Origin of the sequence: Terrabacter sp. 2YAF2 (assembly GCF_052114705.1) — a bacterium.
Taxonomy (GTDB): Bacteria; Actinomycetota; Actinomycetes; order Actinomycetales; family Dermatophilaceae; genus Terrabacter.
Window position 1 is genome coordinate 56948 of the sequence record NZ_JBFRFG010000002.1, and the last position, 115343, is coordinate 172290.

102 protein-coding genes (1 of these 102 cut by a window edge) are annotated in these 115343 nt (G+C 72.2%); 60 read left to right on the forward strand and 42 right to left on the reverse strand.

Going from position 1 to position 115343, the window contains the following annotated elements; translation table 11 throughout:
* On the reverse strand, positions 1–34 hold the 5' portion of the coding sequence (locus tag AB4030_RS03215) for a sirohydrochlorin chelatase (RefSeq protein WP_442277741.1). 656 nt of this gene lie to the left of the window's left edge; 34 of the gene's 690 nt are visible here — the first part of the coding sequence; its start codon is at positions 32–34; its stop codon lies off the left edge, out of view.
* 200 nt (positions 35–234) lie between these two features.
* Between AB4030_RS03215 and cobA the strand changes: the two genes are divergently transcribed.
* Both cobA and AB4030_RS03225 read left to right on the forward strand, forming a co-directional pair.
* Positions 235–1263: a uroporphyrinogen-III C-methyltransferase gene (cobA, locus tag AB4030_RS03220; RefSeq protein ID WP_442277742.1), complete on the forward strand. Its 1029-nt coding sequence runs from the start codon at positions 235–237 to the stop codon at positions 1261–1263.
* 68 nt (positions 1264–1331) lie between these two features.
* The gene (locus tag AB4030_RS03225) at positions 1332–2465 is read left to right on the forward strand and encodes a uroporphyrinogen-III synthase (RefSeq protein WP_442277928.1); all 1134 of its coding nucleotides are present in this window, start codon (positions 1332–1334) and stop codon (positions 2463–2465) included.
* Here the strand turns inward: AB4030_RS03225 and AB4030_RS03230 are convergent.
* Positions 2455–2841, reverse strand: a complete 387-nt coding sequence (locus AB4030_RS03230) for a winged helix-turn-helix transcriptional regulator (protein WP_442277743.1) — start codon at positions 2839–2841, stop codon at positions 2455–2457. The genes AB4030_RS03225 and AB4030_RS03230 overlap by 11 nt on opposite strands.
* Before the next feature lie 96 nt (positions 2842–2937).
* Here AB4030_RS03230 and AB4030_RS03235 point away from each other — a divergent pair, with 96 nt between their 5' ends.
* The gene (locus AB4030_RS03235; protein WP_442277744.1) at positions 2938–3813 is read left to right on the forward strand and encodes an SDR family oxidoreductase; all 876 of its coding nucleotides are present in this window, start codon (positions 2938–2940) and stop codon (positions 3811–3813) included.
* Between the two features lie 287 nt (positions 3814–4100).
* On the opposite strand, the gene nirD is transcribed toward AB4030_RS03235, so the two are convergent.
* From nirD to AB4030_RS03260, 5 genes are read right to left on the reverse strand one after another with little or no spacing between them, the layout of a single operon-like run.
* Positions 4101–4523: a nitrite reductase small subunit NirD gene (nirD, locus tag AB4030_RS03240; RefSeq protein ID WP_442277745.1), complete on the reverse strand. Its 423-nt coding sequence runs from the start codon at positions 4521–4523 to the stop codon at positions 4101–4103.
* Between the two features lie 18 nt (positions 4524–4541).
* Positions 4542–7100 (reverse strand): nitrite reductase large subunit NirB, encoded by a 2559-nt coding sequence (nirB, locus tag AB4030_RS03245; RefSeq protein WP_442277746.1) that lies wholly within the window; start codon positions 7098–7100, stop codon positions 4542–4544.
* A complete protein-coding gene (locus AB4030_RS03250; protein WP_442277747.1) occupies positions 7100–8665 on the reverse strand; it encodes an FAD-dependent oxidoreductase in 1566 nt (521 codons plus the stop codon). Before AB4030_RS03250 ends, nirB begins: the two co-directional genes overlap by 1 nt.
* Positions 8662–10806, reverse strand: coding sequence for a molybdopterin oxidoreductase family protein (locus tag AB4030_RS03255; RefSeq protein ID WP_442277748.1), 2145 nt, complete (start codon positions 10804–10806; stop codon positions 8662–8664). Before AB4030_RS03255 ends, AB4030_RS03250 begins: the two co-directional genes overlap by 4 nt.
* Positions 10803–12278: an MFS transporter gene (locus AB4030_RS03260; RefSeq protein ID WP_442277749.1), complete on the reverse strand. Its 1476-nt coding sequence runs from the start codon at positions 12276–12278 to the stop codon at positions 10803–10805. The genes AB4030_RS03255 and AB4030_RS03260 overlap by 4 nt, the downstream gene beginning before the upstream one ends.
* Before the next feature lie 215 nt (positions 12279–12493).
* Between AB4030_RS03260 and AB4030_RS03265 the strand changes: the two genes are divergently transcribed.
* Entirely contained in the window at positions 12494–13324 is an 831-nt protein-coding gene (locus AB4030_RS03265; protein ID WP_442277750.1) for an alpha/beta fold hydrolase, read from the forward strand.
* A 70-nt stretch (positions 13325–13394) separates the two neighbouring features.
* On the opposite strand, the gene AB4030_RS03270 is transcribed toward AB4030_RS03265, so the two are convergent.
* Together AB4030_RS03270 and AB4030_RS03275 are read right to left on the reverse strand one after the other, a co-directional pair.
* On the reverse strand, positions 13395–14099 hold the full coding sequence (locus AB4030_RS03270; protein ID WP_442277751.1) for a LuxR C-terminal-related transcriptional regulator: 705 nt from the start codon (positions 14097–14099) through the stop codon (positions 13395–13397).
* On the reverse strand, positions 14096–15517 hold the full coding sequence (locus tag AB4030_RS03275; RefSeq protein WP_442277752.1) for a sensor histidine kinase: 1422 nt from the start codon (positions 15515–15517) through the stop codon (positions 14096–14098). The genes AB4030_RS03270 and AB4030_RS03275 overlap by 4 nt, the downstream gene beginning before the upstream one ends.
* A 125-nt stretch (positions 15518–15642) precedes the next feature.
* On the opposite strand from AB4030_RS03275, the gene AB4030_RS03280 reads away from it, so the two are divergent.
* The 3 genes from AB4030_RS03280 (at position 15643) to AB4030_RS03290 (ending at position 19757) form a co-directional block, all read left to right on the forward strand.
* Complete coding sequence (locus AB4030_RS03280) at positions 15643–17025, forward strand: PspC domain-containing protein (protein ID WP_442277753.1); 1383 nt, start codon at positions 15643–15645, stop codon at positions 17023–17025.
* A complete protein-coding gene (locus AB4030_RS03285) occupies positions 17022–17672 on the forward strand; it encodes a hypothetical protein (protein WP_442277754.1) in 651 nt (216 codons plus the stop codon). Before AB4030_RS03280 ends, AB4030_RS03285 begins: the two co-directional genes overlap by 4 nt.
* Before the next feature lie 120 nt (positions 17673–17792).
* Positions 17793–19757, forward strand: coding sequence for a M13 family metallopeptidase (locus AB4030_RS03290; protein ID WP_442277755.1), 1965 nt, complete (start codon positions 17793–17795; stop codon positions 19755–19757).
* Between the two features lie 51 nt (positions 19758–19808).
* On the opposite strand, the gene AB4030_RS03295 is transcribed toward AB4030_RS03290, so the two are convergent.
* From AB4030_RS03295 to msrA, 3 genes are all read right to left on the reverse strand, one after another.
* Entirely contained in the window at positions 19809–20267 is a 459-nt protein-coding gene (locus tag AB4030_RS03295; protein WP_442277756.1) for a GNAT family N-acetyltransferase, read from the reverse strand.
* Entirely contained in the window at positions 20264–20728 is a 465-nt protein-coding gene (locus AB4030_RS03300; protein WP_442277757.1) for an SRPBCC family protein, read from the reverse strand. The genes AB4030_RS03295 and AB4030_RS03300 overlap by 4 nt, the downstream gene beginning before the upstream one ends.
* A gap of 134 nt (positions 20729–20862) precedes the next feature.
* Positions 20863–21537: a peptide-methionine (S)-S-oxide reductase MsrA gene (gene msrA / locus AB4030_RS03305; protein WP_442277758.1), complete on the reverse strand. Its 675-nt coding sequence runs from the start codon at positions 21535–21537 to the stop codon at positions 20863–20865.
* 180 nt (positions 21538–21717) lie between these two features.
* Between msrA and AB4030_RS03310 the strand changes: the two genes are divergently transcribed.
* The 8 genes from AB4030_RS03310 (at position 21718) to AB4030_RS03345 (ending at position 28621) form a co-directional block, all read left to right on the forward strand.
* The gene (locus tag AB4030_RS03310; RefSeq protein ID WP_442277759.1) at positions 21718–22740 is read left to right on the forward strand and encodes a GNAT family N-acetyltransferase; all 1023 of its coding nucleotides are present in this window, start codon (positions 21718–21720) and stop codon (positions 22738–22740) included.
* 261 nt (positions 22741–23001) lie between these two features.
* Positions 23002–23412: a hypothetical protein gene (locus tag AB4030_RS03315; RefSeq protein WP_442277760.1), complete on the forward strand. Its 411-nt coding sequence runs from the start codon at positions 23002–23004 to the stop codon at positions 23410–23412.
* A 44-nt stretch (positions 23413–23456) separates the two neighbouring features.
* Positions 23457–24929 carry a sensor histidine kinase gene (locus AB4030_RS03320; protein ID WP_442277761.1) on the forward strand — a complete coding sequence of 491 codons (1473 nt, stop codon included), beginning with the start codon at positions 23457–23459 and terminating at the stop codon, positions 24927–24929.
* Positions 24926–25546 (forward strand): response regulator, encoded by a 621-nt coding sequence (locus AB4030_RS03325; protein ID WP_442277762.1) that lies wholly within the window; start codon positions 24926–24928, stop codon positions 25544–25546. The genes AB4030_RS03320 and AB4030_RS03325 overlap by 4 nt, the downstream gene beginning before the upstream one ends.
* Positions 25547–25639: 93 nt before the next feature.
* Entirely contained in the window at positions 25640–26146 is a 507-nt protein-coding gene (locus AB4030_RS03330) for a DUF4825 domain-containing protein (RefSeq protein ID WP_442277763.1), read from the forward strand.
* Between the two features lie 159 nt (positions 26147–26305).
* Positions 26306–27115 (forward strand): amino acid ABC transporter substrate-binding protein, encoded by an 810-nt coding sequence (locus AB4030_RS03335; protein ID WP_442277764.1) that lies wholly within the window; start codon positions 26306–26308, stop codon positions 27113–27115.
* 49 nt (positions 27116–27164) lie between these two features.
* Positions 27165–27833, forward strand: a complete 669-nt coding sequence (locus AB4030_RS03340) for an amino acid ABC transporter permease (protein ID WP_442277765.1) — start codon at positions 27165–27167, stop codon at positions 27831–27833.
* Positions 27830–28621 (forward strand): amino acid ABC transporter ATP-binding protein, encoded by a 792-nt coding sequence (locus AB4030_RS03345; RefSeq protein WP_442277766.1) that lies wholly within the window; start codon positions 27830–27832, stop codon positions 28619–28621. The genes AB4030_RS03340 and AB4030_RS03345 overlap by 4 nt, the downstream gene beginning before the upstream one ends.
* A gap of 45 nt (positions 28622–28666) precedes the next feature.
* Here AB4030_RS03345 and AB4030_RS03350 read toward each other — a convergent pair whose 3' ends face one another.
* Complete coding sequence (locus tag AB4030_RS03350) at positions 28667–29386, reverse strand: SGNH/GDSL hydrolase family protein (protein WP_442277767.1); 720 nt, start codon at positions 29384–29386, stop codon at positions 28667–28669.
* Between the two features lie 113 nt (positions 29387–29499).
* Here AB4030_RS03350 and AB4030_RS03355 point away from each other — a divergent pair, with 113 nt between their 5' ends.
* The 3 genes from AB4030_RS03355 to AB4030_RS03365 all read left to right on the forward strand — a co-directional run bounded on the left by AB4030_RS03355 (position 29500) and on the right by AB4030_RS03365 (position 33261).
* Entirely contained in the window at positions 29500–30678 is a 1179-nt protein-coding gene (locus AB4030_RS03355) for a cystathionine gamma-synthase (RefSeq protein WP_442277768.1), read from the forward strand.
* 20 nt (positions 30679–30698) lie between these two features.
* On the forward strand, positions 30699–32060 hold the full coding sequence (locus AB4030_RS03360) for a glutamate mutase L (protein ID WP_442277769.1): 1362 nt from the start codon (positions 30699–30701) through the stop codon (positions 32058–32060).
* Between the two features lie 211 nt (positions 32061–32271).
* Entirely contained in the window at positions 32272–33261 is a 990-nt protein-coding gene (locus tag AB4030_RS03365) for a hypothetical protein (RefSeq protein WP_442277770.1), read from the forward strand.
* A 264-nt stretch (positions 33262–33525) separates the two neighbouring features.
* Here AB4030_RS03365 and greA read toward each other — a convergent pair whose 3' ends face one another.
* Together greA and AB4030_RS03375 are read right to left on the reverse strand one after the other, a co-directional pair.
* The gene (gene greA, locus AB4030_RS03370; RefSeq protein WP_442277771.1) at positions 33526–34011 is read right to left on the reverse strand and encodes a transcription elongation factor GreA; all 486 of its coding nucleotides are present in this window, start codon (positions 34009–34011) and stop codon (positions 33526–33528) included.
* Between the two features lie 198 nt (positions 34012–34209).
* Positions 34210–34581, reverse strand: a complete 372-nt coding sequence (locus AB4030_RS03375; protein WP_442277772.1) for a DUF4307 domain-containing protein — start codon at positions 34579–34581, stop codon at positions 34210–34212.
* A 178-nt stretch (positions 34582–34759) separates the two neighbouring features.
* Here AB4030_RS03375 and mca point away from each other — a divergent pair, with 178 nt between their 5' ends.
* Both mca and AB4030_RS03385 read left to right on the forward strand, forming a co-directional pair.
* The gene (gene mca / locus AB4030_RS03380; protein WP_442277773.1) at positions 34760–35806 is read left to right on the forward strand and encodes a mycothiol conjugate amidase Mca; all 1047 of its coding nucleotides are present in this window, start codon (positions 34760–34762) and stop codon (positions 35804–35806) included.
* Positions 35803–36153: a hypothetical protein gene (locus AB4030_RS03385; RefSeq protein WP_442277774.1), complete on the forward strand. Its 351-nt coding sequence runs from the start codon at positions 35803–35805 to the stop codon at positions 36151–36153. The genes mca and AB4030_RS03385 overlap by 4 nt, the downstream gene beginning before the upstream one ends.
* Before the next feature lie 80 nt (positions 36154–36233).
* Here AB4030_RS03385 and trhA read toward each other — a convergent pair whose 3' ends face one another.
* Positions 36234–36944 (reverse strand): PAQR family membrane homeostasis protein TrhA, encoded by a 711-nt coding sequence (trhA, locus tag AB4030_RS03390; RefSeq protein ID WP_442277775.1) that lies wholly within the window; start codon positions 36942–36944, stop codon positions 36234–36236.
* 184 nt (positions 36945–37128) lie between these two features.
* On the opposite strand from trhA, the gene AB4030_RS03395 reads away from it, so the two are divergent.
* The 6 genes from AB4030_RS03395 (at position 37129) to AB4030_RS03420 (ending at position 43169) form a co-directional block, all read left to right on the forward strand.
* Positions 37129–37890: an isoprenyl transferase gene (locus AB4030_RS03395; protein ID WP_442277776.1), complete on the forward strand. Its 762-nt coding sequence runs from the start codon at positions 37129–37131 to the stop codon at positions 37888–37890.
* A gap of 189 nt (positions 37891–38079) precedes the next feature.
* Positions 38080–39051, forward strand: coding sequence for a hypothetical protein (locus AB4030_RS03400; protein ID WP_442277777.1), 972 nt, complete (start codon positions 38080–38082; stop codon positions 39049–39051).
* Between the two features lie 142 nt (positions 39052–39193).
* Complete coding sequence (locus tag AB4030_RS03405) at positions 39194–39865, forward strand: hypothetical protein (RefSeq protein WP_442277778.1); 672 nt, start codon at positions 39194–39196, stop codon at positions 39863–39865.
* A complete protein-coding gene (locus AB4030_RS03410) occupies positions 39862–40209 on the forward strand; it encodes a hypothetical protein (RefSeq protein WP_442277779.1) in 348 nt (115 codons plus the stop codon). The genes AB4030_RS03405 and AB4030_RS03410 overlap by 4 nt, the downstream gene beginning before the upstream one ends.
* A gap of 447 nt (positions 40210–40656) precedes the next feature.
* Entirely contained in the window at positions 40657–41892 is a 1236-nt protein-coding gene (locus AB4030_RS03415) for a PhoH family protein (RefSeq protein ID WP_442277929.1), read from the forward strand.
* 452 nt (positions 41893–42344) lie between these two features.
* Positions 42345–43169, forward strand: a complete 825-nt coding sequence (locus tag AB4030_RS03420; protein ID WP_442277780.1) for a lytic transglycosylase domain-containing protein — start codon at positions 42345–42347, stop codon at positions 43167–43169.
* An 86-nt stretch (positions 43170–43255) separates the two neighbouring features.
* On the opposite strand, the gene coaA is transcribed toward AB4030_RS03420, so the two are convergent.
* Positions 43256–44275 (reverse strand): type I pantothenate kinase, encoded by a 1020-nt coding sequence (gene coaA / locus AB4030_RS03425; RefSeq protein WP_442277781.1) that lies wholly within the window; start codon positions 44273–44275, stop codon positions 43256–43258.
* 63 nt (positions 44276–44338) lie between these two features.
* Here coaA and glmS point away from each other — a divergent pair, with 63 nt between their 5' ends.
* The 9 genes from glmS (at position 44339) to tsaD (ending at position 53421) form a co-directional block, all read left to right on the forward strand.
* On the forward strand, positions 44339–46198 hold the full coding sequence (gene glmS / locus AB4030_RS03430; RefSeq protein WP_442277782.1) for a glutamine--fructose-6-phosphate transaminase (isomerizing): 1860 nt from the start codon (positions 44339–44341) through the stop codon (positions 46196–46198).
* A gap of 1 nt (position 46199) precedes the next feature.
* Complete coding sequence (locus AB4030_RS03435; RefSeq protein WP_442277783.1) at positions 46200–46550, forward strand: holo-ACP synthase; 351 nt, start codon at positions 46200–46202, stop codon at positions 46548–46550.
* Positions 46550–48052, forward strand: coding sequence for a bifunctional ADP-dependent NAD(P)H-hydrate dehydratase/NAD(P)H-hydrate epimerase (locus AB4030_RS03440; protein WP_442277784.1), 1503 nt, complete (start codon positions 46550–46552; stop codon positions 48050–48052). Before AB4030_RS03435 ends, AB4030_RS03440 begins: the two co-directional genes overlap by 1 nt.
* Before the next feature lie 79 nt (positions 48053–48131).
* Positions 48132–49355: an alanine racemase gene (gene alr, locus AB4030_RS03445; protein ID WP_442277785.1), complete on the forward strand. Its 1224-nt coding sequence runs from the start codon at positions 48132–48134 to the stop codon at positions 49353–49355.
* Positions 49352–50602 carry an alpha/beta fold hydrolase gene (locus tag AB4030_RS03450; RefSeq protein WP_442277786.1) on the forward strand — a complete coding sequence of 417 codons (1251 nt, stop codon included), beginning with the start codon at positions 49352–49354 and terminating at the stop codon, positions 50600–50602. The genes alr and AB4030_RS03450 overlap by 4 nt, the downstream gene beginning before the upstream one ends.
* Before the next feature lie 5 nt (positions 50603–50607).
* Entirely contained in the window at positions 50608–51072 is a 465-nt protein-coding gene (tsaE, locus tag AB4030_RS03455) for a tRNA (adenosine(37)-N6)-threonylcarbamoyltransferase complex ATPase subunit type 1 TsaE (RefSeq protein ID WP_442277930.1), read from the forward strand.
* A gap of 104 nt (positions 51073–51176) precedes the next feature.
* Positions 51177–51887, forward strand: a complete 711-nt coding sequence (gene tsaB, locus AB4030_RS03460; protein WP_442277787.1) for a tRNA (adenosine(37)-N6)-threonylcarbamoyltransferase complex dimerization subunit type 1 TsaB — start codon at positions 51177–51179, stop codon at positions 51885–51887.
* Entirely contained in the window at positions 51884–52378 is a 495-nt protein-coding gene (gene rimI, locus AB4030_RS03465) for a ribosomal protein S18-alanine N-acetyltransferase (protein ID WP_442277788.1), read from the forward strand. The genes tsaB and rimI overlap by 4 nt, the downstream gene beginning before the upstream one ends.
* Positions 52375–53421, forward strand: coding sequence for a tRNA (adenosine(37)-N6)-threonylcarbamoyltransferase complex transferase subunit TsaD (gene tsaD / locus AB4030_RS03470; RefSeq protein ID WP_442277789.1), 1047 nt, complete (start codon positions 52375–52377; stop codon positions 53419–53421). Before rimI ends, tsaD begins: the two co-directional genes overlap by 4 nt.
* Positions 53422–53722: 301 nt before the next feature.
* On the opposite strand, the gene AB4030_RS03475 is transcribed toward tsaD, so the two are convergent.
* On the reverse strand, positions 53723–54748 hold the full coding sequence (locus AB4030_RS03475) for a glycoside hydrolase family 3 N-terminal domain-containing protein (protein WP_442277790.1): 1026 nt from the start codon (positions 54746–54748) through the stop codon (positions 53723–53725).
* Positions 54749–54758: 10 nt separating this feature from the next.
* Here AB4030_RS03475 and AB4030_RS03480 point away from each other — a divergent pair, with 10 nt between their 5' ends.
* The 4 genes from AB4030_RS03480 to AB4030_RS03495 all read left to right on the forward strand — a co-directional run bounded on the left by AB4030_RS03480 (position 54759) and on the right by AB4030_RS03495 (position 57522).
* Positions 54759–54974 (forward strand): hypothetical protein, encoded by a 216-nt coding sequence (locus AB4030_RS03480; protein ID WP_442277791.1) that lies wholly within the window; start codon positions 54759–54761, stop codon positions 54972–54974.
* A 156-nt stretch (positions 54975–55130) separates the two neighbouring features.
* Entirely contained in the window at positions 55131–56120 is a 990-nt protein-coding gene (locus AB4030_RS03485; protein ID WP_442277792.1) for a nucleoside hydrolase, read from the forward strand.
* On the forward strand, positions 56120–56953 hold the full coding sequence (locus tag AB4030_RS03490; RefSeq protein WP_442277793.1) for a PfkB family carbohydrate kinase: 834 nt from the start codon (positions 56120–56122) through the stop codon (positions 56951–56953). The genes AB4030_RS03485 and AB4030_RS03490 overlap by 1 nt, the downstream gene beginning before the upstream one ends.
* A gap of 80 nt (positions 56954–57033) precedes the next feature.
* On the forward strand, positions 57034–57522 hold the full coding sequence (locus AB4030_RS03495; protein WP_442277794.1) for an SRPBCC family protein: 489 nt from the start codon (positions 57034–57036) through the stop codon (positions 57520–57522).
* A 153-nt stretch (positions 57523–57675) separates the two neighbouring features.
* Here AB4030_RS03495 and AB4030_RS03500 read toward each other — a convergent pair whose 3' ends face one another.
* Complete coding sequence (locus AB4030_RS03500) at positions 57676–58917, reverse strand: THUMP-like domain-containing protein (protein ID WP_442277795.1); 1242 nt, start codon at positions 58915–58917, stop codon at positions 57676–57678.
* Positions 58918–59208: 291 nt separating this feature from the next.
* Here AB4030_RS03500 and groES point away from each other — a divergent pair, with 291 nt between their 5' ends.
* The gene (gene groES, locus AB4030_RS03505; RefSeq protein WP_142178742.1) at positions 59209–59505 is read left to right on the forward strand and encodes a co-chaperone GroES; all 297 of its coding nucleotides are present in this window, start codon (positions 59209–59211) and stop codon (positions 59503–59505) included.
* Between the two features lie 116 nt (positions 59506–59621).
* Positions 59622–61238: a chaperonin GroEL gene (gene groL / locus AB4030_RS03510; RefSeq protein WP_442277796.1), complete on the forward strand. Its 1617-nt coding sequence runs from the start codon at positions 59622–59624 to the stop codon at positions 61236–61238.
* Positions 61239–61428: 190 nt separating this feature from the next.
* On the opposite strand, the gene AB4030_RS03515 is transcribed toward groL, so the two are convergent.
* Positions 61429–61716: a WhiB family transcriptional regulator gene (locus AB4030_RS03515; protein ID WP_442277797.1), complete on the reverse strand. Its 288-nt coding sequence runs from the start codon at positions 61714–61716 to the stop codon at positions 61429–61431.
* 390 nt (positions 61717–62106) lie between these two features.
* Here AB4030_RS03515 and AB4030_RS03520 point away from each other — a divergent pair, with 390 nt between their 5' ends.
* The 5 genes from AB4030_RS03520 (at position 62107) to AB4030_RS03540 (ending at position 68024) form a co-directional block, all read left to right on the forward strand.
* Positions 62107–62682: a sigma-70 family RNA polymerase sigma factor gene (locus AB4030_RS03520; protein WP_442277798.1), complete on the forward strand. Its 576-nt coding sequence runs from the start codon at positions 62107–62109 to the stop codon at positions 62680–62682.
* Positions 62679–63407, forward strand: coding sequence for a hypothetical protein (locus AB4030_RS03525; protein WP_442277799.1), 729 nt, complete (start codon positions 62679–62681; stop codon positions 63405–63407). Before AB4030_RS03520 ends, AB4030_RS03525 begins: the two co-directional genes overlap by 4 nt.
* Before the next feature lie 42 nt (positions 63408–63449).
* Positions 63450–64967: an IMP dehydrogenase gene (gene guaB / locus AB4030_RS03530; protein ID WP_442277800.1), complete on the forward strand. Its 1518-nt coding sequence runs from the start codon at positions 63450–63452 to the stop codon at positions 64965–64967.
* 198 nt (positions 64968–65165) lie between these two features.
* The gene (locus AB4030_RS03535; protein ID WP_442277801.1) at positions 65166–66287 is read left to right on the forward strand and encodes a GuaB3 family IMP dehydrogenase-related protein; all 1122 of its coding nucleotides are present in this window, start codon (positions 65166–65168) and stop codon (positions 66285–66287) included.
* A gap of 69 nt (positions 66288–66356) precedes the next feature.
* A complete protein-coding gene (locus tag AB4030_RS03540) occupies positions 66357–68024 on the forward strand; it encodes a GMC oxidoreductase (RefSeq protein WP_442277802.1) in 1668 nt (555 codons plus the stop codon).
* A 102-nt stretch (positions 68025–68126) separates the two neighbouring features.
* On the opposite strand, the gene AB4030_RS03545 is transcribed toward AB4030_RS03540, so the two are convergent.
* From AB4030_RS03545 to AB4030_RS03590, 10 genes are all read right to left on the reverse strand, one after another.
* A complete protein-coding gene (locus tag AB4030_RS03545) occupies positions 68127–69152 on the reverse strand; it encodes an SMP-30/gluconolactonase/LRE family protein (protein WP_442277803.1) in 1026 nt (341 codons plus the stop codon).
* 256 nt (positions 69153–69408) lie between these two features.
* Positions 69409–71193, reverse strand: coding sequence for an ABC transporter ATP-binding protein (locus tag AB4030_RS03550; RefSeq protein ID WP_442277804.1), 1785 nt, complete (start codon positions 71191–71193; stop codon positions 69409–69411).
* Positions 71193–72905 (reverse strand): ABC transporter ATP-binding protein, encoded by a 1713-nt coding sequence (locus tag AB4030_RS03555; protein WP_442277805.1) that lies wholly within the window; start codon positions 72903–72905, stop codon positions 71193–71195. The genes AB4030_RS03550 and AB4030_RS03555 overlap by 1 nt, the downstream gene beginning before the upstream one ends.
* Before the next feature lie 130 nt (positions 72906–73035).
* Positions 73036–73401, reverse strand: a complete 366-nt coding sequence (gene mnhG / locus AB4030_RS03560; RefSeq protein ID WP_442277806.1) for a monovalent cation/H(+) antiporter subunit G — start codon at positions 73399–73401, stop codon at positions 73036–73038.
* Positions 73398–73724, reverse strand: a complete 327-nt coding sequence (locus AB4030_RS03565; protein ID WP_442277807.1) for a monovalent cation/H+ antiporter complex subunit F — start codon at positions 73722–73724, stop codon at positions 73398–73400. Before AB4030_RS03565 ends, mnhG begins: the two co-directional genes overlap by 4 nt.
* Positions 73721–74362 carry a Na+/H+ antiporter subunit E gene (locus AB4030_RS03570; RefSeq protein ID WP_442277808.1) on the reverse strand — a complete coding sequence of 214 codons (642 nt, stop codon included), beginning with the start codon at positions 74360–74362 and terminating at the stop codon, positions 73721–73723. The genes AB4030_RS03565 and AB4030_RS03570 overlap by 4 nt, the downstream gene beginning before the upstream one ends.
* Entirely contained in the window at positions 74359–75984 is a 1626-nt protein-coding gene (locus AB4030_RS03575) for a Na+/H+ antiporter subunit D (RefSeq protein WP_442277809.1), read from the reverse strand. Before AB4030_RS03575 ends, AB4030_RS03570 begins: the two co-directional genes overlap by 4 nt.
* A 4-nt stretch (positions 75985–75988) precedes the next feature.
* Entirely contained in the window at positions 75989–76465 is a 477-nt protein-coding gene (locus AB4030_RS03580) for an NADH-quinone oxidoreductase subunit K (RefSeq protein WP_442277810.1), read from the reverse strand.
* Positions 76462–79344: a Na+/H+ antiporter subunit A gene (locus AB4030_RS03585; RefSeq protein WP_442277811.1), complete on the reverse strand. Its 2883-nt coding sequence runs from the start codon at positions 79342–79344 to the stop codon at positions 76462–76464. Before AB4030_RS03585 ends, AB4030_RS03580 begins: the two co-directional genes overlap by 4 nt.
* Positions 79345–79464: 120 nt before the next feature.
* Positions 79465–80106 (reverse strand): hypothetical protein, encoded by a 642-nt coding sequence (locus tag AB4030_RS03590; RefSeq protein ID WP_442277812.1) that lies wholly within the window; start codon positions 80104–80106, stop codon positions 79465–79467.
* Positions 80107–80217: 111 nt separating this feature from the next.
* Here AB4030_RS03590 and AB4030_RS03595 point away from each other — a divergent pair, with 111 nt between their 5' ends.
* A complete protein-coding gene (locus AB4030_RS03595; RefSeq protein ID WP_442277813.1) occupies positions 80218–80994 on the forward strand; it encodes an SURF1 family protein in 777 nt (258 codons plus the stop codon).
* Complete coding sequence (locus AB4030_RS03600; RefSeq protein ID WP_442277814.1) at positions 80991–81365, forward strand: DUF3817 domain-containing protein; 375 nt, start codon at positions 80991–80993, stop codon at positions 81363–81365. Before AB4030_RS03595 ends, AB4030_RS03600 begins: the two co-directional genes overlap by 4 nt.
* Positions 81366–81372: 7 nt before the next feature.
* On the opposite strand, the gene AB4030_RS03605 is transcribed toward AB4030_RS03600, so the two are convergent.
* Positions 81373–82089: a response regulator gene (locus AB4030_RS03605; RefSeq protein WP_442277815.1), complete on the reverse strand. Its 717-nt coding sequence runs from the start codon at positions 82087–82089 to the stop codon at positions 81373–81375.
* Positions 82064–83236: a sensor histidine kinase gene (locus AB4030_RS03610; RefSeq protein WP_442277816.1), complete on the reverse strand. Its 1173-nt coding sequence runs from the start codon at positions 83234–83236 to the stop codon at positions 82064–82066. Before AB4030_RS03610 ends, AB4030_RS03605 begins: the two co-directional genes overlap by 26 nt.
* A 309-nt stretch (positions 83237–83545) precedes the next feature.
* Here AB4030_RS03610 and AB4030_RS03615 point away from each other — a divergent pair, with 309 nt between their 5' ends.
* The 7 genes from AB4030_RS03615 (at position 83546) to asnB (ending at position 96413) form a co-directional block, all read left to right on the forward strand.
* Positions 83546–86767 (forward strand): efflux RND transporter permease subunit, encoded by a 3222-nt coding sequence (locus tag AB4030_RS03615; protein ID WP_442277817.1) that lies wholly within the window; start codon positions 83546–83548, stop codon positions 86765–86767.
* Positions 86764–87219, forward strand: coding sequence for a hypothetical protein (locus AB4030_RS03620; RefSeq protein WP_442277818.1), 456 nt, complete (start codon positions 86764–86766; stop codon positions 87217–87219). The genes AB4030_RS03615 and AB4030_RS03620 overlap by 4 nt, the downstream gene beginning before the upstream one ends.
* Positions 87220–87248: 29 nt before the next feature.
* Positions 87249–90392: an efflux RND transporter permease subunit gene (locus tag AB4030_RS03625; RefSeq protein WP_442277819.1), complete on the forward strand. Its 3144-nt coding sequence runs from the start codon at positions 87249–87251 to the stop codon at positions 90390–90392.
* Entirely contained in the window at positions 90382–91242 is an 861-nt protein-coding gene (locus AB4030_RS03630) for a hypothetical protein (RefSeq protein ID WP_442277820.1), read from the forward strand. The genes AB4030_RS03625 and AB4030_RS03630 overlap by 11 nt, the downstream gene beginning before the upstream one ends.
* A gap of 42 nt (positions 91243–91284) precedes the next feature.
* Complete coding sequence (guaA, locus tag AB4030_RS03635; protein WP_442277821.1) at positions 91285–92874, forward strand: glutamine-hydrolyzing GMP synthase; 1590 nt, start codon at positions 91285–91287, stop codon at positions 92872–92874.
* Between the two features lie 121 nt (positions 92875–92995).
* On the forward strand, positions 92996–93733 hold the full coding sequence (locus tag AB4030_RS03640) for a phosphatase PAP2 family protein (RefSeq protein WP_442277822.1): 738 nt from the start codon (positions 92996–92998) through the stop codon (positions 93731–93733).
* Positions 93734–93743: 10 nt separating this feature from the next.
* Entirely contained in the window at positions 93744–96413 is a 2670-nt protein-coding gene (asnB, locus tag AB4030_RS03645) for an asparagine synthase (glutamine-hydrolyzing) (protein WP_442277823.1), read from the forward strand.
* Positions 96414–96684: 271 nt separating this feature from the next.
* On the opposite strand, the gene AB4030_RS03650 is transcribed toward asnB, so the two are convergent.
* The 3 genes from AB4030_RS03650 to AB4030_RS03660 form a co-directional block, all read right to left on the reverse strand.
* On the reverse strand, positions 96685–98361 hold the full coding sequence (locus AB4030_RS03650; protein WP_442277824.1) for a long-chain-fatty-acid--CoA ligase: 1677 nt from the start codon (positions 98359–98361) through the stop codon (positions 96685–96687).
* Positions 98362–98426: 65 nt separating this feature from the next.
* Positions 98427–100757 (reverse strand): heavy metal translocating P-type ATPase, encoded by a 2331-nt coding sequence (locus tag AB4030_RS03655; protein ID WP_442277825.1) that lies wholly within the window; start codon positions 100755–100757, stop codon positions 98427–98429.
* Between the two features lie 221 nt (positions 100758–100978).
* The gene (locus AB4030_RS03660; RefSeq protein ID WP_442277826.1) at positions 100979–101800 is read right to left on the reverse strand and encodes a PIG-L deacetylase family protein; all 822 of its coding nucleotides are present in this window, start codon (positions 101798–101800) and stop codon (positions 100979–100981) included.
* Between the two features lie 35 nt (positions 101801–101835).
* On the opposite strand from AB4030_RS03660, the gene AB4030_RS03665 reads away from it, so the two are divergent.
* The 4 genes from AB4030_RS03665 to AB4030_RS03680 are packed head-to-tail and all read left to right on the forward strand — an operon-like array spanning position 101836 to position 104306.
* Entirely contained in the window at positions 101836–102960 is a 1125-nt protein-coding gene (locus AB4030_RS03665) for a glycosyltransferase family 4 protein (protein WP_442277827.1), read from the forward strand.
* A 7-nt stretch (positions 102961–102967) separates the two neighbouring features.
* Positions 102968–103702, forward strand: coding sequence for an NUDIX hydrolase (locus AB4030_RS03670; protein WP_442277828.1), 735 nt, complete (start codon positions 102968–102970; stop codon positions 103700–103702).
* A 10-nt stretch (positions 103703–103712) separates the two neighbouring features.
* Entirely contained in the window at positions 103713–104066 is a 354-nt protein-coding gene (locus AB4030_RS03675) for a hypothetical protein (RefSeq protein WP_442277829.1), read from the forward strand.
* Between the two features lie 30 nt (positions 104067–104096).
* A complete protein-coding gene (locus tag AB4030_RS03680; RefSeq protein ID WP_442277830.1) occupies positions 104097–104306 on the forward strand; it encodes a hypothetical protein in 210 nt (69 codons plus the stop codon).
* Positions 104307–104602: 296 nt separating this feature from the next.
* Here AB4030_RS03680 and AB4030_RS03685 read toward each other — a convergent pair whose 3' ends face one another.
* From AB4030_RS03685 to AB4030_RS03705, 5 genes are all read right to left on the reverse strand, one after another.
* Positions 104603–104926, reverse strand: coding sequence for a hypothetical protein (locus tag AB4030_RS03685; RefSeq protein ID WP_442277831.1), 324 nt, complete (start codon positions 104924–104926; stop codon positions 104603–104605).
* 293 nt (positions 104927–105219) lie between these two features.
* The gene (locus tag AB4030_RS03690) at positions 105220–106788 is read right to left on the reverse strand and encodes an amidohydrolase (protein ID WP_442277832.1); all 1569 of its coding nucleotides are present in this window, start codon (positions 106786–106788) and stop codon (positions 105220–105222) included.
* On the reverse strand, positions 106785–107768 hold the full coding sequence (locus AB4030_RS03695; protein WP_442277833.1) for a quinone oxidoreductase family protein: 984 nt from the start codon (positions 107766–107768) through the stop codon (positions 106785–106787). The genes AB4030_RS03690 and AB4030_RS03695 overlap by 4 nt, the downstream gene beginning before the upstream one ends.
* A 10-nt stretch (positions 107769–107778) precedes the next feature.
* Entirely contained in the window at positions 107779–109227 is a 1449-nt protein-coding gene (locus AB4030_RS03700; protein ID WP_442277834.1) for a wax ester/triacylglycerol synthase family O-acyltransferase, read from the reverse strand.
* The gene (locus AB4030_RS03705) at positions 109224–109715 is read right to left on the reverse strand and encodes a GNAT family N-acetyltransferase (protein ID WP_442277835.1); all 492 of its coding nucleotides are present in this window, start codon (positions 109713–109715) and stop codon (positions 109224–109226) included. The genes AB4030_RS03700 and AB4030_RS03705 overlap by 4 nt, the downstream gene beginning before the upstream one ends.
* Before the next feature lie 79 nt (positions 109716–109794).
* On the opposite strand from AB4030_RS03705, the gene pcrA reads away from it, so the two are divergent.
* Positions 109795–112284, forward strand: a complete 2490-nt coding sequence (pcrA, locus tag AB4030_RS03710) for a DNA helicase PcrA (RefSeq protein WP_442277836.1) — start codon at positions 109795–109797, stop codon at positions 112282–112284.
* 71 nt (positions 112285–112355) lie between these two features.
* Here the strand turns inward: pcrA and AB4030_RS03715 are convergent, their stop codons facing one another.
* Both AB4030_RS03715 and AB4030_RS03720 read right to left on the reverse strand, forming a co-directional pair.
* Positions 112356–114176 carry an FG-GAP-like repeat-containing protein gene (locus tag AB4030_RS03715; RefSeq protein WP_442277837.1) on the reverse strand — a complete coding sequence of 607 codons (1821 nt, stop codon included), beginning with the start codon at positions 114174–114176 and terminating at the stop codon, positions 112356–112358.
* Positions 114177–114383: 207 nt separating this feature from the next.
* The gene (locus AB4030_RS03720; RefSeq protein WP_442277838.1) at positions 114384–115160 is read right to left on the reverse strand and encodes a M23 family metallopeptidase; all 777 of its coding nucleotides are present in this window, start codon (positions 115158–115160) and stop codon (positions 114384–114386) included.
* Positions 115161–115343: the final 183 nt, after the last annotated feature.

The window sequence follows — 115343 nt, forward strand, 5'->3', positions numbered from 1 at the left end:
CCACCGCCACGAGCACGGGTGCTGGGCTGGTCATGGCCTCACTCTGTCAGGCCGGACCCGCGGGGGTGTCGGGCTGTCCGAGGCCGCGGCGGAGGGCGCCCACGCGAGCGCACGACACGCATACGCCCGGGCGAGCAGGTCGTTACCAAGGCATCGCGGGACGGAAACGCGGACGAAACACGCCCTTCCTAACGTTGGACCCGACGTGGAACGCGAGCTGCGACGGAGGCCGGTGTGCTGATCGAGACCGACCTCACGGGGCTGCCCGTGCTCGTCGTGGGTCCGCCGGGTCTGACGACCGAGACGGTGCGCCGCTACCAGCGGGCCGGCGCGGTCGTGTCGGTCGCAGCGTCGCCCGGTGACGTGACGACAGCAGCCTGCGAGATGGCCCGGTTGGCGGTCCTCGTCGGACCGGCAGCCACCTGGTCTGGGACACGCGCGGCCCTCGCGGGGCGCTGCCCTGTCGTCACCGAGCCCGCGCGGGAGGCGCCGCGGGGCCAAGTCGTCCTCGTCGGGGCGGGTCCCGGGGGGATCGAGCTCATGACGCTGGCCGGGGTGCGCGCCCTCGCTGACGCCGATGTCGTGCTGACCGACCGCCTCGCCGAGGTGGGCGACCTCGCCGCTCTCGCGCCCGGGGCCGCGATCGTCGATGTCGGCAAGCGTCCCGGGCACCACGCCGTGCCCCAGGGCGAGATCGAGCGCATCATGGTCGAGCACGCGGTGGCCGGGCTCACCGTCGTGCGGCTCAAGGGCGGGGACCCGTACGTCTTCGGCCGTGGTGGCGAGGAGGTCGCCGCGGCGGTCGAGGCAGGGCTGCCCGTCACGGTCGTCCCCGGGGTCTCGTCGGCGGTCGGCGTGCCGGGCTGCGCCGGGATCCCCCTGACGCACCGGGGTGTCAGCCACGCCTTCACGGTCGTCTCGGGGCACGTGCCGCTGGAGCCACGCCAGGCCACGGCGCTCGCGGATCTCGGCGGCACCGTCGTCTTCCTCATGGGGATGCACAACCTCGTGCCGCTGACGACGGCCCTGACGCGCGCCGGTCTCGCCCACGACACCCCGGCTGCGATCGTGGAGCGCGGCTTCACCCCGGACCAGCGCAGCATCGTCGGGACGCTCACCACGCTGCCTGACCTCGCGGCACGGGCCGGTGCATCCTCGCCGTCGGTCATCATCGTCGGTGAGGTGGTCCGGCAGTCGGCCGTCTGGGACCGCCGTGTCGGGGCCGCGTCGCCCTCCGGCCTCGCCGTGGGTGTGACGTCGTGAGCGAGCCGACCACCCCGCCCGCCTCGGCGCCGCGACGCGGCCACCCGCATACGGCGTGGTCGGCGGACCTGACGGGACCCGATCCCGATGCCACGCGCCTCGAGTCGACGGGAGCTGTGCTCGAGGGCTTCCGGATCGCCGTGACGTCCGACCGTCGCTCCGCGGACCTCATCGACGCCTTCGTGCGCCGCGGGGCCGAGGTGCTCCACGCACCCGCCGTCCGCATCGCGCCCGTCGAGGAGGACGAGATCCTCATCGGCGACACGCGCGCGATCATCGAGTGTCGGCCCGACGTCGTCATCGTCACGACGGCCTACGGATTCCGGCGGTGGATCGAGGCCGCCGACGCTGCAGGGCTCGGCGAGGACCTGGCCCGCACGCTCGACCGCGCGCGCATCATCGTGCGTGGTCCCAAGGCGCGCGGGGCGGTCCGGGCGGCGGGTCACGACGACGACGGCATCGCCGACGACGAGCGCACGGCGTCGACGGTCGGGCTGGCCCTCGAGGGTGGTGTGGCCGGCCGCCGAGTCGCCGTCCAGCTGCACGGGCACGAAGATGTCGAGCAGCTCGAGCGGCTGCGCTCGGCCGGCGCCTCGGTGCTGACCGTCGCGCCCTACCGGTGGGTGCGCCCGACCGACGAGAGCCGTCTGGGACGTCTCGTCGCCGCAGTGGCGGCCCGCGAGGTCGATGTCGTGACGTTCACGTCGGCCCCGGCCGTCGATGGACTCGTCTCTGCCGCAGCGCAGCTCGGCATGGACGGGGTGCTCGTCGACGCTCTGCGCTGCGGCGTCACGGCGGCTGCGGTCGGACCGGTGACGGCGGCGCCGCTCCTTGACCTGGGTGTGACGCCCATCGTCCCGGACCGCTTCCGGATGGGCGCCCTCGTCCGCACCGTCGTGGAGCACCTCACGCGCAACGGGGTCGAGGAGGTGCAGACCGCCCTGGGCCTGCTCGTCGTGCACGGCCGCGTCGTGAGCTTCGGCGGGGAGACGGTGGCACTGGCGCGCGGTCCGCGGGCGATGCTTGCGGCGCTGATGTCCGAGCCGGGTGCCGTCCTGAGCCGGGAACGGCTGCTCGACGAGCTGCCAGACGCCGAGAACGAGCACGCCCTCGACATGGCTGTCAGCCGGTTGCGCTCGGCGCTGCCCGACCGGCACCTCGTGCAGACGGTCGTGCGCCGCGGCTACCGCCTCAACGTGTAGCCGCCACCTCGGCGTCGCCGACGATGGCCGGCGCGTGGTCGGCGATCCAGTCCATGAGGGGCACCATGCGCTCCGCCAGCTCGCCACCGCGTGCGGTGAGGGAGTACTCGACGTGCGGCGGGACGACCGGCCTGGCGTCGCGGTGGACGAGCCCGTCGGCCTCGAGCATGCGCAGCGTCTGGGCGAGCATCTTCTCGCTGACGCCTTCGGCGCGGCGGCGCAGCTCGCTCCACCGCAGCGGCTCGCCCTCGGCCAGGGCGAGGATGACGAGCGTGCCCCACTTGCTCGTCACGTGGTCGAGGACGACGCGGCTGGGACAGCCGGAGGAGAAGATGCCGTCGGGGAAGTGCCGGCGCAGGGTGGGACTAACCGTCATGTCAGTACCTTACTTCAAAGTGGGTACTAACTTCTGGGAAGTATGCCGTGGGCGCCGTCGTTCTGCAGGGTGTCAGTCCCACCCGAAAGGAACGTCATGACCCTTCTCGTCACCGGTGCCAGTGGCCACCTCGGCCGTCTCGTCGTCGAGGCCCTCCTCGAGCGCGGCACGCCTGCGGCCCAGGTCGTCGCCATCGCCCGCACGCCCGAGTCGATCTCCGACCTCGCCGACCGTGGCGTCCAGGTGCGCCGTGCCGACTACGCCGACCCTGCGTCGCTCGACGCAGCCTTCGCCGGTGTCGACCGGCTCCTACTCGTCTCCGGCAGCGAGGTCGGTCAGCGGATCGCCCAGCACGCCAACGTGATCGACGCGGCGAAGCGTGCCGACGTCAGCTTCGTCGCCTACACGAGCATCACGCGCGCCGACACCTCCGACCTGGCCCTCGCTGCCGAGCACCGCGCGACCGAGGAGCTGCTCGCCGCCTCAGGTCTGCCTCACGCCCTCCTGCGCAACTCCTGGTACCTCGAGAACTACACCGGCCAGCTGCCCACGTTCCTCGAGCACGGCGTCGTCCTCGGTGCCGCCGGTGAGGGGCGCGTCAGTGCGGCGACGCGCGCCGACTTTGCCGCCGCCGCCGCCTTCGTCCTTGCAGGCGAGGACGGCCGCGGTCACGAGGGCGCCGTCTACGAGCTCGGTGGCGACAACGCATTCACGCTCGGCGAGCTCGCTGCGACGGTGGGTCGCATCGCCGGTCGCGAGGTCGTCTACCGCGACCTGTCGGTCGCGGACCTCACGGCGGCGCTCGTCGCCGCGGGTCTGCCTGAGGGGTATGCCGGCGTGCTGGCCGACAGCGACCGTGGGATCGCCGACGGGGCGCTGTTCACCGACACCGGCGACCTGTCGCGCCTCATCGGACGTCCCACGGCGGACCTCGAGGCCGCCCTCCGCGCCGCCCTGGTCACCACCGCCTGACCCACCTGACCCACCTGACCCACCTGACTTCTACTTCCACCGTCGAGAGGCCACGTGTGGTCGCTCCGCTCCGGTCGAGAGGCCAATCCTTGCCGTCGGACAACGGCAGGGATTGGCCTTTCGACGTGCGTCACCCGACCACACATGGCCTCTCGACGTGCGTGACGCGACCACACATGGCCTCTCGACGTGCGTCACCCGACCACACATGGCCTCTCGACGTGCGTGACGCGACCACACGTGGCCTATCGACGTGCGTGACCCGGCCACACGTGGCCTTTCGACGGTCAGGGGAGGGGGATGCCGATCCTCACGATCCCGTGCTGGACGCGGACGGCATACGTCGGCAGGGAGATGTCGGGGTCGTCGAGGGCGGCGCCCGTGCGCAGCGAGAAGACCTGCTTGAGCAGCGGGGAGGCCACCGTCGGCTCGCCGGCGCGGTCGCCCGTGAGGCCGCGCGAGATGACGGCGGCGCCGGCGTAGGGGTCGAGGTTGTCGACGGCGTAGATCATCCCGGTGGTGAGCAGGAACAGCGCCGCCTGCGCGCCACGGGGCAGGAGGACGGCCACGCCGCGGCCGGGGACGAGTCGGCCCACCGGGCAGGCCGACACCCACTGCCGTGCACCGGGAGGTGGCAGGATGCCTGGACGGATGACCGTGCGTGAGGTGGTCGACGCCGTGCCGCCGGGACTCATGGTGAGCGTTGTCATGGTGGGTTCCTCTGCGGCTCAGACGTTCTCGCGGACGCTGGGCAGACCGAGCAGGACCGGCACCTTGCGGGGGCCGGACTCGTCGAAGGTGACCGTCGGGTCGGCCTCTTCGGGCGCGTTGACGAACGACACGAAGCGCGAGAGCTTCTCGGGATCGTCGAGCACCGCCTTCCACTCGTCCTCGTAGCCCTCGACGTGTCGGGCCATCGCCGCCTCGAGGTCGTCGGCGATCCCGAGGGAGTCGTCGCACACGACGGCCTCGAGGTGGTCGAGGCCGCCCTCGAGCGAGTCGAGCCACGGAGCCGTGCGCTGGAGCCGGTCGGCGGTGCGGACGTAGAACATGAGGAAGCGGTCGATGTAGCGCACGAGGGTTTCGTCGTCGAGGTCGCTCGCGAGCAGACGTGCGTGCGCGGGCGTCTGGCCGCCGTTGCCGCACACGTAGAGGTTCCAGCCCCTGTCGGTGGCGATGACGCCGACGTCCTTGCCGCGGGCCTCCGCGCACTCGCGCGCACAGCCCGAGACGCCGAACTTGATCTTGTGCGGCGAGCGGAGCCCGCGGTAGCGGTGCTCGAGGTCCACGGCCATGCCCACGGAGTCCTGCACGCCGTAGCGGCACCACGCCGACCCGACGCACGACTTCACGGTCCGCAGCGACTTGCCGTAGGCCTGCCCCGACTCCATGCCGACGTCGACGAGGCGCCGCCAGATGGCCGGGAGCTGCTCGACGCGCGCACCGAAGAGGTCGATGCGCTGGCCCCCGGTCACCTTGACGTAGAGCCCGAACTCCTGGGCGACCTGGCCGATCGTGATGAGCTGCTCGGCCGTGGCCTCCCCGCCCGGCATCCGCGGGACGACGGAGTACGTGCCGTTCTTCTGGATGTTCGCGAGGAAGTGGTCGTTGCTGTCCTGCAGCGCGGCCTGCTCGCCGTCAAGAATGTGGTCGCTGCTCGTCGACGCGAGGATCGAGGCGACCGTCGGCTTGCAGATCTCGCAGCCGGTGCCCGTCCCGTAGCGTGCGATGAGCCCGGAGAAGGTGCGGATGCCCGTCGAGGCGACGATCTCGAAGAGCTCGGCACGGCTCTGCTCGAAGTGCTCGCAGAGGGCCTTGGAGAGCTCGACGCCCGAGTCGACAAGCAGCTTCCGGACCGTGGGCAGGCAACCGCCACAAGTGGTTCCGGCGTTCGTGCACCCCTTGATCGCAGCCAGGTCGCAGGCTCCCTCGGCGATGGCCCCGCAGATCGAGCCCTTCGTCACGTTGTTGCACGAGCAGATGACGGCATCGTCGGGCAGCGCGTCGGCGCCCAGCTCTGCACCTGCGGGGGACACGAGCGCGCCTGGGTCGCCGGGCACCTCGCGGCCGACGTACGCCTTGAGCGTGGTGTACGGCGAGACGTCCCCCACGAGGATGCCGCCGAGGAGAGTCCGGGCGTCGTCGCTGACGACGACCTTGGCGTAGGTGCCCTTCGTGGCGTCGGTGTGCACGATCTCGAGGGCCCCCGGCGTGGCACCCATCGCGTCGCCGAAGGAGGCGACGTCGACGCCGAGCAGCTTGAGCTTGGTCGACAGGTCGGCGCCGGGGAAGGTCGCCTCCCCGCCGAGGAGCCGGTCGGCGACCACCTCGGCCATCGAGTACCCCGGCGCGACGAGCCCGTAGCAGCGCCCCTCGACCGCGGCGACCTCGCCCACGGCCCAGACGTTCTCGTCGCTGGTGCGGCACGCGGTGTCGGTGATGACCCCGCCGCGCTCGCCGACGTCGAGACCGGCCGTGCGGGCGACGGCGTCGGACGGCCGCACGCCGGCGGAGAAGACGACGAGGTCGGTGAGCAGGGCCGTGCCGTCGGAGAGCTCGACCGCGAGGCGGCCGTCGTCCTGCGCCGCGATGGACTGCGTGCCTGCGCCGGTGTGCACCTGGACGCCGAGGTTGCTGATGAGGCCCTCGAGGACCGCGCCGCCACCCTCGTCGACCTGGAGCGGCATGAGTCGGGGTGCGAACTCGACGACGTGCGGCGTCAGACCCAGCAGGCGCAGGGCGTTGGCGGCCTCGAGACCGAGCAGTCCGCCACCGACGACGAGCCCGTTGGCCTCGCGGCCCTCTGCATGTGCCCGCTGCTGAGCCTTCTCGGCTGCGCGACGGATGCCGTCGAGGTCATCGAGAGTGCGGTAGACGAAGCACCCCGTCGAGTCGTGCCCCGGCACCGGCGGCACGAACGGGTAGGAGCCCGTGGCGAGCACGAGCGAGTCGTACGCGACGACATCGCCGGCGTTCGTGGTGACGGTGCGCGCCTGTCGGTCGACGTGCTCGGCGCGGGTGCCCAGCCGCAGGTCCACGAGGCAGTCACCCGCATACGAGTTGCCCGACAGAGCCAGGGCGCCCCGGTCCCATGCACCGACGTAGGACGACAGGCCCACTCGGTCGTATGCCGCGTCCGCCTCCTCGGAGAGGACGACGACCTTCCACGTGCTCTCCGTGTCCCGCGACCGGAGCGCCTCGACGAAGCGGTGGCCCACCATGCCGTGACCGACGACGACGACGGTGCGGGTGGCGGTGCCCGTTGCGTGCTCGGGGGTGGGGGACATCAGGCGGCTCCTTCGGTCAGGGCGGCGGGTGCCGACACCGGGTCGGGGGTCGTCGGGAGTGAGGGGTCGGTGGCCGGCTCGGACGAGCGCAGCCAGGAGCAGAGGCCGTCGACGGCGCCCTTGCACGAGCCGCAGCCGGTCGTGGCCCGCGTGGCCTCGGCGACACCAGCGACGGAGTCCGCACCGGCGCGGAAGGCGTCGACGATGGCCGACTTCGTCACCGTGTTGCAGCGACAGATGACGGCGGTGCCGGGCATCTCGGCCAGGTTCGCCGTCTCCGGGGCCCCGGAGCGGGTCACGGCGCGGCCGAGCATGAGCGCCAGACGATCCCGCGGGACGGCGGCGCCGGTGTCGTAGAGCTGGGTCAGCGCGCCGGCGGCGTCGCCGACGCCGAGCAGGATCGCGCCGACCAGCCGGTCCTGGCACAGGACGAGCTTGGCGTAGCGGCCGCGGCTCGGGTCGGTGAAGGTGAGCACCTCGTGGCCCGGGTCGTGGACGTCGACGTCTATGGTCCCCATGCTCGCCAGGTCGATGTCGTGGGCCTTGAGCCGGGTCAACACGCTCGTGCCCTCGTAGACGGCCTCGGGGTCGGTGCCGGTGAGCACGTCGGCGAGGACGCGCGCCTGGTCCCAGCCGGGCTGGACGAGTCCGGGCACCTCGTCGCGGTGCTGGGCGCACTCGCCGATGGCGTGGACGTGGGGGACCGAGGTGGCGAGCCGGTCGTCGACGACGACGGCCCGGTCGACCTCGAGGCCCATGGCCACGGCGAGGTCGGTGCGCGGGCGGACCCCAGCGGCGACGACCACGAGGTCGGCGGGCAGGGCCGAGCCGTCGCCGAGGACGACGTGAGCCGGCTCGCCATCGCAGCCTGCGTGACGAGCGGTGACGAAGTGGCCGAGGACGAGCCGCGCGCCGATGCCGCGGACGACGCGGGACAGGACGGCCCCGCCGTCGGCGTCGAGCTGGCGGTCCATCGGGTAGTCCTGCGGGTGCACGATGGTGACCTCGACACCGCGAGCGAGGAGGCCGCGGGCTGCCTCGAGACCGAGCAGGCCGCCGCCGAGAACGACTGCAGTGGAAGCGGACTCGGCCGCCTCGATCAGGCGGGCGCAGTCATCGACCGTCCTGAAGGCGACGACCCCGTCGGCCAGCACGGCCCCGGGACCGGGTGGGCCGGCATACAACCCCTCGGTTGGTGGGACGAAGCTCGTGCTGCCGGTGGCGAGGACGAGCTCGTCCCAGTCGACGACCCGCTCGCCCCCGTCGGACGCGAGGGCCGCCGCGCGGGCCGTCACGTCGACGGACGTGACCCGGGCACCGGGGACGACGTCGATGTGCCGGGCGGCCCACCAGCCGTCGGGCTTCAAACGTGTGTCGCGCGCGGTGATGCCACCGGCGACGACGGTCGAGAGCAGCACGCGGTTGTAGGCGGCGTGTGGCTCCTCGCCGACGACGGTCACGGCGAAACGCGTCGCGTCGGGGTCGCGGTGGCGGATCTCCTCGGCGACGCGCGCCCCGGCCATGCCGTTGCCGACGACGAGGACGTGCCTACGGGTGGGGTTCACGCGACGGCCTCCAGTCGGACGGCGCACGCCTTGAACTCGGGCATGCGGCTGGTCGGGTCGAGGGCGGCGTGGGTGAGCGAGTTGGCCCGCGCGTCGCCACCCCAGTGGAACGGCAGGAAGACGACGTCGGGGCGCATGTCCTCGTCGACACGCACGGCCGCCCGGGTGCGTCCCCGGCGGCTGACGACGTCGGCGAGGTCGCCGTCCACCAGCCCGACGGACCCCGCGGTGTCGGGGTGCACCTGGACGAACATCTCGCCGGCCGCCGCCGACAGCTCGTCGACGAGGCGGGTCTGGGCGCCGGACTGGTAGTGCTGGAGCACGCGACCGGTCGTCGCGACGAGGGGGTATGCGGTGTCGTCGGCCTCCGCAGGTCCGGCGTGGTCGACGGCGACGAAGCGCGCGAGCCCGTCCGGCGTCGCGAAGCGGTCGAGGAAGAGCCGGGGCGTGCCCTGCGGGCGCTCGGTCGTGCACGGCCAGTGCAGGCTCTCGCCGGCGTCGAGTCGCTCCCACGTCACAGCGGAGTAGTCAGCCGGTCCGCCGGCGGACGCGCGTCGGAGCTCGTCGAAGACGACCCGAGGGTCGGTGGGAAAGTCCGTGCTGCAATCGATCCGGGCGGCCAGCTCGCTCCACACGTCGAGCTCGCTGCGGCACCCGTCGGGCGCCGTGAGGGCCCGCCGCCGCCGCAGCACCCGGCCTTCGAGGTTGGTCAGCGTGCCCTCCTCCTCGGCCCACTGGAGCACGGGGAGGACGACGTCCGCGATCGCCGCGGTCTCCGACAGGACGAAGTCCGAGACGACGAGCAGGTCCAGCGCACCGAGCCGCTCGGTGACGACGCGTGCGTCCGGCGCCGACACGACGGGGTTCGAGCCGTGCACGAGAAGCACCCGCGGGCCACCGTCCGTCCCGAGCGCGGAGAGCAGCTCGAAGGCGCTGCGGCCGGGCCCGGGCAGGTCGGCCGGGTCGATGCCCCACACGGCGGCGACGTGAGCCCGCGCCGCGGGGTCCTCGATCTTGCGATAGCCCGGTAGCTGGTCGGCCTTCTGGCCGTGCTCCCGGCCGCCCTGGCCGTTGCCCTGGCCGGTGATGGTGCCGAAGCCGGTGCCCGGGTTGCCGGGCAGCCCGAGCGCGAGGGCGAGCGCGATGAACGCGGTGACCGTGTCGGTGCCGCTGGCGTGCTGCTCGCTGCCGCGGGCGGAGAGGATGTAGGCGCCGCGCTCGGTGTCGCGGGCCCGCGCCAGTGCCGCGACGGCGGCGCGCATCGTCGTCACCGCGACCCCGGTGACCCGCTCGACCCGCTGGGGCAGCCACTGCGCAGCAACGGGCCAGAGGTCGTCGAAGCCGGTGGTCCGCTCCTCGATGAAGCGGCGGTCGGCATACCCCTCGGTGACGGCGAGGTGGAGCATCCCGAGCGCCAGGGCCGCATCGGTGCCGGGGCGCAGCTGCAGGTGCAGGCCGCCGCCGTCGATCGCCCTGGCGGCGGTCGGGGTCAGGCGCGGGTCGGCGACCATGAGCCCGCCGGCGTCGGCTGCCCGCACGAGGTGGGTGAGGAAGGGCGGCATGGTCTCGGCCGGGTTGGCGCCGAGGAGCAGCACCGCGTGCGCCGAGCCGATGTCGGTGACCGGGAAGGGGAGTCCGCGGTCGAGGCCGAAGCACCTGATGCCGGCTGCCGCGGCGGAGCTCATGCACCACCGGCCGTTGTAGTCGATCTGGCTCGTGCGCAGCGCGACGCGAGCGAACTTGCCCAGCTGGTAGGCCTTCTCGTTGGTCAGCCCGCCGCCGCCGAAGACCGCCACGGCGTCCCTGCCGTGTGCCGACTGCGTCCGGACGATGGCATCGGCCACGACGTCGAGGGCTTCGTCCCACGACGCCGGCACCAGCTCGCCGCCACGGCGGAGGAGGGGGGTGGTGAGACGCGAGGGCGTGCGGAGCAGCTCCGCGCTCGTCCACCCCTTCTGGCACAGGCCGCCCCGGTTCGTCGGGAAGCGCCGCGGGCTCACGGTGAGGTCGGCGGCAGACGTCCCCGTCAGGGTCAGCGCGCACTGGAGGCCGCAGTAGGCGCAGTGCGTCGCGACGCCCACCCCCTCGGAGGGCGCGTTCCCGCCCAGCGGGGGCGACGGCATTCCCAGGTGCGTCGTCATCGGCGGTAGCGCACCTTCGTCAGCATGGCGGCGCCGACGTAGAAGAGGGTGAAGACGACGAACGCGGCCGTGGCCGAGTGGCTGGCGCCCTGGTACGACGCCCGCAGCCCGAGGTTGATGAGGACGCCGCCGAGGGCGCCGATCGCGCCGGCGATGCCGATGAGCGCGCCGGCCATCGAGCGGGACCAGGCCGTGCGCTCGATCGCGGGCCCGGGGACCGCGGCGGACTTCGCGTCGAAGAGGGCGGGGATCATCTTGTAGACCGAGCCGTTGCCGACGCCGGAGAGGACGAAGAGCAGGACGAAGCCGCCGATGAGGCCGCAGAGCTGGAGTCCGGTCGCAGCGCCGCGGGTCACGTCGTCGGAGCGCGCCGCGAGGGTCACGAGGACGCCCGCGACCGCCATGCCGACGAAGGTCCACAGTGTCACGAGGGCACCGCCACGGCGGTCGGCGAGCCGTCCACCCCAGACCCGGCTGACCGAGCCGAGGAGCGGGCCGACGAAGGCGATCTGGGCGGCGTGCAGGCTCGCGGTCGCGGCCTGCGCCGGCGTCGGCGCGGCGCCGCCCGTCAGCCCGGCGAGGAAGGTCTGGTTGAGCACCTGGCCGAAGGCGAAGCCGAAGCCGATGAACGAGCCGAACGTGCCGATGTAGAGCAGCGAGATGACCCACGAGTCGGCGTGCCGCAGCACCTCGAGCATCGCCTTGGGATTGGCCGTCTGGTGGTCGAGGTTGTCCATGGAGACCGCGGCGCCGATGCTCGCGACGGCGAGCAGGACGAGGTAGACGGCACAGACGACCTCGGGCCGGCGGTTGCCGAGCGTCGCGATGACGAGCAGGCCGACGAGCTGGACGACGGGGACGCCGATGTTGCCGCCACCCGCGTTGAGCCCGAGCGCCCAGCCCTTCATCCGCTGCGGGTAGAAGGCGTTGATGTTCGTCATCGACGAGGCGAAGTTGCCGCCGCCGAGACCGGCGAGGCCGGCGACGAGCAGGAACGTCGTCAGGGAGTGGCCCGGGTTGACCATGAGCCACCAGGTCAGCACCGTCGGGACGAGCAGCGCGAAGCCGCTGACGATGGCCCAGTTGCGGCCCCCGAAGAAGGCCGTCGCCATCGTGTAGGGCACCCGCAGGACCGCCCCGACGAGGGTCGGGACGGCGACGAGGACGAACTTGTCGGCGGCGGTGAAGCCGTAGACGGCCTGCGGCATGAAGAGGACCATGACCGACCAGATCGACCAGATCGAGAAGCCGATGTGCTCGGTCGCGACCGACCAGACGAGGTTGCGGCGCGCGACGAGCTTGTTGCCCGCCTCCCACGCCGCGGTGTCCTCCGGGTCCCAGTCGCGGATGACCCGCCTCGTCGGTGCGGTGAGGGCGCGGAACCGGCTCGGGCGTTCGGGCGCGAGGGGGGCAGCAGCGGCGACGGTGCCGGTCGTGCTCGGGCCGGGTGTGCTTCCGGTGGTGGTGCTCACAGGGTCTCCTCCTTGGCTGCGTGGGCCGCTGCGAGAGCGTGACGCCCACGCTAGGAAGGCGGTGTTGCACGGCGTCCGACCTGCGGTGACACCTCGGTTACATCCCTCTCACGGCCCTCGGGAGCGGCCGTGAGGTCCCGCACGGTGGCCCGATCCCGGCGCCTCACCGCCGACCGGAGGCGGTGTGAGACGGCCCGCCGCGTAGGCTCCGGGTCATGACCTCGGCTCCCGACCAGGCTTCGCTCAGCACCCTGTCCGTCGGCACCGCAGGCCCGCGCATCGCCTTTCTGCACGGCCTCTTCGGCCAGGGACGCAACTGGAACCAGATCGCCAAGGCCGTCAGCGGCCCGGACGGCACGGACGCGCGCTGCCTGCTCGTCGACCTCCCCGACCACGGCCGGTCGCCGTGGTCCCAGGAGTTCTCGCTCGACGCGTACGCCGACGCCGTGGCCGGCACGCTGCGCGCCGCCGGTGAGGGGGAACGGTGGGCGGTCGTCGGTCACTCGCTCGGCGGCAAGGTCGCGATGGTGCTTGCCCTGCGCCACCCGGAGCTCGTCGACCGGCTCGTCGTCGTCGACATCGCTCCCAAGGGCTACGGCTCCCTCGAGCGGTTCGAGGGCTACATCCGCGAGATGCAGAGTCTGCCCCTGGGTGAGGTGACGAGCCGCGGCGACGCGGAGGCCCGCTTCACCGAGCCGGACCCCGGCGTCAAGGCGTTCCTGCTGCAGAACCTGCGACGGGACGGCCAGTCGTGGCGCTGGCAGGTCAACCTCGACCTCATCGCCGGCGACGCGGCGCTCGGGGTGGACTCACGGATCGCGGACTGGCCGGATGCCGTGGACGAGCTCCCGGCATACGAAGGCCCGGTGCTGTGGGTCGCCGGCGGCGACTCGCGCTACGTCAAGCGCGAGGACGGCGACCGCATGCGCCGGCACTTCCCGCGGACGCGGCTCTTCACGATCAAGGGCGCCGGCCACTGGGTGCACACCGACGCCCCCGAGATCATCGTGACGGCCCTGCGCCGCTTCCTCGCCAGCTCCGCCTGAGCCGCCGGTTCGATGTATGGGCGCGGCCTCTGCGTCGCGCGAATACATCGAACCGCAGGGGAGCGGGGTGTCAGAGGAGGCGGCGGCCCATCGCCCAGGCGGTCAGCTCGTGCCGGCTGCTGAGCTGGAGCTTGCGCAGCACCGAGCTGACGTGCGTCTCGACTGTCTTGACGGAGATGAAGAGCTCCTTCGCAACCTCCTTGTACTGGTAGCCGCGGGCGATGAGGCGCATCACCTCCCGCTCCCGTGCCGAGAGCCGGTCGAGCTCCTCGTCGATCTCGGCGACCTCGCCGGCGGCCGCGCCGAACGCATCGAGGACGAAACCGGCGAGGCGCGGGCTGAAGACGGCGTCGCCGTCGGCCACCCGCCCGATCGCGGTGAGCAGCTCCTCGGCGTTGATCGTCTTGGTGACGTAGCCGCGGGCGCCGGCCCGGATGACGGCGATGACGTCCTCGGCGGCGTCGGACACCGAGAGGGCGAGGAAGCGCACCGGCACCGCAGCCCTCGACTGGACGCCGGCGCACGCACGGATGACGTCGGCGCCGCCGTGCCCGTCGCCGCCGGGCAGGTGGACGTCGAGGAGCACGACGTCGGGCTGCTGCTCCTTGATGACCTGCACGGCCGACTCGACCGCACCGGCCTCACCGGCGATCTCGAGCGTGAACGCGCCGGGTCGCGGCGTCGCCGCGAGGGAGGTCAGCTCGGCGCGCACGCCGGTGCGGAACATGTGGTGGTCGTCGACGATGACGATGCGGATGGTCCGCGGGTCGGTCATGGAGCCTGCTCCTGGGTCTGGGGGTCCGGCGTGCCGGCGGCCGTGGTGCTCTGGGTGGCGGGAGTGGGGGATGCGGCGGGCGGTGCTGCGGGCGAAGGCGGCTCGGTCTCGGTGTGCTGGCCCACAGGCAGGCGCAGCTCGACCTCCGTGCCGTCGGCGCGCCGCCGGATGCGGGCCGTGCCGCCGTGGCGCTCCATGCGCCCGATGATCGACTCACGCACGCCGGCGCGGTCGTCGGGGACCTTGTCGAGGTCGAAGCCCGCGCCGTGGTCGCGCACGAACGCCTCGACGGCGTCGGGGCCGACCTCGACGTAGGTGCTGACGGGCGGGCTCGCGTGGCGCACGGCGTTCCACGTCGCCTCGCGGACGGCCTTGACGAGCGCGTCGAGGTGCGCGTCCATCGGCCGGTCGCCGGTGACGACGAGCTGCACCGGCACTCCGTGGAGGTCCTCGACCTCGCCCATCGCGGCGGTGAGGGCGGCGCCGAGCGTGCCGGCGCGCGCGTCCTCGTCGTAGAGGTAGCTGCGCAGCTGGCGCTCCTGCGCGCGGGCGAGGCGGGCGACGGTCGCGGCGTCGCCCGACTGCCGTTGGATCAGCGCCAGGGTCTGCAGCACCGAGTCGTGCAGGTGGGCGGCGATGTCGGCGCGCTCGGTGGCGCGGATGCGGGCGGCCTGCTCGAGGCGCAGGTTGCTCCAGAGGCGCAGGATCCACGGCGCCGACAGGACGACGACGCCGACGAGGGCGGCGAGCACGGCTCCGGCGACCTGCCACAGCTCGGTGAGGTTGGTGCCCTGCACGAGCAGGCCGACGAGCCCGAGGATGGTGAGGCCGAGACCGACGACGAGCCAGATCCAGCGGACCGGGCGACGCGTGCCGAGGGTGTCGGTGTCGTCGAGCTGGGACCAGAAGAAGATCGCCCCGATGACGATCGCGACGACGGGCAGGATCACCTCGGGGTGCACGTCGAGTCCGGCGCTGCCGAACCACAGGGCACCGGCGACGGCGATGGCCGCGACGCCGAGGAGGGTGAGGAGCACGGCCTGGTTGCCGCTGCGCAGCCAGGTGCGCAGGCCCGCAAGGTCGACGTGGTGCCGGGAGCCGGTCGTCGGCGTCGATGTTGCCGTGCCTGTCGTGCCCGCCGTGCCTGCCGTGATCGCGGGGTCGACGTCGCCGACCTCGCGCATGGTCGCCCACAGGAAGACGTAGACCGCCAGGCCGGCGCCGAAGGGAATGGTCGTCAGCACGAGCGCGACGCGGACCGCGACGACCGGGATTCCCAGGTGGGCGGCCAGCCCTGCGGCGACCCCGGCGACGACCTTGCCCTGTCGCTGGCGCACGAGCGGTGGCCGCGGCGTCGTCCGCCACGAGGCTCCCGCGGGACGCGCGGGGCCGGTTCCGTTCTCGTATGCCGTCTGCACCGTCCCATCCTGACCCACCCCGGTGGGTCTGGGCGACCATCCGCGCACTCTTTGGGGGTCGCGTCAGGGTGCGCTCAGGGTCGACCCTCATGGTCGGGGGAGAGCGGGCGAGCCAGTCTGATGGCATGACGAAAAGCAATGACGCCCCCAGCCAGGGGCAGGGACACGGGCAGGGACACGGGCAGGGACACGGCCTGGACGGTTTCTACACCGCCCTGCGGCGCCCGGGGATCGTTCGCCAGTCGAACGGTCGGTGGTTCGCCGGTGTGGCCGCGGGCGTGGCCCGGTGGCTCGGTGTCGACCCGCTCGTCGTGCGAGCAGGTTTCATCCTCTTCTCGATCTTCTTCGGGATGGGGCTCGCCCTCTACCTCGTGCTGTGGCTGCTCATGCCCGACGAGCGCGGAGAGATCCACATCGAGCGAGCTCTCAAGCACGGTGAGGGCAGCTCGATCTTCCTGCTCGTCGTCACGGTGATGGCCGTCCTCGGCGGCGGTCCCTGGTGGGGAGGGGACACCCGCGGCTTCCGCTTCTTCGGCTTCGCGCTCCTCGTCGTCGGGGCCTGGTGGTTCCTCACGCGCACCGGCACCGGCCGCGAGCTCATGGCGCAGGCACCGTGGAAGAACCAGGGCGCCACCACGCCCGGGGCGAGCACCGGTCTCGACCCGGTGACCGGTGAGCCGCTCACCCCGCCCGCTGCCGGCGCGGCGTCCCCGCACCCCGGCCCGGCGACTGCCCCGGCCACGGCATACGGCTCGACCGGCAATGCGGCGGCCAACGTCGGCGCCACCCTGGCGGCACCACGTCCGCCGGCCCCGACCCCGGTGCGGGAGCGGACCCCCTCGATCGGCTTCGCCGGCGGGCTCCTCGTCCTCGGCCTCGCCATCGTCACCGGTGTCGTCATGTCGACGATCGCCCAGGCTGCAGGCTGGTCGGGCCACCACGTGGCCATCGGGATCGCCTCGGGCCTCGGCATCCTCGGCCTCGGCATCCTCGTCGCCGGGATCGCCGGCCGGCGGTCGGGAGGCCTCGCGTTCTTCGCCGTGACCGGGATGATCGCAGCGGCCGCCACGACCGCGGCCCCGGTCGGCCTCTCCCAGCCCTGGCAGGCGGGCGACCGCAGCTACACGGTCACGTCGATGACACCGGCACCAGCGTTCGAGCTCGCGATCGGACAGATGAGGGTCGACCTCAGCCGCTCGGACTGGAATGCGACTCCCGGACAGGACACCGTCACGGCCACGATGGGTGTGGGCGAGCTCGATCTCGTCGTCCCGGAAGGGGTCCCGGTCGTCGTCAATGCGAAGGCGCGTGCAGGGGAGATCCTCGCGACCGGTCCGTCGGTCGTCGGTGAGGGGATGCGTCGCCTGGGACCCGACCAGCTCCAGTACGACGGCACCGGCTGGCAGCAGCAGGTGACGTTCGGGCCGTCCGCGTCGCGCCCGGCGATCGTCGTCAACGCCGAGGTCGGCGTCGGCCAGATCAAGATCACGACGAGGAGCGCGTCATGACCGGCCCGACGACCGACCCGACCGACCCGACCGACCCGACCGACCCGACCGGCCCGACCGGCCCGACCGACCCGACCGAACCGACGAAGCGCGCAGCGGAGACGAGAGACATGAGCAGCAACGACACCCCCGACCCCACGGTGGAGTTCCGCGACCCGACAGCGGACCCGGCGGTCGACCCGGCGGTCGACCCGGCGGTCGACCCGGCGGTAGACCCGGAGGAGACGACGACGATCCCCGCCATGACGACGCAGGCGCTCCCGGCCGCGACGCCCTTCCAGGTCCAGCCTGCGAGCCCCGTGCCCGACGACGCGATCGCCGAGGAGGCGCGGCTGCCGCACCTGTCTCCGCCCGGGTCACAGCCCGACCCCACGTGGCCGGCGCCCGTCCTGCCCCAGGCGTCCCCCCAGCCGGCCCCGCAGCCTGCCCCGCGCCCGGTGCTCGTCACGGTCCGCAAGGGTCCGCGGCCGGGGTCGATCATGCTCGGTCTGCTGTCGATGCTCGTGGCGGCCTACGTCCTCGTGGCCAACCTCACCGACGCGGACCTCAGCGTCCGGATGGTCGGGCCGATGATGATCGGTGCGCTCGGCGGCATGCTGCTCCTCGTCGGGCTCGCGGGTGTCGTGGCGGGCCGGCTGCGCCGCTGAGCCCGGGGGCGCGCCCCACGGCATACGTGCTCGGGCCGTCCCCGCACGACGGTCGGTGCCCCTGACTAGGCTCGGCGTACGCCCGCCGGTCAGGTCCGGCACTTGCAGTGGGGAGAGAACGTGCTCAGAAAGTCCGGCATCAGCCTCGAGGCCCTCGACCGGTCGACCCGGCCCCAGGACGACCTCTTCAGGTTCGTCAACGGCACCTGGCTCGACACGACGGAGATCCCGGACGACCGAGCCCGCTTCGGCACCTTCGACATCCTGCGCGAGGAGTCGACGGCACGGGTCCGCGACCTCATCGAGGAGGCGGCACGCGCCGAGGAGGGCGCGCCGGGCACTCCCAAGCGGCAGGTCGGTGACCTCTACGCGAGCTTCACCGACACCGACCGGATCGAGGAGCTCGGGCTCGCTCCGCTGCAGGCCGTGATGTCGGAGGTCGCGGCCGTCGACAGCATCGAGTCGCTCGGAAGGGCCCTCGGCCGGCTCGCGCGCGACGGCGTGGTCGGGGTCCTGCAGCACTTCGTGTCACCCGACGAGCGCTCGCCGGAGGACTACGTCGTCTACCTCGAGCAGGGCGGGCTCGGACTTCCCGACGAGTCCTACTACCGCGAGGAGAAGTACGCCGACATCCGGACGGCCTACGTCGCCCACATCGGCCGGCTGCTCGGCCTCGCCGGCATCCCGGACGCCGAGGCCAAGGCCACCCGCATCATGACGCTCGAGACGCTTCTCGCGGCGTCGCACTGGGACACGGTGGCCAACCGCGACGCGATCAAGACCTACAACGCGCACACCATCGACGAGGTCATGGTGCTCGCGCCCCAGTTCCCTTGGCACGCTTGGCTGTCCGGGCTCGGCGCGCCGGCGGGTTCGTTCGACAAGGTCGTCGTCCGCCAGCCGAGCTTCGTCACCGGTCTCGGCGCGGCGCTCGAGTCGGTGGACGTCGCCGACTGGCGCTCGTGGCTGACGTGGCACGTGCTCTCGGAGTTCGCCTCGCTGCTGCCGCAGTCGTTCGTGGACGAGGACTTCGACTTCCAGGGCCGCACGCTCTCGGGCCAGCCGGAGAACAAGGAACGGTGGAAGCGTGGTGTGTCCGTCGTGGAGGCCTGCGTCGGAGAGGCAGTCGGGCAGCTCTACGCCGAGCGGTGGTTCCCGCCGGCAGCCAAGGCCCGCATGCAGGAGCTCGTCGGCAACCTCGTCGAGGCCTTCCGCCGGTCCTTCTCCTCGCTCGAGTGGATGGGGCCTGACACGCGTGCGCAGGCGATCGACAAGCTCGACGCGTTCACGCCGAAGATCGGCTACCCCGACGTGTGGCGTGACTACTCCAGCATCGAGATCGACCCAACCGATCTCGTCGGCAACGTCCGGCGCAGCACGGCGTTCGAGGTCGACCGCAACCTCGCGAAGATCGGCCAGCCGATCGACCGCACCGAGTGGTTCATGCTGCCCCAGACGGTCAACGCCTACTACATGCCGTCGATGAACGAGATCGTCTTCCCGGCCGCGATCCTGCAGCCGCCGTTCTTCGACCTCGAGGCCGACGACGCCGTCAACTACGGCGGTATCGGCGCCGTCATCGGTCACGAGCTCGGGCACGGCTTCGACGACCAGGGCTCGCGCTACGACGGCACGGGGGCACTGCGTGACTGGTGGACCTCGGCCGACCGCGAGCGGTTCGACGCGCTGTCCCAGCGGCTCATCGAGCAGTTCGGCCAGTACACCCCGGCCGGGCTCTCCGAGGACCACAAGGTCAACGGCGGCCTGACGGTCGGCGAGAACATCGGCGACCTCGGTGGCCTGCAGATCGGCTACTCGGCCTACCGCATCGCCACCGAGGACGGCGAGATGCCCGAGCTCGACGGCTTCACAGGACCTCAGCGGTTCTTCATCGGGTGGGCCCAGGTCTGGAAGGGCAAGGCCCGCGAGGCCGAGGCGATCCGGCTGCTCGCCGTCGACCCGCACTCCCCGCAGGACGTGCGGGGCAACGCCGTGCGCAACGTGACGGAGTTCCACGACGCGTTCGGCGTCAAGCCCGATGACGCGATGTGGCTCGACGAGGACCAGCGGGTCCGCATCTTCTGAGCGGCAGCGCGACCGCACGACCGACCCCGTGGGCAGCGCCCGCGGGGTCAGTCACTCGTCGAGCTGCAGCTTGAAGCCGACGTGCGAGGCCGTGAAGCCGAGCCGCTCGTAGAAGCGCCGCGCGTCGGTGCGGCTGGCGTCGCTCGTGAGCTGGACGAGCGTGGCGCCGAGCCGCCGCGACTCGTCGACCGCCCAGGTGACCAGCTCGGTCCCGAGACCCGACCCGCGTTCGTCCCGGGCGATGCGGACACCCTCGATGATCGAGCGGGTCGCGCCGCGTCGGGACAGCCCGGGGATGACGCTGAGCTGGAGGGTCCCCACGACCGTCCCCTCGCGCTCGGCGACCACGAGGTGCTGTCCCGGATCGGCCACGACGCGGTCGTATGCCGCGTCGTACGTCACCGGGTCGTCGAGGTCCTCGCGGGCCGCGCCGAGCGGATCGTCGGCGAGCAGCGCCACGACCGCCGCGACGTCGTCACGGGTCGCGGGCCGGATCACCAACGGGCTCATGGGTTCTCGGCGGTGCGCTTGAGCTGGGCGAGCCCCTTCTCGAAGTCGGGCCCCACGATCTTCTCCATCGACCAGACCTTGCTCATGAGGCGCATGACGACGTTCTGCGGTCCGGTCATGGTCCACTCGACGTGGGTGCCGTCACCGGCGGGTGTCAGCGTGAAGTCGACCCGGTTGTGCGCCTTCATCGGCGCGGCGAAGTGGAGGTCGACCGCGACGTGCTGCCGCTCTGACTCGAGGATCTCCATGCGGCCCTCGCCGGCCTTGCTGTTGCCGCGCCAGGCATAGACGGCGCCGACGCCGGTCGGGGAGCCGGTGTAGGTGCGCTCCATCGCGGGGTCGATGCCCTCCCACGGTGACCACGCCTGCCACTCGTGGAAGTCGTTGACGAGGGCGTGCACGCGCTCCGGCGGAGCGGCGATCGTCGTCTCGCGGCTGAGGTGGAAGCTCTTGTCGGCCATGGCGGCATCCTGTCACCCTCGGCGGTCGCACGGGCTCCGGACGCACGGCGACCGGACCGGTGCTGGGTCGGCCAGACGACGCGGATGCGCCCGCCCCGAGCGGGTGGGCGCATCCTCTCGTGGAGCGAGCGGGGTCAGGCGGGCGGCGCGATGTCCTGCTGCGCAGGCAGCTGGTCCTGGCGCACGATGCCGACCGGGCACGTCATGCCGTTGGGCCCGTGGTTGCAGTAGCCGCCGGGGTTCTTGTGCAGGTAGCCCTGGTGGTAGTCCTCGGCGAGGTAGAAGGGGCCGGCGTCGTCGGCGGAGCGGATCTCGGTCGAGATCTGCCCGTAGCCGTTGTCGTCGAGCACCTTCTGGAACGACTCCTTGGTGGACTCGGCCGCGAGCCGCTGCCCCTCGGTCGTCCAGTAGATGGCCGATCGGTAGGCGGTGCCGATGTCGTTGCCCTGCCGGTTCGCCGTCGTCGGGTCGTGGTTCTCCCAGAACGCCTTGAGCAGCAGCTCGGGGCTCGTCCGGGTGGGGTCGTAGACGACGCGGACCGTCTCGGCGTGTCCGGTGAGGCCGGTGCACGTCTCCTCGTAGGTCGGGTTGGGTGTGTAGCCGCCCATGTAGCCGGCCGCGGTCGAGACGACGCCGTCCTGCTTCCAGAAGATCCGCTCGACCCCCCAGAAGCACCCCATCGCGACGTAAAGCACCTCGGAGCCGTCGGGCCACGGGCCCTCGATCGGCGTGCCGAGCACGACGTGGGTGGGATTCACGGCGAACGGGCGTTCCGCGCGGCCCGAGAGGGCTTCCTCGCGGCTGGGCATCTGGGACTTCCTACCGAATCCGAACACCATGCCAGTGTCACATCCTTGCTGCCGGGAGCGTCTTACGTCCCTGTAACGTCCGCGCCCGCTCCCGTATGCCTGACTGATTGCGTATGCCGTGTGGCGGGCTCCGACAATTCGCTCGCCCCCCGGGTGGGCGGGCCGACAGAATCTGGCCCCGTGGACGACGACTTCGAGATCCGACCCATCGACGTGCTCGACCCGGACCAGGACGGTGCCGCTCGGGAGTGGATCGGTGTGCATGCCTCGATCCAGCGAGAGCTCTTCGGTGACCGGGGGAGCGAGTGGCCGCTCGAGGAGCTGCAGGCGCTGCATCGCACGGGCACGAAGAAGCGCGTCGACCTCGCCGCCTGGGCCGGGAACCGCGTGGTGGGTGCCCTGGAGGTCCAGCTGCCGCTGCTCGACAACACCGGTGCGGCGATGCTGTGGCTCTCGGTGCGAGCCGAGGCGCGGGGGCAGGGCATCGGCTCGGCGCTGCTCGCCGCGGCCGAGCGGATCGGGATCGAGAACGGTCGCTCGGTCTTCTTCGCCGAGACGGAGTGGGCCGGGGACGGGCAGGACGCCTCGGAGAGCTTCGCCACGACCCGCGGCTACACCGTCGGGATGACCGTGCTGCGCAGCGAGATGGCGCTGCCCGCAGACCGCGCGGCGCTCGCGGCGCTCATGGCCGGGGAGGGCCCCGACGGCTACGCGCTCGAGGGCTACGTCGACGACATGCCGACGGAGTGGCTCGACGACCGGGCCGTCCTGCAGCAGCGGATGAGCACGGACGCCCCCACGGACGACCTCGCCCTCGAGGAGGAGGCCTGGGACGCGATCCGCCTCCGGGAGCAGCAGGAGCGCCTGCGGTCCGCCGGCCGGCGGATCGTCGAGACCGTCGCCCGGCACGTGCCCAGCGGGCGCATCGTCGGTTTCACCCAGGTGTCGGTCTCCGCGAGCGAGCCGGAGCTGGCCTACCAGCAGGACACCCTCGTGCTGACCGAGCACCGTGGGCACGGACTCGGGCTTCGCCTCAAGGCGGCGAACGCCCTGCGGGTCATGGACGAGCTGCCGGGAGTGACGGCGGTCCGCACCTGGAACGCCGCCTCCAACGTGCACATGCTCGCGGTCAACCGGCGGCTCGGCTACACCGTCGACGGCTACAGCCGGGAGTGGCAGAAGGTCAGGGATGCAACCGAATGAGCCTGCAGGTCAAGGAGATCGCATCAACGAGCGGATCGGCTTCGCCGTCACCGGATGGATGCGGGAGTGGGCGAAGGAGCTCTGAGCGGGGGCGGTAGGGGTCGCAACGGGTGGAGTCGTGGTGAACCGTCGACGGCGCTGCGACGTCATGGGGGACAGGTACTAGGACCAAAGCCCGATGGTGCCTGCCCGTCCCGAGGCCGCACGGTGGACCCACAGCATCCGCTGACCCGCCCACCTCACCGTGAAAGGTCCATCCTGATGAGACGCCTCACCATCGCCGCAGCCGCGGTCGCCGCCCTCGTGCCGGCCATCCTCGGCCTCGTCGGCAACAGCTCCTTCGCCCAGAGCGTCCCGGCCCGGGTGCCTGCGTCCGCCCAGGTCGTCCCCGAGGCCGGTGACGACAATCCCCACACAGGCACGCCGGTGGCCACGCCCACGGCCACCCGCACCACCGAGGCCGGCGACGACCACGGCGGTGACCGTCCGCGCGACTCCCGGACCGAGGCCGGCGACGACCACGGCGGAGACCGGCCGCGCGACTCCCGGACCGAGGCCGGCGACGACCACGGTGGCCGGGTGGTCACGACGGGCTCTACGTCCTCGCGGTCGTCCGGCTCGCACACATCGGGTGGCCACGGCTCCGACGACTCGGGCGGGGACGACCACTGACCAGCCGGCGCCCCGACCGCACAGGCACCACCGACACGGTCCCGGTGCCTGTGACGGCGGCGCGCTCCGGGGAACCCCAGTCCCCGGAGGCGCCGCGCGCCGTCGGCGGGCGTGACCACCACGACCATCCTGACCTCCCCCCGTGGTGGACGCTCGCCGACGGCGTCACGCCGGCGCCCGCGCGACCGCTGCCCAGCCGCCGCCGGATGGTCGTGCAGCTCGGGATCGCAGCGCTCGCCGTGTTCGTCGTCGTCRTCGTGGGCGCGTCGTTCGCGGCGAGCCGCCTCGCCGAGCGCGAGGCCGTCAACGACGCGGCCCACACGACGAACCTGCTGGCGCTCGCCGTGGTGCAGCCCGTCCTCCAGGACGCCCTGCTCAGCGGTGACGCGGCGGCCTACGACACGCTCGACCAGGTGGTGCGCGAGCGGGTGCTGCCCAACGGCATCGTCCGGGTCAAGCTGTGGGCGCCCGACGGTCGCATCGTCTACGCCGACGAGGCACGCCTCGTCGGCCAGCAGTTCACGCTGGGAGACGACCAGCGGGCGACCCTCGCACAGCCCCAGACCCGTGCGGAGGTGTCCGACCTGAACCGCTCGGAGAACGAGTTCGAGCGTTACGGCGGCAAGCTGCTCGAGGTCTACCGCCCGGTCTGGACACCGTCGGGCTCCGAGCTGCTCTTCGAGGTCTACGGCGACTACGGGCCCGTCAGCGCGCGGGCGTTCGACCTCTGGCGCGGCCTCGCGGGGGTGCTCGCGAGCAGCCTGCTGCTCCTGCTCGTCCTCATGGCCCCGATCATCTGGCGCCTGCTCGACCGGCTCGCTGCCGCCCAGGCGCAGCGCGAGTCCGTGCTGCGGGCGTCCGTCGAGGCGTCGGCCCGCGAGCGGCGGCGGATCGCCGCGGACCTGCACGACGGACCGGTTCAGGACCTCGTCGCGAGCTCGCTCGCGGTCAGTGGCGCCGCCGAGTCGGCTCGGGCGGACGGGCGAGCCCGCCTCGCCTCGACGGTCACGGACGCTGCCTCGACCGTGCGCGCCAGCGTCGCGAGCCTGCGCTCGCTCCTCGTCGACATCTACCCGGAGCGGCTTGCCGACGCCGGGCTCGCGGCTGCCGTCGCCGACCTCGCGCGGCCCCTCGCGGGCCGCGGCATCGACGTCGTGGTCGACGTCGACGAGGCGCAGGCCGCTCGCCTCGGAGAGCCCGCTCAGCAGGTGGCGCACCGCGTGGCCCGCGAGTGCCTGCGCAACGTCGTGCGCCACGCGGACGCGCGGCACGTCGTCGTCCGGCTCGCGGCCGCAGACGCCGCCGACCCGTCCGATCCCCGTCGCCCCGTCGTGCTGGGCGTCACGGACGACGGCGTCGGCCTCGACCCCGCACGCCTGCCTCGGGCCGAGGGACACTTCGGCGTACGCGTGCTCGCGGACCTCGCGACCGACGTCGGGGCCGTCCTGCGGGTCCGGTCCGCGCCGGGGCTCGGCACGCAATGGCAGCTGGCACTACCCGTGGAGGGGGACCGATGACGACCGTCGTCGTCGTGGACGACCACCGGCTCGTGCGCGCCGGGCTGCGCACCATCATCGACGCGAGCGGCGACCTCCGCGTCGTCGGAGAGGCGGCCGACGGCGCCGAGGCCGTGACGGTCGTCGCTGAGGTGGCTCCTGACGTCGTCCTCATGGACCTGTCGATGCCCGGTGTCGGCGGCATCGAGGCGATCCGACGGCTCCGAGCCTTCGGTGCCACGTCACCCGTCGTCGTGCTCACGTCCTTCGCCGAGGCCGACCGGGTGCGCGACGCCGTCGAGGCCGGCGCCATCGGCTACCTGCTCAAGGACAGTGAGCCCGGTGACGTCCTCGACGCCGTTCGAGCCGCGGCGGCCGGGCACGCCCCGCTCGACCCCCGCGTCGCGCGGGCCCTGCTGCCATCGGCCGATCGGCGCCGGCCCGGCCCGGCGCTCAGCGACCGCGAACGCGAGGTGCTCGCCCACGTCGCGCGCGGCCTGGCGAACAAGCAGGTCGCCCGCGCCCTCGGCATCAGCGAGCGCACGGTCAAGGTGCACCTGGGCAACGTCTTCCGTCAGATCGGGGTCGGCGACCGCACGTCTGCTGCGCTGTGGGCCCGCGACCACGGGATCGGCTGAGGCGCCGCGGCCGTCGGCCGGAACCGGAGGAGCGCGCCCTCCGTCCGTGCACTGCAGCGTGCCGGTCCCGGCACCGCGAAGGGAGGCTCGCCCGTGGTCCACGTGGCCCGCACCGTCCGCAGCACCCTCGGTGCCCTCGTGCTCGGCGCGGTCGCGCTGGCCGGCTGCACCACGGCCGACCCGGACGCCCCGGGCGCAGGACCGTCTGCGGCGGTCGGGGCAGACGCCCGCGCGCAGGCCCTGTGGGCCCATCGGACGGCATACGTCGGCGACAACTCCAAGGTCATCGCGCTCGTCGGCGACGCCGGGTTCGGTCCCGCGGGCACCTACACGCTCTCGTTGTGGACGACGAGTCAGCCGTATGCCGTGACGATCGCCGTCACCGACCCGGCGAAGCCGTTCGAGACGACGGACTACAGCGGCGCGGCCACGCTGCTCCTCGGGACCGTGGCCAACCTCGACGCCGTGCACGTCACGTCCGGGGGACGGACCTACACCCTGGCGGCCCGGGAGGCGACGGCCCGACTCGGGCACGACGTCAAGAGCCTCGGCACCGACCGCGCGGCGTTGGTCGGCTACCTGCGGTCGCTGCAGGACTGAGAGCGCGGCACGAGCGACACGCCGGGTGGGAATGCCGGCGGCCGTTGAGCGGTTGGCACGCGATGGACGGATCGACACTGGATTATGCCCATCCAAAGATGGGCTTATAGGTTGACGGCCGTCCATCCCCATCCAGCCGATCCACCAGGAAGTACCGCCATGCGTTCGAGGTCCGTCCTCACCGTCCTGTTCACCGCGCTCGTCGCCGCGGTCCTCGCCGCGTGCAGCACCACGAGCGGCGGGTCGGGCGGCGGGTCCGACCTCCAGGCCGTCAAGAGCGCCGGGGTGCTGCGCGTCGCCACCGAGGGCACGTACTCGCCGTTCTCGTTCCACGACCCGAAGACGAACGCCCTGACCGGCTACGACGTCGAGGTCGCCAAGGCCGTCGCCGACAAGCTCGGCGTCAAGGTGGAGTACGTCGAGACCCCGTGGGACGCCATCTTCGCCGGTCTCGCGGCCGACCGTTACGACGTCGTCGTCAACCAGGTGACGAAGAACCCCGAGCGGGCCGGCCTCTACGGCCTCAGCTCCACCTACACGTGGTCCGAAGGTGTCATCGCGACCCGCGCGACCGACTCGTCGGTCACCTCTCTCGCTGCCCTCAAGGGCAAGAAGTCCGCGCAGAGCCTGACGAGCAACTGGGCCAAGGTCGCCAAGGACGCCGGCGCCCAGGTCGAGTCGGTCGAGGGCTTCACCCAGGCCATCACCCTGCTCAAGCAGTCGCGCGTCGACGCCACGGTCAACGACAGCCTCGCCGTCCTCGACTACCAGAAGTCCACGGGCGACCAGACCGTCAAGATCTCCGGCAAGACGGGCGACGTCTCCGAGCAGGTCGTCGCGACCCGCAAGGGCTCCGACCTCGTCGCAGCGGTCGACAAGGCGCTCGGCGACCTCAAGGCCGACGGCACGCTCAAGAAGCTGTCCGAGAAGTACTTCGGCAGCGACGTCACCGTGAAGCCGACCGCGTGACCGGCACGACGCGCTCGACCGGCACGACACACCGGGCGAGGTGGGTGTCGTGAACGAGCAGACGACCCAGCTCATCCTCGACTCGCTGGGGCCGCTGCTGCGGGCCACGGTCACCATGACCATCCCGCTGACGATCATCAGCTTCGTCCTCGGCCTCGTCGTGGCCCTCGCGGTCGCCCTCATGCGGCTGTCCAGGGTGCGCGTCGTGTCGGGGATCGCCCGCTTCTACATCTCGGTGATCCGCGGCACGCCCCTGCTGCTGCAGCTGTTCATCATCTTCTACGGCCTGCCCGCCCTCGGGGTGCAGTTCGACCCCTTTCCCGCGGCGGTCCTCGCCTTCACCCTCAACGTCGGCGGGTACGCCGCGGAGGTCATCCGCTCGGCGATCCTCTCCGTGCCGAAGGGGCAGTGGGAGGCGGCCTCGACCGTCGGGATGGGCTACGTCACGACCCTGAGTCGAGTCGTCCTGCCGCAGGCGGCGCGCACCGCCGTGCCGCCGTTGTCCAACACCCTCATCTCGCTCGTCAAGGACACCTCGCTCGCGTCGACCATCCAGGTCACCGAGCTGCTGCGCGTGGCCCAGGAAGCGGCGGCGCCGACGTACCAGTTCTTCGCCCTCTACGGCGTCGCCGCCGTCTATTACTGGGTCGTCTGCCTCGTGCTCTCCTTCGGCCAGTCCCGCCTCGAGCACCGACAGAACAGGTACGTCGCCGCATGAGCGAGCTATCGATCGACCCCCAGCCGAAAAGCCGACCCCTCGTGTCCGTCTCGGGCCTGGCGAAGTCGTTCGGGGACCACACGGTGCTCCGGTCCATCGACTTCGAGGTGGCGCCGGGCAGCGTCACGGTGCTCATCGGCCCGTCAGGCTCCGGCAAGACGACGGTCCTCCGGTCGCTCAATGCGCTGGACGTGGCCGACGCGGGCACGGTTCGCATCGGTGACGTGGAGGTGGATTTCGGGCGACGGCCGGTGACGAAGGGCCAGGTCGCGACGCTCCGCGCTCAGAGCGGCATGGTGTTCCAGGCGCATCACCTCTTCCCGCACCTGACCGTCCTCGAGAACGTCACGTCGGGGCCCGTGCTGGCAAAACGGCGGAGCCGGGCTGAGGCCGACGCCGAGGGACGCGAGCTCCTCCGCGTCGTCGGGCTCGGGGACCGGGCCGACGCGTACCCGTACCAGCTGTCCGGCGGCCAGCAACAGCGCGTGGGCATCGCCCGCGCCCTGGCGATCCGGCCGAAGCTCATGCTCTTCGACGAGCCGACCTCGGCGCTCGACCCCGAACTCGTCGGTGAGGTGCTCACGGTCATGAAGGACCTTGCGGCACAAGGCTGGACGATGGTCGTCGTCACCCACGAGATCCGCTTCGCCCAGCAGGTGGCGGACCAGGTGCTCTTCATGGACGGCGGCGTCATCGTCGAGCGCGGCACCCCGGACGAGGTGCTGACGCGCCCGCAGACCGAGCGCGCCCGCCAGTTCCTCCACCGCATCCTCGACCCGCTCGACTGAGCGACGGATCGACTGAGCGACTGATCGACTGATCGACCGACCAGCTCAGGGGCGAGTCAGCAACCCGGCCCGCTCGACCGCCCGCTCGACGATCGTCGCGAGCTCGGCGTAGCCGTGGTCGTTCGGGTGGAACTTGTCCGAGGCGAGGCGGCCACGCCAGGAGCGCGGCCCGTCGCGCCGGATGTCGACGAGGACCAGCCGTCCGGACTCGGCGCGCTTGCGGAGCATGGCATCGATGGCCCGGGCCTCACGGTGCGGGTTGGGCAGGTTCGCCACGACGGTGTGCTGCGGCAGCAGGTCGAGCATCCGGTTGAAGCGCTCGGCGAGCCCGCGGCGGTGGCGGCGCACCACGATGTCGTTCGAGCCGATGATGACGGTGACGAGCGCCGCCGGCGTTCCCTCCGCCGTCAGCGCCTCGAGCACGGGCAGCTGTCGGTCGAGGAGGTCCTCGACACGGGCGCCGTTGACACCGAGGTTGACGAGGCGGTGGTCCCAGCCGCGCGCGACGAGACGCCCGCTCAGCTGCCCGACCCAGCCGCGGTCGGGGGCGCTCGCGCCGATGCCCTGGGTCATGGAGTCGCCGAGGGCCACCCAGAGCGGCCCGCGACCCGAGGCCGCGACGCGGTTGTGGGACTCCCACCACACGGCATACGGCTGCACCTGCTCCTGGACGGCGCGGACGGCGGGGACGAGGGTCGACAACGTCGAGACCACCGGGCCGCGGGGTCGGTGGCTGTGGTTCGAGTAGTCGAAGTCGTACACCACGTCGGCAGCATCTCAGACCTGGATGTGACCGAGGCCGAAACCGCGGTCGCGGGGGCGGCGTGCGCCGGTGGGGGCTGGCGGCGGTCCGGATGCCAGGGCATAGGCTCGTCCCCATGTCTGACGAGCACGGCTTCTCCACGCGCGCCATCCACGCCGGCCAGGAGGCCGACGCCCTGACGGGTGCGGTGGTGACCCCGATCTACCAGGTCTCGACCTACAAGCAGGACGGCATCGGCGGCTTCCGCAGCGGCTACGAGTACAGCCGGTCGGCCAACCCGACCCGCACCGCGCTCGAGGAGTGCATCGCCGCGCTCGAGGGCGGCAGCCGCGGGTTCGCCTTCGCCTCCGGCCTGGCGGGGCAGGACACCGTCGCCCGCGCCCTGCTCGTCCCGGGCGACCACGTCGTCGTCCCCGACGACGCCTACGGTGGCACCTACCGCTACTTCAACAAGGTCGCGAGGCCGCAGGGCATCGAGCACTCCATCGCGAACATGGGCGACGTCGAGGCCGTCCGCGCCGCGATCCGTCCCGGGCAGACGAAGCTGGTGTGGGTCGAGACGCCGACCAACCCGCTGCTCGGCATCGCCGACATCGAGGCCATCGCCGCGATCGCGCACGAGGCCGGCGCCGCGCTCGTCGTCGACAACACCTTCGCGACGGCCTACCTCCAGAGCCCGCTCGCGCTCGGCGCCGACATCGTGACGCACTCGACGACGAAGTACTCCGGCGGCCACAGTGACGTCGTCGGCGGCGCCGTCGTGACGGCCAAGACCATCACGGTCCCCGGCTACGAGGACGCCGAGGAGCGAATCGCCTTCCACCAGAACAGCATCGGCGGAGTGGCCGGACCGTTCGACTCATGGCTGACGCTCCGCGGCCTCAAGACGCTCGCCATCCGCATGGAGCGCCACTGCGACAACGCCGAGAAGGTCGTCGAGTTCCTCGAGAGCCACGACGGCGTCTCGCAGGTGCTCTACCCGGGCCTGCCCGGGCACGCCAACCACGACGTCGCCGCGCGCCAGATGAAGCGGTTCGGCGGCATGGTGAGCTTCCGGATGCGCCGCGGCGAGGACGCTGCCGTCAAGACGTGCGCTGCGGTCAGCCTCTGGACCCTCGGCGAGTCCCTCGGCGGCGTCGAGTCGCTCATCGAGCACCCGGGGCGCATGACCCACGCGAGCGTCGCCGGCACGGAGCTCGAGGTGCCTTCGGACCTCATCAGGCTCTCGGTCGGCATCGAGGACGTCGACGACCTCATCGCCGACCTGCGCGAGGCGCTCGACATCCACGGCTGAGCCGCCAGAGCCACCGTCGCGTGACGATCCTCGCAGTCGACTTCGGGTCGACGTTCACCAAGGGCGCCCTCATCGCGGACGACGGCACGGTGCTGGGCACGGCGTCGACGCCGACGACGGGCGTTCAGGGCGGGGGCGACATCCTCGACGGTTACCGATCGCTGCGCGCCGAGCTCGAGGTGCCCGACGACGCGACCGTGCGGGCGTGCTCCAGCGCCGGTGGCGGGCTGCGGCTCGCGGTCGTCGGCTACGAACGCACCGTCACCGCCGAGGCCGGGCACCGCGTGGGGCTGTCGGCGGGCGCGAAGGTCGTCCACGTCGCCAGCGGTGAGCTGACGACGGCCGACGTGGCAGGCGTCAGGGCGTCGCGCCCGGACATCATCCTGCTCGTCGGGGGCACCGACGGCGGCAACCGCAACGTCCTGCTGCACAACGCTGCCCGGCTCGCCAAGGGGGCCATCGGCGGTCACGGCGCGCACACCGTCCCGGTGGTCGTGGCCGGCAACCTCGAGGTGCGGGACGAGGCCGCAGCGATCCTGGAGACCGCCGGCCGCCCGACCGTCCCGGCCGACAACGTCCTCCCGCAGATCGGCGTCATCGCGCCGGAGTCCGCCAGGGCCGCGATTCGCGACGCCTTCCTGCGCCACGTCATCGGCGGCAAGGGCTTGTCGCGCGACCCGGCCTTCGCCGCGATGGTCGAGGCCGCGACCCCCGACGTCGTGCTGCGTGGTGTCGAGGTGCTGGCATCGGTGACCGACGGTGACGTGCTCGTCGTCGATGTCGGCGGTGCGACGACCGACGTCTACTCGTGCCTGACCCCCGGAGGCGAGGAGGCCACGCTGCGCAAGGACGTCGTCGCCCCGCTCTGGCACGCCCGCACCGTCGAGGGTGACCTCGGTCTGCGGTGGAACGCCGAGCACGTCATCGAGGCGGCCGCCGCCGAGCACCTCCTCGACGCGGTGGGCGACCCCGCGGCCCTGACGGCGTATGCCGCTCGCGTCCACGAGCGCCCCGGCTCGCTCCCCGCCGACGACGTCGAGCGGGGCCACGACCTCGAGCTGGCGCGGCTCGCGGCTCTGGTCGCGGTCCGCCGGCACGCCCGCCCCGCCCAGCCGACCGAGTCGGCCCGTCCGCTCGCCGACGTGAGGGTCCTCGTCGGGTCCGGGGGAGTGCTGCGCCATGCCGACGCCGCCGGCCGCGACCACGTGCTGGGCGCGATCCTGGCCGACCACGCCGGTGGCTGGAAGGTGCCGCGCGCGGCGCGCGCGACGGTCGACACGGCATACCTGCTCTTCGCCGCAGGCCTCCTCGCCATCCCCGACGCGACCACGTCAGGCGCCCCCGCGCTCGCCCGCACCGTGGCCACCCAAACCCTCCCTTAACCGTCGAGAGGCCACGTGTGGTCGCCTCGTAACCGTCGAAAGGCCACGTGTGGTCGCCTCCCAACCGTCGAAAGGCCACGTGTGGTCGCCTCCGCGCCGACGAGTGGCCACGCGGCTCGGCCATCCACACCTCTGGGACGATCCGCCCTCCCATCCACAGGCTCACTCAGGCACCTGTCGCACCAGCCCGCCTTTCGTCCATCGTCCCCGTATGGATCCCGCGCCTCTGCCCGACGACCTGACGACCCGTCCCTTCCTGGCCTCGGAGGCCCTCGCATTGGGTCTGACGCGCCGGCGACTCCGGGCGCAGGACCTGTGGACGCCCACTCGGGGCGTTCGATCCGTGGAACTGCCGACGACCGTCCTCGAACAAGCGCGGAGCTTCGCCGCCGCGGCGCCCGAGGACTTCGCCTTCTCACATGTGACCGCCGCCCAGCTGCTGGGCATCCCGCTTCCGTATGCCGTCGAGGCCGACTGCATGGTCCACATCGTCACGCCCACCGCAGCCAACCGCATCCGAAGGCCGGAGGTTCGCGGCCACCGCGGGCTGGAGAGCCGTGAGGTCGTCGACGTGCAGGGCCTGCCCGTCGTGGCGCCCGCCGACACCTGGGTCGATCTCGGTGAGTTCGTCGGTCCGGGCCGCCCCGTCGGCCTCGACGACCTCGTCGTCGCGGGCGACGCGGTGGCCAACCTCGTCGGCGGAACTGCGCCGCTGCGTCGCGCGGTCGAGCGGCGTGTCCGGCCTCGCGGCAAGGTGACGCTCACCTACGCGATTCCTCGGATCAGGGTGGGCTCCTGGTCGCCCATGGAGACCCGGAGCCGGCTCATGGTGATGCGAGCCGGACTTCCCGAACCCCTGCTCAACGAGGATGTCGTCAGTCACGCAGGTCTGTGGTTGGGGTGCGGGGACCTCGTGTGGCTCGAGCAGCGGGTGGTCGGCGAGTACCAGGGCGTGGAGTTCCACTCGCGGTCGCTGGACAAGCGCCACGACGACGTCCGGGTCGAGGACATCGAGCGCGGTGACTGGGTGGTGGTCGAGATCCTGGCGCACCACGTCTTCGACCGTCAGCACCGGGCGGCCAAGCTGTGGGAGCTCGCCGGTCACCTGGGCGTCAACCCACACGTCCTGGACATCATGGCGGCGGAACCGCAGTTCCTGGCACCGGCGCAGTTCGCACGGCCCAGGCGCCGACGCTCGTAGCTGGCACACCCCTGGCGGTGCGGCCACACGTGGCCTTTCGACGGTAGCGGTGCGGCCACACGTGGCCTTTCGACGGTGGCGGTGCGGCCACACGTGGCCTTTCGACGGTGGCGAGGCGGCCACACGTGGCCTTTCGACGGTGGCGAGGCGGCCACACGTGGCCTTTCGACGGTTGAAAGGGGTGAGATTTGGGGGAGGTAGGGGAACGGGCCGGGTCCCCAGGTGCTGGGGAGCCGGCCCGTTTCCGTCAGGCGGGGGCGGTGCTCAGCCGGTGTAGGGCTTCGCGGCGATGATCTTGACCCCGATGGTCTTGCCGTTGGGGGCCTCGTAGCTCGTCTCGTCTCCGACGCTCTTGCCGTTGATGGCGGCGCCCATGGCGGACTTCTCGGAGAAGACCTGCAGGTCGGAGCCGTCGGCGATCTCGCGGTTGCCGAGCAGGAAGGTCTCCTCGTCGCCGAAGATCTCGACCGTCACGAGCATGCCGGGCTCGACGACACCGTCGTCGGGGGGCGTCTCGCCGATGGTCGCGTTGTGGAGCAGCTCGGTGAGCTGGCGGATGCGGGCCTCCATCTTGCCCTGCTCCTCGCGGGCGGCGTGGTAGCCGCCGTTCTCCTTGAGGTCGCCCTCCTCGCGGGCCTCCTCGATCTTGCGTGCGATCTCGAGGCGACCTTCGCCCGTGAGCTGGTCGAGCTCCGCCTTGAGGCGGTCATGGGCCTCCTGGGTCAGGAAGCCAGCGGCAGTCTCGGTCACGGTTGTCACTCCTTGGATGAACAGCGCCCACGCGGTGCTCCGCGTGGGCGCCTGCACAAAAAGAAGGGTCCGAACGGCGATGTCGTCAACTCATATGCCGGTCGGCGACGGGTCCGGACCCTGGGATGAAGCAACAAGGATAACAAAATGAACGGCGAAGATGCAGTTCACGGCACTTTTGGTCGCCGTCGACGCCGGTCAGGAGCAGGTCTTGACCTGGCCCGTCACGGCCCGGGACGTCGTGCGCAGGACGGCCGACTGGGTCGTGGTCTCGTCGGCGCTCGCCGGCACGTGCACCGTGCTCGTGCCGACCGGTGCGAAGTCCCGCGCCAGCGCCTCGACCGTGCACGTCAGGGCCCGGCCGCCCGGCCGGTAGACCTCGAAGTCGACGCGCACCTGCTGGTCGCTGACCACCTTGTAGCCCAGCGTCTCCCAGCTCGGCAGGCCGAGGGTCGAGGAGAGTCCGAACCAGATGGCGAGGCCGACACCGGCGAGGATGCCGACCGTGCCGATGACCCACCACTTCAGCTGGCCGGGGGCGGGGCGGGGCAGGGTCGGGCGGGACGGCATACGAGGTCCTGGCGGTTCGAGCCCGCGCGTCGAGGGGCGCGGGGGAGTGAGAGGATGGCAGACGGGTCCAGTCTCTCCCATGGCACCACGGGAGACGCACCGACCCGGGCGCCGGAGGCATCGGGAACCCCCGACCGCGCGCCCCAACCACCGACACTGCAGACGAACAGGGAGCCACGTGGCCGAGGGCATGCGTTTGATGGCGGTGCACGCGCACCCCGACGACGAGTCGAGCAAGGGCGCCGCGACGACGGCCAAGTACGTCGCCGAGGGCGCGTCAGTTCTGGTCGTGTCGTGCACGGGCGGGGAGCGCGGCGACATCCTCAACGAGAAGCTCAAGGACGACCCGCACATCCTGCGCGACATCGCGCAGGTGCGGCGCGACGAGATGAAGGCTGCGCAGGAGGTGCTCGGCTGCGAGCACCAGTGGCTCGGCTTCGTCGACTCCGGCCTGCCCGAGGGTGATCCGCTGCCGCCGCTGCCCGACGGCTGCTTCGCCCTCGAGGACATCGACGTCACCACTGAGGCGCTCGTGCGGGTCATCCGCGCGTGGCGCCCGCACGTCATGACGACCTACGACGAGAAGGGTGGCTACCCCCACCCCGACCACATCATGTGCCACACGGTGTCGATGGCGGCCTTCGAGGCGGCCGGCGACCCGACCCGCTACCCGCAGGCCGGCGAGCCCTGGCAGCCGCTCAAGATCTACTACAACGGCGGCTGGTCCAAGCCGCGGCTCGAGGCGATCCACGACGCCATGCTCGTCGAGGGGCTCGAGAGCCCGTATGCCGAGTGGCTGGCCAACTGGAAGCCGCGCCGTTCGGGCCTGCCCACGACGACGATCGCGTGCGGCGAGTACTTCGAGACGCGTGACCGGGCGCTCCTGGCCCATGCGACGCAGGTCGACCCGGACGGTTTCTGGTTCCAGGTGCCCCTCGAGATCCAGCGTCGCGTCTGGGGTGTCGAGGAGTTCGAGGCGGCCCTGTCGTACGTGCCGATCGTCGAGGGCGAGGACGACCTCTTCGCCGGCCTCGGCTCACCGGACGAGGCCGACGCGCTCGCGACCCGGCCCGACCTCGAGCTCGTCCACGACGGACGCATCAACGAGGAGCCCGAGGTCGAGGAGGGCGAGATGGAGCACGGCCGCGCTCGTGGCGACAGCTCCGAGACGCACGCCGACGAGGACGACAGCGAGCTCGGGTCCGAGAAGGTGCGCGCCCGATGAACGGCGGCGGCAACCTCCCGGTCGGCCCCGGCATCTGGGGCTTCATCGCCTTCTTCGTGCTGGCGGTGGCGCTGTGGTTCCTCGTGCGCAACATGAACAACCGTCTGCGGCGGATGGCCTACCGCGACCGAGACCGCGCCGAGGAGTTCGCGGCCAACGCCGAGGTCGACGGCTCCAGGCGCGGGGCAGCCACGCCAGCCACGCCAGCCACGCCAGCCACGCCAGCCGAGCCGACCACGCCGGCCGAGCCGACCACGCCGGCCGAGCCGGCCACGCCTGCCGAGCCCGGCGGCCCGGCCGAGGCGGGGGACGACCCCGACGCGCGCGGCGAGGCCACGCGCCCCTGAGGTCGCGGCACATGGCATACGCCCTCGAACGAGGAACGCCCCGGCAACCTGCCGGGGCGTTCGTCATGACGTGCGGACGCTCAGGTGGCGGCCTGGTAGCCGATCACCGCGAGCGTCACGGCCGCGAAGTGGGTGAGGAAGCCGCCGAGCGTGAAGGCGTGGAAGACCTCGTGGAAGCCGAACCAGCGAGGCCACGGGTTGGGCCGCTTCGTGCCGTAGACGATGCCGCCCGCGGTGTAGAGCAGGCCGCCGAGGCCGATGAGCGAGCCGACGAGCGGACCACCCTGGCGCCAGAACGGCACGACGTAGAAGACCGCGGCCCAGCCGAGCGCGAGGTAGAGCGCGGTGTAGAGCCAGCGCGGCGCGCTGACCCAGAAGACCCGGAAGAGCACCCCGGCGACGGCGGCGCCCCAGATGACCGACAGCAGCAGTCGCGCCTGACCCGTGGGCAGCAGGGTCACCGCGAACGGGGTGTAGGTGCCGGCGATGATGAGGTAGATGTTCGAGTGGTCGAACCGCTTGAGCAGACCTGACATCTTCGGACCCCACGTGCCGCGGTGGTAGACGGCGGAGACGCCGAAGAGCAGGGCCGCGCTGATCGTGAAGATGATCGAGGCGGTGCGCACGGCCCCGGGCTGCGAGACGAGGACGAGGACCAGGCCGCCGACGAGGGCGACGGGGAACATGGCGAGGTGCAGCCAGCCGCGCAGGCGGGGCTTGACGCTCGCGACGAGGTCCGCGATCGGGGCGCTGACCGTCTCCGCGGGGGTGGGGTCGGGACTGGTGCTCATGCCGGGAGTCTAACCTACGCAACCGTAGGTTACGGAAGCGTAGGTTTCGCTGTCCGCGCCGGTCCAGCGCTGCCTCCGCGCCGCCGTGAGGGTCCACGAGGCGGGGGGTACGGTGGGACCGCGGTCGCCCTCGGGCTGCCCAGACCTGACCGACGATGACCGAGCGAGTCGACGAGGAGGCCCCGTGGGGTGGCGCGATGTGGTCTACGGCGCGTACGAGCGCCGAGTCCTCAAGGACCTCCCCAAGGAGGCGCTCCCGCGCCACGTCGCCGTGATGCTCGACGGCAACCGCCGCTGGGCGCGCGCCCGCGGCGCTGGTACGGCGAGTGGTCACCAGGCCGGCGCCGACAAGATCGAGGAGCTGCTCGAATGGTGCCGTGACGCGGGAGTCGAGTACGTCACGCTGTGGCTGCTCTCCACCGACAACCTGCGCCGCGCCGAGGAGGAGCTCGCTCCTCTCCTGAAGATCATCGAGACGGCCGTCGCCGACCTCGCCGAGTCGGGCCACTGGCGGCTCAAGATCGTCGGTGCCCTCGACCTGCTCCCGCCGGAGACCGCCGCGAGCCTCAGCGCCTCGGCGGAGCGCACCCGGGACGTCGAGGGCATGACCGTCAACGTCGCCGTCGGCTACGGCGGTCGACGCGAGATCGCCGACGCCGTCCGCGACCTGCTGCTCGACCGTGCCGCCGCCGGCGAGTCGATCGAGCAGATCGCCGCCGGCCTCACGGTCGAGGACATCGCCGAGCACCTCTACACCAAGGGCCAGCCCGACCCCGACCTCGTCATCCGCACGTCCGGCGAGCAGCGTCTCGGGGGCTTCCTGCTCTGGCAGAGCGCGACGTCGGAGTTCTACTTCTGCGAGGCGTACTGGCCGGACTTCCGTCACGTGGACTTCCTGCGCGCCCTGAGGGCGTATGCCGGCCGGCACCGCCGCTTCGGAGGCTGAGCGGGAGGCTGGCCGGGTGGTCGGCCGGGTGGTGGGCCGGGTGGCCGGCCGGGTGGCCGGCCGGGCGTAGGGGAGTGCTCCCCATTGTCCGGGTTGGCCGGCTTGCGTAGGTTGCGGGTGGGCCGAGACGCCTGGGCACGCAGGGTCGTGCGACACGAGCACGGTGACGACGTCAGGGGAGAACGACAGATGGCGATCTACAAGAAGGGTGCCGACCCGGTGGCCCTGCGGGCCTCCGCAGAGCGCATCACGGTCCACGCCCGCGAGTGCGACACCGTCAAGGGTGAGGCGAGCCGGGCCGTGCACGCCCTCAAGGGCCAGTGGGGCGGCGCCGACCTCGACCACCTGATGAACCGCTGGCCGCCGGTGGAGGCCCAGCTCACCCAGTTCGGCACCGACCTCGGCAAGCTCGCCGAGGCGCTGCGACGCAACGCCGGGGCGCAGGACACGACGAGCGGGCAGGGTGGGTCGGGCCCGGGTGGCGGACCCGGTGGCAACGGAGGCGCCGGCGGCAGCAACGGCGGCAACGGCATTCCCGGTTATGACCTCCTCAAGTCCCTGTGGACCCCGGTCAAGGGCCTCGGCACCGCAGTCGGCCTGCTCGGCACGAGCATGAAGATCCGCAACTTCCTGTCCAACCTCTCCGGCTGGGACAAGGACCTCGGGCTCTTCAAGAACCTCTCGCAGGCGTGGAAGACGGGACACCTCGCGGAGTTCGGGGATGCCCTCAACCCGAAGAACTGGGCCACGCTGTCGCGTTTCATGCCGTCGCTGGCCGAGGGCGGGGCACTCACCCGCACGCTGGGCAGCGTCGGCAAGGCACTCGGTCCCCTCGGTGTCGTGTTCGGCGGGTTCACGGTCGCCAACGACATCTCCGAGCACCACTACGGTCGGGCCGGCTACGACTCCGTCATGACCGGCCTCGGTGCCGCGGCGCTGATGACCCCGCCGCCGGTCGACGTCGTGTGCGGCATCGCCGCCGGCGGCATGGCGGTGGGCCAGCTCGTCCACGACAACTGGGGTGCGATCTCCGACTTCACCTCCGACGCGACGCACGCCGTGGGGGACTTCACGTCCGATGCCGTCGACGCGGTGGGTGACGTCGCCTCCGACGCCGGTCACGCCATCAGCGACGTCGCCGACAAGGTGTGGCCCTTCTGACCGGTGGCGTGGGTCCCGGGAGGCGAAACCCCGGGGCACCCGGCATCGTTGACGAGACGACGAACCACCCATCCCGAACGACTCGCAGAACGACTCGCAGAACGACCCACCCGGACACGACCGGGAACGACCGAGGAGAACCATGGCTGACCTGATGAAGGGCACCCCGCTCGAAGGCTTCGAGCTGCCCGACGACGTCTTCGGACTGGGGGCCGCCGAGCTGGCCTACCTCATGTCGCGCCACGAGACCCCTGCCGGGGAGCGCTCGCGGCGCCTGCTCATGCTCGACCCGCGGTCCGCGGACGATGCTGCCCTGCTCGCCGGGGCCTCCAGCCTCGCGTCTCGCGGCTGGCTGACCCTCGAGGACGACGGCACCGCCGAGACCCGATCCAACGCCGCTCTCGTGGAGTATGCCGTCGGCGCGGCCACCCGCTGGACCCGCGTCGGCCTCGTGGGGGAGAACGTCAGCCAGCTGGACTTCGCGGTGCTCGTCGAGTCCGACACCGTCGTCGCGCTCATGCAGCCCCGGCAGCTCGCCTCGTGGTTCATCCGCCTCGGTGAGCGCACCGGCGACGTGGGAGCGCTCGTCACCGGCCTGGTCCGTGAGCGCTTCGACGCCGACCCGCAGTCCGGTGTCTTCCTGGAGGTGCAGACCCTCGAGGGCAGCAGCAACCTCGCGATCCGGCGCTCCGGCTCCGGCTTCGAGGCCCTCACCGACGTCGCCGGTCCCGGCACGGGCAGCGGGGGCACCGTCGACGCCGCCGGCCTGCAGGACGCCGTGTCCGCCCTCTACTCGGAAGCGCTCACCGCATGAGCGCCGCGACTCCCCGCCCGACCGGCCCGGGCAGCGCGACCGGCAGCACTGCGCCCAAGGAGCCGTTCTCCTACGTCAGCCAGGAGCGCGGACTGCTCACCCTGAAGATCCGCGAGCCGCTGCTGATGGGCCTGTTCTTCCTCGCCCTCACCGTCGTCGGCGTCATCTTCTTCCTCATGGTCAAGAAGGGCGCTGACCAGGGCGACCCGGGCGCGATGCCCGTCGCCTACCTCATCCTCGCGATCTTCGGCGGCCTGGGCGTCATCGGCATGGCCATCGCCGCCGTCCGGTGGCGGTGGAAGCGCGAGTACGTGCGGGTCATGGGTCGCTCACCCTGGGCCTGACGGGCGATCCGCCGCCCCACGCCTTGGCGCCGGCCGGCCGCGTGGTTAGCGGCACATGAACTCTGCGCGACACGACGACTCGATGCCTGTCAATCCCCATCGGTGTCGGTCCGGAGTCGTACCGTCGACCCAACGGCCGACACCCGTCGGACGTTGCCAGGAGGCCCACCGATGGAGCGATCGCTCAGGACGGAGGGTCGGGCCCTGCGCCACCCTCTGGTGGTCACCGCCCGGCACCTCGGGAGCGAGTAGGCGCGCGACGCGCGCCGCCAAAGGGAGTGGCACATGGCACGTACGACCCGTCAGGTCACGTCGGACCCCGCCAGCACGACCGAGCCGGCTGCGGCCTCCACCCGCGTCGCCACGCGCACGACGGCCCGCGACCGCGAGCCGGAGCACAAGACGTACGTCCTCGACACCTCCGTGCTCCTGTCCGACCCGAGGGCGATGCTGAGGTTCGCCGAGCACGAGGTCGTGCTGCCGGTCGTCGTCGTCACGGAGCTCGAGGGCAAGCGCCACCACCCTGAGCTCGGCTACTTCGCCCGGCAGGCCCTGCGGATGCTCGACGACCTGCGGGTCAGCGAGGGTCGCCTCGACAAGCCGGTGGCCGTGGGCCCCGACGGAGGCACGCTGCGGGTCGAGCTCAACCACACCGACCCGTCGTCGCTGCCCGCCGGCTTCCGGCTCGGCGACAACGACACGCGCATCCTCGCCGTGGCCCGCAACCTCGCCAACGAGGGCGCGGACGTGACGATCGTGTCCAAGGACCTCCCGATGCGGGTCAAGGCGTCGGCGTGCGGCCTCGAGGCGGAGGAGTACCGCCACGAGCAGGGCATCGACTCCGGCTGGACCGGCCTGCAGGAGCTCGAGATCTCCTCGGAGGACCTCGACCAGCTCTACGACCGCGGTCGCGTCGAGCACGCCGGCGCCGCCGAGCTGCCGTGCCACACCGGTCTCGTCCTGCTCTCGCCGCGGGGAAGCGGTCTGGGGCGGGTCGGCGCCGACAAGCAGATCCGGCTCGTCCGGGGCGACCGCGACGCGTTCGGCCTCCACGGGCGCAGCGCCGAGCAGCGCATCGCCCTCGACCTGCTCCTCGACCCCGACGTGGGCATCGTCAGCCTCGGCGGCCGTGCCGGCACGGGCAAGTCGGCCCTGGCCCTGTGCGCCGGGCTCGAGTCGGTCATGGAGCGCCGGGCCCAGCGCAAGGTGCTCGTCTTCCGTCCCCTCTTCGCCGTCGGCGGCCAGGAGCTCGGCTACCTGCCCGGCACCGAGCAGGAGAAGATGAACCCGTGGGGCCAGGCGGTCTTCGACACGCTGGGCGCGCTCGTCTCGACCGAGGTCGTCGAGGAGATCATGGACCGCGGGCTGCTCGAGGTGCTGCCGCTGACCCACATCCGTGGCCGCTCCCTCCACGACGCGTTCGTCATCGTCGACGAGGCCCAGTCCCTCGAGCGGAACGTCCTCCTGACCGTGCTGAGCCGGATCGGCCAGAACAGCAAGGTCGTGCTCACCCACGACGTGGCTCAGCGCGACAACCTCCGCGTGGGGCGGCACGACGGCGTCGCGGCCGTCGTCGAGAAGCTCAAGGGCCACCCCCTCTTCGCCCACGTCACCCTCACCCGCAGCGAGCGCAGCCCGATCGCAGCCCTGGTCACCGACATGCTGGAAGGACTCGAGGTGTGACCTGAGTCACATCTAAAACAGCGTCCCCGAGCACGAAGCTCGGGGACGCTGTGCGCTGGGCCACGCGATTCCCGCCGCCGAATGCGTCCAATACGGACAAGCTCGATTTGATCCTCGTCGGCGGGGATGGCACCGTGTCCAGTTGAAAGATCTCGGAACGATAACGCTCACCTCGGGGTGTGGGCGACAGGGGAACGAGGTCGTGTACTCACGTCGGGCGCAGCCGTCGACGGGCCTGCGCCCGGAGACGCTCGCGCCGGGCGCACCCAACACCCAGGAAGGCGTGACGTCTGTTCATGGCACGGTATGAAGGCCGGCACCGCAACGCACCGGCCCCCTCGACCGCTCCGCGCCCGAACCCCGCCACCTCCTCGGCGCGGTCCGGCGCGACTCGGCACGAGGCGGCCCCCGAACTCTCCGAGGCAGCTGCGGTCCCACGCAGCCCCCGCCCGGTGGCCCAGGCTGCCGGAGTCGCGAAGGACGGCGCCCGCGCCCCGCGCGACTCCGGACGTTCCGGTGCCGCCGAGGACGCCGTCGCCCGGCTTGCTGCGTCGACGCAGTCCCACCCCGGTCGACGCCACGTGAAGTCCCCGGCCCGCAAGCGTCACGTCGCGAGGCCGATCCTGGCCGGCGTCCTCGCCGTCGGGCTCGGCGCCTCCGGCTTCGCCTACGCCAAGGCCAACAACATCATCGGCGCCGACAACGCCGCGTTCGTCGTCGGCAACGGCGTCGTCGCCCAGACCGACGAGATGGCGCGCGCCGCCACCGTCGACATGAGCTATCGCGCGGCGGCATCGGTCTCGCGCAACGAGCGCCGCACCGCCATCTCCGCGACGGGCCTGCGCACGGCCACGGAGCTCGAGGCCAAGCAGAAGCAGGAGGCCGCGAAGCAGGCCGTGCTCGCCCGCGAGGCGGCCGCCCGGGCCGCACGCGACAAGGAGCGCCAGCGCGTCATCGCCAACGCCCAGAACGACCCGAAGTCGGCTGCGCGCCTGCTCATGGCCGACCACGGCTGGGGCAGCGACGCGCAGTACAACTGCCTCGTGAACCTCTGGACCGGCGAGAGTGACTGGCGCTGGTCGGCCACCAACGCCAGCTCCGGCGCGTACGGGATCCCGCAGTCCCTGCCGGCGAGCAAGATGTCGCAGTTCGGTGCCGACTACCGGACCAACCCGCTGACCCAGATCAAGTGGGGCCTCTGGTACATCGAGATGTCCTACGGCAACCCGTGCAACGCGTGGTCCACGTGGCAGGCCCGGTCACCCCACTGGTACTGACCTGACCGATGCCGTATGCCGGGTGGCGGGCTCCCACGAGGAGCCCGCCACCCGGCATACGTGCTCGTGCTCGGTGACCCGACGGGTCAGATCTTGCGCAGGCGCACCCGGCGGACCTCGTGGTTGTCGCCCTTGGACAGCACGAGGTTGGCGCGCGAGCGGGTCGGCAGGATGTTCTCGACGAGGTTGGGGCCGTTGATCTCGCGCCAGATGCGGTTGGCCGTCGCGACGGCCTCCTCGTCGGAGAGCACGGCATACCGGTGGAAGTACGAGTCGGGGTCGGAGAAGGCGGTCTCGCGCAGGCGCAGGAAGCGCTCGACGTACCACGTGCGCACGTCGTCGACCCAGGCGTCGACGTAGACCGAGAAGTCGAAGAAGTCGCTGACGGCCAGGCCCGTCCCGCGGACCGGGTGCATCTCCGGCGCCTGCAGGACGTTGAGGCCCTCGACGATGAGCACGTCGGGCTGACGGACGACGATGCGCTCGCCCGGGACGATGTCGTAGGTCAGGTGCGAGTAGACCGGCGCGGAGACCTCGGCCCGACCGGACTTGATCTCGGCGACGAAACGCAGCAGGGCCCGTCGGTCGTAGGACTCGGGAAAGCCCTTGCGCTGCAGGAGTCCCCGGCGCTCGAGCTCGGCGTTGGGGAAGAGGAAGCCGTCGGTCGTCACGAGCGCGACCTGCGGCGTGTCGGGCCAGCGCGCGAGCATCTCGCGCAGGATGCGGGCGGTCGTCGACTTGCCGACGGCCACGGATCCGGCCACGCCGATGACGAAGGGCGTCCTGGCCGGGCGCTCGCCGAGGAAGTCGCTCGTCACCTGGTGGAGCTGGCGGGTCGCGCCGACATAGAAGTTGAGCAGGCGCGACAGGGGGAGGTAGACCTCCTCGACCTCGTTGAGGTCGACGCGGTCACCGAGGCCGCGCAGGCGCGCGAGGTCGGTGTCATCGAGGTTGAGCGGGTGGTTCTCGCGCAACCGGGACCACGCGGCCCGGTCGAACTCGACGTAGGGCGACGGGATGACGGAGCCGTTGGAGCCGTTGTTGCCGTTGCTCCCGTTGCTCGCGTTCCCGCCGGTACCGTTGGATGGCTCCGACACGCTCGACATTCTTGCGGACGCGACGGCCGTGGGTGGCGTCGGCCCCTCGCGCGGTCCCCTAGGCTTGTTGGCATGTGTGGAATCGTGGGATACGTCGGGCGTTCGAACGACGGGACGGCTCTCGACGTCGTCATGGAGGGCCTGGCCCGTCTGGAGTACCGCGGCTACGACTCGGCCGGTGTGGCTCTGCTCGACGGTGGCCACGTCGAGACCCGCAAGAAGTCGGGCAAGCTCGCCAACCTCGTCGCCGAGCTCGAGGCCGACCCGCTCCCCGCATCGACGACCGGCATCGGCCACACCCGGTGGGCCACGCACGGCGGTCCGACCGACCAGAACGCCCACCCGCACCGCGGCGGCCAGGACGGCAAGCTCGCCCTCATCCACAACGGCATCATCGAGAACTTCCACGCCCTGAAGCAGGGCCTGCTCGCCGACGGCGTCGAGTTCACGAGTGAGACCGACACCGAGGTCGTCGCCCACCTGCTCGCCGCCGCCTACGAGCGCGAGCACGACCTGACGGACGCGATGCGTGCCGTCGTCGCCGACCTCGAGGGCGCCTTCACCCTCCTTGCGATCCACGCCGACCAGCCCGGCGTCGTCGTCGGCGCCCGCCGCAACAGCCCGCTCGTCGTCGGCCTCGGTGACGATGCGAACTACCTCGGCTCCGACGTCGCGGCGTTCATCGGTCACACCCGCCACGCGCTCGAGCTGGCCCAGGACCAGATCGTGACGATCACGCCCGACGGCGCCTCGGTCATCAACTTCGACGGCACGCCGGCGGAGGGCAAGGCCTACGAGGTCACCTGGGATGCCGCGGCCGCCGAGAAGGGCGGTTACGCGACCTTCATGGAGAAGGAGATCCACGACCAGCCGCACGCCGTGGCCGACACGCTGCTGGGCCGCACCGACGCGGACGGCCGCCTCGTCCTCGACGAGATGAGCGTCTCCGAGGAGCAGCTCCGGGCGGTCGACCGCATCACCATCGTGGCCTGCGGCACCGCGGCCTACGCCGGCATGGTTGCGAAGTACGCCATCGAGCACTGGACGCGCATCCCCGTCGAGGTCGCGCTCGCGCACGAGTTCCGCTACTGCGATCCCATCGTCAACGACCGCACGCTCGTCGTCTCCATCAGCCAGTCCGGCGAGACGATGGACACCCTGATGGCCGTGAAGCACGCCCGCGAGCTCGGCGCCGTCACCGTGTCGGTGTGCAACACCCACGGCTCGACGATCCCGCGCGAGTCCGACGCCGTGCTCTACACCCACGCCGGCCCCGAGATCGCGGTCGCCTCGACGAAGGCGTTCCTCGCGCAGATCACCGCCTGCTACGTCCTCGGCCTCTATCTCGCCCAGCTGCGCGGGGGCTCCTACGCGGACGACGCGCAGTCGGTCATGAAGGAGCTCGGCGGCGTCCCGGCCAAGATCGAGACGCTGCTCGGCCAGATGGGCCGCGTCAAGGAGATCGCCCGGTTCATGGCCGACACCCGCTCGGTGCTCTTCCTCGGCCGCCACGTCGGCTACCCGATCGCCATGGAGGGCGCGCTCAAGCTCAAGGAGCTCGCCTACATCCACGCCGAGGGCTTCGCCGCCGGCGAGCTCAAGCACGGGCCGATCGCGCTCATCGAGCCCGGTCAGCCGGTCTTCGTCGTCGTGCCGTCCCCGACGAGCGAGCACGGCCTGCACGGCAAGGTCGTGAGCAACATCCAGGAGATCCGCGCCCGCGGCGCCCGCACCCTCGTCATCGCCGAGGAGGGCGACGACTCGGTCGAGCCGTTCGCCGACGAGGTGATCCGGGTGCCTGCGACGTCGCCGCTGCTCGCGCCGCTGCTCACGGTCGTGCCGCTGCAGGTCTTCGCCCTGTGGCTGTCCACCGCCAAGGGCCTCGACGTCGACCAGCCGCGCAACCTCGCCAAGTCGGTCACGGTCGAGTGACGTGATCGTCGGGGTCGGCATCGACGTCGTGGACATCGAGCGTTTCGAGGCGACCCTCGAGCGCACCCCGGCGCTGCGCGAGCGCCTCTTCACCGTCGAGGAGCGCCACCTCGGCATCGCCTCCCTCGCTGCGCGGTTCGCCGCCAAGGAGGCGCTGGCCAAGTCGCTCGGCGCGCCGGTCGGCCTGCACTGGACCGATGCCCGGGTCGTGTCCAACGACGACGGGCGTCCCTCGCTCGAGATCGGCGGCACGGTCCTCGCACGGGCCAACGACCTCGGCGTCGACTCCTTCCACGTGTCCCTGTCCCACGACGCGGGCGTCGCGTCGGCCGTCGTCATCGCGGAGGGCTGATGATCCGCGCACACTCCGTCGAGGCCGTTCGGGCGGCCGAAGCCGCCGCCATGGCGCAGCTGCCCGAGGGTGAGCTCATGTCGCGCGCGGCGCTCGGCCTCGCCGAGGTCGCCGCGGCGCGCCTCGACGACACCGACGGCACCACCGTGGTCGGGCTCGTCGGTGCGGGCGACAACGGCGGCGACACGTTGTATGCCGTCGCCCACCTCGCCGAGTCGGGCTTCGCCTGCGCCGTGGTGCTGGTTCCGGCAGGAGGCCGCTCGAGCGTGCACGCGGCGGGACTCGCGGCCGCGGAGGCCGCCGGGGTCATGGTCCACGCGGCCACCGACGACCCAGAGGCCGCGGCCCACGTGGTGGCCGAGGCCGACCTCGTGCTCGACGGCATCGTCGGCATCGGTGGTCGTCCGGGGCTGCGGCCCGATGCCGCGCGACTCGTCGACGCCGTCGACGACGACGCCTGGGTGATCGCCGTCGACCTCGCGAGCGGGCTCGATCCTGCCGGTGAGCAGGGCGAGGACGACGCCGTGTGGGCCGACGAGACCGTCACCTTCGGCACCCCGAAGCCCGTCCACCTGCTCCCGGCAGGTGAGGCCGCGACCGGTCGTCTGACCGTGGTCGACATCGGGATCGATCTCTTCGACGTGCCGGCCGCCGTCGAGCGGCTGACGTGGGACGACGTCGCCGGTCTCTGGCCGGTGCCCGGCAGCGGCGACGACAAGTACTCGCGCGGCGTGCTCGGTGTCGTCGCCGGCAGCGAGGCCTACCCCGGCGCAGCAGTGCTGTGCACGACCGCCGCCGCCGAGTCCGGCGTCGGGATGCTCCGCTACGTCGGCACGCCGACCCCGGTCGGGCTCGTCCACCAGGCCGTGCCCGAGGCCGTGGTCGCGCAGGGACGGGTCCAGGCCTGGGTCGTGGGGCCCGGTCTCGACACCGACGCCGACGACGCCGCCACCCGCACCCAGCTCGACGCGGCGCGTGCAGCCCTCGCGAGCGACCTGCCCGTCGTCGTCGATGCCGGGGGACTGGCGCTCGTCGCGGGTCGGCGCGAGGCGCCCACCGTCCTGACACCGCACGCCGGTGAGCTCGCGCGCCTGCTGACCCGCCTCGAGCGCGCCGACGGTCCCGATGAGGTGACCGCCGACGACGTCAAGGGCGACCCGCTCGGCCACGCCCGGCGCCTGGTCGCCCTCACCGGCGCCACCGTGCTGCTCAAGGGCGCGACGACCCTCGTCGTCACCGAGGACGAGCCGGTGCGCTCCCAAGCGGACGCGCCGCCGTGGCTCGCCACCGCCGGGGCCGGCGACGTGCTCTCCGGCGTCATCGGCGCCCTGCTCGCGGCCGGCCTCTCACCGCACGACGCAGCCTCCCTCGGCGCCCTCGTGCACGGCGTCACCGCCGACCGGGTGTCCGGCGGCGGCCCGCTGCGGGCGCTCGCGGTGGCCCACGGCATACGACCCACGGTGCGCGACCTGCTGGCCCGGGGACGGTCCGCGCCCGGCTGACGCCGGCAAGGCCCCGTCCGCTTCCCGCACGCGAAGACCAGCATCCGGAAACCCCCAGACGACCTGCGAGACTGCACCGATGAGCCAGACCGACGCCTCCGACGCCGAGCGGACCGCGACGCCCACCGGCGTCCCCTCCGGCTCTCCGGCGTCCCCGCCGGAGACCCACGGCCTGACCGTGTGGGCCGAGATCGACCTCGCTGCGCTCGAGGCCAACGTGCGCACGCTCCGCGCGCTCGCCCCGACGTCCGAGTTCATGGCGGTCGTCAAGGCCGACGCCTACGGCCACGGGCTGCTGCCGGTCGCTCGGGCCGCGGTGCGCGGCGGGGCCACGTGGCTCGGGGTCGCCCAGTTCGCCGAGGCGTTCGCGCTGCGCGACGCCGGCATCACGACGCGACTGCTGACCTGGCTCAGCGTGCCCGGCGCCGACTTCGCCGGCGCCGTCGAGCGCGACGTCGACCTCTCCGCGTCGGCGCCCTGGGTGCTCGACGAGATCGCGGCGGCGGCGTCGGCGCTCGGCCGCACCGCGCGGGTCCACCTCAAGGTCGACACCGGTCTTGGGCGCGGGGGCGCCTTCGGCGCCGACTGGACCACGCTCGTGCAGCGTGCGCGCCGGCACGAGGCCGAGGGCACCCTCAGTGTCGTCGGCATCTGGACCCACTTCGCGCACGCCGACTCGCCCGAGCACCCCACCGTGCTGGCCCAGCAGGAACGCTTCTTCGAGGCCGTGGCCGAGGCCGAGCGGGAGGGCCTCACGCCCGAGGTGCGCCACCTCGCCAACTCCGCCGCGACCCTGGTGCACCCCTCGGCCCACGCCGACCTCGTTCGCCCCGGGATCGCGATGTACGGCCTGACGCCGGTGCCGCAGGTCGACGACGACTTCGGCCTGCGCCCCGTCATGACGTTGCGCGCGCGGCTGGCCCTCGTCAAGGAGCTGCCGGCGGGGCAGGGCATCAGCTACGGGCACGCCTACGTCCCCGACGTCGACACGGTCGTCGGGCTCGTGCCGGCCGGCTACGCGGACGGGGTGCCCCGCAACGCGACCAACGTCGGACCGCTCCTCGTCGAGGACCGCCGCACGACGATCGCCGGACGCGTCTGCATGGACCAGTTCGTCGTCGACCTCGGCCCCGACTCGCAGGCGAGTGCCGGTGACGTCGTCACCCTCTTCGGCGGGGCGCCCGGCGAGCCGACCGCGCAGGACTGGGCCGACGCGACCGACACCATCAGCTACGAGATCGTCACCCGGCTCGGTGCGCGGGTGCCGCGGCTCTACGTCGGCGCGCCGGGGGACGGCGCATGAGCCCGCGTCGCAACCCGGTCATCGGCATCGCTGCTGCCACCCTCGGGGTGGCGGCCGGGGTGGCCGCCGGCATCGCCGCCGACCGGGCGGGCCGGCATCGCGCCGCGATGGAGGCGCTCGAGACGCCCGAGCTGCTCGACATCACGCCCGACGAGGAGCACGTCGTGCTCACCGACGACGGGGTCCCGCTGCACGCCGAGATCGACCTACCGGCCGATGCGGCCGCACGCGAGGCGGCGGACGGCACCACCCGACACGGTCGTCCGGAGGAGCTGCCCACCGTCGTGCTGACGCACGGCTACTGCCTCAGTCTGCGCTGCTGGGTCTACCAGCGGCGCGCCCTCAAGGAGGCCGGCTACCGGGTCGTCAGCTGGGACCAGCGCGGCCACGGACGCTCGGGCCGCGGCGAGAGGGACAGCTACACGATCGACCGCCTGGGACAGGACCTCCACGCCGTCATCACCGAGCTCGTACCGGATGGGGACGTCGTGCTCGTCGGGCACTCGATGGGCGGCATGACGATGCTCGCCCTCGGCGAGCACCAGCCGCAGTTCGTCCTCGAGCGGGTCGTCGGGGCCGGCTTCATCGCGACGAGCGCCGGAGGGCTCATGCTGGCCAACGGCGGCCGCGTCGCCACCTTCGGCCGTCTCCTGCTCGAACGCCTCGGACCGGGGGTGCTCGGCTCGCTCGCCGAGCGTCCCGCCGTCGTCAGCCGGGTCAGGCGCGTCGCCCGGGACCTCGAGCACTTCATGGTCGAGCAGAACTCGTTCGCCTCGCCGGTCCCGCGCTCGGTGGTGCGCTACACCGCCGACATCCTGCTCAGCACGCCGCTCGACGTCATCAACGACTACCTCCGGACGTTCGACGGTTTCGACAAGCGGCCCGCGCTGCTCGAGTTCCGGCACGCCGTCGTCCTCGTCTTCAACGGCCGCGAGGACATCCTGACGCCGCCGTCGCACAGCGAGCTCATCGTCGAGGGCATCCCCGGCGCCGAGCACATCGTCGTCAACGACGCCGGGCACGTCATCATGCTCGAGCACCCCGACCTGCTCAACGCCCACCTCGTCCAGCTCGTCGACCAGTCGGCTCGGGCGCGGGCCGAGCAGATCGAGGTCGACCGGCAGCCGCGCGTGCGCCGCATCGTCACCGACGTCGCGAAGAACCGCCGTCAGCGCCGGCTCGAGCAGGAGGCTGCCGAGCTCGCCCGCTCCCGTCGTGGCAAGCGGACCCGCACCAAGGGGGCGTGACGGGCATGGAGCGCGAGGTGCGGTGGGCGACGACCGACGACACGAAGGCCTTCGGCCGCCGCCTCGGTGCGCTGCTGTGCGGCGGCGACGTGCTGGTCCTGACCGGTGACCTCGGCGCGGGCAAGACGACGCTGACCCAGGGCGTCGCCGAGGGGTTGGGGGTGCGCGGGCCGATCACGTCGCCGACCTTCGTCATCGCGCGGGTGCACCCGTCGCTCGTCGGCGGACCCGCGCTCGTCCACGTCGACGCCTACCGCCTCGGCAGCGCGATCGAGCTCGACGACCTCGACCTCGACGCCGACCTCGACGCCAGCGTGACCATCGTGGAGTGGGGCGCGGGTCTGGCCGAGCAGCTGAGCGAGACCCGGCTCGAGCTGACCATCACCGGCGACGACGTCCGCACCGCGCACCTGGTCGGGGTCGGCGACCGCTGGGACGACGTGCTCGACGCCGTCTCGCCCGCGGGCTGACGGCACGCAGCCGCGGGGACCCGGGGGACGGCCCACGGAGCCGGGCACCCGGCATACGACCTCGGGTTCGGGGACCCCGTGCGTGCTCGGATAGCCTGACCGACGTGCTCCTGCTCGCGATCGACACCTCCACGACCGCCATCACGGTCGGCCTGCACGACGGCGGCTCGGTCGTCGCGGACTCCACGACCCTCGACGCCCGCGCGCACGCAGAGCACCTCGCGCCGAACATCCGCGCGGTACTGACCGCTGCCGACGCCGAGCCCGGCGACGTCACCGACGTCGTCGTCGGCATCGGCCCGGGGCCCTTCACCGGCCTTCGCGTCGGCATCGTCACCGGTCGCACCTTCGCCTTTGCGCTCGGCCTCCCGGTGCGCGGCCTGACGAGCCTCGACGCCATCGCCCACGAGGCGTGGCTGGGCGGTCGACGCGGTGACCTGCTCGTCGCGACGGACGCCCGCCGCAAGGAGGTGTATGCCGCCACGTACATCCTCGGGGACGCCGGCGCCTGCCGCGTGAGCGAGCCCATCGTGTCGCGCGCCGCCGACCTGCCCGCCGAGGTGCGCGCCCTTCCCGCCGCAGGGCGTGGGCCGTCGCTCTACGCCGAGGCCCTGTCCGAGGCGGTGGATCCTCTCGACGCCAGCGGGGGAGCGCTCGCCGACCTCGCCGTACGCCGGCTGCGGGAGACGTCGTCGGGCGACGGTGAGCTGCAGCACGTCGACCCCGGCCACGGCTTCGACGGGCTCGAGCCGCTCTACCTGCGCCGTCCCGACGTCTCGTCCGCCCCGCCCTCGAAGAAGTCGACGCTCGGATGACGCTCGCCGAGACGCACGCCCAGCCGACCGGCATCGTCCTGCGCGACCTCGAGTGGACCGATCTCGCCCACCTTGCCGACCTCGAGCAGCAGCTCTTCGCCGACGACGCCTGGTCCGAGGCGACGTGGTGGAGCGAGCTCGCCGGCCGACCCCGCCGTGACTACGTCGTCGCGACGGCGCCCGACGGCACCATCGCCGGGTATGCCGGGCTCGACGTCGCGGGAGACGTGGCCGACGTCATGACGATCGCCACGGCCCCCGGTCACCAGCGCCGCGGCACGGGGCGAGTGCTCCTGACCGAGCTCGTCCGCCGCGCGACGGCGCACGGCGCCGAGGCGGTGCTCCTCGAGGTGCGGGCCGACAACGACGCGGCGCGCCGCCTCTACGACCGAGCCGGCTTCGAGGTCATCTCGGTGCGCCGTCGCTACTACCAACCCGGCGACGTGGACGCGCTCGTGATGCGCCTGCTCGTCACGAAAGGAGACGCATGACCGACGAGCCCCTCGTCCTCGGCATCGAGACGTCCTGCGACGAGACCGGCGTCGGCATCGTCCGCGGGCAGACCCTGCTCGTCGACACCGTCGCGAGCAGCGTCGAGGAGCACGCGCGGTTCGGCGGCGTCGTGCCCGAGGTCGCGAGCCGCGCCCACCTCGAGGCGATGGTCCCCACGATCGAGCGCGCCTGCCGCGAGGCCGGTGTGCAGCTGCGCGACCTCGACGCCATCTCGGTGACGTCCGGTCCGGGCCTGGCGGGCGCCCTCCTCGTCGGGGTCGCCTCGGCCAAGGCGCTCGCGCTCGCCCTGGGCAAGCCGATCTACGGCGTCAACCACCTCGCGTCGCACGTCGCCGTCGACATCGTCGAGCACGGCCCGCTGCCCGAGCCGACGATGGCGATGCTCGTCTCCGGGGGCCACTCCTCGCTCCTGCTCGTGCCCGACGTGACCAACGACGTGCGGTCGCTCGGCTCGACGATGGACGACGCTGCCGGCGAGGCGTTCGACAAGGTCGCCCGCGTCCTCGGCCTGCCGTTCCCCGGCGGCCCGCACGTGGATCGCGCTGCGCGAGAAGGCAACCGGATCGCCATCGACTTCCCGCGCGGACTCACGACCGGCCGTGACATGGAGCGACACCGCTTCGACTTCTCCTTCTCGGGCCTCAAGACGGCCGTGGCGCGTTGGGTCGAGACCCGTCAGCGTGCCGGCGAGAGCGTGCCGGTCGCCGACGTCGCCGCGAGCTTCCAGGAGGCCGTCGTCGACGTCCTCACCCGCAAGGCCCTGCTCGCCTGCAAGGAGCACGACGTCGACCACCTGCTCATCGGCGGCGGCGTCGCCGCGAACTCGCGGCTGCGCGCCCTCGCCGAGGAGCGGTGCGCCAAGGCCGGCGTCACCCTGCGCGTGCCCCGGCCCGGGCTGTGCACCGACAACGGGGCCATGGTCGCGGCGCTCGGGGCGCAGATGGTGGCGAAGGGGCGCGAGCCGAGCGACCTCGGGCTTCCTACTGACTCGTCCATGCCGGTCACTCTCGTTCAGGCTTAGGTCGCTTCCAGGCCCGCGTGGCTGGGGTCGTCGGGTGCGCGCACGCCCTCGCGGCGTGGAGCGTCAGCCGGCCGTCCCAGCCCACGTCTACTTGCGTATGCCGGTTGCCGGCTGCCGATGCCGCTCGGGCGCCCGCGCGCCCTCCTTCTCGACCAGCGCGCGCCCTCGTCCTGGCTGGGTGCGACCCGGCCACGCGCGATCTGCACCCCCGCTCGGTCGTCGGCCTGTGCCTGGGGAGGTTGGGGGTTGGTGGGGCAGGTGGCTGATCCGGGGCTGGTGACGGTCGTTCCCGCTCGGTCGGTCAGGGGCAGTGGGCGAGGCCCATTCTCAGCTTGAGGTCGACGACCCTGGTGGCGGCGGCCTGGACGGCGCGTGCGAAGGCGGGATTGGCCTTGGCCTTGCTGGTGATGGCGTCGTGCATGGCAGCGACGGTGGCCGGTCGGGCGGTCAGGGTGATGTCGCCGCCGGCCTCGATGAAGCGGGTGGCGCGCTCGCCGACCGGCACCGCGGCCACGGCCCTGGCGGCGCCGACGTCGTCGGTGATGACGACGCCGTCGTAGGAGAGCCGGTCACGGAGCAGGTCCGTGACGATCGCCTTCGAGAAGACGGCGTTGGTGCCCGGGTCGATGCGGCTGTAGATCGCCGAGCCCACCATGACGAGCTCGACGCCGTCCTGGACGCCCGTCCGGAACGGCTCGAGGTAGGGATCGTCGACGGTCGTCGTGCGGTCGGTGATGCCGCTGGCCGTGACGTCGGTGTTGCCGGTGATCCGCCCGATGCCCGGGAAGTGCTTGACGGTGGCGGCCACCCCACCGGCGCGCATGCCGGCAAGGAAGGCACCGACCATGCGCGAGACCTGCTCGGGGTCGCTCGAGAACTGGCGGTCGTACTGGCCGATGGGGCCGTTGGCTCGGCCGATGGAGATCGGCACCGTGTCGGCGACCGGCGCCAGGTTGACGTTGATCCCGGCCTGGCGCAGCTCGGCCGCCCACCGGGTGGCGTCGGCGGTCAGGGCGCCCGGCGAGCCCTGGTCCTGGACGCGGGCTGACGGCATACGACTGAAACCGGTGCCGCGCAGCTGCTGCACGGCGCCGCCCTCCTGGTCGGCGGCGAGGAGCAGCCCGAGCCCCGCGGTGGTGTTCTTCGACGCGAGGGCCGCGAGGTGCCGCGTCGTCGCACGGACGCTGTCGACGCCACCGGTCCAGCCGCCGAGGAGGATGACGCCGCCGAGGTGACGGCTGCTGACGAGGGCGTCGAGGCTCGCGCGGCTCGCGGCGTGGTCGAGGCCGACCATGAGCAGCTGGCCGGCTCGCTCGCCGGCGTCCATCCCGGCGACGATGCGAGGTGCGCACGACGTCGGTGGCGCGGGTGGCGCTGGCTTGCTCGTCGTCGCGGGAGGCTTCGGGGCAGTCGTCGTCGGGGGCGCCGTGGTCGAGACCGGGGCCGACGACGTGCCGACGGAGGAGGGGCTGGTGGGCGTCGGCGGCGAGGAGCAGGCGGCCGCGAACGTCGCGGCGGCCACCAGGACGGCCGTCGGGAGGGTGCGGTGGTGACCGCGTCCGCGGGGGCTCTGGCGCATCGTTCGAGCCTATCCTCGGCGGGCGTCCTCGCGGGTCACGTGCAGCGGTCAGGCGCGGTCCGCTGCGGTGGCCGGCGGTGGACGGCGGTGGGCAGGGCTGGTCACCGGCCCGAACCGGTACGTTGCCGCTGTGACGACCGATCCCATCCCCGTCGTGCTCGACGTCGACACCGGAGTCGACGACGCGTGCGCGTTGCTCCTCGCCGCCCTCCACCCGGCCCTCGACCTGCGGGCCGTCTCCTGCGTCGGTGGCAACGCGCCCGTCGACGACGTCGTGCGCAACACGCTGCTCGTCCTCGAGACGGCGGGTCGCACCGACGTGCCCGTCGCCCGCGGCGCCGAGCGGCCGCTGCTCGAGGTTCCCGTCGATGCCCGCCACGTCCACGGCGACGACGGCATGGGTGACCTCGGGTGGGGCCCGCCCGCCGCCAGGAGCGACCGGCGCCACGCGGTCGAGCTGCTCCGTGACACCTGCCGCGAGGCTGCCGAGACCGACCGGCCCGTGACGCTCGTTCCGCTCGCGCCGCTGACCAACATCGCGCTGCTGCTGCGGACGTATCCCGATGCAGCGCAAGGCATCTCGGAGATCATCTTCATGGGCGGCGCGGCGCACGTCGGGAACGCGACGGCCTCGGCCGAGTTCAACGTCTTCCACGACCCGGAGGCGGCGGCCGTCACCCTCGATGCCGCAGCCGACCTCGGCATCCCGGTGACGATGTACGGTCTCGACGTCTTCTACGAGCCGGTCGTCACTGCCGACGTGGTGGACGAGCTCATCGCCGTCGGGGGCCGAGGGCCGGCCGAGCTCGGTGGCCGGCTGATCGCCTTCCAGAACCAGCGGTTCGGCCGGGACGCCTCCACGATCGGCGACGCCGGCGCCGTCTGTGCGGTCATCGACCGCACCGCGCTGACGACGGAGACGCTCCCGCTGCGGATCGAGCTCGCAGGCACGTGGTCGCGCGGACGCACCATCGTCGACCGCCGCGACTGGAGCGGGGACATGGCGCACGACCCGCACGGCGAGGCCCCCGTCCGCATCGAGGTGGCCCTCGGCGTCGACGGAGCCCGCTACGCCGCGCTGTGGGCCGACACGCTCCTCGGCCGGACGGGGGAGCGCTGATGGGGCGCGTCGCCGTCCTCGGCTCGCTCAACGTCGACGTCGTCACCCTCGTCGAGCGGCACCCCGTCCCCGGCGAGACCGTGCTCGGCGAGGCCGGTGGCCGGTTCGTCGGGGGCAAGGGCGGCAACCAGGCCGCGGCCGCGGCGCGCGCCGGGACGAGCCACGTGCAGATGCTCGCTCGGGTTGGTTCCGACGAGGCGGGCGCAGCCTACGTCGAGCGCCTCGGGGCCTTGGGCATCGACCCGTCGTCCGTCTCGACGAGCCCCACGGCCCCGACCGGGACCGCGCTCATCACCGTCGACGAGCAGGGCGAGAACTCGATCATCGTCATCGCGGGCGCCAACGGGGAGCCGGACCCGTCGCTCGCCCGCGAGGCGGGACGCCTGGCTCCCGGCGACGTGCTGCTCTGCTCGCTCGAGGTCGACCTCGGGACGGTGGCCGCGGCGGCCAGGGCGGCCCACGCCGCAGGTGCGCGCGTCGTGGTCAACCTCGCTCCGTATGCCGCCCTGCCGCCCGACGTCATCGAGCTCGCTGACCCCGTCGTCGTCAACGAGGCGGAGATGCGCGCCCTCGCGGACTCCGCCCTCGTGCCCCAGTCGCTCCTCGTGACCTTCGGCGCGGCGGGAGCGCGGTGGGGGATGGACGGTGTCGACGGCATACCCGTCCCAGCCGCGGAGGTGGGTGACACGGTCGGGGCCGGGGACGCGTTCTGCGGTGCGCTCGCCGCGGCGCTCGCGGGTGGCGCGGACCGACGGGCCGCGCTCGAGACGGCCAACGCCGCAGGCGCGGCGGCGGTGCGCTGGGTCGGGGCTCAGCCGGACGCTGCGCTCTGAGCCTTCTTTGTACCTTGCACGTTACGTAACCATTGGGTTACGTTGATCGGGACGGCCGTGGGCCGACGAGAGGAGCCGTGATGGGTGAGCTGACGCAGGTGCTGGGCCGGATCGATCGCGACGGTGACACGGTGGCGGTGGTCTTCGACCGGCACTACCCGACGACGCCCGACGACCTGTGGCAGGCCTGCACCGACCCCGAGCGCCTGGCGCGCTGGTTCGCCCCCGTCAGCGGCGACCTGCGGCCCGGGGGCCGCTTCACCATCCACTTCGACGACGCCGACACCCCGTCGTGTCGAGTCGTGACGTGCGAGGCGCCGGCCCGCCTGGTCTGGGAGTGGCCGGTGCGCGACGTCCCGTCCCTCGTGACGGTGGAGATCTCCGAGGACGGCCAGGGCTCGCGACTCGTGCTGCGCCACGAGCGACTGGCCGCGGGACAGGCCGCAGGGTATGCCGCCGGCTGGGACACCTACGTGCGCGCGCTCGACGCCCATGTCGCAGGCGCACCCGGACCCGAGTGGGATGCCACGTGGAGCGCCCTGCACGAGCTGTATGCCGAGGACGCCTGAGCGGCGCGTGGCCGCCTGACGATGAACTTGCCGATGGTGCTGCGATCGGTGGGGTGATAACCCCACCAAGCGCAACACCATCGAGCAGGCCATCCGGCACATCGTCGGCTGACGCCCGGGGGCGCGGCGCAGACGGTGCGGACGGGCGACGGGTCAGGCCGGCGTCACGACGAGGGCGACCTGACTGCCGCCGACCCGGGTCAGGACGAGCGTCGCCTCGGAGCCGCCCCTGCCGCGCCCGGTCATCTTCAGCTGCCGGCGCAGCAGGTCGGCGTCGAGGGTCACGCCACGCTTCTTGATCGTCACGCGGTCGTGGCCGTGGTCGCGCAGCCACCGCGCGAGGCGCTTCGTCGACAGCGGCATCGCCTCGACGACCCGGTAGCGCCGGGCCCAGGGCAGCTCCCTCGGCTGGCCGCTCGTCACGTAGCCGACGCCGGGGGCCAGCTCGGCGCCGTCGACCGCGGCGACCAGTGCGCCGGTGAGCCCGGCGCGGATGACGGCTCGGTCTGGCTCGTGCAGCCACTCGCCGATGTCGCCCACCGACGCGAGGGGCGGACGCTGGCCGCCGTCCTGCGCGTCGGCCTCGGTGACGACCGACGTCGAGGTCTCGGTGCACACCGCAGCCGTGCGGCCCCTGGTGGCGACGAGTGGGCCCCACCAGACCGCGCACTCGAGCACCTCGCCGTGCCAGGACGTCCACTGTGCCTCGGCGCCACGCGGGACCGCGCCGTGCGGGAAGGCGGGGGAGAGCTTCGCGCCCGTCGCGGGCACCGCGTCGGCGAAGGCCAGCACCTGCGACCACGTCGGCGAGATGGCATCGAGCGAGAAGAGGCGCTTGGTGCGGCCGTTGACGTCGGCCACGCCGGCGACGCGGCGGGCGGGGTCGAGCCACAGGCCGAGGCGGCGTGCGCCCTCACCCTGTGGCAGGCGTACGTCCTCGGCGAGCCCGTGCGTCACCCGCGCCGACGGCCAGTGGCGCAGGTTGACCGCGGCGACCCTGGCGGTCGCGTCGTCCGCGTCGACGGCGTGAACCGTCAGGTCGAGGCCGGCGAACGCCATGGCGTCGGCCCCCAGCCCGCACCCGAGGTCGTAGACGTCGCGAACGCCCGCGGCCGCATACCGGTGCGCGTGGCGGGCGGCGATCGCGAGTCGGGTCGCCTGCTCGAGCCCGTCGGCCGTGAAGAGCATCCCCGCCGCGAAGTCGCCGAACTTGTCGGTGCCTCGAGCGCGCAGCCGCGACTGGGTCATCGCGGCCGCGACGAGGTCCGCCGCGAAGCCCGCGTCGCGCAGGCGGTCCTGCAGGTGCAGCGACCCGGCCTCGTCGTAGGGAGGAAGCGACTGGAGCAGCGCCCAGCCCTCACCCGCGGAGAGGCGATCGACCATGGCGGCGTCCATGTCCACATCCTCGCAGGCGCAGTGGTGCAGGCCGGGAGTGCTGGGGGCCGGCCGAAGGAGGTTTTCGGGGTACTCGGGGCGCAGGGCCGCCAGGCCCGTGAGCCCCGAGGGTTGGCACTCGACTTGACCGAGTGCTAACCGCAAACCTAGATTTCTTCCTGTTGGCACTCTCGACCCGAAAGTGCCAGCTCCCTCCTCGAGGGAGGTCGACCCCCGCGACGGCGGCCAGCCTCGAAGAGCCCACAGTCCGTAGTCAGTTCTTTCGACTGTCCCGAAGGGAAGGTCACCACCGTGTCGGTTGCCATCAAGCCGCTCGAAGACCGCATTGTCGTCAAGTCCCTCGAGGCCGAGCAGACCACTGCATCCGGCCTCGTCATCCCGGACACGGCCAAGGAGAAGCCGCAGGAGGGCGAGGTCCTCGCTGTCGGCCCCGGCCGCTTCAACGACAACGGCACCGAGCGCGTCCCGCTCGACGTCAAGGTCGGCGACAAGGTCATCTACAGCAAGTACGGCGGCACCGAGGTCAAGTACGGCGGCGAGGAGTACCTCATCCTCTCCGCGCGCGACGTCCTCGCCATCGTCGGCTGACCCAGCCGTATGCCGTGACCGCACCCCGGTGAGCCCCGCTGGGGTCTCCCCGGGGTGCGTTCCGTTTCACCCCAGATCCACTCAGACGCAACGCAATCCGAGCCTGAAGGAACACCATGGCCAAAATGCTGGAGTTCGACGACTCCGCCCGCAAGTCGCTCGAGCGCGGTGTTGACGCGCTCGCCAACGCCGTCAAGGTGACGCTCGGCCCGAAGGGCCGCAACGTCGTCATCGACAAGAAGTGGGGCGCCCCCACGATCACGAACGACGGCGTGACCATCGCCCGCGAGATCGAGCTCGAGGACGCCTACGAGAACCTCGGCGCCCAGCTCGCCAAGGAGGTCGCGACCAAGACCAACGACGTCGCCGGTGACGGCACGACGACCGCGACCGTCCTCGCCCAGGCCATGGTCAAGGAGGGCCTGCGCAACGTCGCGGCGGGCGCCGCCCCCGCCGCGCTCAAGCGCGGCATGGACAAGGCCGTCACCGCGGTCAACGACCGCCTGCTCGAGAACGCCCGCGAGGTCGACGGCAAGGACGAGATCGCCTCCGTCGCCACGCTCTCCGCCCAGGACTCCACCCTCGGCGGCCTCATCGGCGAGGCGTTCGACAAGGTCGGCAAGGACGGCGTCATCACCGTCGAGGAGTCCTCGACGACGGCGACCGAGCTGGAGTTCACCGAGGGCATGCAGTTCGACAAGGGCTACCTCTCGGCCTACTTCGTCACCGACACCGAGCGCATGGAGACCGTCCTCGAGGACGCCTACATCCTCATCAACCAGGGCAAGATCTCCTCGGTCGCCGAGATCCTCCCGGTCCTCGAGAAGGTCGTGCAGTCGGGCAAGCCGCTGCTCATCATCGCCGAGGACGTCGACGGCGAGGCCCTCTCGACCCTCGTGGTCAACAAGATCCGTGGCACGTTCAACGTCGCGGCCGTCAAGGCCCCCGGCTTCGGCGACCGCCGCAAGGCCATGCTCCAGGACATCGCCATCCTCACCGGTGGCCAGGTCATCGCGCCGGAGGTCGGGCTCAGCCTCGACCAGGCCGACCTGACCGTCCTCGGCCAGGCCCGCCGCGTCGTCCTCACCAAGGACAACACGACGATCATCGACGGCAACGGCGAGGAGGGCGAGGTCTCCGGCCGCGTCCACCAGATCAAGGCCGAGATCGAGCGCACCGACTCCGACTGGGACAAGGAGAAGCTCCAAGAGCGTCTCGCCAAGCTCGCCGGTGGCGTCTGCGTCATCAAGGTCGGCGCGCACACCGAGGTCGAGCTCAAGGAGAAGAAGCACCGCATCGAGGACGCGATCTCCGCGACGCGGGCCGCGATCGAGGAGGGCATCGTCGCCGGTGGCGGCACCGCCCTCATCCACGCCGCTTCCGCCATCGACGCCCTCGAGCTGACCGGTGACGAGGCCACGGGCGCGTCCATCGTGCGCAAGGCCGTTGCCGAGCCGCTGCGCTGGATCGCCGAGAACGCCGGCCTGCAGGGCTACGTCGTCACCTCCAAGGTGGCCGAGCTGCCCCTCGGCCAGGGCCTGAACGCGGCCACCGGCGAGTACGGCGACCTCATCGCGGCCGGCGTCATCGACCCGGTCAAGGTCACCCGCTCCGCGCTGCGCAACGCCGAGTCCATCGCGTCGATGATCCTCACGACCGACACGCTCGTCGTCGACAAGCCGGAGAACGAGGACGCCGCTGCCGGCGGCCACGGCCACGGCCACGGCCACTGACGAACGACGCCACACGGCATACGACATGGACGCCTGAGGCGGACCACGTCAGCGCCTGACAGCACAGCAAGGGCCGCTCCCCGATGGGGAGCGGCCCTTGCTGCTGCTCGACCGCCGCGACCCCGTCGTGACTCGCGGGTGGGTCGAGTTGCTGTGCCGCCGGCGACGTGTGCCGGCGGGCGTCAGGGGGTCACGACGCCTGCTGGATGCCGTCCTGGATGACCTCGCGCTCGCCCTCGGTGAGTCCGCCCCAGACGCCGTAGGGCTCCCGGACCTCGAGGGCGTGCGAACGGCACTGGGCCAGCACGGGGCACGCGGCGCAGACGGCCTTGGCCTGCGCGTCACGGTTGCGCCGGCGAGGGCCCCGCTCGCCCTCGGGGTGGAAGAAGACCTCGGGGCTGACGCCTCGGCAGGCCCCGTCCAGCTGCCAGTCCCAGAGGTCGGCAACCGGTCCGGGCAAGCGCGTGATCTCGGCCATGAACTCGTCTCTCCGTGGGGCGGGGTGCCCGCCGTGTCGTACCGGCCCGCTCGGTGCACCGAAGGGGTGCTGGGTCCGCGGATCCGACGCTAACCGGGCACGCGATCACGGATAAAGAGCGGAATCTTAAGGACTTGTTCAAGAATTGCCCTCCAGATGGCATGGTGGTCCACGCGAGGGGTGTGGCGGGGGTTGGGCGTCGGTTCGGCGAGGGTTCGGCTCTTCAGTGGTCGTCCGGGATGCGCGGCGGCACTAGCATGGTCGGCTCCGGCGACGGGTGCCTGGCGGGCATCGCCGTCGCCAGCACAGACGACAGTTCGGGGGACGACGACTCTCATGGGTCCTGGTTGGTCCACGCACGCCGGCGTAACGCCGGGCGGCGCCGGCGCGATGGAGCGCTTGGACGCTCTGTCGCTACGTGAGCTGGCGGCGCTCGCCGTGCGTGACACCGACGCGCGCGACGTGCTGCTGACCCGCGTCAGGGACATGGCACTGCGTTACGCACGCGTCCGGCTCGGCCGCTTCGGTGCCGAAGACACTGCCCAGGACGTCGCTCAGGAGGTGTGCATGGCCGTCGTGACCGCTCTCCCGACCTACGAGGAGCGCGGAGTGCCGTTCGAGGCCTTCGTCTACACCATCACCTCCCGCAAGCTCGCCGACGCGCAGCGCGCCGCGATGCGCGGACCGGCGCCCGTGGCCGACGTGCCCGACGGCCCCGACGACGGGCCGTCGCCCGAGTCCGTGGCCGTCATGCGCGACGACGCGGCGACCGTGATGACGCTCATGCAGCAGCTGTCCGGACAGCAGCGCGAGATCCTGACGTTGCGCGTCGCCGTCGGGATGAGCACCGACGAGACGGCCGCCGCCCTCGGGATGTCGACCGGGGCGGTCCGCGTCGCCCAGCACCGCGCGCTCACCAGGCTCCGTGCGATGGTCGCCCGGGCCGAGGCGGGTGACGTGGCGTGAACGACCCGTCCCCCCTGAGCGACCTCATCGCCGACGACCTCCTCCTCGACCGCCTCGCGGCCCGGGTCGACGCCGGCTCCGACCCGCTCGCCGGCCTGCTCGGAGCCCTCGCAGCCCAGGCCGACATGCCGCTGCCGCTGAGCACCGGGCGCCGCCGGATCGGCAACAAGCACCGCTACCTCGGGGCGTTCGCCGCCCTCGCGGTGGCTGCCTCCGGTGCCGGTGTCGCGGCCGCCGTCACGGTGCCGGCCCACGGATCGAGCCAGGCCGACCGTGCCCTTTCCGTGACGCTGACCGACGACAGCGCCCGCAGTCACGTCCCGACCACGCCGCTGCCACGGCTGGGGCTCCCGCAGACGTCACGAAGCACCCACGCACCGGCACTCGTCCTCGCTCGCCGCGGCGACGGCGCCATCGTGCTGGTGCCGGCCGGGTTCGTCGCGGCGCCGGCGCGACCCGGCGGTGGAACACCCGGGACCGGGGAGACCGGCAACGGTGAGACGGGCAACGGACAGGCGGGCAGCTCCGGCCACCAGGGCGGCGGCAAGCAGGCTGGGGCGGCCCAGACGCCCACTCACGGCAAGAAGCCCGCACCCGCCACCACCAGGGCGAGCAAGGGAACCAAGAACGGCCACCGGGACGGCAAGGACGTCAAGAAGCCCGCCGCGACCACGACGCCCGCGACGAACCAGGGCGTCGGCCCACAGACGCCGCCCACCCCCTGACGCGCGTTCGGACGTCGCTGTGCCAACCCGTAGAATCGGGCAATGAGCCTCGGATCGTCTGATGTGCCCGCTGCTTTCGCCCCGATGGGCCTGACCTACGACGACGTGCTCCTCCTGCCGGGCTACAGCGACCTCGCCCCCAACGACATCGACACCACCACGCGCCTCACGCGCGAGCTGTCGATCCGCTCGCCCCTGGTCTCCGCGGCCATGGACACCGTCACGGAGGCCCGGATGGCGATCGCGATGGCCCGCCAGGGCGGCCTCGGGGTGCTCCACCGCAACCTCTCGATCCAGGACCAGGCCTACCAGGTCGACCTCGTGAAGCGGACCCAGACCGGGATGATCTCCAACCCGATCACCATCGGCCCGGACCGCACCCTGGAGGAGCTCGACGCCATCTGCGGCGAGTACCGCGTCTCGGGCCTGCCGGTCATCGGCGACGACAAGAAGCTCATCGGCATGGTGACCAACCGTGACCTGCGCTTCACGCCGGTCGCGGAGTGGGCCACGACGCTCGTGCGCGACGTCATGACGCCGATGCCGCTCATCACCGGTCACGTCGGCATCAGCCGCGACCAGGCGACGGCCCTGCTTCGCCAGCACAAGCGTGAGCGCCTGCCCATCGTCGACGCCGAGGGCCACCTCGCCGGCCTCATCACCGTCAAGGACTTCGTCAAGGGCGAGCAGTTCCCCGACGCGAGCAACGACGCCGACGGCCGCCTCATGGTCGGCGCAGCGATCGGCTACTTCGGCGACTCGTGGGAGCGGGCGACGACCCTCATCGAGGCCGGGGTCGACGTGCTCGTCGCCGACACCGCCCACGGGCACGTGCGCCTGCTCATCGAGATGGTCCAGCGGCTCAAGAGCGACCCCGCGACGCGCCACGTCCAGGTCATCGGCGGCAACGTCGCGACGCGTGAGGGCGCTCAGGCGTTCGTCGACGCCGGCGCCGACGCCGTCAAGGTCGGTGTGGGTCCCGGCTCCATCTGCACGACACGCATCGTCACCGGCGTGGGCGCGCCACAGATCACGGCCGTCCATGCGGCCGCGCAGGCCTGCAAGCCGGCCGGCGTGCCGGTCATCGCCGACGGCGGCCTGCAGTACTCCGGCGATATCGCCAAGGCCATCGTCGCCGGCGCCGACTCGGTCATGGTGGGCTCCCTGCTCGCCGGGTGCGAGGAGAGCCCCGGCGACCTCATCTTCGTCGCGGGCAAGCAGTTCAAGAGCTACCGCGGGATGGGCTCGCTGGGGGCGATGAGCTCGCGCGGCAAGAAGTCCTACTCCAAGGACCGCTACTTCCAGGCCGAGGTCGAGTCCGACGACATGATCGTCCCCGAGGGCATCGAGGGCCGGGTCGCCTACCGTGGCCCGCTGTCGGCCGTCGCCCACCAGATGCTGGGTGGTCTGCGCCAGTCGATGTTCTACGTCGGCGCCCGCTCCATCCCGGAGCTGCAGGACAAGGGCCAGTTCGTCCGCATCACGTCGGCCTCGCTCAAGGAGAGCCACCCGCACGACGTGCAGGGCATCGTGGAGGCCCCCAACTACACCGTCGGCTGACTCAGCCCGACCACCACGTATGCCGTCCCGCGGGCCCCGCGGGACGGCAACGTCCTCGGGAGGCCGCGGGTTCTCGGGGGTGGTCGGGGGCGCAGGCCGTCAGCGGCCGTGAGCCCCCGACGGTGGCGCGGGTTGTCGGGGGTGGTCGGGGGCGCAGGCCGTCAGCGGCCGTGAGCCCCCGACGGTTAGGATCGGCCGGTGACCGAGATCGAGATTGGCCGAGGCAAGCGCGGACGGCGCGCCTACTCCTTCGACGACATCGCCGTCGTGCCCTCGCGGCGCACGCGCGACCCGGAGGAGGTCTCGGTCTCGTGGCAGATCGACGCCTACCACTTCGACATCCCGGTCATGGCCGCGCCGATGGACTCCGTCGTCTCGCCCGAGAGCGCGATCGTCCTCGGCAAGCTCGGCGCCCTGCCCGTCCTCGACCTCGAGGGGCTGTGGACCCGCTACGAGGACCCGACCGCGCAGCTGCAGGAGATCGCCGAGATCGACCCCGACGCCGCGACGGCCCGGATGCAGCAGATCTACGCCGAGCCGATCAAGCCCGAGCTCATCACCGAGCGCCTGCGCCAGCTGCGTGAGGCCGGGGTCACGGTCGCGGGCGCCCTGTCCCCGCAGCGCACCCAGCAGCACTGGAAGACCGTCGTCGACGCCGGCGTCGACCTCTTCGTCATCCGCGGCACGACGGTCTCGGCCGAGCACGTGTCGGGCCGCGCCGAGCCGCTCAACCTCAAGCGGTTCATCTACGAGCTCGACGTGCCCGTCATCGTCGGCGGCGCCGCGTCGTACACGGCGGCGCTGCACCTCATGCGCACCGGTGCCGCCGGCGTCCTCGTCGGTTTCGGCGGCGGCGCCGCGCACACGACGCGGACCGCGCTCGGCATCCACGCGCCGATGGCCTCGGCCGTCGCCGACGTCGCCGCGGCCCGCCGCGACTACCTCGACGAGTCCGGTGGCCGCTACGTCCACGTCATCGCCGACGGCGGCGTCGGCACCTCGGGCGACATCGTCAAGGCCGTCGCGTGCGGCGCCGACGCGGTCATGCTCGGGGCGGCCCTGGCGCGGGCGGCCGACGCCCCCGGGGGTGGCTACCACTGGGGTCCCGAGGCGCACCACCCGCAGCTGCCCCGCGGTGAGCGCATCGCCCTCGGCGCGCAGGCCTCGCTCCAGGAGATCCTCTTCGGCCCGGGCCGGCAGGCCGACGGCACGACCAACGTCATCGGCGCGCTCAAGCGGGCGATGGCCACGACCGGCTACTCCGACGTCAAGGAGTTCCAGCGGGTCGAGGTCGTCGTCTCGCCCTACCTCGGCAACTGACGCCGCGCCCGGGTGTGGCGAAGGTTACTGACGGTAGCCTGCGGTCCCGCCGCTCCCTAGGGTGAGCCCATGGAGTTCGACCACGACGTCGTCGTCATCGGGTCCGGCTTCGGCGGGTCCGTCGCCGCGCTGCGCCTCGCCGAGAAGGGCTACCGCGTCCACGTCTACGAGGCGGGGCGCCGCTTCGAGGACGAGGACTTCGCGCGGACCAGCTGGGACGTGCGACGCTACCTCTGGGCGCCCAAGCTCGGGCTCTTCGGCGTCCAGCGCATCCACCGGCTGCCGGACTGCCTCGTCCTCGCCGGCGCGGGCGTCGGTGGCGGGTCGCTCAACTACGCCAACACCCTCTACGTCCCCCCGACCCCCTTCTTCCGCGACGGCCAGTGGGCGCACATCACCGACTGGCAGGCCGAGCTCGCCCCGCACTACGCGACGGCCCAGCGGATGCTCGGCGTCACCGTCAACCCGTGCGAGGGCCCCGTCGAGCAGCTGATGCGTGACACCGCGGCGGACCTGGGTGTGGGCGCGAGCTTCCGCAAGACGCCGGTCGGCGTCTTCTTCGGTGAGCCGGGCAAGCGGGTGCCCGACCCCTACTTCGGCGGTCAGGGGCCTGCGCGCACGGGCTGCACCGAGTGCGGCAACTGCATGGTCGGCTGCCGGGTCGGTGCCAAGAACACGTTGGTCAAGAACTACCTCGCGCTCGCCGAGCGCCGGGGCGTCGTCATCGAGCCGCTCCGCACCGTGACGCGCGTGCGGCCGCTCGATCCGGCTGCGCCGGAGCAGGGGTATGCCGTCACGACCGTCCGCAGCGGCTCGTGGGGTCGGCGCCGGGCGGGTGAGCGCACCGTGACCGCCGCGCAGGTGGTCGTCGCGGCGGGGGCCTGGGGCACGGCCCAGCTGCTGCAGGCGATGAAGGCCGAGCCCGAGGGGCAGGGGCTGCCGCGCCTGTCGGACTCGCTCGGTGAGCTGACGAGGACCAACTCCGAGGCTCTGGGTGGGGCCATGACGGCCCGGGTGCCCGAGGGCGTCGACCTGACGAAGGGGGTCGCCATCACGTCGAGCTTCCACGTCTCGGACACGACACACGTCGAGAACTGCCGCTACGGCAAGGGCTCCAACCTCATGGGGGCGCTCGCCGTCATGCAGGTCGACGGCGGCGGCGGCACACCCCGGTGGGTGCGTTTCGCCGGCACGGCTGCCCGCCACCCGCTCGTCTTCGCCCGGTCGCTGTCGACCCGGCGCTGGAGCGAGCGCACCGTCATCGCCCTCGTCATGCAGACGAGCGACAACTCGATCAGGGTGCGGCGCCGGCGCGGCCTGCTCGGGTGGCACCTGACGTCGACGCAGGGCCACGGCGAGCCGAACCCGACATACATCCCCGAGGGCAACGTTGCGGTGCGGGCGATGGCGCAGCGTCTCGAGGGCACGACCGGCGAGCGCGCCTGGCCCGGGTCGTCGATCGGCGAGGTCTTCGACATCCCGATGACGGCTCACTTCCTCGGCGGCGCGGTCATCTCCGACTCGCCCGACCACGGCGTCATCGACCCCTACCAGCGCGTGTGGGGCTATCCCGGCCTGCACGTGCTGGACGGATCCGCCGTTTCGGCCAACCTCGGCGTCAACCCGAGCCTGACCATCACGGCGCAGGCCGAGCGGGCGGTCGCGCTGTGGCCGGCCCGCGGTGAGGCGGATCGGCGGCCGGCCCAGGGGGAGGCCTACCGGCTCGTCGACGCCTGACCCGTTGCTGCCGCCTCCGGGGCAGCGCGCCGTGTGCAGGCGGTGGGGTCAGGACCCCGCCCACTGCACACGGCAGCGACCGGTACCGGGGCTGGGAGATCTTCAGGATGTGGGCGTCAGGAGCAGGATGACGTCGGTCTGGTCGTCCGAGACGTAGATGCGTCCCGCCGCGTCGACGAGCAGGCCCTGTGGCTCGACGAGTCCGGCGCGGGCCAGAACGGTGGAGCTGCCTCCGGCGAGCGGCCACCGGCGCACGTCGTGGTTGGTGTGCCGGACGTCCGTCACGAGCAGGTTGCCGTGGCCGTCGAGCGCGAGGTCATCGGGCATGCTGGCGCGCGCGACCCGGGTGTGGCTGCCTCCCGCGCCGAGGCGCCACACGTCGCCGCCGCACTCGTCGGCGACGTAGACGGCGCCGTCGGGCCCGACCGCTGCGCCCACGGGATGCACGAAACCGCTCGACAGCGCAGTGCGGTTCGAGCCGTCCGGGCTCATCCGGTAGATGGTGCCGGTGACGGGGTCGGGCACGACGAGGGTGTGCGTGGTTGCGTCCCAGGCGATCCCGTCGACGCCCCCGTGGCAGGTGGCCTTCACCGGCTGGCCGGGCAGTGTCGTCAGGACGTGCGGGGCCGCGGCCCCCGGGGCGTAGGCGAGCACCCGGTTCGTGTTCTCCTCGGCGACGACGAGCGACCCGTCCGCGAGGAGCACCAGGCCCTCCGGCCCGTCGAGGCCCCGGTGGATGACGGCGCCCGTGCCGTCCGCGCGCAACCTGCTGATCGTCCCGTTCGTGTAGTCGCTGTAGAGCAGGGCCCCCGACGCGTCGAGGACGAGGTCGTCGGGGTGGTCGCTGCCGCGGTGCACCACGGTGGTGCGGTACGAGGACGGCGCCGGACCGGCATCCCGGGTCGGCAGGGTCTGTCGCGGGGTGGCCGGTGGCCGAGGCGCCGGGGCGGGTCGGGCCGGGGCAGATGGTGTCGTCCTCGTGGAGCTCGCGGCCGAGCTCGCGGCCGAGCTCGCCGCCGGCGCGGTGGACGCGCTGGTACCGGTCGGAGCTGCGGTCGGCGACGCACTGCAGCCCGCGAGCGCGGCGCACGCCGCGGCAACGGTCAGGAGACGGGTAAGCCCGTGCATGTCCCGACGGTAGGCACGGAGCCTGTGACGGGGCGGGGAGCCGTCGGGGCGGCAGCCGGGCCAGCACCGCCCGGCGGCCGCCGTGAGGACGAAAGAGGGTGAGGCCGTCACCCCTCAGAGACGGCCCCACCCGGCGGTGCGGGCGAGCAACCGGTCGAGAAACCGCCCGGCACCGCGCTGACAACGAGGTGGCAGGAGGCGGGTTACGGGTCCTGTCGATCCTTTGCCGAAGCCAGGGCTGGTGCCGGAGGTCGGCTCAGCGGGCCGGCTGGGGCTCGTCGCGCCACGAGCGCCAGAGCGCGGCATAGGCGCCGTCGGCCTCGAGCAGCTCCTCGTGCGAACCGATCTCGCTGATCCGGCCGTCCTCGACGACGCAGACCCGGTCGGCGTCGTGCGCCGTCATGAGCCGATGCGCGATGGCGACGACGGTGCGTCCCTCGACGACGGCGGCGAGTGACCGCTCGAGGTGTCGGGCGGCGCGCGGGTCGAGCAGCGAGGTCGCCTCGTCGAGGACCAGTGTGTGCGGGTCGGCGAGGACGAGCCGCGCGAGCGCGAGCTGCTGCGCCTGCGGCTCGGTGAGCCGGTGGCCGCCGGACCCGACGAGGGTGTCGAGCCCGTCGGGCAGCTCCAGGGCCCAGCCTCGCGCGTCCACGGCGGCCAGCGCGTCGAGCAGCTGCTCGCGCGAGGCCTCGGGCCGGGCCAGGCGCAGGTTGTCCTCGAGCGTCCCGACGAAGACGTGGTGCTCCTGCGTCACGAGCGCGACCTGGCCGCGCAGCTGGGCGAGCTCGAGGTCGACGAGTCGCACCCCGCCGACCTCGACGCGTCCCTCGCGCGGACCGTCGATGCCGGCCATGAGCCGGCCCAGTGTCGACTTGCCGGCACCCGACGGCCCGACGATGGCGAGGCGCTCACCGGGCTGCAGGTCGAGCGAGACGCCGCGCAGCACGTCGCGACCCGCGCGGTAGGAGTAGTGGACGTCCATGACCTCGAGGTGGTCGTCCTCAGGCTCCGCCCCGCTCGCGGTGCGGTCGGCCGGGACGTCGGCGATGCCGATGACCCGGGCCAGGCTGGTCGCGCCGATCTGGATCTCGTCGAGCCAGGAGATGAGCTCGTCGAGCGGGCCGGCCATCTGCTGCACGTAGAGCGCCACGGCGGTGACGGTGCCGGCTGTCGCGACGTCGCGCGAGATGAGGAATCCGCCCCAGAGCAGGGTGACGGCAACGGGCGCGAAGAAGGCGAACTCGACGGACGGGAACCACCGCAGGCGCAGTCCCAGCGTGTAGAGCTCGGCGTCGTAGCAGTCGCGCAGGGCGTCGTCCATGCGGCGCCGGCGACGGCTGCCGAGGCCCAGCGCGTCGATGGTGCGGCCGCCGTCGGCCGACTCGGTGACGACACCGTTGAGCACGGCATACGTGGCTCGTTCGCGGAGGTAGCCCTCGGGCGCGTGGCGCAGGTAGCGGCGCGTCGACAGCACGAGGATGGGCACGCCCACGACGATCGCCAGGGCGACCTGCCACTCGGTGAGGAAGGCCGCGACGACGGTGATCGTCGTCGTGACCGCCCCGAGGAAGATCGAGGGGATGCCGAACCGGATGACGCGCGAGAGCGCTTCGACGTCGTTCGTCGTGCGGGCGACGAGATCACCCGTGCCGGCGCGCTCGACGGTCGAGAGCGGCAGCTCGACGACGCGCTCCATGAACTCCTCGCGCAGCTCGGCGAAGATCGTCTCGCCCATGACGAACGAGGCCCGACGCGCGAACCACGTGACGACGGTCTGCACGACGACGGCTCCGGCGATCCAGAGCGCGAGGCGGTTGACGACGGCGAGCGAGCGGCCGTGGCTGATCTCGTCGACGAGCAGGCCGATGACGCGTGGCGCGACGAGGGCAGCCACGGCGGCGACCGCGTGCAGCGCGATGACGACGAGGATGCTCCCGCGGTGGCGTCGGACGAGGCCGCGGGTGTGGTCCTTGACCGAGGCCATGTCGGCCACGGGCAGCGACCGGGCCGGCGACGGGGGCGTCTGGGTGGTCTGCGACATCAGTCCTCCTCTCCTCGGACGACGGTGCGTCGGTAGTCGGGGTCGTCGGCCATGAGCCGACTGTGGGTGCCGCTCGCGGCGACCGAGCCGTCGCGCAGGAAGACGACGTGGTCGGCCTGGTCGAGCAGGAGCGGGCTCGCGGACATGACGACCGTGGTGCGACCGGCCCGAGCCGTGGTGAGTCGTTGGGCGATGCGGGCCTCGGTGTGCGCGTCGACGGCGCTCGTCGGCTCGACGAGCACGAGCGTGTCGGCCCCGGTGAGGAGCGCCCGGGTCAGGGCGAGGCGCTGGCGCTGGCCGCCGGAGAAGGCCCGGCCGCGCTCCTCGACCTCGTTGTCGAGCCCGCCGGGCAGCGCCTCGAGCACGTCGTCGCCGCTCGCGACCGAGAGAGCCTCGAGGATCGAGGCGTCGTCGTGGTCGCCCCACGGGTCGAGCTCGGCGCGCAGGGTGCCGGTGAAGAGCCGGGGGTCGGTCTCGGAGACGACGATCCGGCGACGGACCTCCGCCAGGGAGGCGTCGGCGAGGCGCGTCCCGTCGAGCCGCACGTCGGTCTCCCCGGCTCCGAAGCGGCCGAGCCGGTCGGCCAGCGCCGCGGTCTCCTCGGGACGCGCCGACACCACGACGGTGAGGCGACCCGGCTCGATCGTGACGCCGCTGCGCGGGTCGTGGAGCGGGGCCGGGCCGGGCGGCAGCGGCTGCGCGTCCGGAGTCTCGGCGTCGTCCGGCTCGACGCGCAGGATCGTCGTCAGCTTGCGAGCGCCGATGTGTGCGCGCGTCGCCCGGTCGACCATCTCCGTCGCCGTGCGCAGCGGGATGACGAGGAAGGCCGTGTAGCCGTAGAACGCGACGAGCTGTCCGGCGGTGATCTGGCCGTCGATGGCGAACCGCGCGCCGAGCCACACGACGACGAGGACGAAGATGCCGGGGAGCAGGACCTGGGCGGCGTCGAGCGCCGCCTGGTAGCCGGCGACCCGGTTGCCCACCTGGCGCACGGACTGCGACTGGACGGCATACCGGCGCAGGAAGGTCTGCTCGCCGCCGATGCCCCGCAGCACCCGCAGGCCGGCGACGGTGTCGGCACCGAGCCCGATGAGGGTGCCGGACTCCTCGCGCTGGGCGAGCTGGCGGGCCTGGAGCGGGCGGACGATGAAGGTGAGGCAGGCGACGAGCACCGGCACGCCGATGAGGACGACGAGCCCGAGCGGTGTCGAGGCGTTCAGCAGGATGAGCGCGACGACGACGTAGGACACGACCGCACCGGCGAATCGCGCTGCGACGTCGTAGAGTCCGCCGATCCGCATCGCGTCGGAGCTGACCGTGGCGACGACGTCGCCGGTCGGGACGGCCCGGGTCAGGGCCTCGCCGGTGTCGGCGGCCTTGTGGCCGATGAGCTGTGCCGAGCGGAACGCCCCCTGCATCCAGTTGGCGACGGCGTACTTGTGACGCATCGCGCCGGACAGGGCGCTGAGGACGACGAGTCCGATGAGGATGCCGCACCACAGCACCAGGGCACCTGCGTCGCCGCCAATGATGCCCTGGTCGATCGCCTTGCCCATCGCGGCGGGGAAGAGCGCCTGGCTGACGAGCCACACGATGCCGAAGGCGATGGCGATGGCGAGGGTGCGCCGCTGACCGTTGCCGACCCACCGGAGGTATGCCGTCGGGCTCGTCAGGTCGGGCGTGCCGGGGTCGGCGTGGGGCAGCGAGATCACTTGGTTCATCGTACGTTCGGCGAGGACGCGCCTCATTCCATTTTCGGTCCGGGTCACGGCCCGACCGTAGGAGCTCAATCCGACTCGAGGTCAAACCCGTTGGGGCGTATGCCGTGTGGCCGCGTTGGCGTCAGTGCGCTCGGTCCTCGCCCGCGCGGTCGAGGGCGTCGGACAGCTCGTCGACCTCGAGCGTCGCGGTGTCGACGCGCCGGTTGCGGTAGGCCGCTCGACCGACGAGGTGCGCCGACACGGGCGAGGTGAAGAACTGGGTCGCGGCGAGCAGGACGAGGGTCGTGACGGCCGCCCACGTGCGCAGCGTCAGGGCGAGGCCGGTGAGGATGAGGATGAGGCCGAGGGTCTGCGGCTTGGTCGCGGCGTGCAGCCGCGACAGCGTGTCGGGGAAGCGGATGAGGCCGACGGCACCCGCCAGGCAGAGGAACGACCCGAGCAGGAGCGACACGGCCCCGGCGACGTCGAGCAGCGAGGTCCACGTCATGACTGCTCCCTCTCGCCCCGCGGCTCGCGCGGCTCGGGCTGCTCGCGGACGACGCCCTCGGGCTCGTCGGAGTCGCGGGACAGGAACCGGGTGACCGCGACGCCGCCGACGAAGCCGACGAGCCCCAGGATCATGAGCAGCGGGAGGTAGGTCGTCGTGCGCTGCCGCGCCGACTCGAGCGCGACGCCGGCGATGACGATGACGAGCAGGATCTCGGCGGCGACGATGCGGTCGAGGTTGCTCGGTCCGATGAAGAGGCGGACGAGGACGAGCGCCGCTGCGACGCCGAGCATGGCGAGCGAGATGCCGAGGACGACGGTCATGGGCGGGCCTCCCCGATGGGGTCGTCGGTGTCGTTGCCGTCCCTCCCGAGCGGGGCGTTCTCGAGCGCGGCGTTCTCGAGCGCGGCGATCTCAGCGCGCGAGCCGAGGGCCCGCACGACCCGTCGCTCGACCGCGAGGACGTGGGCGCGCTGGGCCTCGATCCGGCCCTCGCGCTCGACGTCGAGCAGGTGCAGGTAGAGCACCGACGTGGAGCGCCGCGCGTCGATGACGACCGAACCCGGCACGAGGGCGACGAGCTCGGCGGTGATCGTGAGGTAGAAGTCGGAGCGTGAGCGCAGCTGCACCTCGATGACGGCGTTCCGCGGGCGACGACGGCCGAAGGCCAGTCGCATGACCTGCCACGAGGCGCCGACGAGGTCGACGAGGAAGTGCCCTATGAGGAGCAGCACCCGGTGCGGGCGCAGCCGCCCGGTGAACTCGATGGATGGCAGCGGGAACGCATACGTCACGAGGAGCCCGACGAGGACGCCGTTGACGACGTTGCCCCACGTGAGGCGGTCCCAGAGCAGCACCCAGGCGAGGGCGACCGCCGCGACGGCCCGCGGCTGGAGCACGCGGCGTCGTCGGTGCGGGGTCTCGGGCCCGCGGGCGGCGGTGGACGTCCGGGTGTCGGTCATCGGCGGACCTCCACGGGCAGGACGCTCGTGATGTAGGGGTCGCGGCTCGTGAGGTCGGCGGCGGCGCGCTGGGTGTAGGCGAAGAGCGGGCCGGCGACGACGGTGATGAGCAGCCCGACCAGCGTCATGGCGGCCGTGGCCCCGAGCATCGTGCGGGGGAGGGGCCGGGGGGCCGTGTCGACGAGGACGTCGCCCGCGGGGTCCGTCTCCGGCGCGAGGCCGAGAGCGCCGTCCGCACGGGCCGCGGCCGTCGCGGTGGATCGCGGGGCGTCGGCCCGCGGGCGCCAGAACGCCTGGCTCCACACCTTGGTCAGGGCGTAGAGCGTCAGGAGGCTCGTGACGATGCCGCCGACGACGAGCAGCCACGCGAGCGGCGTGCCGAGCTCGATGCCTGCGTCGAGCAGGCCGATCTTGGCGAGGAAGCCCGACAGCGGCGGGATGCCCGAGAGGTTCATGGCCGAGACGAAGAAGAGCGTCGCGAGCAAGGGGGAGGCGACGGCCAGGCCGCCCAGCCGGTCGAGCGACGTCGTGCCGGCCAGTCGCTCGACGAGGCCGGTGATGAGGAAGAGCGCGGTCTGGATCGTGATGTGGTGCGCGACGTAGAAGATGGCGCCGGCCGTGCCCTGCGGCGTCGCGATGGCGATGCCGAAGATCATGTAGCCGATGTGGCTGACGAGGGTGAACGACAGGATCCTCTTGAGGCCCGACTGCGACACCGCCCCGAGGATGCCGATCACCATCGTCAGCAGCGCCGCCCACATGAGCAGGCCCTGCAGCGGTGAGTCGGGGAAGAGGAGGGTCTGGGTGCGGATGATCGCGTAGACGCCGACCTTCGTCAGCAGCCCAGCGAAGACCGCCGTGACCGGGGCCGGGGCCGTCGGGTAGCTGTCGGGCAGCCACGCCGACATCGGGAAGATGGCGGCCTTGATGGCGAATGCCGTGAGCAGCGAGAGCTGGAGCACGAGCGCCACGCTGGGGGCGAGGTCGCCGACACGGATCGCGAGCTGGGCGAGGTTGACGGTGCCCGTTGCGGCATACACCGCGGCGATGCCGACGAGGAAGAGCGCGGAGCTGAGGAGGCTCACGACGACGTAGGTCGTGCCGGCGTGGATGCGCGCTGCGGCCCCGCCGAGCGTGATGAGGACGTAGGAGCTGAAGAGCAGGATCTCGAAGCCGACGAAGAGGTTGAAGAGGTCACCCGCGAGGAACGCGTTGGAGACGCCCGCCGCGAGCACGAGGTAGGTCGGGTGGAAGATCGTCAGCGGCGTCTCGCTCTCGGTCTCGTCGTCGCTGTCGGCCTGGCCCTGGCCGATGGCGAAGACGAGCACGAGGAGGGTGACGATGGCCGAGACGAGCAGCATGAGGGCACTGAGGCGGTCGGCGACGAGCGAGATGCCGAGGGGCTCCTGCCACGCGCCGAGCCACAGCACCTGCGGGCTGTTCGCGTCGGTCTGCCAGACGAGGACGCCGGCCACGACGACGACCGCGGCGAGCACGGCGATGCTGACACCGCGCTGCAGGCGCGGCGACCGGCGGAAGGCGAGCGTGAGTGCGGCCCCGAGCAGCGGCAGGAGCACGGGCAGCGGCACGAGGTCGGGCACGGTCAGGTGGGTCGGGTTCACGGGGTCACGGGCTCCCGTCCCCGTCGGCGAGCTCGTCGGACGTCGTCGTCGGGGCGTCGGAGGGGTCGTAGGTCGACGAGGTCTGGTCCTCGAGCGCGAGGCGCTGGATGCGGGCGTCCTCGGCGTCGTCGGGGACGTCGTCGGTGCCCGAGATCTGCCAGAGCCGGTAGGACAGGGCGAGCAGGAAGCCGATCGTCGCGAGCGAGATGACGATGGCCGTCAGGACCATGGCCTGGGGCAGCGGGTCGCTGATCGCGGCGGGGTCCTCGCCGACGAACGGCGCGCGTCCGGCGCGTCCGCTGATGACGAGGTAGAGCACGGCGATGCCGTTGCCGATGAGGACCATGCCGAGCAGGACGCGCACGAGGCTGCGGTCGAGGGCGAGCGCGGTGCCCGCAGTGACGAGCCCGACGGTGACGAGCACGAGGGTGATGTTGGGCTCGAGGGTCGACTCGATGAGGGCGGGGGCGAGGGTGGTCACGACGGCACCACCTCCTCCTGGTCGCCGGAGGCGTCGGACTCCTCGGCGTCAGCGGCTTCCTCGGCGATCTGTCGGTCGATGCCGGTGCCGAGGCTGCGGACGATGTCGAGCATCATGCCGACGACGATGAGGTAGACGCCGATGTCGAAGACGAGGGAGGTCACGATGTGCACCTCGCCCCAGGGCGGCAGGGTGAAGTCGACGGTCGTCGTCTCGAGGATCGTGCCGCCGAACGCGAGCGGTGCGACGGCCGAGCCGACCGCGACGAGGAGGCCGAGGCCGACGAGCAGCCCGGCGTCGAAGGGCGCTGCCTCGTCGAGCTCGTAGCGGCCGCCCGCGAGGTAGCGCACGACGAGCGCGAGGCCGGCGACGAGGCCGCCCGCGAAACCGCCACCGGGCTGGTTGTGCCCGGCGAAGAGGAGGAAGAGGGAGGCGGCGAGCATGACGTGGAAGACGAGCCGGGTCACGACCTCGAAGATCACCGACCGCTTCTCGGTGCGCATCGTCCGCCCGCCGTGCAGCCACGTGCCGCGGGCGGGGTCGCTCGGCGGCAGGGCCTTGGACGTCGCGCGAGACAGCCGCGTGTTGCGGTTGCGCACGAAGATCAGGCTGGCGATGCCGGTTGCGGCGGCCACGAGCACCGACACCTCGCCGAGGGTGTCCCACGCGCGGATGTCGACGAGCGTGACGTTGACGATGTTCTTCCCGTGGCCGAACGCGTAGGCCTCCGTGGGGAACCCGGCCGACACGGGCTCGGCGCTGCGGCCCCCCGACGCGACGAGCGCGATCGCGCCGACGGACGCACCGACAGCCGCTCCGAGCGCGATGCGCCACGTGCGTGAGGGCGAGTGCGGGTGGCGCGTGAACTTCGTCGGCAGACGGCGCAGCGCGAGGACGAAGACGACGAGCGAGACCGTCTCGACGAGCATCTGGGTGATCGCGAGGTCCGGCGCCCCGTGGAGGATGAAGAGGAGGGAGACGCCGTAGCCGGTGGCGCCGACGAGCATGACCGCGGTGAGCCGACGACGCGTGACGAGCACGAGGACGGCTGCCGCGACGACGACGACCCCGACGACGGCCTGACCGGGGTTGTCCCAGAGCCGGATCTGCGGGAGCGTCCCCTGCGTCACCGCGGCCACGCCGGGCAGGGCGACGAAGACGATGAGGATGCCCGCGAGGTAGATGGGGAGCGAGCCGCGCTGCGTGACGGCGGTCGTCTCGACGGCCCCGCGGTCGACCCATCGCAGGGTGCGCGCGAAGCCGCGCTCGCCGTCGACGAGTGGCGGCACGCCCGACTGGACGCGAGCGACGAGGTCGCGCCCGGCGAAGAGGGCGAGGCCCACGCCGACGGACACGAGCGAGAGCAGCAGCGGCACGGTGACGCCGTGCCACAGCGCGAGCGACTGCGGCTCGGCACCCTGGGGGAACGACACGGCATACGGCAGCAGCCACGGCGACTCGAGAGGGGCGAGCAGGCCGAGCAGCAGGCTGGCCACGCCGAGCAGCACCGGCGCCAGGACGAAGCCGGGGTGGGCGGCCTTGACCGGCGTCGGCGGGATGCCCGGCTTCGTCGCGAAGGCGCCCCAGAGGAAGCGCGCCGTGTAGGCGACCGTGAGCGCCGAGCCGGCGACGACACCCGTGATCGCGAGCCAGCTCCACGGTGCCGGCAGCGGGGCGGAGGTCTGGACGTCCTCCCACAGCGACTCGAGGGCGCTCTCCTTGGACACGAAGCCGGCGAGCGGCACGATGCCGGCCATCGACAGTGCGGCGAGCGTTGCCGGCACCGACACGGGGAGGAGCCTGCGGCCGACCCCGGAGAGCTGACGCAGGTCGCGGGTGCCGGTGCACTTGTCGACGACGCCGACGGTGAGGAAGAGGGTCGACTTGAAGAGCGCGTGGGCGATGACGAGGGCGAGCGCCGACAGGGCGGACGCCTTGGTGCCGAGGCCGGCGATGGCGACGATGAAGCCGAGCTGGCTGACCGTGCCGTAGGCGAGGAGCAGCTTGATGTCGTGCTGCCGCAAGGCCCTCCAGCCGCCCACGAGCATGGTGAAGAGGCCGAGGCCGACGGTCAGCGCGTGCCACGCGGGCGCACCCGCGAAGACGGGGGCGAGGAGGGCGACGAGGTAGATGCCGGCCTTGACCATGGCCGCGGCGTGGAGGTAGGCGCTGACCGGGGTCGGCGCGGCCATCGCGCCGGGGAGCCAGAAGTGGAACGGCACGAGCGCCGACTTCGACAGGGCCCCGACGAGGAGCAGGACCACCGCAGCCACCGTCACGGCGTCGAGCGGTGGCGGGTCGGCGAGCAGGGCAGAGATCGAGTACGTGTGGTGGACGCCCAGGGCGATGATGCCGATGAGCATCGCGAGGCCGCCGAAGGTCGTGACGATGAGCGCCTGCATCGCCGCGCGGCGGTTGGTCGAGCTCGCCGGGTTGTGGCCGATGAGCAGGTAGGAGAAGACCGTCGTCAGCTCCCAGAAGACGTAGAGCACGAGGAAGTTGTCGGTCAGGACGAGTCCGAGCATCGCACCGGCGAACGCCGTGAAGACCGACGTGAAGCGCCACAGCGTCGGGTCGCGGTCGGTGAAGTACCACGTGCAGTAGAGCAGGACGAGGGCCCCGACCCCGGTGACGAGCAGCCCGAGCACCCACGACAGCGTCGTGACGCGGAAGTCGAGGTCGAGGCCGAGTCCGGGGACCCACGAGATCCGTTGTGTCGGAAGGTTGCCCGCACGGACGTCGCCTGACACGGACACGAGCCAGCCGAAGGAGATCGCGGGCGCGAGCGCCAGGACCGGGAAGGCCTTGGTGCGCAGGACCCTGGACAGCCACGGCGCGAGGGCGGCGGCAAGCAGGTGCAGGAGCAACAGTTGCGCCACGGCGGCCCCTCGGTCGTCGGGTGTGTCGAGCTCGGTCCAGTCAGGTCGTGGCACCAATCCTAGGTGCACTCGAGCACGCCGATGACCACGGCGGGAGCCCCGGGGCCGGGACCGGGGGCGTCAGAACGTGACGAAGGTGTCCCTCGCGAGGAAGAAGCCGTGCCGGCCGGCCGTGTCGATGCAGGTGACGCCGAACTCCTCGCTGAGGCAGGCGGTCGTGCCCGACGGTGCGGTGCGCGCGCCGTAGGCGAGCTTCGGCTCGCTGCCCAGACGGATGGTGTCGGAGTTGCACACTGGCACTGCGCCGCTCGCCCCCAGCTCCATGCGGCCGATGTCCTTCGGTCCTCCTGCCCGGCAGATCGTGGGCAGGGGCGGGGGAATCCGTCCCTGCGCGACCTCGCACGCGGCAGCGCTGGAATCGGTGCTGCGCCGGCACACGATGTTGCCGCTGGGGCTCTGGAAACGGTCGCCGACCCCGGCCGCCGGTTTGGCCGCATCGATGCGGCCCTTGGCCTCGTCGAAGGACTTCGGGGCCCCGCGCTGCGCGCCCGCAGCGAGGTTCGTCGGGATCGTGACGGACGCGGCGCTGGCCGTGGGCACCGGGGTCGGCGTGGACGCCGACGTGCCGGACGAGCCCGCGGAGGGGGCGTCGACGGTGACCGTGACCGTGCGTCGCGGGGAGGGGATGTCGGTGCTTCCGCACGAGGCGAGAAGGCACGACACGGCGGCGGCGGCCAGGACGACGACGGCGCGGCACGGCATACCTGATCCGCGTCGGGGCGATGGGCGAGGCGGTGACATGGCGAAGGATTCTCGCACGGGTGGCTGGGGCCGGGTCAGGTCGACCAGTCGGGGGTGACCTACCCTTGAGTCGTGTTCCGGCGCCTGCTCACCCCTCGCTGGGTCGGCGCTCTCGCCGGCCTTGCCGTGGTCGTCGCCGCGTGTGTCCTGCTCGGCCTGTGGCAGCTCGGCGTGGCGCGTGACTCCGGTCGCCAGGACTCCGTGGCCGCCGCCTCGAGCCTCCCGCGCGCCCCGCTCCAGCAGGTGACCGCGCCGCACAGCGACTTCCGGGCCGAGTACTCCAACCGTGCCGTCACCGTCACGGGGACGTATGCCGCCGCGCGCACGCTGCTCGTCGTCGACCGTCGGTTGGGTGGCCGGGTCGGGTCGTGGGTCGTGACGCCGCTCGAGACGCAGGGCGGCACCGTTCCGGTGCTGCGCGGGTTCGTCGACGGGACCCCGACCGTCGTGCCCGCGCCGCCGAAGGGCGTCGTCACCGTGACGGGCACGCTCGGCCCGGGGGAGTCGCCCCGCGACGGGGCCCCGCTGCCGCCGCCGCAGGTGCGCTCGGTCGACCTCGCCTCGCTCGTCAACGAGTGGCCGGGCGACCTCTACAACGTCGTCGTGCTGGCCTCGGCCGAGTCCGCGGGTCCCGCCGAGGGCGCGGGGGGCACCCCGTTGGCCGCCGCCGGCCTGACCCGCGTCCCGGCGCCCGGACTGGACGCCCCCCTCAACCTGCGCAACGCGGCCTACGCGGTGCAGTGGTGGGTCTTCGGGATCTTCGCGATCTGGATGTGGTGGAAGATGTTCCGAGCAGAGCAGGCGGCGGACGAGCCCGCCGCTGCACCGAGAGAAGGCGCGACGACGTGAGCACGTACCCCCAGACCCTGGCCAAGCCGCAGCAGATCCGGTCGGCCCTGTCGATCTACCGCGTGCTCGCGATCATCGCCGGCATCGCGCTCTTCGTCCTCCTCCTCGAGATGGTCATGAAGTACGTCTTCAAGCAGACCAACGTGCTGACGGAGTACTGGAGCCCGGTGCACGGGATCATCTACATGGGGTATGCCGCGTCCGTCGCCAACCTGGGCCTCAAGGCCGCGTGGGGCCCCGTTCGCATCGTCAAGAACCTCCTGGCCGGCTTCGTCCCCGTCGTCCCGTGGATCGCCGAGCGACGCAACACCGCCGAGACCGAGGCGCTCCTCTCGCGGGCCTATCTGGCGGGCGAGCCCGAGCGGGGCTGAGCCCTCGTCACACGACGGCGCCGGGGATCCCCGGCGTCGACGTGCCGGAGCCCCCCGAGGGCTGGTTCGGCAGGACGAGCCCGGTCTCGTAGGCATGGATGACGAGGTGCACCCGGTCCGGTGCCCGGAGCTTGGCGAGCAGGTGCGCGATGTGAGTCTTGACGCTGCTCGGGGCGACGTGGAGCTCGGCGGCCACCTCGGCGTTGGTGTGCCCAGTGGCCACGAGGCGCAGGACCGCGATCTCGCGCGGCGTCAGCTCGGAGAGCGAGTCCCCGCCGAGCGGCGTCACCGGCAGGTAGCGCGAGTAGCGCTCCAGCAAGCGCTTCGTGACCGCCGGGGCGAGCAGCGCGTCTCCGCCCGCGACGACCCGGACGGCGCGGACCAGCTCCTCCGGCGTCGCGTCCTTGAGCAGGAAGCCGCTCGCACCCGCCCGCAGGGCGGTGACGATGTACTCGTCCAGGTCGAAGGTGGTGACCACGACGACCCGCGTCGGCAGGGCCGGACGCGCGTGGACGATCCGGCGGGTGGCCTCCACCCCGTCGAGCACCGGCATGCGGATGTCGAGGATCGCCACGTCGGGCCGGAGCCGGGTGGCCAGGTCGACCGCCTGCTGGCCGTTCCCTGCCTCGGCGACGACCTCGATGTCGGGCTCGACCCTCAGGCAGTCCGCGAGCGCCCGGCGCATCAGGGGCTGGTCGTCAGCGATCAGCACCCGCAGTGTCACGCGCCACCTCCTCGGCCGGCGCCGGGAGAACGCAGTCGACGACGAAGCCGCCATCGGGCGCCGGTCCGGTGTGCAGGCCACCCCCGAGGAGGTCCACGCGCTGCCGCATGCCCACCAGCCCGTTGCCCGGCGTCCGGGCGGGGCTCCCGCCCCCACCGAGATCCCGGACGTGCAGACGAAGCTGTTCCGGCCCGAAGTCGACCCGGACCGTCACGGGTGAGCCGCTGGCGTGCTTCATCGCGTTGGTCAGGGACTCCTGAACGATGCGATAGGCATTGAGCTCCACGGTGGGAGCGAGCTTGCGCCGGTCACCGGTCACCACGAGCCGGACGTCGGTGCCCGTCGCGGCCACCTTGGCGACAAGGTCCTCCAGCTGGTCCAACCCGGGTCGGGTGACCTGTGCCACGTCGTCGTCGATCGACTGGAGCACCCCGACCAGCCGCCTCATGTCCGTCAGGGCCTCCCTGCCGAGCGACTCGATGGACGCGAGCACCTCGACCGAGCCGCTGTTGCCGAGCTGTTCGCAGCGTCGGGCGGCTCCGGCCCGCGCGACGATGATCCCGACGTCGTTGGCCACCACGTCGTGCAGCTCCCGCGCGATGTGGGCGCGCTCGTGGGCGGCGGCCAGCGCCGCGACGGTCGTCTGCTCCTGGGTCAGGTGCCGGGCCTGCTGCTCGAGCAGGCGGGTCCGGTCCTCGAGCAGCCGGGTGCGGATCCGGCCGAGCCGGTAGCCCCGGCCCAGCGCCCAGGCCGCCAGGACCGCGAGGACCTCGGTCAGGACCTCGTCGTCGACCTCGGTGCCGAACCGGGCGAAGGCGCTCCCCGCCATGCCCAGAAGCACCGGGACCAGGGCGACCGCGGCGCCGGGCAGTGGCCACCGCTGGGCGACGGTGAACGCGGCGACGACCACGGCATACGGCAACGGCGCGGGCGGGTATCCGGTGGCGTTCGCGGCGACCGTGGCGAGCGTGGCGACCGCGAGCACCCACCCGGGGAAAGACCGCCGCCACAACAGGGCCGCGCACCCGACGAGGGTCAGGCCTGCGCCCGGCAGGTCGAGACCCATGTAGTGCAGCGTCCCGTTGTCGGCCTCGAGCACGATCTGTCTGGCCCGCTCGACGAAACCGAAGAGCGAGGCCAGGGTCACGACGAGGACGAGAGCGACGTCGGCGGCCGAGACCGGACCTGATGACTGGTCAGTGCCATGGTCACTTCGGAGGATGCCCGTCCCCTCGCGGGTGGAGGCTCGGTCCCCCCTGAGAACCCCTGAGTCCCACGAGCGGATGAGGCGAACTGGGTGCCAGCGGCGGAAGACCAAGACTCTCACCCCTTAATAGCCTCGATGTACACCGTACGGCGGACTCCGAGCGAAGGGTGGCGGAATGTTGTTCTCCGGCCCGTCCCGACATGCGCCCTCGAGGCGTCCGATCCACTTCGTTGCGACAGGGAGCCGGCCATGAGCTCGGGGGCCCTCGTCGGCGCGAGCCCCCGGTTCGGCCGGCTGGTGCTCGCCATCGCCGCCGGTGTCCTGGTGCTCGGAGCCTCCGCGCTGGGCTCGGCCAAGATCGACTTCCTTCCTGAGTTCATGCCGCCGTCGGTGCAGGTGCAGACCGAGGCCCTCGGCCTGTCCGCCGCTGAGGTGGAGCAGCTGGTCACCGTCCCCCTCGAGCAGGACCTGCTCAACGGGGTGCCGTGGCTCGACCGGATCCACTCGCGTTCGCAGCCGGGGCTGTCGGCCATCGACGTCGTCTTCGAGCCGGGGACCGACCTCTTCGCAGCCCGGCAGATGGTGCAGGAACGACTGACGCAGGCGCATGCCCTGCCCAACGTCGGGAGCTCGCCGGTCATGGTCGAGCCGCTCGCCTCGGCGAGTCGGGTCGCGATGATCGGTCTGCACTCCAAGACCGTGCCGCTCATCGACATGTCGGTCCTGGCCCGGTGGAAGATCCGTCCTCGGCTCATGGGCATCCCCGGTGTCGCCAACGTGTCGATCTACGGACAACGCGACCGGCAGCTGCAGGTGCAGGTGGACCCGGCGACCCTGCACGCCAAAGGGGTCGACCTCACCCAGGTCATCGAGACGGCCGGCAACGCGCTCTGGGTCTCGCCCCTGACCTTCGTGGAGGCCTCGACGCCGGGCACCGGAGGCTTCGTCGAGGGACCGAACCAGCGTCTCGCCGTCCAGCACGTGCTTCCGATCACCACGGCCCAGAACCTGGCCCAGGTCTCCGTCGAGGGCACCGACTCCCCGATGAAGCTCGGCGACGTCGCCCAGGTGATCGAGGACCACCAGCCGCTCATCGGTGACGCGGTCACGGCCGAACCGGCCCTCTTCCTCGTGATCCAGAAGTTCCCTGAGGCGGACACCCTGACCGTGACGAAGGCAGTCGAGGCGGCGCTCGCAGGGCTGCGCCCGGGGCTGGGCGGCATCGACGTCGACACGTCGGTCTACCGGCCCGCCAGCTTCATCGAGAGCGCCGTCCACACGATCGGCATCGCCGGAGCTGCCGGCCTCGTGGCGCTCACGCTCGGCGCGCTTCTCCTCTTCTGGTCGTTCCGGGCGGCACTCGTCATCGCCGGCTCGGTGCTCGTCTCGGTGACCGCGACCCTCTACGTCCTCTTCCTGCGCGGTACGACCCTGACGAGCATGACGCTCGCCGGCCTGCTCGTCGCGGTGGTGCTCATCGTCAACGAGGCGGCGAGTGACGTCGAGTCCGTCCGGGCGCGGTCGTGGGCCGAGAGGTCAGAGCGGGCCGGGAGAGCCGAGGGGGCTGAAGGTGGCGTGGGTGCCGAGGGGACCGAGGGGACCGTGGGGACCCAGGGGCCCGAGGGGACCGAGGGGACCGGGGCCGGACGCCGATCGGCGCAAGAGGTCGTGTCGGAGGCGCTGGGCGCAACCCGGCGGACGGCATTCGTCGGGCTGCTGGCGTGCGCGCTGGCCATGGTCCCGCTGCTCGCCCTCGGTTCGTTGGCCACGGCCTTCACGCGGCCACTCGTGGTGACCTACGTCCTGGCCCTGGCTGCGGCACTGGTCGTCGGGCTCACCGTGACCCCGGCTCTCATGCTCCTGTTCGTGCGCGACCACGCCTCGGCGCGCCGTGAGACCAAGCCCGTGAGGGCGGTCGCCCGGGCGCTCTCGGGGGCCGTCTCCCGTTTCGCGACGAGACGGGGGCTCGTGTGGTCGCTCGTCGCGGTGCTCGCCGTGGTCGGGGTGGGAGCGTCGGCCGCGGCCGTGACGCTCGGCAGCCGTGCGCTGGTGCCGACGGCACGCGACCTCGCCCTCCTGCTGCGCGTCGACATGCCCGTGGGGACCTCCCTGACCGAGATGACCCGGGTGTCCGGGCGGATGTCGTCCGAGCTCCGGGCCCTACCCGGGGTGGCGTCCGTCGGTGGGCACGCCGGCCGGGCCGTGACCTCCGACCAGCTCGGAGACGTTAACAGCGGCGAGCTCTGGCTGACCCTGGACGGTTCGGCGGACTACCGGTCGGTGAGCGACTCGATCGATCGGGTCGCGCAGCGCTACCCGGGCGTGCGCACCGCCCTCATGACCTACACGTCGGACCGGCTGAGCGTGGCCACGGCCCCCGGAGACCACGACATCGTGGTGCGGCTGTTCGGCCAGGACCTCGCCGCCATGCAGGCGACGGCGGCCAAGGTCGCTGGCGCCATGTCCACCGTGCAGGGCCTGCAGGGCGCCCACGTGCTGGCCATCCCGCGCCAGCCGACCGTCCACGTCGAGGTCGACCTCGCGGCCGCCGACAAGGCCGGCCTGCGACCGGGCGACGTGCGTCGCGAGGCCACGACACTGGCGAGCGGACTCGTCGTGGGAAACCTCTACGAGCAGGCAAAGGTCTTCGACGTCGTCGTCCTCGGCACCCCCACGATCCGGGCGAACCTCTCGGGTCTCGACGACGTGAAGATCGACACGCCCAGCGGGTCGCAGGTGCGGCTCGGTGACGTCGCCAAGGTCACGGTCGGACCCGAGCCCGCCTCGATCGTCCACGACCAGGCAATGCGCAGTGTCGACGTCGTCGCCGACCTGACCGGAGGCGGGGCCGCCGACGTCGTCGCCGACGTCACCACGGCCGTGGGCCACGTACCGATGCCGAGCGAGACCCACCTGCAGGTGCTGAGCGACGCCGCCGACCGCGCCTCGGACGCGAGGCGGGTCGCCATCGTGTCGCTCGGGGTCCTCCTCGCGCTCCTGCTGCTGGTTCAGGCCACCACCGGAAGCTGGCGCGCTGGCCTCGCGGTGGTGCTCCTCGCTCCCCTGGGCGGTGTCGGGGCGGTGCTCGTCGCCCCGGCGGTCGGCGGCCTCGGGACGCCGGGCCCGCTGCTCGGCCTGTTCGCAGCCATCGCCCTCACCTTGGTGGGCGGCCTCGTGTCTGCTCGCGGCGTCGGTGCACGGGTCCCCGTGCTGGCATCGGCCGGCGCAGGGTCGGTGCCGCGGGCGGGCTCGGTGGCCGCCATGGCCACGGAACGCATCGTTCCCGTGCTCCGCGCAGCTGTCCTCGTGGCGCTCGCGGTGGCGCCGGCCGCCTTCCTCGGGGACCGCGCCGGCTCGGAGATCCTGCAGCCCTTCGCCGTCTCGCTCCTCGCGGGTCTGGTGTCGAGCTCCTTCGTCGTGCTGTGCCTGGTCCCTGCCCTGTGTGGCGTCCCGAAGGGAGCCCAATCATGACCCGAAAGCTGGCCCACGCCAAGCAGGCCGGACTCATCGGCCTCTGCCTGCTCGTCCTCCCCGGTGTCGCGGCCTGCGAGGCCTCTGCAGCCGCACCCGAGTCGCACCCGCCTGCCGTCGTCGAGGCGATCCCGGGGTCGGACGTCAAGATGGTCACGCTCACCGACGAGGCGGCGGCCGCCGCTGGCATCGCGACCGCGCCGGTCACCCGAGCTCCCGCTCCGGGCCAGCTGACGATGCCCTACGCGGCGGTGATCTACTACCTCGACGGCACGACCTGGGCGTATCGCGTCGAGTCGAAGAACGTCTTCCGACGGGTGCCGATCCGGGTGCTGTCCATCTCGGGTCAGGTCGCCACGCTGACCGCCGGCCCCGCAGTGGGCTCGCAGGTCGTCGTCGTCGGCGCCCCTGAGGTGCTCGGCTCCGAGCTCGAGATCAGCGGCGAACAATGACCGGGCGGCGCGGCCTCATCCGGTGGATCGTGCAGTCCAGCCTGAACCTGCGCTTCATCGTCGTCGCCGCGTCCGTCGTGCTGATGGTCCTCGGCTTCACCTCGCTCTCCCAGATGCGGGTCGACGTCTTCCCCGAGTTCGCGCCGCCGCGCGTGGTCATCCAGACCGCCTGCGTGGGGCTGTCGACCTCCGACGTGGAGGAGCTCGTGACCGTGCCCCTCGAGCAAGGGCTGAACGGTCTGCAGGGACTCGACGACATGCGCTCCAAGTCCGTCCCGCAGCTGTCGTCGATCGAGCTGCTCTTCTCGCCCGACACCGACCTGCTGCGGGCGAGGCAGCTCGTCCAGGAACGTCTCGCCATCGTGTCGCCGACCCTGCCCACCTGGGCGGCGCCGCCGGTCATGCTCGCCCCCGTGTCGGCCACCGGGCGCGCCATGCAGATCGGCATGACCTCGAAGAAGAACTCACTCATCGAGATGTCACTGACGGCGTACTGGAACATCCGGACCCGCCTGCTCCAGGTGCCGGGCGTCGCCAACGTCGCCATCTGGAACGAGCGCCTCCAGCTGATGAACGTGCAGGTCGAGCCGGCCCGGATGGCCGGCAAGGGGGTCACCCTCGACCAGGTCATGGAGACCACCGCGGACGCGGTCGACTCCGGACTGCTGAGGTTCTCGACCGGCAGCGTCATCGGTACGGGCGGGACGATCGAGTCGGCGAACCAGCGATTGCCCGTCAGAAACGTGCTGCCCATCGTCACGCCGGCCGACCTCGCCAAGGTGCCGGTCAAGGGAGCCGACAAGCCCACCGGTGGCGGTCGTCCGCCCACGCTGGGCGACGTGGCGGTCGTCGCGCAGACCCACCAGCCCCTCATCGGGGACGCGGTCGTCAACTCGGAGCCGGGGATCCTCCTCGTCGTCGAGAAGCTGCCGTGGGCGAACACGCTCGAGCTGACCTCCGGGGTGGAGGCGGCCATCGCTGAGCTGCAGCCCGGCCTGCCCGACGTCAAGTTCGACACCCACGTCTTCCAGCAGGCCGACTTCGTCAAGCTCGCCATCTCGAACCTCTCCCAGTCGCTGCTCCTGGGGTTCCTGCTCGTCGTCGCCATCCTCATGCTGTTCCTCTTCGAGTGGCGCGTGGCGCTGATCAGCCTGCTCACCATCCCGCTGTCGCTCGTGGCCACCCTGCTGGTGCTCCATCTGGCGGGAGCGACGATCAACACGATGACCCTGGCCGGGCTCGTCATCGCCCTGGGCGCCGTGGTCGACGACGCGATCATCGACGCGGAGAACATCGTCCGTCGGCTGCGTGAACGCCGCTTGTCGGGCAGCTCCGAGTCGACGGCCTCGGTGATCCTGCACGCGTCGCTCGAGGTGCGCAGTCCGATCGTCTACGCCACCCTGATCATCGTCGCGGCCGCGATCCCCGTCTTCCTGCTCCAGGGACTCACCGGCGCGTTCTTCCGGCCCCTGGCCGTGTCGTACACCCTGGCGATCGTGGCCTCGATGGTGGTGGCCCTCACGCTGACGCCCGCGTTGTGCCTCATCCTGCTGCGCTCGGCACCGATCGAGCGACGCACGTCCCCGGTGGTCCGCTGGCTCCAGCGCGGCTACGTCGCCGCGCTGGGACGCATCGCGATCCGGCCACGAGGGGTGTATGCCGCAGCCGCCGTGGTCACCGTCCTCGGGGCCTTCGTGGGGGCTGGTCTCGGCCAGAGCCTGTTCCCGGCCTTCCAGGAGCGCGACTTCCTCATGCACTGGGTGGGGGTGCCGGGAAACTCCGACGCGGAGACGGCTCGCACGACGACCGCTGTCAGCAAGCAGATCCGCGCGGTTCCGGGAGTGCGCAGCTTCGGGGCACACATCGGGCAGGCGCTGCTCGGTGAAGAGGTCTACGGGGTGAACTTCGGCGAGAACTGGATCAGCCTCGACCCCTCCGCCGACTACACCAAGGCCCGAGACGAGATCGACGCCATCGCCGCCACCTACCCGGGCCTGTTCGCCGAGGTCCAGACCTACCTCGACGAGCGCGTCGAGGAGGTGCTCACCGGCGGCAAGGAGCCGATCATCGTCCGCGTGTACGGCGAGGACCTCAAGGTGCTGCGCTCGAAGTCCGCAGAGATCCTCAAGCTGCTCGCGTCGATCCCCGGGGTCAAGGGCGCGCACACCGACATCTCCCAAGACGTCCCCCAGATCCAGGTGCGGGTCAAGCTGGACGCGGCCGAGAAGGTCGGTCTCAAGCCCGGCGACGTGAGACGCGCCGCCGCGACCCTGGTGGCCGGCGAGGAGGTCGGCGACATCTTCCGTGCCGGCCGCGCCTACGACGTCGTGGTGTGGAGCACTCCGGAGACTCGCTCGAACGTGACCGCCCTGGAGCAGCTCCCCATCGACACGCCCTCCGGCGCCCGGGTGAAGCTCAAGGACGTGGCCACCGTGACGGTGGAACCCAACCCCAACGCCATCGAGCGCCAGGGCGACTCACGCCGTCTCGACGTCGGTGCCGGCGTCGAGGGTCGTGACCTCGGCTCGGTCGTCACCGAGCTCAACGCCAAGCTCGCGGGTGTCAGCTTCCCCCGCGGTTACCACGCCGAGGTCCTCGGGGAGTACCAGGAGCGCCAGACCGCCCAGAGCCGGCTGCTCACCTCGGCCGTCGTGGCCGGGCTCCTCATCCTCCTGCTCCTCCAGACGTCGTTCCGGAGCTGGCGGCTCGCCGTGCTCGTGTTCCTGACGCTGCCCATGGCGCTCGTCGGCGGCGTCCTCGCGGCGTGGCTCGCCGGCGGGATCCTGTCGCTCGGGTCGCTCGTGGGCTTCTTCACCGTCTTCGGGATCGCCGCCCGCAACGGGATCCTGCTCATCAACCACTACCAGCACCTCGAGCAGGAGGAGGGGATGGAGTTCGGGCTCCCACTGGTCATCCGGGGTGCCAAGGAGCGCCTCGCCCCGATCCTCATGACGACGCTCGCCACCGGTCTGGCCCTCGTGCCACTCGTGGTCCTCGGGTCCCGCCCGGGCCACGAGATCGAGCACCCGCTGGCTGTCGTCATCCTCGGTGGCCTCGTCACCTCCACCCTGCTCAGCCTCTTCGTCGTCCCCTCGATCTACCTGCGTTTCCACCGCCCGCTCGACAAGCCGGCGACCGTGGCCGGCACCGAAGGAGAAGCACATGCGACCTGACCTGCGCCGTGTCGTCACGGCACCCGCTCTGCTCGCCACCGCCGCGGTGCTGGCGATGACGGTGTTCCTCGCGCCCGGGGCGGCGGCGGTGCCGAGCCCCGCCACCCCGGCGTTCACCCACCCGCTCGACACCGACTCGAGGTACTTCCCACTCGTCCCCGGGATGCGCTTCTCCTACCAGGGCACCGTCACGGACGCCGACGGCAGCCACCTCCACGAGATCGTGTTCATCGTCACCGACCTCGTCAAGAAGGTGCACGGAGTCAACGCGCGCGTCATCCTCGACCGGGACTACAACGACGGCGTCCTCAGCGAGGCAGAGCTCGCCTTCTTCTCCCAGGACGACGCGGGCAACGTGTGGACCCGCGGGGAGTACCCCGAGGAGTACGACAACGGCACGTTCCAGGGCGCACCCAGCACGTGGATCGACGGGGTGCGGGGTGCCCACGCCGGGATCCTCGTGCCGGGCCGGCCGATGCTCGGGACGCCGCCGTTCGTCCAGGGACGGGCGCCGGCCATCGGCTTCTACGACGTCGGGCAGGTCGTGGGCAAGGACCTGCGCACCTGCGTCCCGACCGGGTGCTACTCCGACGTCGTCAAGATCAAGGAGTGGGCTCCGGACGCGCCGGAGGACGGCTACCAGCTCAAGTACTACGCACCGAACGTCGGGCTGGTGCGCATCGCAGCCCAGGGTGGCGACGCCCAGGAGGTCATGGTGCTGAAGTCCCTCCGGAAGCTCGGTCCCGCGGAGATGCGCGCTGCGCGCGCGGACGCGCTCCGGCTCGACCAGCGGGCCTACCACGTCTCCAAGGACTACGGGGCGACCGGCCGGGCGCACCTGCCCGAGTGACCGCTGCGGGTCCGCTGCGGGTCAGCCGTTAGGCTGGCGCCCGTGAGCGACGCGCACCCGACCGACCTGCAGAGCCACCCCGTCCTCGTCGTCGACTTCGGCGCCCAGTACGCCCAGCTCATCGCCCGACGGGTGCGTGAGGCACAGGTCTACAGCGAGGTCGTGCCCCACTCGATGACCGCGGCCGACATCCTCGCCAAGGAGCCGGCCGCGATCATCCTGTCCGGCGGTCCCAGCTCCGTCTACGAGGACGGTGCCCCGCGCCTCGACCCGGCGCTGCTCGAGGCCGGGGTCCCCGTCTTCGGCATGTGCTACGGCTTCCAGTCGATGGCCCAGGCGCTCGGTGGCACCGTCGCCCGCACCGGCGCTCGCGAGTACGGCAAGACCGACGCGGCCATCAGCGACGTCGAGTCGACGCTCTTCGCCGGGCAGCCGCCGAGCCAGACGGTGTGGATGTCGCACGGTGACTCGGTCAGCGCGGCTCCCGAGGGCTTCGCCGTCACCGCGACGACCGCCGGCACGCCCGTCGCGGCCTTCGAGGACGACGACCGCCGCCTCTACGGCGTGCAGTGGCACCCCGAGGTGCTCCACTCGGAGCAGGGCCAGCGCGTCCTCGAGAACTTCCTCTGGAAGGGCGCGGGCATCGCGCCGGAGTGGACGCCGGGACACGTCGTCGACGAGCTCGTCGCCACGATCCGCGAGCAGGTCGGCGAGGACCGCGTCCTCTGCGCGCTCTCCGGCGGTGTCGACTCCTCCGTCGCGGCAGCGTTGGTGCAGAAGGCGATCGGGGACCAGCTGACGTGCGTGTTCGTCGACCACGGTCTGCTCCGTGAGGGCGAGGCCGAGCAGGTCGAGCAGGACTTCGTCGAGGCGACCGGTGTCGACCTCGTGATCGTCGATGCCCGCGAGCGGTTCCTCGAGGCCCTCGCCGGTGTCACGGACCCCGAGACCAAGCGGAAGATCATCGGCGAGCAGTTCATCCGCGTCTTCGAGCAGGCGGCGCGCGACGTCGTCCACGACCGCGGCGACGAGGAGCACCCCGTCAAGTGGCTCGTCCAGGGCACGCTCTACCCCGACGTCGTCGAGTCCGGCGGCGGTGAGGGCGCCGCCAACATCAAGAGCCACCACAACGTCGGCGGCCTGCCCGACGACCTCCAGTTCGCGCTCATCGAGCCGCTCCGCACGCTCTTCAAGGACGAGGTGCGCCAGGTCGGGCTCCAGCTGGGCGTGCCCGAGGTCATCGTGTGGCGCCAGCCGTTCCCCGGGCCCGGCCTCGGCATCCGCATCATCGGCGCCGTCGACGCGGAGCGCCTCGCGATCCTGCGGCGCGCCGACGCCATCGCCCGCGAGGAGCTGACGAAGGCAGGGCTCGACCGCGACATCTGGCAGTGCCCCGTCGTGCTGCTGGCCGACGTCCGTTCGGTCGGCGTCCAGGGCGACGGGCGCACCTACGGCCATCCCGTCGTGCTGCGCCCCGTTGCCTCGGAGGACGCGATGACGGCCGACTGGGCCCGCGTGCCCTACGACGTGCTCGCGACGATCTCCACCCGCATCACCAACGAGGTCGAAGAGGTCAACCGCGTCGTTCTGGACGTGACGAGCAAGCCGCCGGGCACCATCGAGTGGGAGTGACGCACCCGGCAGCGGGCTGAGCCCGGCCGTCGGCCGTCGGCCGGGGTGCGGCGTGCGGCGTGCGGCGCGGGAACAGCGGAAGTGGAGCCGCATCACAGACGACCTCGTTAGCGTGCTCCTCATGACGACCCGTCCGAGTACCCCCACGGTCCGCAGCCCGGCGCCGACGCGTCGGTCCGCACCCGAGGATGCGCGGCGCCGCCTGACCGGGCCCCTCGTCGCCCTGCTGCTGGCCGCCGGTCTCGTGGTCGTCACCGCGAGCGTGGTGCAGGGCGGCCCGAGCGCGCGCCTCGACGACCTGGTCTATGCCCTCACGCCGGGTCGGGACAACGGCCCAGCGGTACCGGACCTGCTCGCTCTCGGCATCGTCCACCTCGCGACCCCGGCGCTCGGGGTCGCGGCCCTCATCGCGGTCGCCACGGTGCTCTCCGGACGCGTCGGCGGACGTGGGCCGCTCGTCGTGGCGGGTCCTGCCCTCGCCGTGCTCACGGTCACCGTTCTCCTCGGCAAGGCGGTGATCCCGAGAGGCGCCCCCGGGTACGGCCAGCAGGTCCTCAGCGACGGCGGGTCCTACCCGTCCGGCCACACCGCCACCGCGCTGATCTGCGCCGGGGTCCTGGCCGAAATCGTCTCGCGGCTGCATCCCGCGCGCCGCGCGCGGGCGTGGCTGGCCGCGGGAGCGTGGACCTTGCTCGTCGCCGCCGCGCTCCTGTGGGAGCACTTCCACTGGCTCAGTGACGTCGTCGGCTCGATGTTCCTCGGCTCGCTCGTGCTGTGGCTGCTGCTGCGGTGGCCGCTGCAGCTCGGCGAGCGTGTCGCCCCGCGGAGGCGGCACGGCGACGGGTCGTCAGCCCGTTAGGGTTGGCGACATGTGTGGAATCGCTGGCTACCACGGGTTCGAGACGGACGAGGCGCTCCTGCGGCGGATGAACGACTGCCAGGTGCACCGGGGTCCGGACGGCGACGGCATCTTCGTCGAGGGACTCGTGGGCCTCGCCCACCGTCGGCTGTCGATCATCGACGTCGCGCACGGCCAGCAGCCGATGCAGACCAAGGACGGGCGCTTCACCATCGCCTACAACGGTGAGGTCTACAACTACCTCGACCTGCGGACCGAGCTCGAGGCCCTCGGCCACAGCTTCGAGACCGACAGCGACACCGAGGTCGTCCTCGAGGCCTTCGCCGCGTGGGGCGCCGACGCCTTCGACCGGTTCAACGGCATGTTCGGGCTCGCCATCTGGGACTCCGAGAAGCAGGCCCTGACCCTCGCCCGCGACCACTTCGGCATCAAGCCGGTCTACGTCTGCCGGGTTCCCGGTGCCGGCCCGGACGGCACCGACGCCTGGCTCTACGCCAGCGAGATCAAGCCGATCCTGGCCAGCGGCCACTACGAGAAGCGCCCCAACGACCGCACCATCTACCGCTACCTCCGCTTCCGCATCCACGAGGACGGCCGGGAGACCTTCTTCGACGGCATCGAGCGTCTCGAGGCGGGCGAGATGATGACGATCTCGGCCGCGGGGGTCGAGCGACGCCCCTTCACGCGCCTGAAGGAGGAGCTCGCCGAGCTCGCGAAGGAGCAGCGCCCCTACGACGACGCCGCCGCTGCCGAGTACAAGTCGCGCCTCGTCGAGGCCGTACGCCTGCGGCTGCAGTCCGAGGTCCCCGTCGGCACCTCGCTCTCCGGTGGTCTCGACAGCTCCGCCGTGGCGGTCATCATCAACCGCCTGATCAACGACGGCGACGCGACCACCGAGTCGGTGGGCACGCGTCAGAACACCTTCTCGGCGGTCTTCCCCAACTCGGTCAACGACGAGGAGCGCTACGTCGACGACGTCCTCGACATCTGCCGCGGTCACGTCGCGGGCCACAAGATCAAGCCGACGCCCTCCGAGTTCAAGGAGGACCTCGTCGACTTCGTGCGCACGCAGGAGGAGCCGCTCATCAGCAGCGGCCCCTACGCGCAGTACCAGGTGATGCGCGAGGCGACCAAGCACGTCACGGTCCTGCTCGACGGCCAGGGCGCCGACGAGATGATGGCCGGCTACATCCCCTACTACTTCGTCTACCTCCGCCAGCTGCGCGAGCAGGGAGCCCTCAAGGCCGCTGCCGAGCTGAGCAAGTCGCTCGACGTGCTCTACCGGCTCGGCAGGTTCAAGCTCAAGGCCAAGCTGCGCGGACGCAAGAGCGTGCCCACGACGTCGCTCCTCGGGCGCGAGTTCGTCTCGGCGCATGCGGGCGAGCGCTACGCCACCGAGGGGAGCAACCTCAAGAAGCGCCTCATCGAGGACCTCTTCGTCGGCTCGCTGCCCTCGCTGCTGCGCTACGAGGACAAGAACACGATGCGCTTCTCCCTCGAGGGGCGTGTCCCGTTCCTCGACAAGGAGGTCGTGAAGTTCATCTTCAGCCTCTCGGACGAGGCGATCATCAAGGACGGCTGGAACAAGCGCGTTCTGCGCGACGCCACGCGCGACCTGCTGCCCGAGTCGATCAACCGGCGCCGCAACAAGATCGGCTTCACCACCCCGCAGGGCGAGTGGTTCATGCGCTTGAAGAACCACCTCTACGGCATCTTCCTGTCCGAGTCGTTCGCGACCCGTCCGTACTTCGACCAGACCGCGGTGCTGCACGCGTTCGAGGGCTGGATCAAGGGCACCAACGACGTCGACTCCATGACGTTCTGGCGCCTGCTCAACCTCGAGCTGTGGCTTCAGGAGTACTTCGACGACAAGCCGGAGGAGGCGCCGGCCCCCCGCGTCAAGACCGACTACGAGCCCAACGCCCGCAAGCAGCTCGACCTCGCGACGAGCGACGGCACGGCCGTGCGCCGCTACCCGCTGCGCACCGATCTCTTCGCCCGCGAGGACGACCTCGACGCCAAGGCCCTCGGCTACGTCGACCGCTTCTTCGCCGGGCTGGCGGAGGCGGGCCCCGAGCACGCCGCCGCGACCACTGGCACGTGGTACTTCTTCATCTCCGAGAAGATCGTGGCCATCACGCAGGGCCGCTCGTACTTCATCTGGGACATCAAGGTCTCCCGCCCGGCGCGCGTCCTCTCCCGCTACGTCACGCGCACGCCGGCCGGCATCGGGCTCGGCTCGCCGTTCACGATGCAGCTGGCCATCGAGGAGGTCGGCCTCCCGCGCGTGCTCTACGCCTCGGCCGGCGGCGCGGTCGGAAAGGTCCTCGGCCGCAAGGGCCTCTTCTACGAGCTCGTCGGCAACGACATCCGGGCCATCGACGGGCCCACCGAGTACTCCGTCTACCCGGCCAACGTGTCGGCGAAGCTCGCGCCCAAGGATCCCGACGAGGTGGCCGCGCGCCTGTCCGCGGCGATCCGCGCTCGGGTGCCCGAGGCATACCGAAGCACGTTCGGCGGCACGATCGTCATGGATGCCAACGACATCGGCCGCAACGTCCTCGGCATGGACGCGCCCGGTCCCAAGGAGCGCTACGAGGCGATGTTCGCCGACAACCCGCTGGGCCAGGGGTCCGAGCAGACGCCCATGGCCGTCGTCTTCGAGATGCCTTCTGCCTGAAGCTTTCCGCCCGGGCGGAGTTGTGGTGGTGATCCGGCCGGTTCTGGGCGCGCCGACTCCGCCCGGGTGGGGTTGTGGTGGTGATCCGGCGGGTTCTGGGCGCGCCGACTCCGCCCGGGTGGGGTTGTGGTGGTGATCCGGCCGGTTCTGGGTGCGCCGAGTCCGCCCGGGCGGAGTTGTGGTGGTGATCCGGCCGGTTCTGGGTGCGCCGAGTCCGCCCGGGCGGAGTTGTGGCGGCGTATGCCGTCGGGCCGGGTGACGCGTCCGCGCGTCAGCTGTCGATGAGCGAGTCACGCACCTGCCTGCGCAGGACCTTGCCGATCTGCGACCGTGGCAGCTCGTCGACGACGACGACCCGCCGGGGCACCTTGTAGGCGGCGAGGCTCGACCGGCAGCGGGTGCGCACGTCCTCGACGTCGATCTCGACTCCCGGCTCGGTCGTCACGGCGGCGACGACCTCCTCGCTGCCGTCGGCCTTGGGCAGGCCGACCACGGCGACATCGGTGACGCCCGGGGTGGTGCGCACCACGGCCTCGACCTCCGACGGCATGACGTTGAAACCACCGGTGATGATGAGCTCCTTGATGCGGTCGACCACCGAGACGAAGCCGTCGGCGTCGACGACGACGATGTCGCCGGTGCGGAACCAGCCACCGTCGAGCAGGGCTGCGGCGGTCTCCTCGGGCTTACCCCAGTAGCCGCCGAAGACCTGCGGCCCGCGGATGAGCAGCTCGCCGCGCTCGCCGGGGTCTCGGTCCCGGGTCGGGTCGTCGGGGTCGACGACGCGGATGTCGGTGCTCGGGAACGGGACGCCCACAGCGCCGGGGCGCCGGTCGAGACCGATCGGGTTGCCGAGCGCCACGGGTGACGTCTCGGTGAGACCGTAGCCTTCGACGAGCACCCCACCGGTCACGTCCTCCCAGAGCTCGAGGGTCTCGCGCGGCAGCGCCATGGCGCCGGAGATCGCGAATCTCGTTGCCGTCAGGTCGATCCCACGCTCACGAGCAGCCGTGGCAAGTCGCTGGTAGATCGGTGGGACGGCCGGCAGGAAGGTCGGCGGGTGCTTCTTCGCGGCAGCGAGCACGAGGTCGACGTCGAACCTCGGGAAGAGCACGAGCCGCGCCCCGGTGCTCATGGCGAAGGTCAGGCAGAGGGTCAGGCCGTAGGCGTGGAACATCGGCAGCACCGCGTAGACGACCTCGTGCCCGGGTCGTAGGCCGGGCACCCAGGCGCGGCCCTGTGCCGCGTTGGCGACGAGGTTGCGGTGGCTCAGCATGGCGCCCTTCGGGACGCCGGTCGTGCCGCTCGTGTACTGGATCGCGGCGAGGTCGCCGACGGCCGGACGGGGCGCCGACGGGTCGAGGGGACCGTGACCGAGCAGCTCGGGCCACGGTGTCGTGCCGGGCGCGGGCCCCGTCAGCTGGGCTCGCAGTTCCCGCGCGCGGCGCAGGGGGAGCCGCAGGGCCACCCGCCTCGTCCACGGCATCGAGGCCGTCAGGTCGACGGCGACGACGTGCTCGACACCGGGCAGCCCGGCCACCGTGGCGGCGACCTTGTCCCAGGCCACGGCGACGGTTGCCCCGTGGTCGCCGAACTGGTGGGCCATCTCCGTCGGCGTGTAGAGCGGGTTGTGCTCGACGACGACCGCTCCGATCCGCAGCACCGCGTAGAACGCGGCGATGTGCTCGGGGCAGTTCGGCAGCACGAGGGCCACCCGGTCGCCGGCGCGGACGCCCAGGCGGCGCAGACCCTCGGCCGCGAGCTCGACCCGACGTCCGAGCTCGGCGTATGTCAGCTCGGCACCGAAGAACTCCAGGGCCGGCCGTGGCCCGTATGCCGCGACGGCCTCGGTCAGCAGGTCGACGAGCGAGGTGACCGGCGGGTCGATCTCGGCGGGCACCCCCTCGGCGTAGTGGGCCACCCACGTGTGCTCCAGTCCCGCCGTCATACGAGTCCCTTTCCGGTGAGCTGCCGCGCCACACGACACGTCCAGTATGTCGCCGGCGCCTCGGGTCATCGGGGCAGGTGGTGCCGGCCGTCGCGGTGCGAGGGCGTGGGCTTCACGGGCACGAGCGCGAAGGCGCCCTCCTCCTCCTGGCTGTTGTGCAGGCGGCACACGGCGTAGAGCCCGTAGAGCAGTCGGCGCAGCTCGGTGACGTCCTCGGGCTCGACGTGGTCCGGGTCGATCCCGTCGAGCAGCCGGCGCAGCCGTGAGACCTGGTGCTCGATCTCGGCGTGCGTCCGGCGCATGGTCGCCGTCGCGGGGCCTCCCAGCGCCCGGGCCACGAGCGGCATCAGCTCGTCCTCGTCGGCGCGCTCGTGGGGGACCAGCTCGTTCTCGAGCCGGTCGAGGAGCGCACGCACCGGGTCGAGGCGGCAGTTGCGCGTGTGCAGCCCGTCGGCGACCGTGCGGATCTGCTCGACGGCGGCGACGGCGCGCTCGTGGCCGGTCCGGAGGCGGCGAGCCGTGGCGACGTCCTCGTCCGACATCGGGACGGTGTGCAGGCGGCTGGGCAGCAGGGCGCGCAGCGCGATCGCGATCGCGAGGACGTCGATGCCCTCCTGGAGCACGGCGCCTGCCGCCGGAGGGAGCAGCCCGACGGCCGCGGCGAGCATGGCCACGAGAGACAGTCCCATCCCGACGAGCACGGCCTCGAGCGCGATCCGTCGCGATCGGCGGGCGATGAGGATGGCGTCAGCGATGGCGTCGACGCGGTCGACGGTGAGCACGACGTCCGCCGCCTCCGACGAGGCGGTCGCGCCGCGCGCGGCGAGCGCCACCCCCACTCCGGCGGCAGCGAGGGCGGGGGCGTCGTTGACGCCGTCGCCGACCATGATGGTGCGGGCGGCGGCCGACTCCGCGCGGATCGCGTCGAGCTTGTCGGCCGGGTCGCGGTCGGCGAGCACGGCGTCGACACCGACGATGCGGCCGACCGTCTCGGCGATGTCCGCCCGGTCGCCGGTGACGAGGACCGTGCGCCGGATACCGACCTCGCGTAGGGCGGCGAGCATCCGGGGCGCGTCTGGCCGCACCGGGTCCTCGAGGAGGAAGGCGCCGGCCGGCCGGCCGTCCACGGCGACGAAGACCGTGAGGCACCCGTCGAGCGCGGCCCGGCGGCGCACCTGCCGCAGCCACGCCGGGTCGTCGTCGCCGACGATCCAGTGCGCCTTGCCGAGCCGGACGGCGGTGCTGCCGACCAGCCCCTCGAGGCCGTAGCCGTGGACCTCGTGCACGTCGGTCGGCAGTTCGAGGTCGAGGCCGCGACTACGGGCTGCGCCGACGAGGGCGCTCGCCAGAGGGTGTGGCGACACCTGGTCGAGGGAGGCGGCCAGACGCAGGACGTCGGGGGCCGCCGGGGCGTCCGGAGCGGTCACGACCGAGGCGAGCTCCGGTCGCCCGTGCGTGAGCGTCCCGGTCTTGTCGAAGAGCACGACCTCGCCGGCCGCGAGCGCCTCCAGTGCGGCTCCGCCCTTGACGACGACACCGATGCGAGACGCTCGTGACAGGCCGGACATGATCGCGACCGGGGCGGCCAGGAGCAACGGGCACGGGGTCGCGACGACGAGGACGGCGACGGCCCGCACCGGGGATCCGGCCACGGCCCAGGCGATGCCGGCGAGCGCGAGGGTCAGCGGCACGAAGTATGCGGCGAAGCGATCCGCCGTGCGGACGAAGGGGGCCGACGTCGCCTGGGCCTGCTCGACGAGCCGGACGACGTTCGCGTAGGTCGACTCGGACGCCGACGAGGTGGCGACGACGTCGACCGGTGGGCCGGCGTTGACGACTCCGCTGCGGACGTCGTCACCCTTCGGGCGCTCGACCGGCATCGGCTCCCCGGTCAGGGCGGACTCGTCGAAGGTGCCCGTCGCGAGCACCCGGCCGTCGACCGGGACGACCTCGCCGGTGCCGACGACGAGCACGTCGCCGGGGGACACCTGCTCGACGGGTATGCCGTCGATCCGGTCCCCAGCGCGTCGCCGCGCCGAGCGCGGGGTGCGCTCGACGAGCAGGCGCAGCTCCCGGTCGGCGCGGGCTGCGGCCCGGGCCTCGAGCAGGCGGCCGCTCGCGAGCATCACGGTCACCATCGCGCCGGCGAAGTCCTCGCCGACCCACAGCGCACCCGCCAGGGCCAGGACGGCGATGACGTCCACCGTGGCCCGGTGCTCGGCGAAGGACCGGACGGTCCAGAGGAGTGAGAGCGCGAGCCCGAGCACCGTCGCGGTGACCCAGAGGGCTCGCGCCACGGCATCGGCGCCCGCGACGGCGGCGACCCCGCCGCCGGCCAGCAGGGCGGCCGACGCGACGAAGAAGACCGCGGGTGAGCGGCCGCGCCACCAGGTCACACATCCATCTTCCGCCCCGGCGAACCCGGCGACCGCCGTTCGGGACCCGTGTCACAACCGACCCCCTCACGGCATACCCCCACCCCCTCAACCGTCGAAAGGCCACGTATGGCCGCCTCCCAACCGTCGAAAGGCCACGTATGGCCGCCTCCCAACCGTCGAAAGGCCACGTATGGCCGCCCCCCCAACCGTCGAAAGGCCACGAGTGGCCAGACTCCGCCTCAGGGGAGACCGTCGAAGACGTCCCGGCGGATGGGGTCACCGGGTCGGGCCGCGCGGTCGACGAACCACTCGCGCCCGAAGACGAGGTCGTAGAGCGGGCGCGGAATGCGCAGGAAGGCGGCCAGGGTGCGGTCGGCGCCGCCGTCGGCGGTCGCCTGCGATGCGTGGGCGCGCATCGAGGCGCGCTTGGCCTTGATGTGGCGGCGCACGCTGATGCGGTGGGTGATCTCGCAGCGGGCCGAGAAGGCGCGGTCGAAGCTCGACCGGTCGAACTCGGGCGGGAAGCGGTAGACCTTCGCGGCGAGGTCGATGGCGCGGCAGATCGTGTCGCGAGGCACCGTGGCCTCGAGGACCTTCGGGGTGCCGGCGAGCTCGGCCGCGCGGCGGCCGACCCGGTGCACCTGCTTGTGGTCGGGGTGGCCGTAGCCGCCGTTGGGCTCGTAGTGGAGCAGCACGTCCACCTGCTCCTCGCGCAGGATCGCGGCGAGCCGCTGGGCGGCCTCCTCGACGTCCGCGCGGACGAAGCGGGTGGTGCCGGGCGGGTCGGGGGCCACCTCGGGTCCGAGACCGCTGTCGGCATAACCGAGGTGCTCGACGCGGGCGACGCCGAGGGCCTCGGCGCTCGCTCGCAGCTCGTCCATCCGGGTCGCGGCGAGCGCGCCCCCGCCGGCGAAATCGCTGGAGGCCAGACCGAGCTCGCCGTCCGTCGCGACGACGACGATGACCCGGTGGCCCTCGGCGGCGGCGCGCGCCATCGTCCCCGAGGTCAGCAGCGCCTCGTCGTCGGGGTGTGCATGGAAGGCCAGGAGCGTGTGCGGCACAGTCACCCATCTTGGCCCATGGCACAGTGTCTTCCGTGAAAGTGGCCCTCCTGTCCGACTGTTACCTGCCCCGACTGGGCGGGATCGAGGTCCAGACGCACGACCTGGCCCAGCATCTCCAGGCAGCCGGCCACGACGTCGAGGTGTTCACCGCGACCCGCGGCGCCGACGGCGAGATGCACGGGACCGTGACGGTCGTCGACGGCGTGCCCGTGCACCGGTTGGCCGCCCGGATGCCGTGGGAGCTGCCGATCAACCCGTTCGCGCCCGCCGAGCTGCGTCGTCGGCTCGTCGAGGGGGGCTTCGACGTCGCGCACGTGCAGACCGGGGTCGTCTCGCCGTTCGCCTGGGACAGCACGCGCGTCACGGTCGGTCTGGGGCTGCCGACGGCCATGACGTGGCACTGCATGCTCGCCGGGGTGGCGCCGGTCTTCCGGGCTGCCCGGTTCGTGCGCCGGTGGGCGTCGCGCGGCGTGGCCATGTCGGCCGTGTCGGACGTCGCCGCGGAGCCGCTGCGCCGGCTCGTCGGGCCCGGCGTCTCGGTCGGTGTGCTGCCCAACGGCATCGACGTCGCACGATGGACCGTGGGTCCTGTGGTCCGCGAGCCGGGACCGCTGCGCCTCGTCACGGCCATGCGGCTCGCGCCCCGCAAGCGACCGGCCGCCCTCGTGGAGCTCGTGGCCGAGGCTGCGCGGCTGGCCGGGCCGGGCTCCGTGTCGCTGACGGTGTTGGGGGAGGGGCCCGACCGCCGCAAGGTGGAGGCGCTCGTGCGTGAGCGCCGCCTCGACTGGGTGTCGCTGCCGGGGCGGGTCCCGCGCGACGAGCTGCGCCAGTTGTATGCCGCCGCCGACGTCTACCTGTCACCGGCTCGTCTCGAGTCGTTCGGGATCGCATCCCTCGAGGCTCGGACCGTCGGGCTTCCGGTCATCGGCCGATCCGGCTCTGGCGTCGGTGAGTTCGTGACGGATGGCGTGAACGGCCTTGTCGTGTCCAGCGACTCGCAGATGTCATCGGCGATCGCGCGTCTGGCCAAGGATCCCGGAGAGGTCGCTCGGATGAGGATCTGGAACACCAGCCATCCACCCGAGCAGGAGTGGTCACACGTCGCGGCCCTCGCCGAGGCGGAGTACGAACGCGCGCTCGGTCTGGTCCGCCGATGAGGACGCGATGAGGACGAACGTGCCCGGCGGCCTGGTCGTCGTCGCGATCGACGCGAGCGAGCGGCGTGTCGTCGAGGCGCGACTGGGCCACGGCGAGCATCCGGAGGTCGTCCTCGGAGCCGCGGGGTGGGGCATCGAGTCGCCGTTCTTCGCGACGATGCGTGACGACGGCGCGCTCGAGCTGGGCTACCGCGTGAGCGAGCTGGACGGCATACGTCCTCGGCGGGAAGGCGTTGCCCGTGACGCGGGCGTCGGGGACGGGGAGGTCGGCGAGCCCTACCAGCGCGTCGCGGCATACGCCGTCGTGTCGAGCGCTCGGGGGCTGTTGCTGACGCAGTTCAACACCCAGACCCATGTGGCCGGCGACTGGGGACTGCCCGGTGGCGGCCTGGACGACGGCGAGACACCCGTCGACGGCGTGCACCGAGAGGTGTGGGAGGAGACGGGGCAGCGCGTCGAGCTCGGCGGGCTGCTCACGGTCCAGTCGCACCACTGGGTCGGGCGTTCGCCCTCGGGCACGCTCGAGGACTTCCACGCGGTCCGCATCGTCTATGCCGCGACGTGTCCCGACCCGCGAGACGTGGTGATCCACGACGTCGGCGGCACGACGTCCGATGCCCGCTGGGTGCCGGTGACCGAGCTGGGCGACTACCCGCTCGCCTCGTCCTGGCGCCGTCTCGATGCCCTGCTCGACCTCGCAGCCGGAGAGGGCCGCGCGGGCGGCACCTACGACGCTTCGTAGGATGTCGGCCATGGACTTCGTCTACAACCTCATCGTCGCGCTCCACCTGCTCGGCATGGCCGCGATCGTCGGCGGCTGGATCGCTGTCCGCAGCGGGCGCACGGTGATCGCGCCGATCGTGTGGGGTGCGCGGGCGCAGCTCCTCACCGGTCTGGCGCTCGTCGGCATCGCCTCGGCGATCAAGGACGACGAGCACACGGTGAACAACGCCAAGATCGCGGTCAAGCTCGTCATCGCGCTCGGCGTGCTGGCCGCCGCCGAGATCGGTGCGGCCCGTGGCCGCAAGGGCAAGGACACCGGCAACCTGCTCGACGCCGCGGGTGGTGGCGCGGTCGTCAACGTGCTCGTCGCCGCGATCTGGTGACGTCGCCACTGTTCGGGGTGGGCGGCTGAGATGCGCTGGAACGCAGGAGTTCTCGCCGGTCTGCTCATCGGTCTCGTCTGGCTCGTCGCGGGACTGTCACTGGTGGTCGTGGGCCGCCGCAGGCGCCGGGCGTCACGCGCTGACGGTGCCGGCAACATGGCCATCATCGGCGTCTTCCTGCTGGTCGTCGGCGGCCTCACGTGGTTCGCGACGCTCCTGCTGGCCGTCGTCCCCGGCTGACCGGTCGTCGCCCTCCGGCCGCCCGTCGCCGCGTACCGACGACCATTGCTCGCGCTTGGCCGCGGTGGCCGCGTGTCGCGCCGGCGAGTCGCGGCTCGAGCCGACCAACGGTCGTCGGTCGGCTGTGGATGACCGCAGCGCAGACGGCCTCGCCCACGCTGCCGCGATGGACATCATCACGGCGATGCGCCGGCACGGCGGTGTGGCGACACCCGCCGACTGAAGAGTGCTGTCGGTCGCCCCGCTCTCGACGAGGCCCTCCGCTGCGGTGCGATACGTCGGGTGGCGCGCGGTCGCTACGCCCTGAGGCCCTCGCCGTCGCCGACTCCGCGGCGGTCGGGGATGGTCACCCAGGCGGAGCTGATGCGGGCAGCCGACCGACTGCCCGGCCGCGGCCGTGACGCGGCGCTCGAGGTGGCGTGGTTCGCCCGCGACCGCCCGGCGAACGCGTCTGAGTCGGTGATCCGCGCCATCTCGCTCGACGTGCCCGGACTGCGGCTCGTGCCGCAGGTGCGCCGGCGCGTCGGCAGCCGGCGCATCCGTCCGGATTTGGTCGACACCGAGCTGCGACTCGTCGTCGAGGGGGACAGCCACGAGTTCCACACGAGTGAGCGGGCCATCGATGCCGACTGCTGGCGCTATGACGACCCAGTCCTGGACGACTGGGTCGTCATCAGGGTGTCGTGGGTGCAGGCCATGTTCCAGCAGGAGTGGGTCGCATCGGTCCTGCGTCGCGCGGCCGAGCGTCAGGATCCAGGCGGGGCGGCGATCTGCTGCGGCGGCGGGGCGCCCTCCGCCGACCGACGACCGTTGGTCGCGCCTGACCCCGCGCGCCGCGTGTCGTGCCGGCGTGTCGCCGGGCGTTGGCGACCAACGGTCGTCGGTGTGCAGCCGAGGGCGTATGCCGGGTCGCTCAGACCCGCTCGAAGGCGAGGTCGCCGCCGACCCAGGTCTGGAGCACCACGGTGTCACGGATGTCGGCCGGCGAAGACTGCTCGAGCGACCACAGGTCGCGGTCGACCGCCACGAGGTCGGCGAGCTGGCCGGGCACGAGGCGGCCGACGTCGGTGCGCCCCACCGACTCGTGCGCAGCGACCGTGAAGGCGTGGACCGCCTCGTCGAGGGTGACCCGCTCCTCGGGCCGCCACCCGCCGATCGGCTGGCCGTCGCTGCGCTGCCTCGTCACGGCGGCGTGCAACCCGTAGAACGGGTTGGGGTCCTCGACCGGTGCGTCCGAGCCGAACGCCACGCGCACGCGGGCGTCGAGGAAGCTGCGCCAGGCATACGACGCGAGGCGGCGCGGGCCGATGATCTCGTCGGCGAGCTCGAGGTCGGCCGTGCAGTGGGTCGGCTGCATCGACGCGACGACGTCGAGGGCCCGGAAGCGAGGGATGTCGATGGGTCGCACGTGCTGCGCGTGCTCGATGCGGAGCAGCGTGTCGAGTCCCTCGCCGCGGACCGCCTCGAAGACGTCGAGCACGAGCCGGTTCGCCTCGTCGCCGATGGCGTGCGTGACGACGTCCAGGCCGGACCGGGCGGCCAGCAGGGTGCGTTCGAGGAGCACGTCGTAGGGCATCGCGGCGATGCCGCAGCCCTCGTGGCCGAGAAACGGCTCGGTCATGTGGGCGGTGTGCGAGCCGAGCGCGCCGTCGCTGAAGAACTTGACCGGACCGACGCGGAAGACGTCGTCGCCCTGCCCTGACCGGCGGCCCTCGGCGACCGCGAGCTCCAGGTCGGGGTCGCGCGTGCACTTGGTGACGCGCAGCCGCAGGGCGCCGTCGGCGTGCATCTCGGCGTAGGCCGCCCGCGCGTCCTCTCCGTCGATGTCGGTGATGCTCGTCAGGCCGACCGACAGCAGCCAGTCCTGGCAGCGCTCGAGCCACGGCCGCAGCGGCGACTCGTCGCGGGGGATCGCGTCGAGCAGCTCCTGGGCCGACTCCCGCAGGATGCCGGTCGGCTCTCCCGACGCGTCGCGCGCGATCTCGCCGCCCACCGGGTCGGGGGTCTCGCGGGTGATGCCGGCGAGGCGCAGGGCGAGCGAGTTGGCCCAGATCGTGTGGCCGTCGACGCTCGAGAGCGCCGCGACCCGGCCGCCGGACACGGAGTCGAGGGCGTGGCGGTCGGGCTGCTCCGGGACCGACCAGCGGTTGTGGTTCCAGCGTCCGCTGTGCAGCCACTCGCCCTCGGGCAGTCCCTCCGCGTGGGCGCGGACGAGCTCGAGCGTCTCCTCCAGCGAGCGTGCCTCGCGCAGGTCGACGGACGACAGGTCGCGCGAGAGCCACTCGGTGTGGATGTGGGCGTCGTGCAGCCCGGGCAGGACGACGGCGCCGGGCAGGTCGACGGTGTCCACGCCTCCGGTCGCCGACACCGCTTCGGCACCGACAGTGACGACACGCCCGTCCTCGACGAGCAGCGCGTCGGTCCAGGGGTTCTCCGGGTCGCCGGTCCAGATGCGGTCGTGCCGGAAGAGGGTGCGGCTCATGCGGTGGGCACCAGGATGAGCTTGCCCGTCGTCCGGCGCCCTTCGAGCGCTTCGTAGGCCGCCGCCGCCTCGGCGAGCGGGTAGCGACCGCCGATGGCGATCTTGAGCGACCCGTCGGCGACCGCGCCGAGCACCTCGCGAGCCCGCCACTCGTACTCCTGGCGATCGGCGACGTAGTGCGCCAGCGTCGGGCGCGTCAGGAAGAGTGACCCGCTGCTGTTGAGACGCTGGATGTCGAAGGGCGGCACCTGGCCGCTCGCCCCGCCGAAGAGGACCATCATGCCGCGCGGCCGCAGCGACGCGAGCGAGGCGTCGAACGTCGACCGGCCGACGCCGTCGTAGGCCACGTCGACGCCGCGTCCGGCAGCCTCACGCACGGCGGCAGCCAGGTCGTCGACCGTGGAGTAGTTGATGAGGTGTTGGGCGCCGAGCGCCCTTGCGATCTCGAGCTTCTCGTCGGATCCCGCCGTCGCGACGATGACGCCGCCGCGGGCCGTGATCATCTGCACGAGGAGCTGCCCGACCCCGCCGGCAGCGGCGTGCACGAGGGCGACGTCACCCGGGCCCACGGCATACGTGCTCGTGACGAGGTAGTGCGCGGTGAGGCCCTGGAGCATGGCGGCGGCGGCGACCTCGAGGTCGACACCGTCGGGCACGGGGACGACGAGGCGGGCCGGCTTGTTGACGAGCGTGGACTCGCTGCCCGACGCCTGGCACCACGCGACCCGGTCCCCGACGGCCACGTCGACGACCCCCGGACCCACCGCGGTGACGGTGCCCGCGCCCTCCTCGCCGAGGACGAACGGCGTCGGGACGGGGTAGACGCCCTGGCGCTTGTAGACGTCGATGAAGTTGACGCCGGCGGCGGCCACCTCGACCTGCACCTCTCCCGCGCCGGGATCGGGGAGGTCGTGGTCGCGGACCTGGAGGACGGTGCCGTCACCGGGCTCGGAGACGAAGACGCTGGTCGCTCGGTTCATGCTCGCCACCCTACGACCGACGACGCTTCCGCTTCCGCGAGGTGGGCCCAGCGGCACCGATGCGCACCAGGAGGGCCACCTCGTCCTCGAGGGCCGCGAGCAGGGCCTCGGGATCCGGCAGGACGGACTCGTCGGCCATGATCCCGATGCGGACTGCGTCGTCGTACGTGATGATGCAGAAGCCCACCGTGTGCCGGCCCGAACCGGGGACCCAGCCCAGCACCCCAGTCACCGGCACCCCCGCGAGATGGCGGACGTCCCTTGGCCCGGCGACGTTCGTCGTGACGCCGATCGCCTTGTCGGCGAAGAAGTCCACGACGCGGCGCTCGATGCCGGCGGGGAAGCGGCCGATGGTGGAGATGAGGGCGAAGGTGAGGGCTGCCTCCGGCGAGGCCTTGAGCCAGTCCATCCGGGCCTTGGACAGCGCGAGGCGCCCGAGCGGCGTGGCGTCGCGGCTCGGGAAGCGGAGGAAGACGAGGGCGAAGCGGTTGCCGAGCTCGCGCGGCAAAGGCTCGTCGAGGGGGCGGACGTTGACCGGCACCATCGTCACGAGGTCGACGGGGGCGCGACCGTGCTCGTCCTGGTAGGCGTGCAGGGCGCCCGCGACAGCGCTCATGAGCACGTCGTTGAGGGTGGCGCCGACGAGCCTGCCCACCTGCTTGAGACCCGGGAGCGGCAGCGGCTGGGTCCACACGAGGCGCTTGCGCTGCCCGGGCACGCCACCGACGGCGCTGGCCGGGTTCGTCGTGAGCAGCAGGTCGGAGACGACCTGACCGGTGCGGAGGGTGAGACCCGCCGCGCCAGTCACCGTGGCCCGGGCGCCCTTGGCGCGCAGGTGATCCCACCCCGAGCGGGCGGAGGCCAGCACGAGGCGCACGCCGGAGCCGATGGCGCCCGACGATGCGTCGGCACCGAGGGGCATGGTCGGCAGGTCGGTCTCAGCCGGCGGGCCGACGAGGTCTCCCGGCACTCCGGCCGCGTCCTCGGTCAGGCCGAGCAGCACTCGGGTCAGCGCGATCCCGTCCGCGAGCGCATGGTGGATGCGGAAGACGAGCGCTGCCCCGGACCCGTGCCCGTCGACGAGGTGGACCTCCCAGAGAGGACGCGACCGGTCGAAGGGGTGCGGCAGGTACTCCTCGATGTAGGCCTGCAGCTCGGCATCGGCCTCGGCGGCAGTTCCCTTGCCGGAGAGCGTCGCTCGGTGCACGTGCCGCGTGAGGTCGAAGTCCGGGTCGTCCTCCCAGTGGTAGCGGCCAAGGGTCCGTCGTGGCCGGACGGGCCGCTGGCTGAAGACGGGGTAGGGCTCGAGGATCCGGGTGCGCATCAGGTCGAGGACACGGTCCCAGTCGGGCACCGACTCGAGCAGCACGACCGACACGATGACCATGAGGTTGGTCGGGCGGTCCATGTTGAGCCAGAGGACGTCGGCCGAGCCCATCCGGCGGGGCGGGCGCCTCACGTCATCGCCGCCAGCTGCGGCAGGGCGTCCCCGTCGACCCGGAAGGTGCTCCAGTCGTCGAGGGAACGGGCGCCGTGGGCCCGGTAGAACTCGATCGACGGGGTGTTCCAGTCGAGCACCGTCCACTCGAGCCGGGTCCAGCCGCGCTCGACGCACAGCTGCGCGAGGTGGGCGAGCAGGGCCTTGCCGAGGCCGTGGCCGCGCTGGTCGGGCTCGACGAAGAGGTCCTCGAGCCAGATGCCCGCCTGCCCGGTCCACGTCGAGAAGCTCCGGAACCAGATGGCCATCGCGACGACCGCGCCCTCCCGCACCCCCACGAGGGCGTATGCCGTGGGGTCGCCCTGGGCCGGGAACAGCGCGTCCCGGAACTGGTCGGGCGTCGCGGTGGCCGCGTCCGGCTCCTTCTCGTAGGCGGCCAGCGCCTGGACGAGGCGGATGAGGTCGGGCACGTCGGCGACCGAGGCCGCGCGGATCTCGAAGTCGCTCACGCGCCCATCCTCTCCCGGTGCGACCGGCTGTGCGTCGTGGTCCGGGGCTGTGGGTGGTTCGACGTAGGCTGGACCGATCATGAGCACGCTCTTCGACGACCTTCCCATCCCCGGTTTCGAGCACGGTCAGGGCGCGTCCTCCGGCGGGTCCGGACGCACCGGGCGCGGCGCCGACGTCACCGAGCAGGGCGTCCCGACGTGGGCCGAGGCCGCAGCGCGTGGCGGTGTCGAGGCGGCGCCGCAGGGCCGCCCCGATCTCGACCCGGCCGTGCTGCTCGAGGGGCTCAACCCGGAGCAGCGCGAGGCGGTCGTCCACGAGGGCACCCCGCTGCTCATCGTCGCCGGCGCGGGGTCGGGCAAGACCCGCGTGCTGACCCACCGCATCGCGTGGTTGCTCGGCGAGCGTGGCGCGCAGCCGGGCCAGATCCTCGCCATCACCTTCACCAACAAGGCCGCGGCCGAGATGCGCGAGCGCGTCGCGGCGCTCGTCGGCCCGCGCGCCCGGGCCATGTGGGTCATGACCTTCCACTCCGCGTGCGTGCGCATCCTGCGGCGTGAGGCGGCCAAGGTCGGGATGAAGTCGACCTTCTCGATCTACGACGCCGCCGACAGCCAGCGCCTCATGAGCCTCGTCCTGCGCGACCTCGACCTCGACCCGAAGCGCTACCCGCCGCGCGGCTTCTCGGCGCAGGTCAGCAACCTCAAGAACGACCTCATCGACGAGGAGACCTACGCCTCTCAGGTCACCGAGGGCAACCACTACGAGCGCACCGTCTCCGACGCCTACACGCAGTACCAGCGCCGCCTGCGCCAGGCCAACGCCCTCGACTTCGACGACATCATCATGATGACGGTCAACGTCCTGCAGGCCTTCCCCGACGTCGCGGAGTACTACCGCCGCCGCTTCCGGCACGTACTCGTCGACGAGTACCAGGACACCAACCAGGCGCAGTACCAGCTCATCAAGGAGCTCGTCGGCGAGGTCAAGGGACCCGAGGGGGCCTATGCCGTCCCGCCGGCCGAGCTCTGCGTCGTCGGCGACTCCGACCAGTCGATCTACGCCTTCCGCGGCGCGACCATCCGCAACATCCTCGAGTTCGAGCAGGACTACCCAGACGCCCGCACCATCCTGCTCGAGCAGAACTACCGCTCGACGCAGCGCATCCTGCGCGCCGCCAACTCCGTCATCGCCCGCAACGAGGGGCGCCGCGCCAAGAACCTCTGGACCGACTCCGGCGACGGGCCGATGATCACCGGCTACGTCGGCGACAACGAGCACGACGAGGCGGCCTTCATCGCCAAGGAGATCGACGACCTCGCCGACAAGGGCGTCAAGCCCGGCGACGTCGCGGTCTTCTATCGCACCAACGCGCAGAGCCGTGCCATCGAGGAGGTTCTCGTGCGGGTCGGACTGCCCTACAAGGTGGTCGGCGGCACGCGCTTCTACGAGCGGCGCGAGGTCAAGGACGCCCTGGCCTACCTTCGGGTCGTCTCCAACCCCACCGACACGGTCAACCTGCGCCGCATCCTCAACACGCCCAAGCGCGGCATCGGTGACCGCGCCGAGGCGTGCGTGGCGGCCCTCGCCGAGCGCGAGCGCATCCCCTTCGTCGCGGCGCTCGGCCGCGCCGAGGACGCGCCGGGCATCGCCACGCGCTCCGTCGCGGCCATCCAGGGCTTCACGGTGCTGCTCGAGAAGCTCCGCACCTCCTACGAGGCCGACGACAGCGTCGCCGCCCTGCTCGAGATGACGCTCGAGGAGAGCGGCTACCTCGCCGAGCTGCGGGCGAGCCACGACCCGCAGGACGAGACCCGGGTCGAGAACCTCGCCGAGCTCGTGGCCGTCGCGCAGGAGTACGACGACCGCCGCGCCACCGAGCTCGAGGAGTCCGGCGGCGAGCTGGCACCCGGCGTCGAGCCCGAGGACGTCGGGCCCGCAGGTGCGCTCGAGGAGTTCCTCGAGCAGGTCTCCCTGGTCGCCGACGCCGACGAGATCCCCGACGAGCCCGAGGCCAAGGCGCAGGGGGTCGTGACCCTCATGACGCTGCACACGGCCAAGGGCCTCGAGTTCCCCGTCGTCTTCCTCACCGGCCTCGAGGACGGCACCTTTCCGCACATGCGCGCGCTCGGTGACCCCAAGGAGCTCGAGGAGGAGCGCCGCCTCGCCTACGTCGGCATCACCCGGGCCCGCGAGCGGCTCTACCTCTCGCGCGCGGCCGTCCGATCCGCGTGGGGCGCACCGCAGTACAACCCGCCGTCGCGCTTCCTCGACGAGATCCCCGGCGACCTGCTCGACTGGCAGCGACTGGGCCCGTCGTTCAGCGGGGCCCGCGGCTCCGACCGTCCCGCCGTCGCGACGCTGGCGGCCCGTCCCGGGGTGCGCAGCGCCGGCAAGCGACCCGTCATCGCGCTCCAGTCGGGCGACCGCGTCACCCACGACTCGTTCGGCCTCGGCACCGTGGTCCGGGTCGAGGGCGACGGCGACAAGTCGATGGCCCACGTCGACTTCGGCGCCGACACCGGGACCAAGCGCCTCCTGCTCCGCTACGCCCCGCTCGTCAAGCTCTGACCCGCGGGCCCGCGAGCGGGACCCTCAGGCGACGCCGTATGCCGCCGAGCGGCGTGTGGAGGACTGGCAGGTCAGCTCACCGCGAAGACCGTGGGAAACGTCCAGCCGGTCCCGGCCTGGCGAGCTGCCAACGTGAAGCGGCCGCTGCTGTCTCCGGCATACACGTAGAACCTGCCGTCGCCCTTGATCCCCACGATGTCGCCGTGCCCGTCCCCGTTGAGGTCGCCGGCGGAGAAGACCGTCCGGTAGATGCCCCAGCCGGCGCCGACCTGCACGCCGCCGCCGGTGAACCCGCCGGCGCCGTTGCCCCGGTAGAGGAGAAGAGCCCCGGACGGGGTGCGCCCGAAAAGGTCGGGTTTCCCGTCGCCGGTGAAGTCGCCCGCGCCGAGCACCATGTCGAACATGTTCCACGACAGCCCGATCTGCACGCCGCCGCCGGTGAAGCCGCCGGCGCCGTTGCCGCGGTAGAGCACGAGCGCCCCGGCCGGGGTGCGGCCGATCAGGTCGGGTTTCCCGTCGCCGGTGAAGTCGCCGGGGGAGAAGACCGTGTCGAACATGTTCCACGACAGGCCGATCTGCACGCCGCCGCCGGTGAACCCGCCGGCGCCGTTGCCGCGGTAGAGCACGAGCGCCCCGGCCGGGGTGCGGCCGATCAGGTCGGCCTTTCCGTCGCCGGTGAAGTCGCCGGGGGAGAACACCGTGTCGAACATGTTCCAGGAGAGGCCGATCTGTGACCCGCCGGTGACGTAGCCGGCACCGTCCCCGCTGTAGAGCCGCAGGCTGCCGGTCGAGGTGACCGCGAGGACGTCCGCGGTCCCGTCCGCGTCGAAGCCGTGGACGACGTCCGCGCTCGGCGGTGTCGCTTTCCCGAACGCCTTGAGCATGGCCCGCCAGGTGGGCGGGTCCATGACGCCGGTCGCGGCGACCTGGTGTGCGCTCTGCCAGGCGGTCAGCGCGGCCTGGGTCTGGCTGTAGAAGCCGCCCGTGGCGCTCACGTTGAGCACGGTCTGGACGGCGGTCACGACCGGACCGGTCGAGCCGTACCGAAGGTCCATCCCCGAGTTCGTGACCAGGGTCGTCAGCAGCGAGCTCGAGCCGGAGGGGGCCGCCACGGTCGGGTAGCTCGGGCACTGGTTCGGGTTGAAGCCGCTGTACCGCGGCGCCCAGTTCAGGTCCGGGAATCGGCACGGCCCGAAGTCCTGGGCTGCGACCGTCTTGGTCCAGTAGGAGGTGCGCCCCATCGCCCCCTCCCACGACATGCTGATGTGGATGTGGTTGCGGTGGCAGTTCGTGTCCGAGCTGGTCGCCGGCGTCGACGCACAGTTCAGGTAGGGGCGCCACCCCTCCGAGGCGCGGTACGTCGCCCAGATCTGGTTGTTCCAGATGACGTACATGACCCCGAGGCGGCGCGCGTTCGCGAATGCGTTGCCGGCCGCATCCGGAGCCGTCAGCCAGGACAGGAACGCGGACGCCTGTGCGCTCTGGGTCGCGTCGCGCACGTTGAGGAAGTAGTCGATGGCGCGCCCGTCGAAGTGTTCGCTGGTCGATGCAGGTCCCGGCGTGCAGGTCGAGACCGTGTTGTAGTACGAGCCGTACGTCGCCTTGAGCAGGTCGCCGAGCCGGACGGTGCCCGGCTTGGCGACCGGGTCGCAGTCGTTGGACGGGACGTACGCGGCAGGCCGTTCGATGCCGGCAGGCATCCCGGCGGGCCCGGGAGGGACGACCGGTGCCGGAGCCGTCGACTCGGCCGTCCCGGTGGTCGGCGACGTGTCGGCGGCGGCCGCCGGCGTCGCGGCGGCGGCGACGGTGACGGTGGTGGCCACGCACAGCGCGAGCATCGCCGACGCGAACGTGCGAGACCGGGCGCGACGGGTCTGGGTGGAAGCTGGCATCTGGAGCTCGTCTCGTCACGACGGAAGCACTGCGACGATGACGGGCGCGGTGCGGGGACGGGGACAATGGTGACATTCCCGACGAATTCGCGCGCGCGGAACGCTACATCGTCAGGTCCACCGCCGGATGCGCGAGGTCAGACGGGCACGGACGCGACGAGGCCCGTCCCCGAGGGGGACGGGCCTCGTGCCGCGATGCGGCGTCGGTCAGAGGGTGACGCCCCGCGCGGCGAGCCACGTGGTGGGGACGACTGCGCTGCCGTCGCCCGGGTGGATCTCGAGGTGCACGTGCGGGCCGGTCGAGTGGCCGGTGCTGCCGCTGAAGGCGATGGGCTGACCGGGGGAGACCGCGTCGCCGACGGCGACGAGCAGGCGGCTGTTGTGCGCCATCCACGAGACGGTGCCGTCCCAGTAGCGGACCTTGACGAGGTTGCCGTAACCCTCGGTGGACCACCCCGCGAAGACCACGGTGCCGCTCGAGAGGGCGTGGACGGGGCTGCCGACCGGGCAGGCGAGGTCCTGTGCCGGGTGCATCTTGCCCCAGCGGAGGCCGAAGCCGGAGGTGAGGGTGTAGCCGGCGACGGGGGAGACCCAGCGATGGGCCTGGGCGATCGCGCGGGCGGCCGCGTCGCGCTTCGCCTGGTCAGCAGCCGCGGCCTGGGCCTGGGCGGCTCTCTGGGTCGCACTCTGGCTCGCGCTGACGATGAGGGTCTTGGCGTCCCGGGTCATGTCGCGCGAGGAGCGGGCGCCGGTGCGGTCCGCCGCGGCGGCGACGGCGCCGGAGTCCGCGGTGGCACCGAGGGCGGTCGAGTTCGACACGTTCTTCATGGCAGCCGCCTGGGGCAGCTCGCTCGCACCCGCGGCACGGGCGACCAGGCCGCCGGCGACGGTCGTGGAGAGCAGCGCAACGGGGACGACGAACTGTCGGCCCCGAGAAGGCTTGGCTGCCGGCCGGTGCCGGCCGGTGTATCGGGTTTTGGGCACGAAGGACTTACCTATCGGTCACAGAGGCGAGAGCCGTCAGCGTAACGTGACCATTTCGTGATCCAAAATCACGCCACGTCCATGGTCGTCCGGCGTCGCGGGGGACGCGACTGGGCACGACGCTAGGGTATCCGTGAGATCCGCCCCCGCGGTGGTCCACAAGCGGGCAGGCGTCAGACGGCC

What these genes read in the sequence shown, in the direction of transcription:
- AB4030_RS03230 (WP_442277743.1), bottom strand. Translation starts at nt 2,841, where the DNA reads ATGACGGTTAGTCCCACCCTGCGCCGGCACTTCCCCGACGGCATCTTC.
- AB4030_RS03235 (WP_442277744.1), top strand. Translation starts at nt 2,938, where the DNA reads ATGACCCTTCTCGTCACCGGTGCCAGTGGCCACCTCGGCCGTCTCGTC.
- nirD (WP_442277745.1), bottom strand. Translation starts at nt 4,523, where the DNA reads ATGACAACGCTCACCATGAGTCCCGGCGGCACGGCGTCGACCACCTCA.
- nirB (WP_442277746.1), bottom strand. Translation starts at nt 7,100, where the DNA reads ATGTCCCCCACCCCCGAGCACGCAACGGGCACCGCCACCCGCACCGTC.
- AB4030_RS03255 (WP_442277748.1), bottom strand. Translation starts at nt 10,806, where the DNA reads ATGACGACGCACCTGGGAATGCCGTCGCCCCCGCTGGGCGGGAACGCG.
- AB4030_RS03265 (WP_442277750.1), top strand. Translation starts at nt 12,494, where the DNA reads ATGACCTCGGCTCCCGACCAGGCTTCGCTCAGCACCCTGTCCGTCGGC.
- AB4030_RS03270 (WP_442277751.1), bottom strand. Translation starts at nt 14,099, where the DNA reads ATGACCGACCCGCGGACCATCCGCATCGTCATCGTCGACGACCACCAC.
- AB4030_RS03280 (WP_442277753.1), top strand. Translation starts at nt 15,643, where the DNA reads ATGACGAAAAGCAATGACGCCCCCAGCCAGGGGCAGGGACACGGGCAG.
- AB4030_RS03285 (WP_442277754.1), top strand. Translation starts at nt 17,022, where the DNA reads ATGACCGGCCCGACGACCGACCCGACCGACCCGACCGACCCGACCGAC.
- AB4030_RS03295 (WP_442277756.1), bottom strand. Translation starts at nt 20,267, where the DNA reads ATGAGCCCGTTGGTGATCCGGCCCGCGACCCGTGACGACGTCGCGGCG.
- AB4030_RS03300 (WP_442277757.1), bottom strand. Translation starts at nt 20,728, where the DNA reads ATGGCCGACAAGAGCTTCCACCTCAGCCGCGAGACGACGATCGCCGCT.
- msrA (WP_442277758.1), bottom strand. Translation starts at nt 21,537, where the DNA reads ATGCCCAGCCGCGAGGAAGCCCTCTCGGGCCGCGCGGAACGCCCGTTC.
- AB4030_RS03315 (WP_442277760.1), top strand. Translation starts at nt 23,002, where the DNA reads ATGAGACGCCTCACCATCGCCGCAGCCGCGGTCGCCGCCCTCGTGCCG.
- AB4030_RS03325 (WP_442277762.1), top strand. Translation starts at nt 24,926, where the DNA reads ATGACGACCGTCGTCGTCGTGGACGACCACCGGCTCGTGCGCGCCGGG.
- AB4030_RS03335 (WP_442277764.1), top strand. Translation starts at nt 26,306, where the DNA reads ATGCGTTCGAGGTCCGTCCTCACCGTCCTGTTCACCGCGCTCGTCGCC.
- AB4030_RS03345 (WP_442277766.1), top strand. Translation starts at nt 27,830, where the DNA reads ATGAGCGAGCTATCGATCGACCCCCAGCCGAAAAGCCGACCCCTCGTG.
- AB4030_RS03355 (WP_442277768.1), top strand. Translation starts at nt 29,500, where the DNA reads ATGTCTGACGAGCACGGCTTCTCCACGCGCGCCATCCACGCCGGCCAG.
- AB4030_RS03365 (WP_442277770.1), top strand. Translation starts at nt 32,272, where the DNA reads ATGGATCCCGCGCCTCTGCCCGACGACCTGACGACCCGTCCCTTCCTG.
- AB4030_RS03375 (WP_442277772.1), bottom strand. Translation starts at nt 34,581, where the DNA reads ATGCCGTCCCGCCCGACCCTGCCCCGCCCCGCCCCCGGCCAGCTGAAG.
- AB4030_RS03385 (WP_442277774.1), top strand. Translation starts at nt 35,803, where the DNA reads ATGAACGGCGGCGGCAACCTCCCGGTCGGCCCCGGCATCTGGGGCTTC.
- trhA (WP_442277775.1), bottom strand. Translation starts at nt 36,944, where the DNA reads ATGAGCACCAGTCCCGACCCCACCCCCGCGGAGACGGTCAGCGCCCCG.
- AB4030_RS03400 (WP_442277777.1), top strand. Translation starts at nt 38,080, where the DNA reads ATGGCGATCTACAAGAAGGGTGCCGACCCGGTGGCCCTGCGGGCCTCC.
- AB4030_RS03405 (WP_442277778.1), top strand. Translation starts at nt 39,194, where the DNA reads ATGGCTGACCTGATGAAGGGCACCCCGCTCGAAGGCTTCGAGCTGCCC.
- AB4030_RS03410 (WP_442277779.1), top strand. Translation starts at nt 39,862, where the DNA reads ATGAGCGCCGCGACTCCCCGCCCGACCGGCCCGGGCAGCGCGACCGGC.
- AB4030_RS03415 (WP_442277929.1), top strand. Translation starts at nt 40,657, where the DNA reads ATGCTGAGGTTCGCCGAGCACGAGGTCGTGCTGCCGGTCGTCGTCGTC.
- coaA (WP_442277781.1), bottom strand. Translation starts at nt 44,275, where the DNA reads ATGTCGAGCGTGTCGGAGCCATCCAACGGTACCGGCGGGAACGCGAGC.
- glmS (WP_442277782.1), top strand. Translation starts at nt 44,339, where the DNA reads ATGTGTGGAATCGTGGGATACGTCGGGCGTTCGAACGACGGGACGGCT.
- AB4030_RS03440 (WP_442277784.1), top strand. Translation starts at nt 46,550, where the DNA reads ATGATCCGCGCACACTCCGTCGAGGCCGTTCGGGCGGCCGAAGCCGCC.
- alr (WP_442277785.1), top strand. Translation starts at nt 48,132, where the DNA reads ATGAGCCAGACCGACGCCTCCGACGCCGAGCGGACCGCGACGCCCACC.
- AB4030_RS03450 (WP_442277786.1), top strand. Translation starts at nt 49,352, where the DNA reads ATGAGCCCGCGTCGCAACCCGGTCATCGGCATCGCTGCTGCCACCCTC.
- tsaE (WP_442277930.1), top strand. Translation starts at nt 50,608, where the DNA reads ATGGAGCGCGAGGTGCGGTGGGCGACGACCGACGACACGAAGGCCTTC.
- rimI (WP_442277788.1), top strand. Translation starts at nt 51,884, where the DNA reads ATGACGCTCGCCGAGACGCACGCCCAGCCGACCGGCATCGTCCTGCGC.
- tsaD (WP_442277789.1), top strand. Translation starts at nt 52,375, where the DNA reads ATGACCGACGAGCCCCTCGTCCTCGGCATCGAGACGTCCTGCGACGAG.
- AB4030_RS03475 (WP_442277790.1), bottom strand. Translation starts at nt 54,748, where the DNA reads ATGGACGCCGGCGAGCGAGCCGGCCAGCTGCTCATGGTCGGCCTCGAC.
- AB4030_RS03480 (WP_442277791.1), top strand. Translation starts at nt 54,759, where the DNA reads ATGCGAGGTGCGCACGACGTCGGTGGCGCGGGTGGCGCTGGCTTGCTC.
- AB4030_RS03490 (WP_442277793.1), top strand. Translation starts at nt 56,120, where the DNA reads ATGGGGCGCGTCGCCGTCCTCGGCTCGCTCAACGTCGACGTCGTCACC.
- AB4030_RS03495 (WP_442277794.1), top strand. Translation starts at nt 57,034, where the DNA reads ATGGGTGAGCTGACGCAGGTGCTGGGCCGGATCGATCGCGACGGTGAC.
- AB4030_RS03500 (WP_442277795.1), bottom strand. Translation starts at nt 58,917, where the DNA reads ATGGACGCCGCCATGGTCGATCGCCTCTCCGCGGGTGAGGGCTGGGCG.
- groL (WP_442277796.1), top strand. Translation starts at nt 59,622, where the DNA reads ATGGCCAAAATGCTGGAGTTCGACGACTCCGCCCGCAAGTCGCTCGAG.
- AB4030_RS03515 (WP_442277797.1), bottom strand. Translation starts at nt 61,716, where the DNA reads ATGGCCGAGATCACGCGCTTGCCCGGACCGGTTGCCGACCTCTGGGAC.
- AB4030_RS03520 (WP_442277798.1), top strand. Translation starts at nt 62,107, where the DNA reads ATGGAGCGCTTGGACGCTCTGTCGCTACGTGAGCTGGCGGCGCTCGCC.
- guaB (WP_442277800.1), top strand. Translation starts at nt 63,450, where the DNA reads ATGAGCCTCGGATCGTCTGATGTGCCCGCTGCTTTCGCCCCGATGGGC.
- AB4030_RS03540 (WP_442277802.1), top strand. Translation starts at nt 66,357, where the DNA reads ATGGAGTTCGACCACGACGTCGTCGTCATCGGGTCCGGCTTCGGCGGG.
- AB4030_RS03545 (WP_442277803.1), bottom strand. Translation starts at nt 69,152, where the DNA reads ATGCACGGGCTTACCCGTCTCCTGACCGTTGCCGCGGCGTGCGCCGCG.
- AB4030_RS03550 (WP_442277804.1), bottom strand. Translation starts at nt 71,193, where the DNA reads ATGTCGCAGACCACCCAGACGCCCCCGTCGCCGGCCCGGTCGCTGCCC.
- mnhG (WP_442277806.1), bottom strand. Translation starts at nt 73,401, where the DNA reads ATGACGTGGACCTCGCTGCTCGACGTCGCCGGGGCCGTGTCGCTCCTG.
- AB4030_RS03565 (WP_442277807.1), bottom strand. Translation starts at nt 73,724, where the DNA reads ATGACCGTCGTCCTCGGCATCTCGCTCGCCATGCTCGGCGTCGCAGCG.
- AB4030_RS03570 (WP_442277808.1), bottom strand. Translation starts at nt 74,362, where the DNA reads ATGACCGACACCCGGACGTCCACCGCCGCCCGCGGGCCCGAGACCCCG.
- AB4030_RS03590 (WP_442277812.1), bottom strand. Translation starts at nt 80,106, where the DNA reads ATGCCGTGCCGCGCCGTCGTCGTCCTGGCCGCCGCCGCCGTGTCGTGC.
- AB4030_RS03615 (WP_442277817.1), top strand. Translation starts at nt 83,546, where the DNA reads ATGAGCTCGGGGGCCCTCGTCGGCGCGAGCCCCCGGTTCGGCCGGCTG.
- AB4030_RS03620 (WP_442277818.1), top strand. Translation starts at nt 86,764, where the DNA reads ATGACCCGAAAGCTGGCCCACGCCAAGCAGGCCGGACTCATCGGCCTC.
- AB4030_RS03630 (WP_442277820.1), top strand. Translation starts at nt 90,382, where the DNA reads ATGCGACCTGACCTGCGCCGTGTCGTCACGGCACCCGCTCTGCTCGCC.
- AB4030_RS03640 (WP_442277822.1), top strand. Translation starts at nt 92,996, where the DNA reads ATGACGACCCGTCCGAGTACCCCCACGGTCCGCAGCCCGGCGCCGACG.
- asnB (WP_442277823.1), top strand. Translation starts at nt 93,744, where the DNA reads ATGTGTGGAATCGCTGGCTACCACGGGTTCGAGACGGACGAGGCGCTC.
- AB4030_RS03650 (WP_442277824.1), bottom strand. Translation starts at nt 98,361, where the DNA reads ATGACGGCGGGACTGGAGCACACGTGGGTGGCCCACTACGCCGAGGGG.
- AB4030_RS03670 (WP_442277828.1), top strand. Translation starts at nt 102,968, where the DNA reads ATGAGGACGAACGTGCCCGGCGGCCTGGTCGTCGTCGCGATCGACGCG.
- AB4030_RS03675 (WP_442277829.1), top strand. Translation starts at nt 103,713, where the DNA reads ATGGACTTCGTCTACAACCTCATCGTCGCGCTCCACCTGCTCGGCATG.
- AB4030_RS03680 (WP_442277830.1), top strand. Translation starts at nt 104,097, where the DNA reads ATGCGCTGGAACGCAGGAGTTCTCGCCGGTCTGCTCATCGGTCTCGTC.
- AB4030_RS03685 (WP_442277831.1), bottom strand. Translation starts at nt 104,926, where the DNA reads ATGGCCCGCTCACTCGTGTGGAACTCGTGGCTGTCCCCCTCGACGACG.
- AB4030_RS03690 (WP_442277832.1), bottom strand. Translation starts at nt 106,788, where the DNA reads ATGAGCCGCACCCTCTTCCGGCACGACCGCATCTGGACCGGCGACCCG.
- AB4030_RS03695 (WP_442277833.1), bottom strand. Translation starts at nt 107,768, where the DNA reads ATGAACCGAGCGACCAGCGTCTTCGTCTCCGAGCCCGGTGACGGCACC.
- pcrA (WP_442277836.1), top strand. Translation starts at nt 109,795, where the DNA reads ATGAGCACGCTCTTCGACGACCTTCCCATCCCCGGTTTCGAGCACGGT.
- AB4030_RS03715 (WP_442277837.1), bottom strand. Translation starts at nt 114,176, where the DNA reads ATGCCAGCTTCCACCCAGACCCGTCGCGCCCGGTCTCGCACGTTCGCG.